General features: G+C 62.1%; 106 protein-coding genes, 2 tRNA genes and 1 riboswitch (2 of these 109 cut by a window edge). Of the genes, 42 read left to right on the top strand and 66 right to left on the bottom strand.

The window, feature by feature from the left end:
* Positions 1 to 183: the 5' portion of an MtrAB system response regulator MtrA gene (gene mtrA, locus J7I86_RS09495; RefSeq protein WP_014922244.1), read on the bottom strand. Its footprint begins 492 nt before the window's first position; the window shows 183 of its 675 coding nt (coding positions 1–183); it begins with the start codon at positions 181 to 183; its stop codon lies beyond the left edge, outside the window.
* A gap of 225 nt (positions 184 to 408) precedes the next feature.
* A complete protein-coding gene (locus J7I86_RS22750) occupies positions 409 to 615 on the bottom strand; it encodes a hypothetical protein (protein ID WP_286179501.1) in 207 nt (68 codons plus the stop codon).
* A gap of 156 nt (positions 616 to 771) precedes the next feature.
* Between J7I86_RS22750 and J7I86_RS22745 the strand changes: the two genes are divergently transcribed.
* The 6 genes from J7I86_RS22745 to J7I86_RS09465 all read left to right on the top strand — a co-directional run bounded on the left by J7I86_RS22745 (position 772) and on the right by J7I86_RS09465 (position 6,821).
* Complete coding sequence (locus tag J7I86_RS22745; protein ID WP_286179500.1) at positions 772 to 1,737, top strand: glycerophosphoryl diester phosphodiesterase membrane domain-containing protein; 966 nt, start codon at positions 772 to 774, stop codon at positions 1,735 to 1,737.
* Complete coding sequence (locus J7I86_RS09485) at positions 1,734 to 2,417, top strand: DUF4129 domain-containing protein (RefSeq protein ID WP_214819169.1); 684 nt, start codon at positions 1,734 to 1,736, stop codon at positions 2,415 to 2,417. The genes J7I86_RS22745 and J7I86_RS09485 overlap by 4 nt, the downstream gene beginning before the upstream one ends.
* Positions 2,414 to 3,607, top strand: coding sequence for a DUF4350 domain-containing protein (locus J7I86_RS09480; protein ID WP_214819168.1), 1,194 nt, complete (start codon positions 2,414 to 2,416; stop codon positions 3,605 to 3,607). The genes J7I86_RS09485 and J7I86_RS09480 overlap by 4 nt, the downstream gene beginning before the upstream one ends.
* A complete protein-coding gene (locus tag J7I86_RS09475) occupies positions 3,604 to 4,716 on the top strand; it encodes a MoxR family ATPase (RefSeq protein WP_286179499.1) in 1,113 nt (370 codons plus the stop codon). The genes J7I86_RS09480 and J7I86_RS09475 overlap by 4 nt, the downstream gene beginning before the upstream one ends.
* Positions 4,717 to 4,748: 32 nt before the next feature.
* Positions 4,749 to 6,041: a DUF58 domain-containing protein gene (locus J7I86_RS09470; RefSeq protein WP_214819167.1), complete on the top strand. Its 1,293-nt coding sequence runs from the start codon at positions 4,749 to 4,751 to the stop codon at positions 6,039 to 6,041.
* Between the two features lie 66 nt (positions 6,042 to 6,107).
* Entirely contained in the window at positions 6,108 to 6,821 is a 714-nt protein-coding gene (locus J7I86_RS09465; RefSeq protein ID WP_214819166.1) for a DUF4166 domain-containing protein, read from the top strand.
* Between the two features lie 10 nt (positions 6,822 to 6,831).
* Here J7I86_RS09465 and J7I86_RS09460 read toward each other — a convergent pair whose 3' ends face one another.
* Positions 6,832 to 7,866 carry a hypothetical protein gene (locus J7I86_RS09460; protein ID WP_214819165.1) on the bottom strand — a complete coding sequence of 345 codons (1,035 nt, stop codon included), beginning with the start codon at positions 7,864 to 7,866 and terminating at the stop codon, positions 6,832 to 6,834.
* A 2-nt stretch (positions 7,867 to 7,868) separates the two neighbouring features.
* On the bottom strand, positions 7,869 to 8,258 hold the full coding sequence (locus tag J7I86_RS09455) for a chorismate mutase (RefSeq protein ID WP_159733727.1): 390 nt from the start codon (positions 8,256 to 8,258) through the stop codon (positions 7,869 to 7,871).
* Between the two features lie 148 nt (positions 8,259 to 8,406).
* Between J7I86_RS09455 and J7I86_RS09450 the strand changes: the two genes are divergently transcribed.
* The gene (locus J7I86_RS09450) at positions 8,407 to 9,063 is read left to right on the top strand and encodes an NADPH-dependent F420 reductase (protein ID WP_214819164.1); all 657 of its coding nucleotides are present in this window, start codon (positions 8,407 to 8,409) and stop codon (positions 9,061 to 9,063) included.
* A 77-nt stretch (positions 9,064 to 9,140) separates the two neighbouring features.
* Here the strand turns inward: J7I86_RS09450 and J7I86_RS09445 are convergent, their stop codons facing one another.
* The 5 genes from J7I86_RS09445 to mnmA form a co-directional block, all read right to left on the bottom strand.
* Positions 9,141 to 10,847: an ABC transporter ATP-binding protein gene (locus J7I86_RS09445; protein WP_214819163.1), complete on the bottom strand. Its 1,707-nt coding sequence runs from the start codon at positions 10,845 to 10,847 to the stop codon at positions 9,141 to 9,143.
* Positions 10,844 to 11,857: an ABC transporter permease gene (locus tag J7I86_RS09440; RefSeq protein WP_214819162.1), complete on the bottom strand. Its 1,014-nt coding sequence runs from the start codon at positions 11,855 to 11,857 to the stop codon at positions 10,844 to 10,846. Before J7I86_RS09440 ends, J7I86_RS09445 begins: the two co-directional genes overlap by 4 nt.
* A gap of 2 nt (positions 11,858 to 11,859) precedes the next feature.
* A complete protein-coding gene (locus J7I86_RS09435; protein WP_214819161.1) occupies positions 11,860 to 12,951 on the bottom strand; it encodes an ABC transporter permease in 1,092 nt (363 codons plus the stop codon).
* A 128-nt stretch (positions 12,952 to 13,079) separates the two neighbouring features.
* Complete coding sequence (locus tag J7I86_RS09430; protein WP_214819160.1) at positions 13,080 to 14,708, bottom strand: ABC transporter substrate-binding protein; 1,629 nt, start codon at positions 14,706 to 14,708, stop codon at positions 13,080 to 13,082.
* Between the two features lie 169 nt (positions 14,709 to 14,877).
* Positions 14,878 to 16,017 (bottom strand): tRNA 2-thiouridine(34) synthase MnmA, encoded by a 1,140-nt coding sequence (gene mnmA, locus J7I86_RS09425; protein WP_214819159.1) that lies wholly within the window; start codon positions 16,015 to 16,017, stop codon positions 14,878 to 14,880.
* 159 nt (positions 16,018 to 16,176) lie between these two features.
* On the opposite strand from mnmA, the gene J7I86_RS09420 reads away from it, so the two are divergent.
* Positions 16,177 to 17,412 (top strand): FAD-dependent oxidoreductase, encoded by a 1,236-nt coding sequence (locus tag J7I86_RS09420; RefSeq protein WP_214819158.1) that lies wholly within the window; start codon positions 16,177 to 16,179, stop codon positions 17,410 to 17,412.
* 9 nt (positions 17,413 to 17,421) lie between these two features.
* Here the strand turns inward: J7I86_RS09420 and J7I86_RS09415 are convergent, their stop codons facing one another.
* The 4 genes from J7I86_RS09415 to J7I86_RS09400 all read right to left on the bottom strand — a co-directional run bounded on the left by J7I86_RS09415 (position 17,422) and on the right by J7I86_RS09400 (position 21,197).
* A complete protein-coding gene (locus J7I86_RS09415) occupies positions 17,422 to 18,654 on the bottom strand; it encodes a cysteine desulfurase family protein (RefSeq protein WP_214819157.1) in 1,233 nt (410 codons plus the stop codon).
* 43 nt (positions 18,655 to 18,697) lie between these two features.
* Positions 18,698 to 19,378, bottom strand: coding sequence for a metalloregulator ArsR/SmtB family transcription factor (locus tag J7I86_RS09410; RefSeq protein WP_214819156.1), 681 nt, complete (start codon positions 19,376 to 19,378; stop codon positions 18,698 to 18,700).
* Positions 19,379 to 19,443: 65 nt separating this feature from the next.
* The gene (locus J7I86_RS09405) at positions 19,444 to 20,115 is read right to left on the bottom strand and encodes a hypothetical protein (protein ID WP_214819155.1); all 672 of its coding nucleotides are present in this window, start codon (positions 20,113 to 20,115) and stop codon (positions 19,444 to 19,446) included.
* Positions 20,116 to 20,270: 155 nt separating this feature from the next.
* A complete protein-coding gene (locus J7I86_RS09400; protein ID WP_309476698.1) occupies positions 20,271 to 21,197 on the bottom strand; it encodes a diacylglycerol kinase family protein in 927 nt (308 codons plus the stop codon).
* A 122-nt stretch (positions 21,198 to 21,319) separates the two neighbouring features.
* Here J7I86_RS09400 and J7I86_RS09395 point away from each other — a divergent pair, with 122 nt between their 5' ends.
* The 4 genes from J7I86_RS09395 to J7I86_RS09380 all read left to right on the top strand — a co-directional run bounded on the left by J7I86_RS09395 (position 21,320) and on the right by J7I86_RS09380 (position 24,408).
* Positions 21,320 to 22,264, top strand: a complete 945-nt coding sequence (locus J7I86_RS09395) for a J domain-containing protein (protein WP_214819154.1) — start codon at positions 21,320 to 21,322, stop codon at positions 22,262 to 22,264.
* Between the two features lie 50 nt (positions 22,265 to 22,314).
* Entirely contained in the window at positions 22,315 to 22,782 is a 468-nt protein-coding gene (locus J7I86_RS09390) for a tRNA (cytidine(34)-2'-O)-methyltransferase (RefSeq protein ID WP_178996968.1), read from the top strand.
* 188 nt (positions 22,783 to 22,970) lie between these two features.
* Entirely contained in the window at positions 22,971 to 23,576 is a 606-nt protein-coding gene (sigK, locus tag J7I86_RS09385) for an ECF RNA polymerase sigma factor SigK (protein ID WP_214819633.1), read from the top strand.
* Position 23,577: 1 nt separating this feature from the next.
* Positions 23,578 to 24,408, top strand: coding sequence for an anti-sigma factor domain-containing protein (locus J7I86_RS09380; protein WP_214819153.1), 831 nt, complete (start codon positions 23,578 to 23,580; stop codon positions 24,406 to 24,408).
* An 81-nt stretch (positions 24,409 to 24,489) separates the two neighbouring features.
* Here J7I86_RS09380 and J7I86_RS09375 read toward each other — a convergent pair whose 3' ends face one another.
* The 6 genes from J7I86_RS09375 to J7I86_RS09350 all read right to left on the bottom strand — a co-directional run bounded on the left by J7I86_RS09375 (position 24,490) and on the right by J7I86_RS09350 (position 30,933).
* Complete coding sequence (locus J7I86_RS09375; protein WP_214819152.1) at positions 24,490 to 25,893, bottom strand: gluconate:H+ symporter; 1,404 nt, start codon at positions 25,891 to 25,893, stop codon at positions 24,490 to 24,492.
* Complete coding sequence (locus J7I86_RS09370) at positions 25,890 to 26,435, bottom strand: gluconokinase (protein WP_214819151.1); 546 nt, start codon at positions 26,433 to 26,435, stop codon at positions 25,890 to 25,892. Before J7I86_RS09370 ends, J7I86_RS09375 begins: the two co-directional genes overlap by 4 nt.
* A gap of 74 nt (positions 26,436 to 26,509) precedes the next feature.
* A complete protein-coding gene (locus J7I86_RS09365; protein ID WP_214819150.1) occupies positions 26,510 to 27,289 on the bottom strand; it encodes a PIG-L deacetylase family protein in 780 nt (259 codons plus the stop codon).
* A gap of 5 nt (positions 27,290 to 27,294) precedes the next feature.
* Positions 27,295 to 28,248: an electron transfer flavoprotein subunit alpha/FixB family protein gene (locus J7I86_RS09360; protein WP_214819149.1), complete on the bottom strand. Its 954-nt coding sequence runs from the start codon at positions 28,246 to 28,248 to the stop codon at positions 27,295 to 27,297.
* Positions 28,249 to 28,263: 15 nt separating this feature from the next.
* Entirely contained in the window at positions 28,264 to 29,067 is an 804-nt protein-coding gene (locus tag J7I86_RS09355) for an electron transfer flavoprotein subunit beta/FixA family protein (RefSeq protein ID WP_214819148.1), read from the bottom strand.
* A 264-nt stretch (positions 29,068 to 29,331) separates the two neighbouring features.
* Positions 29,332 to 30,933, bottom strand: coding sequence for a S1C family serine protease (locus J7I86_RS09350; protein WP_214819147.1), 1,602 nt, complete (start codon positions 30,931 to 30,933; stop codon positions 29,332 to 29,334).
* A 307-nt stretch (positions 30,934 to 31,240) separates the two neighbouring features.
* Between J7I86_RS09350 and J7I86_RS09345 the strand changes: the two genes are divergently transcribed.
* Together J7I86_RS09345 and J7I86_RS09340 are read left to right on the top strand one after the other, a co-directional pair.
* Positions 31,241 to 33,295: a TPM domain-containing protein gene (locus J7I86_RS09345; RefSeq protein WP_214819146.1), complete on the top strand. Its 2,055-nt coding sequence runs from the start codon at positions 31,241 to 31,243 to the stop codon at positions 33,293 to 33,295.
* Between the two features lie 99 nt (positions 33,296 to 33,394).
* Entirely contained in the window at positions 33,395 to 34,183 is a 789-nt protein-coding gene (locus J7I86_RS09340) for a PspA/IM30 family protein (RefSeq protein ID WP_214819145.1), read from the top strand.
* 107 nt (positions 34,184 to 34,290) lie between these two features.
* Here J7I86_RS09340 and J7I86_RS09335 read toward each other — a convergent pair whose 3' ends face one another.
* From J7I86_RS09335 to J7I86_RS09315, 5 genes are all read right to left on the bottom strand, one after another.
* Positions 34,291 to 35,088, bottom strand: a complete 798-nt coding sequence (locus tag J7I86_RS09335) for a GntR family transcriptional regulator (RefSeq protein WP_214819144.1) — start codon at positions 35,086 to 35,088, stop codon at positions 34,291 to 34,293.
* Positions 35,089 to 35,208: 120 nt separating this feature from the next.
* Positions 35,209 to 35,282 (bottom strand) — tRNA-Met (locus J7I86_RS09330).
* 390 nt (positions 35,283 to 35,672) lie between these two features.
* A tRNA-Met gene (locus tag J7I86_RS09325) sits at positions 35,673 to 35,746 on the bottom strand.
* A 133-nt stretch (positions 35,747 to 35,879) separates the two neighbouring features.
* Positions 35,880 to 38,876, bottom strand: coding sequence for a UPF0182 family protein (locus J7I86_RS09320; protein WP_214819143.1), 2,997 nt, complete (start codon positions 38,874 to 38,876; stop codon positions 35,880 to 35,882).
* Positions 38,877 to 39,001: 125 nt separating this feature from the next.
* Positions 39,002 to 40,138, bottom strand: a complete 1,137-nt coding sequence (locus J7I86_RS09315; RefSeq protein WP_214819142.1) for a S16 family serine protease — start codon at positions 40,136 to 40,138, stop codon at positions 39,002 to 39,004.
* Between the two features lie 210 nt (positions 40,139 to 40,348).
* On the opposite strand from J7I86_RS09315, the gene J7I86_RS09310 reads away from it, so the two are divergent.
* On the top strand, positions 40,349 to 41,803 hold the full coding sequence (locus J7I86_RS09310) for a zinc-dependent metalloprotease (protein ID WP_214819141.1): 1,455 nt from the start codon (positions 40,349 to 40,351) through the stop codon (positions 41,801 to 41,803).
* Positions 41,804 to 41,915: 112 nt separating this feature from the next.
* Here the strand turns inward: J7I86_RS09310 and J7I86_RS09305 are convergent, their stop codons facing one another.
* The 3 genes from J7I86_RS09305 to nudC are packed head-to-tail and all read right to left on the bottom strand — an operon-like array spanning position 41,916 to position 45,660.
* Positions 41,916 to 42,542 (bottom strand): M48 family metallopeptidase, encoded by a 627-nt coding sequence (locus tag J7I86_RS09305; protein WP_214819140.1) that lies wholly within the window; start codon positions 42,540 to 42,542, stop codon positions 41,916 to 41,918.
* Positions 42,542 to 44,674 carry an ATP-dependent DNA helicase UvrD2 gene (locus J7I86_RS09300; protein WP_214819139.1) on the bottom strand — a complete coding sequence of 711 codons (2,133 nt, stop codon included), beginning with the start codon at positions 44,672 to 44,674 and terminating at the stop codon, positions 42,542 to 42,544. The genes J7I86_RS09305 and J7I86_RS09300 overlap by 1 nt, the downstream gene beginning before the upstream one ends.
* Positions 44,671 to 45,660: an NAD(+) diphosphatase gene (gene nudC, locus J7I86_RS09295; RefSeq protein WP_214819138.1), complete on the bottom strand. Its 990-nt coding sequence runs from the start codon at positions 45,658 to 45,660 to the stop codon at positions 44,671 to 44,673. Before nudC ends, J7I86_RS09300 begins: the two co-directional genes overlap by 4 nt.
* 194 nt (positions 45,661 to 45,854) lie before the next feature.
* Between nudC and J7I86_RS09290 the strand changes: the two genes are divergently transcribed.
* Positions 45,855 to 46,997: a macrolide 2'-phosphotransferase gene (locus J7I86_RS09290; RefSeq protein WP_214819137.1), complete on the top strand. Its 1,143-nt coding sequence runs from the start codon at positions 45,855 to 45,857 to the stop codon at positions 46,995 to 46,997.
* A 25-nt stretch (positions 46,998 to 47,022) separates the two neighbouring features.
* Here J7I86_RS09290 and J7I86_RS09285 read toward each other — a convergent pair whose 3' ends face one another.
* From J7I86_RS09285 to J7I86_RS09275, 3 genes are read right to left on the bottom strand one after another with little or no spacing between them, the layout of a single operon-like run.
* Positions 47,023 to 50,523, bottom strand: a complete 3,501-nt coding sequence (locus tag J7I86_RS09285; protein WP_214819136.1) for an ATP-dependent DNA helicase — start codon at positions 50,521 to 50,523, stop codon at positions 47,023 to 47,025.
* A complete protein-coding gene (locus J7I86_RS09280) occupies positions 50,520 to 53,858 on the bottom strand; it encodes an ATP-dependent DNA helicase (protein WP_214819135.1) in 3,339 nt (1,112 codons plus the stop codon). Before J7I86_RS09280 ends, J7I86_RS09285 begins: the two co-directional genes overlap by 4 nt.
* Entirely contained in the window at positions 53,855 to 54,271 is a 417-nt protein-coding gene (locus tag J7I86_RS09275; RefSeq protein ID WP_214819134.1) for an MGMT family protein, read from the bottom strand. The genes J7I86_RS09280 and J7I86_RS09275 overlap by 4 nt, the downstream gene beginning before the upstream one ends.
* A 66-nt stretch (positions 54,272 to 54,337) precedes the next feature.
* Here J7I86_RS09275 and J7I86_RS09270 point away from each other — a divergent pair, with 66 nt between their 5' ends.
* From J7I86_RS09270 to J7I86_RS09255, 4 genes are all read left to right on the top strand, one after another.
* On the top strand, positions 54,338 to 55,048 hold the full coding sequence (locus tag J7I86_RS09270) for a 3'-5' exonuclease (RefSeq protein ID WP_214819133.1): 711 nt from the start codon (positions 54,338 to 54,340) through the stop codon (positions 55,046 to 55,048).
* A 325-nt stretch (positions 55,049 to 55,373) separates the two neighbouring features.
* Positions 55,374 to 56,324 (top strand): ABC transporter substrate-binding protein, encoded by a 951-nt coding sequence (locus tag J7I86_RS09265; RefSeq protein ID WP_214819132.1) that lies wholly within the window; start codon positions 55,374 to 55,376, stop codon positions 56,322 to 56,324.
* 12 nt (positions 56,325 to 56,336) lie between these two features.
* A complete protein-coding gene (locus tag J7I86_RS09260) occupies positions 56,337 to 57,101 on the top strand; it encodes an amino acid ABC transporter permease (protein WP_105690693.1) in 765 nt (254 codons plus the stop codon).
* Positions 57,098 to 57,835: an amino acid ABC transporter ATP-binding protein gene (locus J7I86_RS09255; protein WP_024817418.1), complete on the top strand. Its 738-nt coding sequence runs from the start codon at positions 57,098 to 57,100 to the stop codon at positions 57,833 to 57,835. Before J7I86_RS09260 ends, J7I86_RS09255 begins: the two co-directional genes overlap by 4 nt.
* A 92-nt stretch (positions 57,836 to 57,927) precedes the next feature.
* Here the strand turns inward: J7I86_RS09255 and J7I86_RS09250 are convergent, their stop codons facing one another.
* The 10 genes from J7I86_RS09250 to hemE form a co-directional block, all read right to left on the bottom strand.
* Positions 57,928 to 58,989, bottom strand: coding sequence for a glycoside hydrolase family 3 N-terminal domain-containing protein (locus J7I86_RS09250; RefSeq protein WP_286179496.1), 1,062 nt, complete (start codon positions 58,987 to 58,989; stop codon positions 57,928 to 57,930).
* 336 nt (positions 58,990 to 59,325) lie between these two features.
* Positions 59,326 to 60,645, bottom strand: coding sequence for a glutamate-1-semialdehyde 2,1-aminomutase (hemL, locus tag J7I86_RS09245; RefSeq protein ID WP_214819130.1), 1,320 nt, complete (start codon positions 60,643 to 60,645; stop codon positions 59,326 to 59,328).
* A gap of 43 nt (positions 60,646 to 60,688) precedes the next feature.
* The gene (locus J7I86_RS09240) at positions 60,689 to 61,789 is read right to left on the bottom strand and encodes an LLM class flavin-dependent oxidoreductase (RefSeq protein ID WP_214819129.1); all 1,101 of its coding nucleotides are present in this window, start codon (positions 61,787 to 61,789) and stop codon (positions 60,689 to 60,691) included.
* Entirely contained in the window at positions 61,789 to 62,769 is a 981-nt protein-coding gene (gene hemB, locus J7I86_RS09235; protein WP_214819128.1) for a porphobilinogen synthase, read from the bottom strand. The genes J7I86_RS09240 and hemB overlap by 1 nt, the downstream gene beginning before the upstream one ends.
* A complete protein-coding gene (locus J7I86_RS09230) occupies positions 62,766 to 63,620 on the bottom strand; it encodes a uroporphyrinogen-III synthase (RefSeq protein ID WP_309476696.1) in 855 nt (284 codons plus the stop codon). Before J7I86_RS09230 ends, hemB begins: the two co-directional genes overlap by 4 nt.
* Before the next feature lie 10 nt (positions 63,621 to 63,630).
* Positions 63,631 to 64,629: a hydroxymethylbilane synthase gene (gene hemC, locus J7I86_RS09225; RefSeq protein ID WP_214819126.1), complete on the bottom strand. Its 999-nt coding sequence runs from the start codon at positions 64,627 to 64,629 to the stop codon at positions 63,631 to 63,633.
* On the bottom strand, positions 64,626 to 65,849 hold the full coding sequence (locus tag J7I86_RS09220) for a ferrochelatase (protein ID WP_214819125.1): 1,224 nt from the start codon (positions 65,847 to 65,849) through the stop codon (positions 64,626 to 64,628). Before J7I86_RS09220 ends, hemC begins: the two co-directional genes overlap by 4 nt.
* Positions 65,846 to 66,547, bottom strand: a complete 702-nt coding sequence (gene hemQ, locus J7I86_RS09215; RefSeq protein ID WP_214819124.1) for a hydrogen peroxide-dependent heme synthase — start codon at positions 66,545 to 66,547, stop codon at positions 65,846 to 65,848. Before hemQ ends, J7I86_RS09220 begins: the two co-directional genes overlap by 4 nt.
* Positions 66,548 to 66,619: 72 nt before the next feature.
* On the bottom strand, positions 66,620 to 68,122 hold the full coding sequence (gene hemG / locus J7I86_RS09210) for a protoporphyrinogen oxidase (RefSeq protein WP_214819123.1): 1,503 nt from the start codon (positions 68,120 to 68,122) through the stop codon (positions 66,620 to 66,622).
* Between the two features lie 5 nt (positions 68,123 to 68,127).
* Positions 68,128 to 69,243, bottom strand: a complete 1,116-nt coding sequence (gene hemE / locus J7I86_RS09205) for a uroporphyrinogen decarboxylase (RefSeq protein WP_214819122.1) — start codon at positions 69,241 to 69,243, stop codon at positions 68,128 to 68,130.
* Between the two features lie 159 nt (positions 69,244 to 69,402).
* On the opposite strand from hemE, the gene J7I86_RS09200 reads away from it, so the two are divergent.
* On the top strand, positions 69,403 to 70,725 hold the full coding sequence (locus J7I86_RS09200) for a glutamyl-tRNA reductase (RefSeq protein WP_214819121.1): 1,323 nt from the start codon (positions 69,403 to 69,405) through the stop codon (positions 70,723 to 70,725).
* An 8-nt stretch (positions 70,726 to 70,733) separates the two neighbouring features.
* Here J7I86_RS09200 and J7I86_RS09195 read toward each other — a convergent pair whose 3' ends face one another.
* Together J7I86_RS09195 and moeB are read right to left on the bottom strand one after the other, a co-directional pair.
* The gene (locus J7I86_RS09195) at positions 70,734 to 71,723 is read right to left on the bottom strand and encodes an oxidoreductase (RefSeq protein ID WP_214819120.1); all 990 of its coding nucleotides are present in this window, start codon (positions 71,721 to 71,723) and stop codon (positions 70,734 to 70,736) included.
* A 37-nt stretch (positions 71,724 to 71,760) separates the two neighbouring features.
* Positions 71,761 to 72,963, bottom strand: a complete 1,203-nt coding sequence (moeB, locus tag J7I86_RS09190) for a molybdopterin-synthase adenylyltransferase MoeB (RefSeq protein WP_214819119.1) — start codon at positions 72,961 to 72,963, stop codon at positions 71,761 to 71,763.
* A 6-nt stretch (positions 72,964 to 72,969) separates the two neighbouring features.
* Here moeB and J7I86_RS09185 point away from each other — a divergent pair, with 6 nt between their 5' ends.
* From J7I86_RS09185 to J7I86_RS09175, 3 genes are read left to right on the top strand one after another with little or no spacing between them, the layout of a single operon-like run.
* Positions 72,970 to 73,704, top strand: a complete 735-nt coding sequence (locus J7I86_RS09185; protein ID WP_214819118.1) for a TetR/AcrR family transcriptional regulator — start codon at positions 72,970 to 72,972, stop codon at positions 73,702 to 73,704.
* A 50-nt stretch (positions 73,705 to 73,754) separates the two neighbouring features.
* Positions 73,755 to 73,979, top strand: coding sequence for a DUF3107 domain-containing protein (locus J7I86_RS09180; RefSeq protein WP_024817432.1), 225 nt, complete (start codon positions 73,755 to 73,757; stop codon positions 73,977 to 73,979).
* A 37-nt stretch (positions 73,980 to 74,016) separates the two neighbouring features.
* Complete coding sequence (locus J7I86_RS09175; RefSeq protein ID WP_214819117.1) at positions 74,017 to 74,319, top strand: hypothetical protein; 303 nt, start codon at positions 74,017 to 74,019, stop codon at positions 74,317 to 74,319.
* A 71-nt stretch (positions 74,320 to 74,390) separates the two neighbouring features.
* Here the strand turns inward: J7I86_RS09175 and J7I86_RS09170 are convergent, their stop codons facing one another.
* The 4 genes from J7I86_RS09170 to thiO form a co-directional block, all read right to left on the bottom strand.
* On the bottom strand, positions 74,391 to 74,726 hold the full coding sequence (locus tag J7I86_RS09170; protein ID WP_214819116.1) for a 4a-hydroxytetrahydrobiopterin dehydratase: 336 nt from the start codon (positions 74,724 to 74,726) through the stop codon (positions 74,391 to 74,393).
* 30 nt (positions 74,727 to 74,756) lie between these two features.
* Entirely contained in the window at positions 74,757 to 75,584 is an 828-nt protein-coding gene (locus J7I86_RS09165; RefSeq protein ID WP_214819115.1) for a thiazole synthase, read from the bottom strand.
* 3 nt (positions 75,585 to 75,587) lie between these two features.
* Entirely contained in the window at positions 75,588 to 75,824 is a 237-nt protein-coding gene (gene thiS, locus J7I86_RS09160) for a sulfur carrier protein ThiS (protein ID WP_214819114.1), read from the bottom strand.
* A gap of 37 nt (positions 75,825 to 75,861) precedes the next feature.
* Positions 75,862 to 77,118 carry a glycine oxidase ThiO gene (thiO, locus tag J7I86_RS09155; RefSeq protein WP_214819113.1) on the bottom strand — a complete coding sequence of 419 codons (1,257 nt, stop codon included), beginning with the start codon at positions 77,116 to 77,118 and terminating at the stop codon, positions 75,862 to 75,864.
* Positions 77,111 to 77,229, bottom strand: a riboswitch (TPP riboswitch). It overlaps the preceding gene by 8 nt.
* Before the next feature lie 27 nt (positions 77,230 to 77,256).
* Here thiO and thiE point away from each other — a divergent pair.
* Positions 77,257 to 77,934 carry a thiamine phosphate synthase gene (thiE, locus tag J7I86_RS09150; protein ID WP_214819112.1) on the top strand — a complete coding sequence of 226 codons (678 nt, stop codon included), beginning with the start codon at positions 77,257 to 77,259 and terminating at the stop codon, positions 77,932 to 77,934.
* Positions 77,935 to 77,957: 23 nt separating this feature from the next.
* Here the strand turns inward: thiE and J7I86_RS09145 are convergent, their stop codons facing one another.
* Complete coding sequence (locus J7I86_RS09145; protein ID WP_214819111.1) at positions 77,958 to 78,626, bottom strand: ferritin-like fold-containing protein; 669 nt, start codon at positions 78,624 to 78,626, stop codon at positions 77,958 to 77,960.
* A 157-nt stretch (positions 78,627 to 78,783) separates the two neighbouring features.
* Between J7I86_RS09145 and J7I86_RS09140 the strand changes: the two genes are divergently transcribed.
* The 4 genes from J7I86_RS09140 to J7I86_RS09125 all read left to right on the top strand — a co-directional run bounded on the left by J7I86_RS09140 (position 78,784) and on the right by J7I86_RS09125 (position 84,245).
* Entirely contained in the window at positions 78,784 to 79,743 is a 960-nt protein-coding gene (locus J7I86_RS09140; protein ID WP_214819110.1) for a TM2 domain-containing protein, read from the top strand.
* A 113-nt stretch (positions 79,744 to 79,856) separates the two neighbouring features.
* Complete coding sequence (locus tag J7I86_RS09135; protein WP_214819109.1) at positions 79,857 to 81,341, top strand: RNB domain-containing ribonuclease; 1,485 nt, start codon at positions 79,857 to 79,859, stop codon at positions 81,339 to 81,341.
* A gap of 277 nt (positions 81,342 to 81,618) precedes the next feature.
* The gene (locus J7I86_RS09130; RefSeq protein WP_214819108.1) at positions 81,619 to 83,322 is read left to right on the top strand and encodes a DEAD/DEAH box helicase; all 1,704 of its coding nucleotides are present in this window, start codon (positions 81,619 to 81,621) and stop codon (positions 83,320 to 83,322) included.
* Between the two features lie 8 nt (positions 83,323 to 83,330).
* Entirely contained in the window at positions 83,331 to 84,245 is a 915-nt protein-coding gene (locus J7I86_RS09125) for a site-specific DNA-methyltransferase (protein WP_214819107.1), read from the top strand.
* Here the strand turns inward: J7I86_RS09125 and J7I86_RS09120 are convergent.
* Complete coding sequence (locus J7I86_RS09120) at positions 84,218 to 84,826, bottom strand: MarC family protein (RefSeq protein ID WP_214819106.1); 609 nt, start codon at positions 84,824 to 84,826, stop codon at positions 84,218 to 84,220. The genes J7I86_RS09125 and J7I86_RS09120 overlap by 28 nt on opposite strands.
* 31 nt (positions 84,827 to 84,857) lie before the next feature.
* The gene (locus tag J7I86_RS09115; protein WP_214819105.1) at positions 84,858 to 85,703 is read right to left on the bottom strand and encodes a PHP domain-containing protein; all 846 of its coding nucleotides are present in this window, start codon (positions 85,701 to 85,703) and stop codon (positions 84,858 to 84,860) included.
* An 80-nt stretch (positions 85,704 to 85,783) separates the two neighbouring features.
* On the opposite strand from J7I86_RS09115, the gene J7I86_RS09110 reads away from it, so the two are divergent.
* The gene (locus tag J7I86_RS09110; RefSeq protein WP_214819104.1) at positions 85,784 to 87,358 is read left to right on the top strand and encodes an aminopeptidase P family protein; all 1,575 of its coding nucleotides are present in this window, start codon (positions 85,784 to 85,786) and stop codon (positions 87,356 to 87,358) included.
* A gap of 100 nt (positions 87,359 to 87,458) precedes the next feature.
* Here the strand turns inward: J7I86_RS09110 and J7I86_RS09105 are convergent, their stop codons facing one another.
* Positions 87,459 to 88,295 carry a general stress protein gene (locus J7I86_RS09105; RefSeq protein ID WP_214819103.1) on the bottom strand — a complete coding sequence of 279 codons (837 nt, stop codon included), beginning with the start codon at positions 88,293 to 88,295 and terminating at the stop codon, positions 87,459 to 87,461.
* Positions 88,296 to 88,371: 76 nt separating this feature from the next.
* Here J7I86_RS09105 and J7I86_RS09100 point away from each other — a divergent pair, with 76 nt between their 5' ends.
* The 3 genes from J7I86_RS09100 to J7I86_RS09090 are packed head-to-tail and all read left to right on the top strand — an operon-like array spanning position 88,372 to position 91,499.
* Entirely contained in the window at positions 88,372 to 89,655 is a 1,284-nt protein-coding gene (locus tag J7I86_RS09100; protein WP_011775428.1) for a magnesium transporter MgtE N-terminal domain-containing protein, read from the top strand.
* Complete coding sequence (locus J7I86_RS09095) at positions 89,636 to 90,367, top strand: DUF1003 domain-containing protein (RefSeq protein WP_214819102.1); 732 nt, start codon at positions 89,636 to 89,638, stop codon at positions 90,365 to 90,367. Before J7I86_RS09100 ends, J7I86_RS09095 begins: the two co-directional genes overlap by 20 nt.
* Positions 90,368 to 90,371: 4 nt before the next feature.
* Entirely contained in the window at positions 90,372 to 91,499 is a 1,128-nt protein-coding gene (locus tag J7I86_RS09090; protein ID WP_214819101.1) for an Mrp/NBP35 family ATP-binding protein, read from the top strand.
* Positions 91,500 to 91,532: 33 nt separating this feature from the next.
* Here the strand turns inward: J7I86_RS09090 and J7I86_RS09085 are convergent, their stop codons facing one another.
* Genes J7I86_RS09085 through sigE form a run of 3 tightly spaced genes read right to left on the bottom strand, consistent with a single transcriptional unit; the run spans position 91,533 to position 93,508 of the window.
* Positions 91,533 to 91,916, bottom strand: a complete 384-nt coding sequence (locus tag J7I86_RS09085; protein ID WP_214819100.1) for a Sec-independent protein translocase TatB — start codon at positions 91,914 to 91,916, stop codon at positions 91,533 to 91,535.
* A 10-nt stretch (positions 91,917 to 91,926) separates the two neighbouring features.
* Positions 91,927 to 92,877, bottom strand: coding sequence for a hypothetical protein (locus J7I86_RS09080; protein WP_286179494.1), 951 nt, complete (start codon positions 92,875 to 92,877; stop codon positions 91,927 to 91,929).
* Positions 92,878 to 92,884: 7 nt separating this feature from the next.
* Positions 92,885 to 93,508, bottom strand: coding sequence for an RNA polymerase sigma factor SigE (gene sigE, locus J7I86_RS09075; protein WP_024817449.1), 624 nt, complete (start codon positions 93,506 to 93,508; stop codon positions 92,885 to 92,887).
* A 235-nt stretch (positions 93,509 to 93,743) separates the two neighbouring features.
* On the opposite strand from sigE, the gene J7I86_RS09070 reads away from it, so the two are divergent.
* Positions 93,744 to 94,376, top strand: a complete 633-nt coding sequence (locus J7I86_RS09070; protein WP_214819099.1) for an O-methyltransferase — start codon at positions 93,744 to 93,746, stop codon at positions 94,374 to 94,376.
* Between the two features lie 86 nt (positions 94,377 to 94,462).
* Here J7I86_RS09070 and J7I86_RS09065 read toward each other — a convergent pair whose 3' ends face one another.
* The 4 genes from J7I86_RS09065 to J7I86_RS09050 all read right to left on the bottom strand — a co-directional run bounded on the left by J7I86_RS09065 (position 94,463) and on the right by J7I86_RS09050 (position 97,344).
* On the bottom strand, positions 94,463 to 94,630 hold the full coding sequence (locus J7I86_RS09065; RefSeq protein ID WP_009357720.1) for a DUF3117 domain-containing protein: 168 nt from the start codon (positions 94,628 to 94,630) through the stop codon (positions 94,463 to 94,465).
* A gap of 226 nt (positions 94,631 to 94,856) precedes the next feature.
* Complete coding sequence (locus tag J7I86_RS09060; protein ID WP_214819629.1) at positions 94,857 to 96,059, bottom strand: hypothetical protein; 1,203 nt, start codon at positions 96,057 to 96,059, stop codon at positions 94,857 to 94,859.
* A gap of 86 nt (positions 96,060 to 96,145) precedes the next feature.
* The gene (locus J7I86_RS09055; protein ID WP_214819098.1) at positions 96,146 to 96,487 is read right to left on the bottom strand and encodes a DivIVA domain-containing protein; all 342 of its coding nucleotides are present in this window, start codon (positions 96,485 to 96,487) and stop codon (positions 96,146 to 96,148) included.
* Positions 96,488 to 96,504: 17 nt separating this feature from the next.
* A complete protein-coding gene (locus tag J7I86_RS09050) occupies positions 96,505 to 97,344 on the bottom strand; it encodes a TIGR00730 family Rossman fold protein (protein ID WP_214819097.1) in 840 nt (279 codons plus the stop codon).
* A 163-nt stretch (positions 97,345 to 97,507) separates the two neighbouring features.
* On the opposite strand from J7I86_RS09050, the gene J7I86_RS09045 reads away from it, so the two are divergent.
* The 4 genes from J7I86_RS09045 (at position 97,508) to J7I86_RS09030 (ending at position 100,803) form a co-directional block, all read left to right on the top strand.
* The gene (locus J7I86_RS09045) at positions 97,508 to 98,263 is read left to right on the top strand and encodes an amino acid ABC transporter ATP-binding protein (RefSeq protein WP_062072913.1); all 756 of its coding nucleotides are present in this window, start codon (positions 97,508 to 97,510) and stop codon (positions 98,261 to 98,263) included.
* 55 nt (positions 98,264 to 98,318) lie between these two features.
* Positions 98,319 to 99,197, top strand: coding sequence for a glutamate ABC transporter substrate-binding protein (locus J7I86_RS09040; protein ID WP_214819096.1), 879 nt, complete (start codon positions 98,319 to 98,321; stop codon positions 99,195 to 99,197).
* A 92-nt stretch (positions 99,198 to 99,289) separates the two neighbouring features.
* Positions 99,290 to 99,940: an amino acid ABC transporter permease gene (locus J7I86_RS09035; protein ID WP_159733658.1), complete on the top strand. Its 651-nt coding sequence runs from the start codon at positions 99,290 to 99,292 to the stop codon at positions 99,938 to 99,940.
* On the top strand, positions 99,937 to 100,803 hold the full coding sequence (locus J7I86_RS09030; RefSeq protein ID WP_214819095.1) for an amino acid ABC transporter permease: 867 nt from the start codon (positions 99,937 to 99,939) through the stop codon (positions 100,801 to 100,803). The genes J7I86_RS09035 and J7I86_RS09030 overlap by 4 nt, the downstream gene beginning before the upstream one ends.
* Positions 100,804 to 100,880: 77 nt before the next feature.
* On the opposite strand, the gene dapE is transcribed toward J7I86_RS09030, so the two are convergent.
* Positions 100,881 to 102,005 (bottom strand): succinyl-diaminopimelate desuccinylase, encoded by a 1,125-nt coding sequence (dapE, locus tag J7I86_RS09025; RefSeq protein ID WP_214819094.1) that lies wholly within the window; start codon positions 102,003 to 102,005, stop codon positions 100,881 to 100,883.
* Positions 102,006 to 102,100: 95 nt separating this feature from the next.
* Here dapE and dapD point away from each other — a divergent pair, with 95 nt between their 5' ends.
* A complete protein-coding gene (gene dapD, locus J7I86_RS09020) occupies positions 102,101 to 103,126 on the top strand; it encodes a 2,3,4,5-tetrahydropyridine-2,6-dicarboxylate N-succinyltransferase (protein WP_214819093.1) in 1,026 nt (341 codons plus the stop codon).
* A gap of 14 nt (positions 103,127 to 103,140) precedes the next feature.
* Positions 103,141 to 103,983 carry a hypothetical protein gene (locus J7I86_RS09015; protein WP_214819092.1) on the top strand — a complete coding sequence of 281 codons (843 nt, stop codon included), beginning with the start codon at positions 103,141 to 103,143 and terminating at the stop codon, positions 103,981 to 103,983.
* A 6-nt stretch (positions 103,984 to 103,989) separates the two neighbouring features.
* On the opposite strand, the gene J7I86_RS09010 is transcribed toward J7I86_RS09015, so the two are convergent.
* Complete coding sequence (locus J7I86_RS09010) at positions 103,990 to 104,601, bottom strand: hypothetical protein (RefSeq protein WP_214819091.1); 612 nt, start codon at positions 104,599 to 104,601, stop codon at positions 103,990 to 103,992.
* A 117-nt stretch (positions 104,602 to 104,718) separates the two neighbouring features.
* Positions 104,719 to 105,345: a TetR/AcrR family transcriptional regulator gene (locus J7I86_RS09005; RefSeq protein WP_214819090.1), complete on the bottom strand. Its 627-nt coding sequence runs from the start codon at positions 105,343 to 105,345 to the stop codon at positions 104,719 to 104,721.
* Positions 105,346 to 105,425: 80 nt separating this feature from the next.
* Between J7I86_RS09005 and galE the strand changes: the two genes are divergently transcribed.
* On the top strand, positions 105,426 to 106,442 hold the full coding sequence (gene galE, locus J7I86_RS09000) for a UDP-glucose 4-epimerase GalE (protein ID WP_214819089.1): 1,017 nt from the start codon (positions 105,426 to 105,428) through the stop codon (positions 106,440 to 106,442).
* 65 nt (positions 106,443 to 106,507) lie between these two features.
* On the opposite strand, the gene J7I86_RS08995 is transcribed toward galE, so the two are convergent.
* The 5 genes from J7I86_RS08995 to typA all read right to left on the bottom strand — a co-directional run bounded on the left by J7I86_RS08995 (position 106,508) and on the right by typA (position 112,213).
* A complete protein-coding gene (locus J7I86_RS08995; protein ID WP_024817462.1) occupies positions 106,508 to 107,791 on the bottom strand; it encodes a citrate synthase in 1,284 nt (427 codons plus the stop codon).
* A 232-nt stretch (positions 107,792 to 108,023) separates the two neighbouring features.
* The gene (gene dapC / locus J7I86_RS08990; RefSeq protein ID WP_214819088.1) at positions 108,024 to 109,172 is read right to left on the bottom strand and encodes a succinyldiaminopimelate transaminase; all 1,149 of its coding nucleotides are present in this window, start codon (positions 109,170 to 109,172) and stop codon (positions 108,024 to 108,026) included.
* A 12-nt stretch (positions 109,173 to 109,184) separates the two neighbouring features.
* Positions 109,185 to 109,511, bottom strand: a complete 327-nt coding sequence (fdxA, locus tag J7I86_RS08985; RefSeq protein ID WP_017200392.1) for a ferredoxin — start codon at positions 109,509 to 109,511, stop codon at positions 109,185 to 109,187.
* Between the two features lie 319 nt (positions 109,512 to 109,830).
* Positions 109,831 to 110,262 (bottom strand): hypothetical protein, encoded by a 432-nt coding sequence (locus tag J7I86_RS08980; protein ID WP_214819087.1) that lies wholly within the window; start codon positions 110,260 to 110,262, stop codon positions 109,831 to 109,833.
* A gap of 34 nt (positions 110,263 to 110,296) precedes the next feature.
* Positions 110,297 to 112,213 (bottom strand): translational GTPase TypA, encoded by a 1,917-nt coding sequence (gene typA, locus J7I86_RS08975; protein WP_214819086.1) that lies wholly within the window; start codon positions 112,211 to 112,213, stop codon positions 110,297 to 110,299.
* A gap of 193 nt (positions 112,214 to 112,406) precedes the next feature.
* Between typA and J7I86_RS08970 the strand changes: the two genes are divergently transcribed.
* Entirely contained in the window at positions 112,407 to 113,339 is a 933-nt protein-coding gene (locus tag J7I86_RS08970) for an SGNH/GDSL hydrolase family protein (protein WP_214819085.1), read from the top strand.
* A gap of 173 nt (positions 113,340 to 113,512) precedes the next feature.
* On the opposite strand, the gene J7I86_RS08965 is transcribed toward J7I86_RS08970, so the two are convergent.
* On the bottom strand, positions 113,513 to 114,666 hold the 3' portion of the coding sequence (locus J7I86_RS08965; RefSeq protein ID WP_286179492.1) for an ABC transporter ATP-binding protein. Its footprint extends 562 nt past the window's final position; only the last 1,154 of its 1,716 coding nucleotides appear in the window; its start codon lies beyond the right edge, outside the window — the gene reads right to left on this strand; it ends in the stop codon at positions 113,513 to 113,515.

Raw genomic sequence — 114,666 nt, 5'->3', positions numbered from 1 at the left:
CCCGTCCGAGCCCGGGAGCATCAGGTCCAGGAGCACCAGGTCCGGCTTCGATGAGCGGAAGACCTCCAAAGCTTGGCCGCCGTCTGCGCAGAACACCGGCTCGAAGCCATCATTGCGCAGGACGATGCCAATCATCTCTGCGAGTGCTTCGTCGTCGTCAACTACCAGAATGCGTGCCTTCATAGTTATATATTCCCTTATCGCCAAGTCTTTGTCCCGTTGGGCACGGCGCACGGCATGGCGCCCCGGGGGCACTTCCACCGTACTGCACTGTTTATTCACCCTGCCCGCGAGGGCTTTGCGGGCAGGGTGCTATGAGGGACGACGGCGGGACTATAGGCTGGGTGCGAAGGTCCGTGTGGGGGACGTCGGGAGTCGACGGGCCGGTCCTATGGGGAGGAAATCGTGTCACAGCCAGAGCCCGGCCAGAATCCGCCGCCGGGCGGTCAACCGCAAGGGGGCAATCAACCCCAGTGGGGCGGTCAACCGCAAGGGGGCGGTCAACCAGCGTGGGGTAACCAGCCCCAGTGGGGTGGCCAGCCACAGTGGGGTGGCCAGCCACAGTGGGGCGGCCCCCAGGGTTGGGCCGCGCCGCAGGGTGGCGGGCAATATCATCCAGGTCAACCTCCTGCTGGATGGCCTCCAGGTCCACCCTACGGACAACCTTTCTATGTCGCTCCCCCAAAGCCCGGAGTCATTCCCCTCCGCCCGCTGCAGTTTGGCGAAATCCTTGATGGCTCTTTCCAGACGATCCGCCGCAATGCTGCCTCCATGTTTGGCTCCGCGCTGATCGTACAAGCCCTCGGAGCAGTCCTGATCGGCATTGTCTCTGTGGGCATGGTTCAGTTGTCGGCGTCCTTTGAATCCGTCAGTTCGGAAGCAGAGTTCGCCGACGCGATGGGGCCCTTCTTCGCCTTCATGGCCGGCACCTTGGGCGTTTCGGTGCTGATCGGGTTCCTGGGATCCGTGCTTCAAGGTGTCCTGGTTGTGCCCGTTTCCCGATCTGTGCTCAACCGGCGGACAGGCTTCAAACAGATGTGGAAGCTTGCGGCCCCCCGAATACTGCCGTTGCTTGGCGTTGCCGCCCTGCTGACCTTGGGCGGCCTGCTCGCCGTTGCCGCGGTGATCGGGATAGCAATCCTGTTGTTCACCACCATGGGGCCTGCCGCGCTGCTGATCGTCCTGCCTCTGGGGCTGGGGGCAGTTGTGGCCTTTGTGTGGATTGGGCTGAAGCTGATGCTGGCCCCTGCCGTGATAGTGGTGGAACGGACCGGTGTTTACGACGGACTGCTCCGGTCCTGGCAGTTGACCAAGAACAACTGGTGGCGCATCTTCGGCATCACCCTTGTGGTAGCCATCATGGTGGGAGTTATCGCCCAAATTGTCCAGATTCCAGTGTCTTTGGCCGCCGCCGCCATCGGTGGGGTTGTTGCTCCGCACCCGGACCCCGAGTCGATGACCTCCACCTTGATTCTGACTACCATCATTTCCACGGCAATAGGAGCCTTGGTGGGATCCGTGACCTTCGCCTTTCAGGCGTCCGTTTCCAGCCTGATCTATATGGACCTTCGCATGCGCCGGGACGGCCTGGACGTTGAATTAATGCGGTTGATGGAAACGGGTTCCGATCCTGAAGGGATCCCCGGCGGGCCGTCCACCGTGCCTGGAAACACCGCCTGGCCACCGAGCGGCGGAGAGTTTCCGTCTACTCCGCCAGGGCAGCAACCTCAGGCATGAGAGCAGCAGTAATCGAGGCCTTCCCGGCATTGATGGAACCGCCTGTAACACCGGACCGGGACGAAGCGCGGCGCTGGGCCGTTGAGGAGCTATCCAACCCCCGATACCCTGACGCAACGCCCGGATGGCTTCAACAGATGTGGCGGGATTTCATGGATTGGCTTTCATCTTTGGATGGTGGATCCGGGACCGGCCCCAATCTTGCTGTTCCGTTGATGGTGGTTCTGGCCTTGGTGCTCATCATCGCCGCCATCGTCTTCGTGAGGCCGAGGCTGAACGCCCGGAGGGCAAAAGAGTCAGAAGACCTTTATGGAGACGACAAAACTCTCGACGCCGAGGGGTACCGTACGCGTGCGGCATCGGCAGCCGACGGCGGCAACTGGCCGGCCGCCGTCGTCGATCAGTTCCGTGCTCTTGTCCGCTCTGCAGAAGAACGGGACATCATTGATGCTCGAGCCGGCAGGACCGCAGATGAAGCCGCTGCTCAACTGGGCGGGGTTTTTGGCACGGCACGAGCCAATCTGATCGCCGCTGCCGGTATTTTCGATGCTGTGCGATACGGCGAACACCCGGCAACATCTGCGGACTACGAGTCAGTCCGTCAACTGGATGCTGAACTTCTTGCGCTGAAGCCTGACTTTGCAGGTCGGGCCAACGCCGGATTCGCGGTACCCCAATGACAACAAAGGAACATCTGGGCCAGGACGAGGCAGCTACCGCAGGACTTTCGGGCTGGCGGGGCTTCGGAGCCTGGTTCCGAAAACATCTAGCCTGGATTGCCATCGCAGCCCTGCTTGCTGGTCTGGTCATTTTCCTGGCCATCGACAGCGTTGCCGGTGCCACCGACTCCCGGCGTCTGTCCGCACGGAACCCGGCACCGGATGGCGGTATGGCGGTGGCCGAAATCCTGGGACGCCACGGTGTATCCGTCACGCCCACTGAGACGTTCGAGGACGCGTTGGAAGCACTATCAACCAGAGATGAAGCCACCGTCTTCCTCTTTGACGCGCAGGGCTTTCTTGACCGATCCCAGCTTGAGGAGATCACAGCAGCAGCAGACCGTGTTGTGGTGGTTACCCCGCGTCTCAGAACACTCAATGGCCTAACTGATGGGATCCGTCCTGGCGGTGTGGTTCCGGAAACAATACAGGCTATTGAACCCGGATGCGACCAGGACGACGCCTTGGAAGCGGGCCGGGTAACTGCTCAGGGCTCCGTCTTTTCAGGACCCGTAGTCTGCTACGCCCCGCGTGGGAACGGGCCCGGGTTGTACGCCGAATCAGCCGATGGCAGGGTCATTGTGTTGGGAAGCAGGGAGCTCATGGACAATCAACACCTCGCCCTGGAGGGCAACGCCGCCCTCGCCCTCAGGACACTGGGGAACAACCCGGACCTCGTCTGGTATATCCCAGGCGTCGGAGATATCCCGGCGTCCAGTTCGAGTCCCACCCTCAACGAGCTCGCGCCCCGGTGGCTTGCCTTCGCGGGCCCGTGGCTGGGCTTCGTGGCGCTGCTGGCCATGGTATGGCGGGGTCGGCGGATGGGCCCCTTGGTTTTCGAGCCCCTGCCCGTGGTGGTCAAAGCCGCCGAAACGGCAGAGGGCCGTGCGCGTCTGTACCAGGACTCACGGGCTGTGGATCGGGCCGCCCGGAACCTAAGGGCAGGAACCCTTTCACGGCTGGCCAAGCATTTCAACCTTGGGCCCGATGCCACTACCGAAGCAATTCTGGACACGACAGCCCGCCACGTAGAGCTGCCGGCCCCGGAAGTCCGGTCCGTCCTGATCGACTTCATGCCGCAAAGCGAGGGACAACTGGTGCAGTGGGCCCAACAGATTGAACGAATCGAACAGGAAGCGATCGCCCGATGAGCAGCCACACGGACAGCAACAGCCACTATGCAGATACGACGCCTCAGCCCGAGGCCCTGCAGCAGGAGGTGCCCCCGCAAGGTACGGGCCAGCACAGTTCAGGTCTGGAAGGAGCCACGGGAAACGAGCCTGCCGAAAACGTGCAGAGGTACCCCCTCGAGGATCCGGCGCGGCAGTCGTTGCTCAATGTCAGGACCGAGGTGGGCAAAGCTGTCGTCGGTCAGGACTCCACGGTAACCGGCATGCTGATTGCCCTGCTCTGCGGTGGACATGTCCTTCTGGAGGGCGTTCCCGGCGTTGCCAAGACCCTTCTGGTCCGGGCCCTGTCCACCGCGCTGAGCCTGGACACCAAACGTGTTCAGTTCACTCCGGACCTTATGCCCGGTGACGTCACGGGATCCTTGGTCTACGACTCCCATACCTCTGAGTTCACCTTCCGTGAGGGTCCGGTATTCACCAACATCATGCTGGCCGATGAAATCAACCGAACTCCGCCGAAGACCCAGGCGTCACTCCTGGAAGCAATGGAAGAACGCCAGGTTTCCGTGGATGGCGTGTCGCGGCCCCTTCCGAGCCCGTTCATTGTTGCGGCAACCCAGAACCCTGTGGAGTACGAGGGCACCTATCCCCTGCCGGAGGCGCAGCTGGACCGCTTCCTCCTCAAGCTGACCATGCCGCTGCCTGGTCGGGCTGAGGAGATCGAGGTCATCCGCCGGCACGCCAGCGGATTTGATCCGCGTAACCTTTCCGCAGCCGGCGTGCGGCCGGTGGCTGGCGCCGTCGAGCTTTCCAACGCCCAGGCAGCCGTTGCGCAAGTGGCTGTGGCCCCGGAGATCCTCGCTTACATCGTCGACGTCGTGCGCGCCACGAGGTCTGCGCCCTCATTCCAACTCGGCGTTTCGCCCCGCGGGGCCACCGCGCTGCTCAAAACGTCCAAGGCTTGGGCATGGTTGTCCGGCAGGTCCTTCGTCACCCCCGACGACGTCAAAGCGTTGTCTTTGCCGTGCCTGAGGCACAGGGTCGGCCTGCGGCCGGAAGCCCAGATGGATGGCATCGTGGTGGACGATGTTCTGGGGAGTATCCTCGCCTCAGTCCCGGTACCCCGATGATCACCGGACCAGCGTTGGCCGAGGGGGCTTGAGTGGCCATAACGGGTCGTTTTGTGCTGTTGGCTCTTCTGGGTCTGGTGCCTTTGGTGGCTTTTCCCACGTGGAGCACCGTCTTGTTTGTTGGCGCGGGACTCATTCTTGTGATGGTCTTGGATCTGGTGCAGGCGGCATCGCCCACTCGGCTTACCTTGGATCGCGTCCTGCCTGGAAACGTAACGCTTGAGGGCAAAGCGGACTCGGTAGTAACCGTCACCAACCCCACCCGGCGCAAACTGCGGGCCGAAGTAAAGGATACTTGGCAACCCTCAGCCGGCGCCCTGAACCCTTCACAATCCCTTGTGGTCCCGGCGGGTGAGCGCCGCCGCATGACCGTGACCCTGGTCCCTCGTCGACGCGGCGACCTCACAAGCCCCCACGTGACCATCCGCTCCTTGGGTCCACTGGGCATGGCGGCAAGGCAGCGTACACGCGTCCTGCCCGGACAGTTGCGGGTCCTCCCCCCGTTCCACTCAAAGCGTCACCTCCCTTCCAAACTCAGGAAGCTCCGGGAACTGGATGGCAGGGCCGCCGTCCAGATCCGCGGGGCAGGTACCGAATTCGATTCCTTGCGGGACTACGTCCGCGGTGACGACGTCCGGTCCATCGACTGGCGCGCCACAGCACGCCGCACATCTGTGGTGGTACGAACGTGGCGCCCGGAGCGCGACCGGCGAGTGGTAATCGTTCTTGATACTTCCCGGACAGCGGCGGCAAGAATCGATGATGAGCCACGGCTCGATACAGGAATTGAGGCGGCGCTGCTGCTCGCCGTACTAGCCGAGCGCGGGGGCGACCGTGTGGACTTCCTCGCCTACGACCGCAGGCTCCGCGCACGGGTTGAGTCGGCGTCAAAAGGGAATTTGCTGGGACAACTCGTCCAGGCCATGGCTCCCTTGGAGGCTGAACTGATCGAGCTCGATTGGCAGCAGGTTCCGGCTCAGGTGCGTGCCGTCTCGGCACACCGCTCGATGGTGGTGCTGTTAACGGCGCTCGACGGCGGCGCTCCCGAAGAAGGGCTCCTCCCCACTGTGGCCCAACTGTCCCGCCAGCACGTTGTGGTGGTGGCATCAGTTCGGGATCCGTTGCTTTCTGCCATGAAGGAAGAGAGGACCACAGCCAGTCAGGTTTTTCGTGCAGCAGCTGCCGAACGCGCCCTGTTGGAACGCTCAGCGGTGATGGTCCAGCTCCGGCAACTCGGCGCCGAAGTGGTGGACGCTGAACCCCACGAAGTTCCTCCACTGCTCGCTGACACGTATATACGACTGAAAGCCGCCGGGCGGCTCTAATCCAGGATGTAGTTCCGTGCTCCGGTTTTAGGTACGGCTCCAATGTGTGGTCAAGGAAGGACTGCCATGAATACCCCCATCTACCAGCTGGCACTGGGCGAGGAATTCGCCCGGCTTACCCCGGAGCTCCAGGAGTATTTTTCGTTGGCGGCCGGCTCCGGATCGTATGGAATCGGCGAAGGTGTCTTTGACGTGGTGGGGTGCCGGCAAAAGTGGTTGCGGCCGCTCCTCGCATTGACAGGGGGCGAGGAGGCCTTCTTCCCTGAGTATGGCGAGGGTATTCCGTTCAGGATCGAAAACCACGCCCATATAGATCCCTTCGGACGCCCCGCCCTCACCGCTCGCCGGGAGATCTACTTTCCCACAGGGACACGGCTCTTCCACGATACGACCAGCGCTATCCTGCCTGACCATGAGGATCGAACCGCACGCTTGGTGGACCACGTGGGCCGTTACCGCCGCTTGGTCACGGACCTGGATGTCAGCGTAACCGCCCAGGGCCGCCTTCGCGGTGTGTCCAAAGCAAGCAGACTGTTCCTGGGCACCTTGCGAATACGGTTGCCGGACACACTTGACGCGCGTGCCTACGCGGAGCAATGGTGGGACGTCGCAGAGGGCAAGCACCGCATCCAGGTCAAGGTCATCCAGCCGCAGATCGGCTTGGTCCTTGTGTATGCAGGACGTTTCGACTACCGCCTGGCACCGTATTTGCCAGGAGCGGCCCCCGGTAACTCGCTACCCCGCTATGCGGAACCAGATCGCTGGGAAAAGAGAATCTGACTTCTCGCAGTCAGCCCTGAGCCAGCTGGTCCAGTCCGTCAGCCACTTGTGACAGCTTTTTCAGAACATCCTTGGCCGTTGAAGGAGTGAAGTCCGCCAGTCCCGTCGAGGGTGTGATGCGGAGTCCCGCCAAGTTGGAAGCAGGAAGGCCCAGCTGGCGCCACGGTTTCCAGATGCTTTCAACGACCTCGGACGTGCGCGGCAGTTGCGCCCGGGGATCGCTGGTGGAAAGCGCCCCTGCCCACACGCGTTTCCCGTCCTCTACGGCTGCGGCAAGCTGCTCCCATTGGCGTGACGTGAGGGCCTTCAAGGGCACTGCGACGCCGTCGGCACCGGCGGCGAGTACCCGCTCAATGGGCGCTTCGATTTCCGGTACGGAGACAACGGTCTCTGCCACGCCCGCAGATTTCAGGGCGTCGATCACCAGCTTCCAGGCACCTGTCACTTCCTCCCCGGAGATGGACCTCAACGTGCGGTAGCCACTGGCCGTTGGGATGGTTCCTGCCATGACCGAGGCAATGTCCGGTTCGTCAATCTGAACGACCAAGCGCGCGCCCGGGACGGCGGCGGCAACGCGCCTAAGGTGCTCTCCGACGCCTGCGGCCAAGGATTCGGCAATGTCCCTGCGAGCGCCGTAATCCAAGAGTGCCCGTTCACCGCTGTGCAGATGAAGATTGGCGGCGAGGCTCAGGGGTCCCAGCAACTGGACCTTGAACTCCATTGCTGAAACATCCTCGGCACCGGCAATATCGGCCAAAATGTTGATGTCGGTCGATAATGCCGACGTTGCGCGGCGGGCATCCTTCCCGGGCCTGTCCACCAGGCGCCAGCCGTGGGGTTGGACGTCAAGTGCAAGGTCAACCAGCAGGGAGCCCGTCCGCCCTACGGCATCCGAGCCCACCCCTCGGTCCGGCAGTTCGGGCAGGAAAGGAAGGTGGGGGTCTCCCAACTCGCCCCTGATGATCCGGTTGGCTTCGGCGGGATCGGCGCCGGGCCACGGCCCCAGTGCGGTGGCGCTGGCGCGTACGGTATCCAAATCTGTCACGGCTACGCCTGCTGGCTGGAGATCTGGTGATCCTCGGCGATGGCCTCGTGGTGGCGGATCACTTCACTGATGATGAAGTTGAGGAATTTCTCTGCGAAGGCCGGATCAAGGTGCGCATCCTCGGCGAGTCTGCGCAGGCGGGCGATCTGGGCCGATTCACGGCCCGGATCTCCGGCCGGAAGCTTGTGGGTAGCCTTGAGGATTCCCACTTTTTGGGTGGCTTTGAAGCGTTCAGCGAGCAGGAAAACAAGAGTTGCGTCAATGTTGTCGATGCTGGACCGGATGGACAGCAGCTCATCCATGACGGCACGGTCCACGTGGCCGGCCAAGGAGCTCGCTGCCGGGTTGAAGGAATCGGCGTCGTGGGAAAGGGCGTTGTTCTGCTCGGTCATGCACCCCAGTCTATGGTGTGAGGTTGTGCCGCCGTGGGTGTTACCTGCTGGCCGGCATGAGGCAAAGTCGAGCAGTCATGGCGGTATCGTCGCCGCGTGTATCGGAGCAGAATGGCAGCATCACTTCTGGTTCGGCAAAGGAGACTCCATGAAGATCGCGGTTCTGGGCACTGGAACGGTGGGACACGCCCTCGCCGGGAAGTTCGTGTCCCTGAGGCATGAGGTCATCATGGGTTCGCGCGAGTCAGGCAATCCAAAGGGCATGGAGTGGGCCGGCCAGGCAGGTCCGCTTGCCCACGCGGGCTCCTTTGCGGAAGCGGCCGCAGGTTCCGAGCTGTTGGTTAATGCCACTCCAGGTACGGTAAGCCTGGCTGCCTTGGCAGAAGCAGGCGAAGCCAATCTCAAGGGCAAGATCCTCTTGGATGTCTCCAATGCCCTGGATCCTGCGAGTGGTTTCCCTCCCTCCCTGACTGTGTGCAATACGGATAGCATCGCGGAGTCCATTCAACGGACCTTCCCTGAGGTACGCGTGGTCAAGTCCTTGAACACGGTCAGCGCCCCGGTGATGGTGAACCCTGGGATGCTCCCGGGACCACATGACATTTTCATGGCAGGAAACGATGAGACTGCCAAGACAACTGTGTCCGGGCTCCTGCAGGAATTTGGCTGGGCGCCGGATCACATCAGGGATCTGGGTGGGCTCGATGCCGCCCGCGGCCTGGAGATGTGGCTACCGCTGTGGCTTCGTATTTTCATGCAACAGCCTCACGGAAAGATGTTCAACATTGGCATCGTCTCTGAATAGACCTCGTCTTGAATGGCAAAGACACGCCCACACACGAGGGGGGTGCCTTCGCTTCTTCTTACCTTCCCGTGGACTGTTTAGCCACCCAGCAGCGAGCGGTGGGCTTCCCGCCGTCGTGCTTGCTCATCGGGGTCCGGTACCGGCAGGGATGCAATGAGCTTCTTGGTGTAGTCGTGTTGCGGTGATCCCATCACATGGTTGCCAATCCCCTGCTCCACCAGACGGCCCTTATAAAGGACGCCAACCCAGTGGGACAACATGTCCACGACTGCGAGGTCGTGGCTGATGAAGAGGGCCGCGAAACCGTACTGCTCCTGGATGTCCTTGAACAGGTCCAGGACTTTGGCCTGCACCGAGACATCAAGGGCGGATGTGGGTTCGTCGGCGATCAGCAGGCGCGGGTTGAGCGCCAGCGATCTCGCCAAGGATGCGCGTTGCCGCTGCCCACCGGACAGCTCGTGCGGGTAACGTTCCGCGTACGACGCCGGCAGCTGGACTGATTCGAGCAGCTCACCTACCTTTTTCCTCGCCTCCGCGGCCCCCGGCTTGGTGTGGATAAGCAGTGGTTCGGCGACGCACTCGCCGATGGTGAGGTGCGGGTTGAAGGACGCAGCCGGATCTTGGAACACGAAGCCGATCTCCTTGCGCAGCGGACGGAAGGAACGCTCCTTGAAGTCCAGCATCTCGTACCCAAGGACTTTCAAGCTGCCCCCTGTGGTCCGGGTCAGGCCGGCAATGGCTCGTCCAATGGTTGATTTCCCGGAACCTGACTCTCCTACCAGCCCAAAGACCTCGTTTTCCGACACCGTAAAGCTGACATCATCCACGGCCTTGAACCCGTGCCTGCCGAAACGCCCAGGGTATTCGATCGTGAGGTTCTTGGCCTCAACCAGGATTTTGCCTTCCTGGTGGAGCCGGCCCCGGGCACCCTCGGAGGCAGAGTTGCGTCCGAGATGCGGTACTGCGGCCAGCAATTTCCTGGTGTACTCCTGCCGGGGTTCAGCAAAGAGGACCTTGGCGGGGGCCTCCTCCACAACATCGCCCTGGTACATGACCACAACCCGGTCGGCCAGATCTGCCACTACTCCCATGTTGTGGGTGATGAGCACGATCGAGGTGCCGTAGTTGTCCCTCAAATCGCGCAGGAGCTGTAGGATTTCGGCCTGGACTGTGACGTCCAAGGCGGTAGTGGGCTCATCGGCCACGATCAGTCCGGGGTTGAGCGCCAATGCCGCAGCTATGACCACACGTTGTTTCTGGCCGCCGGAGAACTGGTGCGGATAGTAGTTGACGCGCGTTTCAGGGTCGGGGATGCCCACCTTGCGGAGTGCCTCGATTGCCCTTTCCTTGGCTTCCTTGGCGGAGACGCGCCGTCCGTCAGTGGAATGTGCCCGGATACCTTCGGCAATCTGCCAGCCCACGGTGAAGACAGGGTTCAGGGCCGTGGAGGGCTCTTGGAACACCATGGCCACATCGCGGCCGCGGATTTTGCGGAGGGTGGATTGGCTGACGCTGATGACGTTGTTGCCATTGATGATTACGGCGCCGGAACTGATGGCTGTTTCGGGAAGAAGGCCCAGGATGGTTTTGGCCGTCACGGTCTTGCCGGAACCCGATTCACCCACGATGGCCACTACTTCACCGGCTCCAACGTTCAGGCTTACATCTTTGACAGCATGAACATCGCCGCCGTCAGTGGCGAAGGTGACTTGGAGCCGATCAATGGTGAGTACCGGCTGATCCCTGCCTGTCCCGTCTGAGACGTTTCCAAGGTTGGTGGTCATGACTTCCCTGCCTCTGCCGGGTTTGCTGGCGATTCTGGTCCTGCCGGTGTACCCGGTGCTGGTGTTCGGCCCGCGCGTTTGCGGCCACGGATCCGGGGGTCGTTGAGGTCGTTGATGCTCTCGCCCACCAGGGTCAGCCCCAGGACGGTGAGGACGATCGCGATGCCCGGGAAGACGCCGGTCCACCAAATACCCGATGAAGTATCAGCAAGTGCTTTGTTAAGGTCGAAACCCCATTCAGCCGCGGATGTGGGCTCGATTCCGAAGCCAAGGAATCCCAAGCCGGCGAGTGTCAGGATCGCTTCGGAGGCGTTGAGGGTGAACATGAGCGGCAGGGTCCGTGTGGCGTTCTTGAAGATGTGCCGCCCGATGATGCGCGCGCTGGATGCCCCCAGAACCTTGGCCGACTCGACGAACGGCTCGGCCTTAAGCCGGATGGTCTCTGCGCGTATGACCCGGAAGTACTGCGGCACAAAAACCACGGTGATGGAGAAAGCACAGGAGAAGATGCCGCCCCAGAAGCTGGACTGCCCGCGGCTGATCACGATTGAGATCACGATCGCCAGGAGCAGGGTTGGGAATGCATAGATGGCGTCCGCGACGACTACCAGGATTCTGTCCAGCCATCCTCCGAAGTATCCACTCAGAAGCCCAAGGACCACACCGAGGAACAGGGACATGGCCACGGACACAATGATCACTGTCACCGCTGTTTGGGAACCCCAAATCACCCGCGACAGAACGTCGTAACCGCCAACTGTGGTTCCCAGCAGGTGCTTGCCGCCCGGAGCTTCCTGGGTGGGAAAGGAACCGGAGGCATCGCTGAGTTGGGAGTACCCATAGGGAGCAAGGAGTGGAGCGAAGATGCTGGTGAGGAGGAAGATCCCGCTAAGGACAACACCCACAACGAGCATGCCTCGCTGGAGCCCTACGCTCTTCTTCAGGTGGCTGATCACGGGAAGCCGTGAGAACAAGGGCTGCTTGGGTCGGGTCAATTGAGGAGTGCTCATGGTCAGTACCTCACTCGGGGGTCGATGAGCGCGGCAATGATATCCACGATGAAGTTGGTGACGGCCACGATGATGGCCAGCAGCACCACGATGCCTTGGACGGCCACGAAATCGCGGGCATTGAGGTACTGCACCAGCTGATAGCCCAGGCCTTTCCATTCAAAGGTGGTTTCGGTGAGGATGGCGCCGCCGAGCATCAGGGCAATTTGCAGGCCCATGACAGTAATGATGGGAATCAGCGCCGGTTTATAGGCGTGCTTGGTCACCAGGCGGAACTCGCTGACCCCCCTGGAGCGCCCTGCCTCAATGTAGTCCTTTCCCAGCGTTCCGATGACGTTGGTGCGGACCAACCGAAGGAACACACCTGCGGTGAGTAAGCCGAGGGCGATTGCCGGGAGGACTGCGTGGGACGCTATGTCACCGAGGGCCGTGAAGTTTCCGCTGCGCAGCGCGTCCAGCCAGTAGATACCGGTTGGGGCTGCCAAAGCGCTCATGGTGAGTTCCGTACGGGTGGAGGCACGGCCGGCTACCGGGAACCAGCCGAGCCATACGGAAAACGTCAGCTTGAGGAGCAGGCCTGAGAAGAAGACCGGGGTGGCGTAGCAAAGGATGGCGAAGAACCTCAGCAGGGCATCGGGGGTCTTGTCCCGATGCTGGGCGGCAATCAGCCCGAATGGGATGCCGACTGCAAGCGCCACGATCAGCGCGTTGATGGAGAGTTCAAGAGTGGCTGCGCCGAAGGTGGTCAGCACCTCAACAACAGGACGCCGGTCAGTGATCGTTGTTCCGAAATTCCCGGTAATCAGCTGGCCAAGGTACTCAAAGTACTGGACCAGGACCGGACGGTCGTACCCGGCATCGTGGATGCGTTGGGCCAGGACGTCCGGAGGCAGCCGTCCGCCCTGTGATGCGGTGATGGGATCGCCGATGACCCTCATCAGGAAGAAGACCAGTGTTACAAGGATAAAAACAGTGGGAATGATCAGGAAGAACCTGATCACGATGTATCTGCCCAGCCCTCCCCCGGCTGCGGACTTGCTCTTCGGAGCAACGATGCCGGGCTCAGCCTCGGGGACCTCAATAAGTGTTGTCATTTGCTACCTGCATTTCTTGCCCGTGGATTGCGCGGGGTTGTCTGATGCGTGCCTGCCACGTTGGTGGTCAGCAAGGAGGCGGGACACCGGATCAGTGTCCCGCCTCCCTTCGCATCACAAAGGTGCGGTTACTTGGAAATTACGCCCAGACGGAACTTGAAGGACGGATCCAGGGTCTTGTCGACTCCGTTGACGCCGCTTCCGACTACCGCCACCTGCGCACCCTGAAGCAGGGGCAGTGTGGAGATGTCCTTGGCGAGGGCGGTCTGGACTTCCTTGATGGCCGCTTCACGCTTGGTCTTGTCCGCTTCGGTGAGCTGCTTGCCGATGAGCTCGTTTACCGTGGCGTTGTTGTAGTGGTTTTTCAGGAAGCCGCCCTCGGGGAAGAACGGGGTGAGGTAGTTATCGGCATCGCTGAAGTCCGGGAACCAACCGAACTGGAACAACGGGTATTCGTCAGCACGGCTGGCCTTGCTGTAGGTGACCCATTCGGTGGACTGCAGGTTCACAGTGAAGAGCCCGGACTTTTCCAGCTGCTCCTTGACCATGGCGTATTCGTCTCCGGAGGATCCGCCATAGTGGTCGGGGTTGTACTGCAGGTTCAGGGCAACCGGTTCAGTAATGCCGGCGTCCGTCAGGACTTTCTTGGCCTTGTCCAGGCTTGGCTTTCCGTCATCGCCATAGGCGTCCTTGAAGGACTCGTTGGCACCGAGGAATCCGTTGGGAACGTTGGAGTACAGGGGCAGGTAAGTGCCCTTGTAGACCTGGTCGGCGATCGCCTGGCGGTCCACGAGGTTGGCCACGGCCTGGCGAACGGCCAGTGCCTTGGCCGGGTCCGCGCCGGCCGCTTTGGTTCCGTACGGCATCGTGTCGAAGTTGAAGGTAACGTAACGGATCTCGCCACCCGGGCCGGTGAGGACCTTGACCTTGGAATCCTTGCGGAGATCGTCGATGTCCGTGGCGCTGAGGCTGCGGAAAGCGACGTCAATGGCTCCTTGCTGGATTTCCAGCTTCAGGTTAGTGGGGCTGGCGTAGTACTTGATGGTGGCACCATCGTTGGCCGGCTTGCCAAGAACACCTTGGTAATCCGCGAAAGCCTTGAAGCTGACAAGTTCGTTTTTCTTGTAGCTGTCAATCGTGTACTGGCCGTAGAACGCGTTTGCCTTGATGATCTCGTCGTCTGAAAGGATCTTGTCGGCCGGAAAGACTTCATCGTCCACGATCGGCGCGGCGGGGCTGCTGAGGATCTGGCCGAACGTCTGGTCGTTGGCGTTCTTCAATTTGAACACCACCGTGGTGGCGTCGGGCGTGCTCACGCTCTCGATGTTGGTCAGCAGCGACGCTGGCCCGGCGGGGTCGTTGATGGCCACCTGACGATCGAAAGAGTGCTTCACGTCCTTGGAATCCAGGGTGTGGCCGTTAGCCCACTTGAGCCCGGATTTAAGCTTGACGGTGTACTCCGACGGCGCCGTGAACGACGACGATTCGGCGAGGTCCGGAACGGGTTCCGCACCGCCCGGCTTGGAGTTGAGCAGGAATGAGTAGACCTGGTTCATCACCATGAACGAACCGTTGTCATAAGACCCTGCGGGGTCCAGCGACGTGACTTTGTCAGTGGTGCCGTAGGCGATGGGGCCTGTGGCGGCCGGGGCGGACGATGAGCCGCCGCCGGAGGGTCCCGTGCATGCCGTCAAGGCGAGCGCGGAGATGCCCGCCAGCGCGATAACGCCGTGCAGGGCCTTCTTGTTCAGTGCCATCTGGTGAACCTTCTGTTCGATGGATTCGGCGCGCCGCCGTGGGATATTTGTGACGGCGCACACTCTTGATTCCACGATTCAACCAGACTTAGAAGGCGACGAACCCCTTATTTTGTGATTTGAGACACAAAATTTACTTTCCAGTAGGTTTCAGTGTGAAGGTTCCGGACTAAAGGACTTCCCGCTGAAGGGACCGGGCAGCATCTATGGTCGCCTGTCCCAGGACACGGCTGCCTTGGTAAAGAACAACGGTCTGGCCCGGGGCCACGCCCCGCAGCGGATCGGTCAGCGTCACAACCAGCTGGGCCCGCTCCACACCGGAATCATCAGCAACGGCCTCCACCCGGGCGATCGCCGGAACGGGATCGCCGTGAGCCCTGACCTGGGCATGGCAATCAAACTCAGCGCCGCTCGCAACCTCGGAAATGGGCAAACCGGCCCACGAAACCTTGATGCCGCGGATCTCGTCGATCGCCAGCAAGGCCTCCGGTCCCACAACTACCTTGTTTTCCTTGGGACGGATCTCCAGGACAAACCGCGGCTTGCCATCTGCCGCGGGGGTGCCCAGCTTCAGTCCGCGTCGCTGCCCTACGGTGAAAGCGTTGGCACCTGGATGTTCGCCAACCTTGGCACCGGTTTCATCAACGATGTCCCCGGTGGTCATGTCAATCTTTTCGGCCAGCCAACCGCGGGTATCGCCGTCGGAGATAAAGCAGATGTCGTGGCTGTCCGGCTTGTTGGCTACGGACAGGCCCCGGCGTTCTGCCTCGGCACGTACCTCGGCCTTGGAAGGAGTGTCCGCCAGCGGGAACATGGAGTGCTTCAGTTGCTCGTGGGTCAGGACACCCAGAACGTAGCTCTGGTCCTTTGCCCAATCCGCGGCGCGATGGAGTTCCCGGTTACCGTCGGCGTCTTCGATGACCTTGGCATAGTGTCCGGTGCACACAGCATCAAATCCAAGCGCGATGGCCTTCTCCAGAAGGGCGGCAAACTTGATCCGCTCATTGCACCGCATGCACGGGTTCGGTGTCCTGCCCGCGGCGTACTCGTCGATGAAATCCTGAACGACATCTTCCTTGAAGCGCTCCGAGAAATCCCACACGTAGTAAGGAATTCCCAGGACATCGCAGGCACGCCAAGCATCGCGCGAATCCTCGATAGTGCAGCAGCCCCGGCTTCCGGTGCGCAAGGTGCCGGGCATGCGCGACAACGCAAGGTGGACTCCGACGACGTCGTGTCCGGCCTCGACGGCCCGGGCTGCGGCCACGGCGGAGTCAACTCCGCCGCTCATTGCTGCAAGTACTCGCATGCTGGCTTTCTGTCTGTGGGAGTTGGAGCAACCGATCCGGCTGGAAACAGCCGGCGTGCCCAACTATTCTAGCCCGCTTGGCCATCTGCCCTGAAACCCCTTGACCGGCCTCGTTCGTGATTCTAAAATCGAGATTACTGGTTTTAGAATCGAGCTGACGTGGAAAACGAACGCATGGTGATCCTGGGCGGCGGACTTGCCGGCGCCACAGCGGCCAAAACCCTCCGGGCCGAGGGCTACGGAGGAGCGGTCACGCTGGTGGGCGCCGAAAACCGAACGCCGTACCTTCGCCCTCCCCTGTCCAAGGAACTCCTCCTAGGCAAAGCTGACGCAGATTCTGCACTGGTGGTCCCGGAAGACTGGTACGGAGACAACAACGTAGAGCTCGTCCTGGGCGGCCCTGCCAGCCGGATCGACCCCGTCGCCCACGTGGTGACACTGGCCAGCGGCCGTGACCTGCACTACTCCAAACTGCTCCTAACCACAGGCGCGCGACCCCGCACGATCCCTCTGGAGGGCGCGGACCTGGACGGCGTCATGACCTTCCGAACTCTTGATGACAGTCTGAAACTTCAGTCCCTCCTCAAGGGCGGAGGGCGGAAGGTGGTAATGATCGGGCCCGGGTGGATCGGCATGGAACTGGCAGCAGCAGCCCGTGCCTACGGCAACGACGTCACACTTCTGGGACTCGAAGACGTTCCCCTGGGTGCCGCCATCGGGCCGGAACTCGGCAGATATTTCCAGAAGGTCCATGAAGAGCAGGGCGTTGGTTTCCGTCTCCGGGCAAGCGCGGCGGGAATTGATGGGCAGGACGGCAGGGCGACGGCGGTTCGCACCACTACCGGCGAAACCCTTCCCGCCGACGTCGTCGTCATTGCCGTTGGTGTCATACCGGATACCGCACTCGCCGAAGCCGCAGGGCTTGCCATACGCAATGGAATTCCGGTGGATGCCGGGCTGAGGTCCAGCGCGCCGGACGTTCTCGCCGCAGGTGACGTCGCCAATGCACTCCACCCCTTTACCGGTGAGCATCATCGCAGCGAACATTGGGCCAACGCACTCAATGGCGGCAAGGTGGCAGCCAAGTCCATGATGGGCTTGGACGCCCGGCTGGATGTAGTGCCCTACTTCTTCACGGACCAGTTCAGTTTGAGCATGGAGTACTCAGGCTTTCCTTCGCTGACTGCGGGAAACCTACCGGTAATCCGCGGCTCACTGGACGAAGGCAGCTTCATTGCTTTCTGGTTGAAGGAAGGCAAGGTACTTGCCGGAATGAGCGTCAACCAGAACCGAGTTCAGAAGGCCATCAAGGCCTTGATATTGGCCCGAATCCCAGTGAACGAGGGGAATTTGATGGATCCAGGGGTGCCGCTCGACGAGCTTCTACCCGGCTAGACGACGTTGTTACAAAGCCTCCGCCGAGGCTTGCCGGGCTACGGTCGCCGCTGTCTGAATGCTGGATTCGTGACCAGCCATTCCTGCCTGCCGCGCCCTCAGGCACGCGTCGGGAAGTGCCTTCAGGAGCACATCCACGTCCGCATCGGTTGAATTGTGGCCCAGGGTGAAACGCTGGGCGCCACGGGCTGTGCCCTCATCCAAGCCCATGGCCAGGAGGACATGTGAAGGCCGGGGCACCCCGGCCGTGCAGGCAGAGCCTGTGGAGGACTCGACGCCGGCCAGGTCCAAAAGAAAGAGCAGCGAGTCGCCCTCGCAACCAGGGAACGTGAAGTGGGCGTTTCCCGGCAGCCTCCCGTCTCCGGCGGCACCCCTAAGCACCGCATCCGGAACCGACTCGCGCACCCCGCTGATAAGGCGCTCGCGCAACGTGCTTAGGCGCTCCCGCTCAGCCGCAAGGTTTGCAGTGACAGAGTCGGCGGCTGCGGCAAAAGCAGCAATTGCGGGGGTATCCAGCGTTCCCGAACGCACATCACGCTCCTGGCCACCGCCGTGCTGAACCGGCGTCAGCTTCACTGCCCGCCCCAGGAAAAGGGCCCCGACCCCCACGGGACCGCCAAGCTTATGCCCTGAGACGGACATCGCGGAGAGTCCGGAGCCCCGGAAATCCACAGGGATCGATCCGAAGGCCTGAACGGCGTCCGAGTGAACCGGAATTCCGTGCGTTTTGGCCAGCTCCACGATCTCCATAACGGGCTGAATGGTGCCGACCTCATTGTTGGCCCACATCACGGTGACCAACGCTACCGATTGGGGGTCGCGTTCGATTTCCTGCCTGACTGCTTCGAGCCGGACCTTCCCTTCGCCATCTACGGGAAGCCACACAACGTCTGCACCTTCATGCTTTTCAAGCCATTCGACGGTATCCATGACCGCATGATGCTCGACGGCGGAGCACAGGATGCGCCTCCGGCGAGGGTTCTCGTCCCGCCTGGCCCAATAAAGTCCCTTGACTGCCAGGTTGTCAGCTTCGGTACCGCCGGAGGTGAAAATGACCTCGGATGGATGCGCCCCGGCTGCAGCCGCAAGCGTCTCCCGGGCGTCCTCTACTGCCCGCCTGGCTCGGCGACCTGCACCGTGCAATGACGAAGGGTTACCCGTCCGTGCCAGCTCGCGCGTCATGACGGCGAGCGCTTCTGCCGACAGGGGCGTGGTTGCAGCATGGTCAAGGTATACAGGCACCCTCTCATTCTACCGACGCAGTAATTAGAGCGGCGCCGGGCACTCAGGAGTCATGCTTGGGGGCGGCGATGCGTGCGCAACAATGCCCCGGGCCGTGGTCGGGATCCGGCACCACACTGTCGGCGCTGAGTCCGGATGTCCTCGCAGCACCGGTGAGGAAGGCGCCATTCATGGCGCACACCACTTCCTCGTGGTCCTGCGACAACCGGTGGAACGGACAATTGCGCAGGCGGTATCCCCCGGCGGCGTCTGCTACGGGTTCGTATCCGAGGTCCCGAAGCACACCCGTGAAATCACCGGATCTTCCCAGCTCGCTTCCCTTAAGCGCAGCAACGTCATGAAGGGCTGCCGCAACGGAGGCGCCATCGCTGGCGCTCTTGAGGGCCGCTGCCAGGATGTGGCCGGCGAGGTCGTAATGCCTCTCGGGGATGGAGACTCCAATTTCGTCCACCACCGGGCTGTAGAGCTTTGATGGCCGCCCCGACCCTGGCCCTGTTCTCTCAGGCGGCTTCCTGAAATCGGTCCGTAAGAGTCCTTCACGAACCAAGCGGTCCAAGTGGAAGGACACCGAACTGCGGGGCAGCTCAAGCGCTGAGGCAGCTTCGTCCCGACCTACCGCGTGCCCCGCCCCCAGAACGTATCCGTACAGCTTGCGGCGATTCTCATCGCCCAAGGAAGCGACCGCTACGAGATTCCGGATCCATGGAAGGTCAAAGGCAGCCATACCTTCACGTTAGCTCTAAAAATACAAATCGTTACTTTAGCTGGTGGCCTCACGCAATGGCATGATCAGGACGGCGGGACCACGACGAGCCGGGCCATGGCCTCTGCGCGCGCAGCATTCAATGTGGCGTCATCCGGGCACGACAGGGAAACATACACCGACGACGCGGGAGCACTAAACAACCTGGCCAAGACAACTGCCGGCTTACCGCCGGATGCTGCTGAAGACTCCAGGCCAAGGAACTCCACACTGTGTTGTGGCTTGTCCGATCCTTCTCCCCAACGCAACGACGCCGGTTTCAGGCCCTCCAGTGCACCGGCGTTGAGGTAGTTAAACAATTCCTTGGTTGACGCAGCGTCATCGCCTGCCACCACCAGCGGGCCCTGATTCACACTGACGCGGACTACGAACGTGCACCCGTCCGCCTTCTTATACCGGTTCTCGCCCTGCTGTGCGGAGTGAACCACCGACCACCCGGGAACCTCCTCCAATCGCGAGGAAACCGTCACAGGCTCACCCGGGGCCAAGGTGCCCCCTGCAGCGAGAGGCAAGTCCTTCGCAGCCACCGCGGCCGCGTCATGTCCTGGAGTAACGGTGGGAGTAGCAAGCGTCGACACCGACGGCGACGGTTTAGGCGCAGCAGGATCAGGAACGTTGACGCTGCAGCCAGCCAGCAGGACACCAGCAGCTCCGCCGGCAACCAAGCCGGCCAGTCGCCGTCGAACGTTGCTCGCCACTTTGTCTCCTTGCCGTCTGGTCTGAATTATGGTGTCGGAACCGCACCGACCGACTCACAGCGCGCTTCCCCGCTGCCTGTCACCGCGATCGAGTCTAGCTGCCCGCGGCAGAGAGGACTCCGACAGCGCGGAGGACGCAGGGTTGGGGACACCCGTTAGGCCAGAACCCACAAACCCGCAGGAACCACGTCCACGTCAACCGGCAATTCAGCGATGCGCTCGCCGTCCGCGTAGGCCACCACCCCTTCGGCCTCCAAACGCACTTTCCGGACGCGCCTGATTTCCACGGCTGGGTGGCCGGTGTGCTTTCCGGCGAATACCTTGGGAAACACGGCAAGGAAACGGAGTCTGGACAGAGGCTTCACCATAAACATGTCCAGCCAGCCGTCGTCGGGTACCGCCTCAGGGGTGATCTTCATGCCCCCGCCAATGGACTGCCCGTTGGCCAACGAGATGAGCAAGGCCGGCTGACGCCAAGTCACATCATCGGCAGTAACGGTATATGTAATCCGGCGAAAAGAGCCCAACTCCCGGACCATCGCAAGGTTGTAACGGCTCTTTCCGCGGGGCCAGCTCCACGAATTGGCCCGCTCGTTGACGGCTGCATCAAACCCGGCGGAGAGGACGCCTGCAAAGTACGTGGTCTTACCACCCGCGATGACCCTGCCGGCGTCGATCCTGCGCCCGCCGGTCTCCAGCGCATCCAGCAATCGGCCGCACGCGGCCCCAGGGTCGTTCAGTGGTAAAGCCAACAGCCGGGCGACGTCGTTGCCTGTCCCGGCGGGAACGATGCCCAGTGGCATATCCAGCCCCGCGAGCGCATTGACGCCAAGGTGAACCATGCCGTCGCCACCCACCACAACCAACGCCTCCACCCCGGTTGCCAGCATCCGATCCACCGATCTCCGCAGGGCGTCGTAGTTTTCCGCTTCAAGTACGACGACGTCCCACCCGGCGGCGCGGATGAATTCTGCGGCTAGGTGCCCGGCATTGCGCGTACGACCAAAAGAAGCCGCAGGATTAAGGGCAACAGCGATTTTCATCGGCGCGCTGGAAGCGTTCTCGGCCGCCGGAGGTTTCACAGCCTGAATTATGCCAGCGGGAACCACCCGCCCCGTTACCGACGTTCACATAGGGGCTGGATAAACTTGCCAGTACCGCGCCTCTCCAGAAGCGCGACCACGTCACAGAGAAGGGCCCGTGCTTGGCCGAGGGCAGCAGTTCGCACTATCAGGTTCTCCGCGTTTCCGTTAACGCTACGGACAAAGAGATCAAAGTGGCCTACCGCAAGGCTGCCCGGAAAGCCCACCCCGATCACGGCGGAGAAGCGGAGATGTTCCGGCGTGTGACCCTCGCGTACGAAACTCTTATAGATCCCCAACGCAGGGCCGACTACGACCGAAAGTACGCCCGCGGCGCCTCCGGCGTGAGCCAGCCTCGGCCCGGCGATTACACAGGAACCGCAGCCCCGGGCCCTTCCGCAACAACAAACGTCAAACGACCCCAAGCCCAGCGCAACACTGCCGGCGACCCCGCGGTCTATGTTCCTGCCTTCGACGATCCCAATGAGGTTCCGCTCATCTCAGCGGCGGAAGCGGCCCAACAAGTCCACGGCCTCCCGCGGAAACGGGGCATATTCGGCGCCGAGGCCCGCATCCAGCGCGAAATGCGCACAGTCCAGCTCATCAGCCGGCAAGTGCTGACCGCCATACCCGCAGCACGGCTGATCAATGGGCTGCGCTCGCCGTCGGACAACAACCACATCGATCACGCAGTCCTGTCCGGGTATCGGCTGGCATTGGTCGGTTCCATGCTGCTGCCTAAAGGCGCCTACGCATGGGACGGCCACTCGCTGCGGCACGGCGGGCGTTCGGTGGCTCCTCCACAGCTCGCCCTCATCGTCCGGCATATGCAGGATCTGTTTCCCGAACTCAATGTCACTGGATGGGTGGTCCTTCATAGCCCTGACGGAAATCTTCACGAACCTGTCATTGACCAATACGGCAAGGGTCAGTCCAGCACCAATGCAGTGGAGGTTGTCAACGCCGCCGGGCTGGTGAGGGGACTGAAGCAGTTCCTCAGTTCGGGGCCCGCACCAAACACCGTTGTGGTGCCTGTCATGGCGAGACTGCTGCGCGGAATGCACTAGGCCGTATGCACGCGGCGGTCAGTCGGTGCGGGGCTGACTAAGATGGGACAGTGTTCCGCATCCTCTTCCACACTCCAGAAATCCCGGGCAATACGGGCAATGCCATCCGCTTAGCCGCCATTACGGGGGCCGAGCTTCACTTGGTGGAGCCCCTCGGCTTTGATTTTTCCGATGCCAAGCTGCGACGCGCGGGTCTCGATTACCACGATCTGGCCGTAGTTACTGTCCATAAGGACATCGACGCTGCGTGGGCTGCGCTCAAGCCGGAACGGGTTTTCGCCTACACCTCCGACGGTGAGACCTCCTATACGGACATCAGCTACCGCGAGGGCGACGTCCTGATGTTCGGGCCCGAATCCGTGGGCCTGCCGGACTGGCTCAAACAGGATCCGCACGTCACCGCCCGTGTGCGCCTTCCCATGAAGCCTTCTCTTCGCTCCCTCAACCTGGCCAATGCTGCATCAATCGCGGTCTTTGAAGCCTGGCGGCAGAACGGATTTGCCGGCGCCAAGGTGTAGCCCATCCAACGGCGCCGCAGCACCGAATACCCTATGCAGGACAATTCCTGCCTTGGACATTCGTTGAGGGAGCCTACGTGAGCGCGCTGCAGGCCAGGGTGATGACGACACGCCGCTGCACCGCCGCGCTGTCGACGCAATCCCGTGATGCTGCCGGTTTCAAACGGGACGACATATGCTGGACGGTGATGGACATCCCCAACAATCCCGGCCCCCCGGTCTTCGAAGCTACCGGCTCTGCGACTGATCTGAATTCGCAGCTTGCCACCTTGCTCGAACTCGTGGCAGCAGGCGACCAGCAGGCATTCGCCGAGTTCTATCGACTCACCTCGCGGCGTGTCTTTGGTATGGCCCGGCGCGTCCTGATAGACGCCGACCTCAGCGAGGACGCCACCCAGGAGGTTTATCTCCAGGTCTGGCAGGGTGCCGCCAAGTTTGACCGCACCGCAGGGACACCGCTGGCCTGGCTCATGACCATCGCCCACCGGCGCGCCATAGACCGCGTCCGCTCCGTGCAAGCGGCAACTGACCGCGAAGCCAAGTACGGCGCAGCAAGCCAAGACCCGGACCGGGACCTTGTGGCGGAGGAAGCCGATACCAACCTGGAAGCCGAAGCTGTCAGCCGATGCCTCGGTACGCTGACAGACACGCAGCGCGAATCCGTCCGACTCGCTTACTACGGCGGATTGACCTACCGGGAAGTCGCCGAGCATCTCGGTGCCGCTGTCCCCACCATTAAATCCCGCATCCGTGATGGACTATTGCGCCTGAAGATTTGCCTGGGGGTGGGTTGATATGAGTGAAAACGTCAGTGGAGGCTTTATCCGCAAAATGTTTGCCAACGACATCGCTACAGACCTCGCCGAGGGCCGCGTCCTTGAGCTCGCGGAAATCTACGCCTTGGACGCCGTGAGTGACGACGAACGGGGCATGATCGAGCACTACATCAAGGACGCCCCGGAAGGTCCGGAATTCCTGGAGCGGGTCCGCGAAGCCCGTGAGACCTTGGCCGTCAGCTTTGCCCCTGAAGAAGCGCCTCCGTCCGGCCTCCTGGACAACATCATGGAACGCATCACCAAGGACGCAGCCCAACCCGCTGCCGAGGTAGCGGCCGCCCCGGTGGCGAGTCCCGCCGTCGACGACCTTGCAGCTGCCAGGGCCAAGCGCGAAGAACGCACCCGCGCCGGTGGCGCACGCAGGTGGATCGTCGGGGTAGCCGCTGCAGCGGTGATTGCACTCGGTGGCATTGGAGTAGGCGCCTACGTCTCTGCGCAGAATGACCCGGTCAACCAAGTGCTCCAGGCCCAGGACGTCCAGAAGAAGTCTGCGGCTGTTCCCGGCGGTGGTACCGCCACCATCTCAGCGTCATCGGCCAAGGATTCCTTTGTGGTTCTAATGGATGGTGTTGAACCAGCGCCCGAAGGCAAGGTCTACCAGTTGTGGACGCTCCCCAAGGACGGCTCTGCCCCGGTACCGCAGGGCACCATGGACGCTGAGACACTCTCCAAGCCGGCGGTTGTGAAGGGCCTGTCCTCAGCTTCGTCCGTAGCCATCACCGTGGAACCCACGGGCGGATCAAACGCCCCCACAACGGACCCGGTTCTGGTGGTCGGGCTCAGCGCCTGACTCTCTACCATCAAACGCACGACGGCGGCCGTCCCACCTAGGGAACGGCCGCCGTCGCACAATTTTCGCTTGCTTCCGCAGCTACAACACCAGTGAAAGAAGCATCACAAAGCCGAAGCCCACCACGGAGATCAACGTCTCCATCACGGACCAGGTTTTGAAGGTCTCCCCAACTGTTAGCCCGAACAGCTCCTTGACCAGCCAGAACCCGGCGTCATTGACGTGGGACAGGAACAAGGAACCTGCGCCGATTGCCAAAGCCAACAGCGCTGCGTGCGTCGGGCTCAGGCTGCTGGCAAGAGGTGCCACAATGCCTGCGGCCGTCACAGTGGCCACTGTTGCTGAGCCTGTAGCGAGACGCAGAGCTACTGCCACGATGAAGCCCAGCACCAGGACCGACATATTGGCGCCTTCGGCCCATTTCTTCACGGCATCGCCCACGCCGGCACCGATCAGGGTCTGCTTGAAACCACCGCCGGCGCCCACAATGAGGAGGATTGCGGCAATGGGCCCCAAGCTTTCACCCAACTTTGCTGTGATCCTGCTACCCGTGAAGCCCACGGCGTATCCGAACGTCACCATCGCCAGAAGAACCGCCAGCGTCATCGCCACCAACGGCTGGCCGACGAAGTCGAAGAAGATTCTGATGGCCGGAGCCGTTTCCGGTTTTGGCCAGATGATGCCGCCCAAGGCCTTCAACAGCATGAGGACCACGGGAAAGATAATGGTCAGAAGCGTCACAAGGAATGACGGCTGACGCTTCACTTCGCTCAGGTCAGCTGCGTGCTGGGTGTCAATGCCACCGGCTACAGCCGGAGCGTCAACGGGGACCCAGCGGGCAGCCAACCGCGAGAAGAGCGGACCACAAATGATCACCGTGGGGATCGCCACGAGGATGCCCAAGCCGAGAGTTGTTCCCAGTTCCGCCTTGACTGCGCTGATCGCGATCAGTGGTCCCGGATGCGGGGGCACCAGGCCGTGAAGCACGGACAGGCCAGCCAACGCCGGGATGGCAATGCGCATCAGCTTCATCTTGGATCGCTGCGTCACCAGGACGATCACCGGAAGCAACAGGACGAGCCCGATTTCGAAGAACATCGGCAAGCCGATGATCACCGCCACGAGCGTGATCATCCACACCAGCTTGTTGCCGCTGGCCTTCGTCAGCAGAGTGTCCACCACCCGGTTTGCCCCGCCGGAATCAGCCAGCAGCTTCCCTAGCATGGCTCCGAGCGCAATGAGCAGGCCGACTTCCTTGAGGACACCACCAACGCCGTCCTCGAAGTTGGTGATGACCTTGCCCAGTTCCACGCCTGATGCCAGGCCTACAAAGGCCGATCCCAGAACAAGCGCCAGGAACGGGTGAAGTTTCAGCTTTGCGATCAGCACCACAATCAGTGCTATACCCAGCGCAGCGACCACCAGGAGTTGGGTGTCGTGCGCCGTCCATTCTTGCACCTGCGTCGCTGTTTCCAGGACCTTCACGAGGCTGTCGCTTCGGTACCGGCGCCAAGCGGCCGGAGACCGAGCCGTTCAATGACTTCGTCGGCCTCTTCGGCCGGCGATGCTGAGACGCACAAGGAGATGTGGTTCTCGTCCTCCGTTGGCTCCTCGAGGGCATCGAACTGCGATTCCAAGAGCGACGGCGGCATGAAGTGGCCGTGCCTGGAGGCGAGGCGATCAGAGATCTTGTCCTTGCTCCCCTGCAGGAAGACGAAAACAACGCCTTCCCTCCGGAGTGCATCGCGGTACTTCTTTTTTAGAGCCGAGCAGGTGATGATCGCCGGGGTTCCGGCCTCCAGGTGTTCCCGGATCCAATCCGAAATGATGCCCAACCAGGGCCACCGGTCCTCATCGCTGAGGGCCTGCCCTGACTGCATCTTTGCCACGTTCGCCTCGGGGTGGAGGTCGTCGCCTTCGGCAAGGTCCCATCCGAGTTTCCCTGCGAGTACGCCGGCAACTGTCGATTTGCCCGAACCGGAGACTCCCATAATCACCAGTACGGGTTGTTGCGCAGTCTTCGCCATCAAAGTCTGCCTTCCTCGAATAAATATGATTTAACCGAGATCAAGCATATGACACGGGTTACACCACGGCAACGTCAGAAGCCGGCGATGGTGCTGGACCCGTTGACGGACACCACGTGGAAGGCCTCTGCGCTGGTGCCGGCAAGCAGGCCGGCGCGCTCCCCATTGGCCAGCATCATGCGCCGCACAACCCGTTCCATGCCTTCAATATCCGGGTGCTGGCTTGCGTGAACACGAATGGCGTCGAGTTTGGCCTCCACGCGATCCGACACATCCACAAAATGGTTCTCACGGGAGTCCGGGCTGGAGATAAACCACAGCCACGGCAGCTTGTAAGCAGCGAGCCCCTCAGCCGCCAGCTCCGGGTAGGCAAAGGGATTCTCCACTGCCGGGTAGACGGCGCGGGTGACGGCTTCCCCGGCTGCGAGGTGGTCCGGGTGGCTCTTTTGGAGTCGGTCCCAGTTCCGTTCCGGATGCATGGTCAGCACGATGTCCGGACGGATTTGGCGAATCAGCTTCACTACCTGCTTGATGACGCCATGTGTCGGCTCGAGGTAGCCATCAAGCTCGTGCAGGTAATGGATATCCGTGACGCCCACCAAAGCGGCCGCCCTCCGTTGCTCCTCTGCGCGGAGTTCGATGATCCTTTCCCTATCCACCGGGTCGAAGCCGCCGGCATCGCCGTCGGTCATGATGCAATAGCTGACCTCGACGCCGGAAGCCGTCCAGGCCGCGATGGTCCCGGCCGCGCCAAAGTCGATGTCGTCAGGATGGGCAGTAAAACAAAGCACCCGCTCAACGCGCTCCGTGGAGGCATCGAACGGGCTCTTTGCTGACGTGATGTCAGTGGGCAAAAGGATCAGCCTTTCCGCTTCTTGATCTCTGCAGTGGCCTGCGGAAGAACCTTGAAGAGGTCACCAATGATGCCGTAATCGGCAATCTCAAACACCGGCGATTCCGCGTCCTTGTTGATGGCCACAATAACCTTGGAAGTCTGCATTCCGGCCTTCTGCTGGATGGCACCTGAAATACCGGCAGAAATGTACAACTGCGGCGACACCGTGACGCCGGTCTGGCCCACCTGTGCATCATGGCCGATCCATCCCGCATCCGTAGCGGCGCGGGATGCACCCACAGCAGCGCCGAGGGCGTCAGCCAGCTCTTCAAGGGGGCCGAAGTCACCGTCCACGCCTCGACCACCGGCGACGACGATCCTCGCTTCGCTGAGGTCAGGCCGCCCGCTGAGGGGCTTCTCAGTGCGGGCCGCTATGCGTGCGGAGTTCGCCAGGCCCTCGGCGGGAACCTCAACCGTGGCAGTTGCCGGTGCAGCTGCGGCGCCGGCGGGAGCAGGCTCCACGTTGTTGGCCTTGACCGAAAGGACCGTCACAGGAGTAGTAGCTTTCGCAGTGGTGTTGTAAGAGCCCGCCAGGACCGACTTGTGTGCAGTGCCGTCCGCCTCAACACCCACAACATCGGTAATAACGCCGGCATTCAGCTTGATGCCAAGCCGGCCGGCGATCTCCTTGCCTTCAGGCGAGTTGTCCAACAGAACTGCCGTAGCCCCGGACGCCGCCACAGCGGCGGCGAGGTAGGCAGCCTTCGGCCCCACCAGGTAGTTATCGAGGTCTTCCACCGACGGCCGGTAGACCGTAGTGGCACCGTACGCACCCAAGGTGGCGGCGACGTCGTCGTTCAACTCACCGGTGAAGGCGACGGCGGTCTCCCCCAGTGAGCGGGCGATGGTCAGGAGCTCCAAGCTGCTCTTCTTCAGAGCGGCTCCCGGGTTGTCAATGAAAACAAGTGCATTTGCCATGGTTGGAGTCCCCTTTTAGAGCAGCTTCTGTGCGGCGAGGAAGTCGACCAGCTTGATGCCGGCGTCGCCGTCGTCGGTGATGATGGTTCCGGCAGTCCGCGGCGGGCGGGCGTCTGCGGACTCCACCACCGTCCAGGAGCCGGCCAAACCCACCTGTGAGGCGTCCAAGCCAATGTCAGCCAGTGAGAGCGAGGCGATCTTCTTCTTCTTGGCCGCCAGGATGCCCTTGAAGTTCGGATAGCGCGGCTCGTTGATCTGGTCGGTGACCGACACAACTGCAGGAAGCTGCGCTTCGACAGTCTCCGAGAAGGCTCCGGCGTCGCGACGGGCGCTGACCTGGCCACCCGAGACGTCAAGGCTGGAAGCAAAGGTGACCTGCGGAAAAGACAAACGCTCGGCGAGCTGTGCCGGGATGAGCGAAGTCTCGCCATCGGTGGAAGCCATACCCGTCAGGACCAAATCCACCGGGCGGCCATCGGCCGAGATGTGGCGGATGGCAGCGGCAAGCGCCAATGAAGTTGCAGCTGCATCCGAACCAGCCAAAGCGTCGTCGCTGAGGTGGACGCCGGAATACGCGCCGATCTGGAGTGACTTCTTTACAGCATTGACCGCGCCGGAGGGGCCCATGCTCAAAGCAACGACCTCATTCCCGGCCTTTGGTCCGCCGCGCTCCTCCGCTAGCTGGAGCGCTGCCTCGAGAGCGTACTCGTCCAGTTCAGACAAGATGCTCTCATCACGGTCGGTTGTGTTGCCGGGTCCGGTAATATGCCGGTCGAACTGGGCGTCCGGGACGTGCTTGACCAGAACGACAATCTTCAATGTCTCTTCCACTGTCTTCGAAGCAGCCTTCCATGCTTGTGGACGGCCAACCGCAGCAGCGTGGCCGTGAATTGCCCACCTGGTGGGCTCGTCCTAGCTAAGCATATTGCCCGCAGAAAACCACTCCCAGCGTTAAGCCCTGTTTCAGCTACGCGCGATGCTTTCGGTTGCGGCTATTTCTCCGGGGGCCATCACAAAACGGCGGGCGACACCTCTGAAGTGCCGCCCGTCGTCGTGAGTTCTTCTTGCCTGACCTTGGGCCGCCTACTGCTGCGCGGCGTCGAGGGTGACCTCAACCTCTTGCGTCTGGCCACCGCGCTGAATGGTGACCTTGACCTTGGCGCCGGCCGGCTGCTCCCGAACCGCTGCTGTCAGCTGGTTGGGATCGCTCACGGCGTAGTCGCCGAACTTGGTCACCACATCGCCAACCTTCAGTCCAGCCTTGGCAGCAGCCGAAGCCGAAGTCACTGACGCAACCTCAGCACCCACCGAGAAGCCGGAATCGCTGCCCGTGGACGACTTGGAACGAACTGACACACCGAACTGACCATGGCTGGCCTTACCGGTTTCGATGATCTCCTGCGCCACACGCTTGGCGTGGTTGATCGGAACACTGAAACCGACGCCGATGTTGCCGCTGGACGACTCGGAGGTTCCGCTGCCCGCCGAAGCGATGGCCACGTTGACACCGATCACTTCACCCTTGCTGTTCACCAGTGCACCGCCGGAGTTACCGGGGTTGATAGCGGCATCAGTCTGGATGACGTTGATGGCAATCGAGCCTTCATTGGCTGTGCTCTGGCTTTGGCCACCGTTTGGCGGTGCGAACTGGAAGCCCTCGTCGCCGCCCTGGCTCTCGTCCGGTGTACCTTCCGGCACAGCTGAGGACGCCACACTGATGGTGCGGTTGAGCGTGGACACAATGCCGTCCGTCACCGTTCCGGTGAGACCCAATGGCGAACCGATCGCGACGGCGGTGTCCCCCACGTTGATCTTGGACGAGTCACCGAGCGTTGCCGGGACCAGGCCCGAGGGATCGCTGACCTTGATGATTGCAAGGTCCGAGAGCGGGTCGGTGCCGACTACCGTGGCCTTGAGGACCTTGCCGTCGCTCGTACGTACCTCGATGGTTGCGTTAGCTGTGGCACCGTCCAGAGTCACGACGTGAGTGTTGGTGAGGATGTGGCCCTGGTCGTCAAGGATGATGCCGGAACCCGTGCCGCCCTCATTGCCGCTGGTGGCCTTGATGGTCACAACGCTGGGTGAGGCCTTGGCGGCCGCAGCGGTAATGACGTTGACGTCGTCCTTATTGTTCACGATCACGGTGCTGGACTGTCCGCCTGTTGAAGCAGCCGGTGCGGGGTTATCCCACAGTGCGTTACTGCCGGCCACTACGCCGCCACCGATCAGACCCGCTGCAAGCATGCTTGCTACGAGGGTGCCCACACCGAATGCCGGTTTGCGCTTGGTGGCCACCGCCGAAGAGTGCCCCGGGGTGTGCTGCATTCCGGGGCTGCCGTGACCCGGCGGGTTCTGGAATCCTTGCTGGTTTTGGAACTGGGAAGCGGCGTTGTTTCCCGGGTTCGAGCCACCGTAGAACGGCTGGTGCTGCGGGTAGCTCGGGCGGTGAGCCGGATCTTGCTGTGGAGCGCCGTAGTACTGGGGCTGCTGCGGGGCTGCGGGAGGCTGGAAGGCGGGCAGCGGAGTGGTGGGCTGCGCCGGGTTCTCCGTCCCGGCCCCCTGTCCGGAAGTCCAAGCGGGCTGCTGCCGGGTGGCGCCGGCATCGCCCTGCTCCCCCGTGGTATCCCGCGGCTCTGATGGCTCGCGGTTCTCTGGTGCAGTGCCCTGCGCTGGGTTCTCCGTCATGGGTCTTCCTTTCATCCTCGTCTTCAACAACTATGTACCCAATTACTGGAACAAAAGCGGACGTTCGCTGGGAGCTTCCTGAAAGGGCCTGTGAGTTCAAAAGGACCCTCAACGCCCCAACAATCCAGCGCTCTCCTATATTTCGCTGGTGGCATATTCACACCTGTGGACGGGCTTGGGGGTGCACCATAGAATCAAGAGGAATTGCCACAGCGACCTGCGGCTTTACACCATGCGTGGGGGCGCTGAGCATTCTGTGACGATTGGTACGCCTTGTTCCAGTCGCAGACGTGCTGAAGGGTTGCACATGCGGTCAAAAATTAAACGCGTACTCGCCATGATCGGCCTGGCTGGAATGTTGGCCCTCCCGGCCACTTCCGCTTGGGCGGCCGATCCGGTGACCATTCCGTCCGGCCAGAACATCGTGGACGACGCCAACCTCCTGGGCAGCCGAAAAGGCGAAGTCCAGGAAGCCATCCAAAAGACACTCAAGGACCACAAGTACAACTTGTACGTGGTAACTGTGGACTCCTTTGAGAACCCGACGGACCCCAAGGCATGGACGCAGGCGGTTGCGACTGCGAAAAAAATGGGCAAGGCAGACGCCATTCTGGCCATCGCCGCAGCCGGCCAGTACAACTTCGTGGTGAACTCCGCGAGTTCCATCGCCTCAAAACAATCCGCCATTACGCAGAATGCTGTTGCCGCGAACCTAGGGGCGGGTAAAAAAGATGCCGCCCAGGCCGCGATCGATACGGCCGCTGCCATTGGCGATGCCGCAGGCGGTGGCAGCGGAACGGTGCCCAGCGGAAACGCAGGCGTCGGAGTGCTTGTCGGGGTTGGCGTAGTCGCGGCAGGTGGCGCAGGCACGTACCTGTACCTCCGTAACCGGCGCAAGAAGGGCAGCACCAAGGCTGTCAGCGCCAGCTATGGACCACAGGGCGAACAGCTTGACCCTCTGGCCGGCCTCACCATTCCGGAGCTGCGGCAGAAGAGCGGCTCGCTGTTGATCGAGGCGGACGACGCCATCAAGTCCAGCGAGCAGGAACTTGGCTTCGCTCAGGCTCAGTATGGTGATTCCGCAATTGGCAACTTCACCAAAGCCCTGGAAGAGGCGAAGGGCCATATGACGGAGTCCTTCAAGCTGCAGCAACAGTTGGATGACCACATCCCTGATACTGAAGAGCAGCAGCGTAGTTGGCTCGGTGAGATCATCCGCCGCTCAGAAGCCGCTCTGGCTTCTCTTCGAGATCAGAAGGCTGACTTCGACTCCTTGCGCGAGCTTGAAAAGAACGCTCCCCAAGCCTTGGCAGCGGTGACATCGGGAGCCAGGGAAGCCGATGCGAAGATCGCCAGCTCAGAGCAGTCGCTCGAAGGTTTGCGCGCCAAATATGCCGAATCTGCTTTGAATCAGGTCTCCGACAACATCCTGCAGGCAAAGGAGCGACTCGCATTCGTGCAGAACGCCGCCACCGCCGCCCAGGAGAAGTTGGCAAGCGGCGAAAACAGCCTGGCTGCTGTGGCGGTACGCGCCGCCGAGGAAAGCCTGCACCAGACCAACGTGTTGATCGATGCCATCTCCAAGACGGCCGGCAGTCTGGATGAGGCCCGTACTTCCTTGGAAGGCGCCGTAGCGGAAACCAGCCAGGACCTTGCGCAAGCACGAGCGATGATCCAGTCCGGTGCACACCCGGAACTCGCCGGTCCGGTGGCCGGAGTGGAAGCCGCCTTGGCACAGGTCAAGACCGAGATCCAAGGCGGAAAGATCGATCCCATCGCGACGCTCAGCCGCCTGGAGTCGGCCCACCAGGCGCTCGATCAGTCTCTGTCCGGCGTCCGCGATCAGCAGGAACAGGCACGCCGGGCTCAAGCCTCGCTTCAGCAGACCATCATGGCGGCACAGGCACAGATCAGCGCCACGTCGGACTACATCACTGCGCGTCGTGGCGGCGTGGGCACAGAGGCACGCACGAGGTTGGCGGAGGCCCAGCGCAACCTCGACTACGCGCTGTCCATCTCGCGCAATGACCCCGTCACCGCGCTTACCTACGCCCAGCAGGCACATTCGCTTGCAGCGCAGGCTGCGCAACTTGCCCAGTCCGACGTCGATCAGTTCGGCTACGCCGATCAGGGCTACGGACGCGGTGGAATGTTCGGCGGAGGCGGCGGAGGCGGAGGCCTCGGCGGCGCCATACTCGGCGGCATCCTCATCAACTCCATCCTGAACGGCGGAGGAGGCGGCTGGGGCGGCGGCAATGACGGCGGAGGCGGCGGAGGATTCTTCGGCGGAGACTCTGGCGGCGGAGGCGATTTTGGCGGCGGCGGAGGCGACTTCGGTGGCGGAGACTCCGGCAGCTTCTAGCCAGACAGACTAGGCGGGGTTCAACGCCCCGCATAGAAGCGGTACAACAACTGATCACTGATTTCAGTGTCACCACTGAGCAGGACGAAAGGCAACACCATGGTTAAGCAGTCCATTTTCGGTCGGATCTCACAGCTCGCCAAGGCAAACATCAACGCCTTGCTGGACCAGGCTGAGGACCCGCAGAAGATGCTGGACCAAATGGTCCGCGACTACACGAACAACATTGCCGAGGCCGAATCAGCCGTAGCCCAGACCATCGGCAATCTCCGAATGCTGCAGGCGGACTACAACGAAGACGTCAAGAACGCGCAGGACTGGGGCAACAAGGCCCTGGCAGCGTCCCGCAAGGCCGATGAGTACCGCACTGCCGGTGATCCCGTTGATGCACAGAAGTTTGACAACCTTGCCAAGGTAGCCATCCAGCGCCAGATGACCGCGGAGTCCGAGGCAAAGGCAGCAGAACCGAGCATCGCCTCCCAGACCGAGGTTGTGGATAAGCTCAAGACCGGGCTTGACCAGATGAAGAACAAGCTCAACCAGCTCACAGCCAAGCGCAACGAACTGGTGGCGCGCTCCAAGACCGCTGCGGCGCAGACCCAGGTCCACGATGCTCTCAAGAGCATCGACATCATGGATCCCACCAGCGAGGTAGGCCGCTTCGAAGAGAAGATCCGCCGTGAAGAGGCCAAGGTCCTGGGCCAGCAGGAACTCGCCAGCTCCAGCCTTGATGCCCAGTTCAACCAGCTCGAAGACCTCGGAGAACAGACGGAGATCGAGGCTCGGCTTGCAGCACTGAAGTCGGGCGGTTCCAAGCCTGCCATCGGCGCAGGAGCCCCAGCGTCCACCGGTGCAACAGTGGACGAAGCCGACTTCGACAAGCTCTAAGAAGAAATCAGGCTCACCCTGCCGAACGGGAGGGCTGCCCAAGGACTGAAATAAGAACCCGGCCGGATCCTGAGCAGGATCCGGCCGGGTTTTGTTTTCCGCTGTAACTAAACCGCCGAAGGAACTGGCGAGTCCTGGCCGGGACTGACGTCGGTTGCCACCTCGGCGCGGATTTCGAATCCCTTGGGGTGAAAGTACGTCACCGTGCATTCCAGGACCTCGCCGTGAGCGCCCAGCGTGGTCCGTTCCAAGCGGGGTACCATAGCAAACCCGCGGACGTTCAGAGCGTCCGCCAGGTGTTCGGGCGGTGCATGCATGGTAACGGTGATTTCCGCCCGGTGGAGCGGCTTCAGCGTCCTGTCCTGAATGACTTGGTATATGGAGTTGCGCTCGGCATCCGCCAAGCTGATATGGCGGCCGATGTGCGAGGGGATGAAAATCTCCGCAATGGCGTAAGGCCATCCTGCGCTTGAGTAGGAGCGCCGGATCACCAGAACCAGGTTGTCGTCAGAGACCAGCTTTGCCGGCACTGACGGGTCCTTCTCCATCCATTTGTATTCGATGAGTCCCTTGACAGTCTTCATACCAGCAGCGGTGAACGTCTCCATAAACGGCGCCAGACGGTTCAGCATCTTGACGGGACGCTGGGCCATCACGAAAGTACCCTTGCCCTGCCTTCGGACCAGCAAACCCTTGACAACCAGGGTTTCGATGGCTTTCCGGACCGTGGTCCTGCTGATGCCATAGGCATCCATCAGGGTCTCCTCGGTGGGTATCCGGGACCCCGGCTCCAGCCGGCTGACCTGATCCGTCAGAACGTCGGCCACCTGCTGATACACGGCAACCGGACCGTCTCTCTGAAGGACTTCACGCGTGAGGCCAAATCCATAGTCTTCATTGACCATTGAGCGTCCCATCCATTTCTTGCCGCAGCGAATCCGGCTTTGATGCTAGCACCGGCCTCCCGGTGCTGAGTTAAACAAAAGATCCGGATCAGTTCGTACTGATCCGGATCTTTTCTCCAGTTGCGGGGACAGGATTTGAACCTGTGACCTCTGGGTTATGAGCCCAGCGAGCTACCGAACTGCTCCACCCCGCGTCGCAAGAACAACTCTACCGCACCCTCCAGGGTGCTTCTGACCATATGGCTCCTAAGGTGCCGCAGATCACTCCCCCATGCCCGAAAGCCCCGAGGTAGCCGTGGCCTTGGGCCAGGATGCGATTTGCGTCGGGGCTTCGCCGCTTCCGCCTCATGCGGTCCCGGGCTCCAACCGCGAACCGATCATCCATCCGAAAGTGAGCGAGGGTTGGGCCCAAAGCCCAGGGACATGAGCGAGCGATGGGCCCCCAAACCCGAGGGACATGAGCGAGCGATAGCCCCAAACCCGAGGGACATGAGCGAGCGTCGGGTGGGACATGGCCGGATTGGGAGTTGAGGGGAAAACAAAAGGTCCGGATCAGTAATAACTGATCCGGACCTTTTCTCCAGTTGCGGGGACAGGATTTGAACCTGTGACCTCTGGGTTATGAGCCCAGCGAGCTACCGAACTGCTCCACCCCGCGTCGCAAGAACAACATTACCGCCCAGTGAATGGCAGACCAAATCCTGGCGACGTGATGTGCATCTCCCCCTACGCGAAAGGCCGGCACCCGTCCCCGAAGGGAGCAGGTGCCGGCCTCTCAGCCACCTACAGAACTAGCTGCTTGGCGTAGGCGAGGGTGTCGCACTGGGAGTGGCCTCCGGTGTTGCCGAAGGAGTCGCCGTGGCGCCCAGACGCGTTTCCGCATCCAAAGCCTTCTTCAAGGCTTCGGACAGCTTGGTCTGCTGGGCACCGTAAGCGGCAAAGTCGCCCTTGGCCAACGCAGCCTGGCCATCCACGATCGCCTTGTTGGCCTCGTCCAGAGCTGCTTTGAGGTCCGCCTTGGCATCGGTGGGGCCAGCAGGCGGTGTAGTGGTGCCTGGAGGCGCTGTGGGCGTTTGGCCGTTGTTGTCTGCATCTCCGGCTGTAGCACCGGAGTTGCCACCGAACAGTTGGTCGAGTGCCTCGTCCAAAGTGGGCGCAAAGCCGATCTTGTCACCGAAGGCCACCAGCACACGCTGCAACGTCGGGTAGGACGTCTCGCCTGTGGACTTCAGGTACACGGGCTGCACATAGAGCAGGCCGCCACCCACAGGAAGAGTCAGCAGGTTGCCGTTGAGCACATCTGATGCGCCCTGTCGCAGAAGGTTCAGCGCCTGGGACACAGTGGGATCAGAGTTGAACTTGTTTTGCGCCTGTCCGGGACCCGGAACCTGGGTGTCAGTGGGGAGTTCCAGTAGCCGTAGCTTTCCGTAGTCCTCTCCCTTGACGCCCTTGACGTTGCCGGCGTCGGAATCAGCAGCGAGGAACCCGTACAGGATGTTCCTGGCGCTTCCGTTGACCGTTTGCGGAATGAACGATGAGGTCAGTTGGAATGCCGGCTTCTTCTGGTCCGGCATCTGCAGTGACATATAGAACGGAGGCTGCTTGACGGCTTCCGAAACTGTGGGATCGTTCGGAACGCTCCAAGCATCGTTGTTCTGGTAGAAGCTGTCCGGGTCCGTCACGTGGTAACGGCCGAGCAGTTCACGCTGGACTTTGAACAGGTCTTCCGGGTAGCGAACGTGGCTCATGAGGTCGCCGGACATTTCCGAGTACGGCTTGATGACGGTCGGGAAGACCTTCTGCCAAGCCTTCAGAATGGGGTCCTGGTCATCCCAGGCGTAGAGATTGACGGACCCGTCATAGGCGTCCACAGTGGCCTTGACCGAGTTGCGGATGTAATTTACCGAGCTGTTCGGAAGAGCCACGGTGCGTCCGGCACTCGTCTGCGAGTCAACAGTGGCATTCTGCAGCTGTTGCGGTTGGGAGTACGGGAAGTACTGGCTGGTGGTGTAGCCGTCAACAATCCACTTGACGCGGCCGTCCACGACCGCCGGGTACGCATTGCCGTCGACGGTCAGGTACGGGGCGAGCTTCTCAACCCGTTCGCGCGGATTGCGTTCGTACAGAATCTGGGAGTCTGCGTTAACGCCGTCCGAGAGCAAGAGGTCGGAAGACTGGAACTTGATGGAGTAGAGAATCCTGTTGAGCCAGTTGCCAACGTTGGGTCCACCGTTACCGCTAAAGGTGTACTGCGTTTCGCCGCCGCCTTCACGGCCTGCTGGCCGGTCCTGCTCACGGTTCGGTGCACCATCCGGCGCTCCCACGATGGAATATTCAGGTGAGTTCTCGCCGAAGTAGATGCGTGGCTCGTAGGAAGTGTCGTTGCCCAGGACACCGTTGGACGGAATGCCCGACTGCAGGAACTCAGGCTTGCCATCGGCCGTGAACTTGTTGCCCTTGGCTGCCACGACGCCGTAACCATGCGTGTAGACGATGTGCCTGTTGACCCAAGTCTGCTGGTTGGCGCTCAGGCCATCCGGGTTCAGTTCACGAACAGCAATAACGGTGTCCTGGACTTTGCCGTCCACCATGTAACGGTCAACGTTCAAGGTTTGGGGGAACTGGTAGTACGGACGGTACTGCTCCAACTGGGCGAACGCCGAGGAAATAAGGTTCGGGTCCAGAAGACGGATGTTGGCCGTGGTCTGCGCGTCAGCGGCCAAGGCACCGGTAGTGGCAGTGGTGGTGGCGTTATAGGCCGAAACATCGATCTTGTCCAGACCGTAAGCAGCCCGCGTCATCTTGATATTTCGATCTATGAACTCCTTTTCCAAGGTGTTCTCCGACGGACGGACCTGGAACTGCTGGATAACCCACGGGTAGACGCCACCGGCCAGAATCGCAGTGATGACCAACATCGCGGTGCCGATGACAGGAAGGCGCCAGCGCCCAATGATCGCGGCAATGATGAACAGGATGGCAACGAGGCCTGCTGCAACGGCAAGGATCGCCTTGGTGGGCACAACGGCATTAACATCCGTGTAGAGGGCGCCGGCCCAGCGGCCCGAGTTGCTCTGGACAGTCGTGTACCTGTCAAGCCAGAAGTTGATGCCCAGCAGAACCAGGAAAAGAGCGCCGGTGACGGCGATGTGGATCTGCGCTGCACGGCTCGTGAAAATACCGCGTTCCATGAGGCGGATGCTGCCGTAGAGGTAGTGCGTCAAGATGCCCGCAATACCGGCAACAACCGCGATGCTGATCAGGAACCCCGTGACGAAACCGAGGAACGGCAGCGTCATCAGGTAGAAGCTGATGTCCATGTTGAACAGCGGATCGTTCTGCCCGAAGGGCTCCTGGTTGAAGAACAACAGGGCCTTCTGCCACTGGCTGGCGGCCGCACTGCCGGCAAAAAGCCCGAACAGAATGGGGAGGCCGATCATGACAACCCGGCGGACAGGTTCAAGCTGCGCCTGGTAACGGTTGAGGTTGTCCCGGGCCTCAGCATCCGGAGCATAAACGGGCCGGGAGCGGTAGGCGATCCTGATGGCGAAGAAAACAGCGGCGAACATCATGGCGAAACCAATGAGGAACGTGATGATCCTGGCGAGGTTTTCGCGAATATAAACTTCGAAGAAGCCAAGCTGCTGGTACCACAGGACGTCAGTCCACACATTGGCGAAGAATATGAACCCGACGACGGCCACTGCCACGACAATGAGGGTCGGAGTCAGGGCACCTCGTCTCAGCGGTGATCTTCCGGGCGGGTTGGAGCTGGCGGGACGGGACAAACTCTGTACCTCATTGGTGTCAGTGAACAGTCGGTGTGCGCGTGCTGACAATCTCTACCGCTGGGAGGTGGCAGAGGCCGTCATCTATGCCACGAGTGGCAGTGAAGCTAAGTTCCACCGTCAGTCTAGTTGTTTGTGCAGGTGGGAAGGCTCCCCGTGTCCTGACCGGAGCCGAGCCGCTCCACGGCGGAGGTAGCGTCGGCAAGGGTTTCCACTTTTACTACCTGAAGCCCGTCCGGCACATGGCCAACAACATCGGCGCAATTGGAGGCCGGCGCGAGGAACATGGTTGCCCCCTTTTGGCGGGCGCCTATCATCTTCTGGGCAATGCCGCCGATGGGTCCTACAGCACCATCGGCGGTGATCGTTCCGGTGCCCGCGACGTGCTTGCCGCCGGTCAGATCCCCCGGAGTGAGGTTGTCCACGATGCCCAGGGCAAACATCATGCCTGCGCTGGGTCCGCCAACGTTGTCCAAGGAAATGCTGACGTCGAACGGGAACGTAAAGTCACTAGCCAGCAAAACACCCAGAACGTACCTGTCGGTCTGGTTCTTGGTGGGGGTTATCGTCTCAGACACCGCAGTGCCTTTCCGGTCCACGCCCACCACGACCGGGGATCCCGCACCCGCGGCCAGTTCCGCCTGGACCACACTCATGGACGTGATCGCCTTGCCATTGATGGAGACCAGCCGGTCACCTTCCTGAATCTTCCCGGCAGATGGAGAAGGGTCTGACAATCCTGCGACATTGAGCCGCTGCTCGAACGGAATTTCAAGCTCTCGCAATGCTGCAGCCACGGCGTTCTCCTGCGATGTTTCCATGGCGATTTCGCCCTGTTGCACCGTCTGCTCGGCCGTGGTGCCCCTGGGATAGATGAGTTCCTCCGGATAAATGGCTTTGGAGGGATCCATCCAGGCCCGAAAGACATCGAAGATGGTAGCCGGGGTCTTCGGACCGCCTGTCATGACCACTGTGGTCAGGTCAAGGTTGCCGTTCGCTGGAAAGGACTCGCGACCGGTAATGCCAATGACGGGTTTGTCGCCGTCCTTGCCCAAGGTATTGAAGGTGGGACCCGCCGACTCAATGACATACGGAACCGGCAACGCTGCCGCCCCAATACCAAGGCCCAGTGCGAGAAGCCCGGAGATCACCATAATCATGTACCGGCCGTCGCGGGGCGGCGACGGAGGCACGGAGGCGGAATCGGCGTCGGGCGTCTGACGCGGGTCCAATGAGCCCTCGGGGCTGGGCGAAGTAAGCATTGAGGCCTCTCTATGCCGGCATTGCGTGACCGGATCCATGGTTCCTGCCGCCAAAAGCGGCGGCGGCACATACCAAACATCAACACTACGCGGTCTGACGTTGCAGGACTGCTTTGCCTACAGCGAACGGGACCTCCTCCGGGCAGACAGCCTTCCGGCCGCGCGGTACGGTGAAAGAGATCACCAGCCAGTTCGACGATCGGCGGCACCATGACTTCCAACCCCAACAATCCGTCCAACGACGACGAGACCCCCAAGGATCCGCTGGCAGAAATGCTCCAGAACCTGATGGGCGGCCAGGGCATGGGCAACATCGATCCCGCCGAGTTGGCCAAAGCCGCCGGCCTGCCCAACGATCCCCAGCTCCTTCAGCAGATGTTCGCCCAGGTTCAGGCAATGATGAGCTCCACCTCTGATGGTCCCGTGAACTGGCAACTCGCCCATGAGAACGCACGCCGCGTCGCCGCCGCTGGCACCGACCCCTCAGTCAACGCCCAGCAGGCGAGGGAGATCGACGAAGCGCTCAGGCTTGCAGAACTTTGGCTTGACCCGGTGACAGATCTCTCGGCAACCGGACTGATCGGGCGGGCGTGGTCAAGGGCAGAATGGGTTGAGGCAACCCTGGGGACGTGGAAGCGTCTGACCGAGCCGGTAGCCAACAGCATCGCCAACGCCCTGTCCAACGCACTCACACAACAAATGCCCGAAGAAATGAAGTCCATGATGGGCGGTGCTTCCTCCATGCTGCAAAACATGGGCGGAGCGATTTTCGGCATGCAACTTGGACAGGCCATCGGCGCGCTCTCAGCGGAGGTTGTCAGCTCTACTGACATCGGAGTCCCTCTGGCGGATCTCGAAATGGCCCTGTTGCCGGCCAACGTCGCCAAATTCGGAGAGGGCCTCAGCCTCCCGGAGAACGATGTTCGGCTCTTCCTTGCCGTACGTGAGGCCGCCCACGCACGCTTGTTCGTCCAGGTTCCTTGGTTGCGTGGTCATCTGCTGGGAGCCATTGAGGCCTACGCCCGCGGAATTCACATCGACATGTCCCGCATCGAAGACCTCGCCAGGGACCTTGACCCGAGCAACCCCGAAGGAATCCAGGAAGCACTGTCCCAAGGAGTCTTCACACCCGAACGCACGCCGGTCCAGACGGCCGCGCTGGAGAAGCTCGAAACAGCGCTTGCCCTGGTGGAAGGCTGGGTGGACGAGCTCACTGCCGAAGCCACTGAAAAAGTACTGCCCTCCGCTACAGCGCTGCGCGAAACCGTGCGTCGTCGCCGGGCTACAGGAGGACCGGCCGAGCACGCTTTCTCGTCCCTCGTCGGCTTGGAGCTTCGACCCCGCAGGCTTCGCGAAGCGGCAACTCTCTGGGCGACGCTGAAGGAAGAACGGGGCATCGCAGGGCGTGACGCGATCTGGCACCACCCGGATCTCCTGCCCACGGGTGAGGACTTGGACGACCCCAAGGGCTTCTCGGAACGGCGACGCCTTGCCGAGGCAAGCGACAGCGAAGTTGATGACGCCCTTCAGAAGCTTCTGAGCGGCGGCTACGAAACCGCGGAAGACGATACTCAAGCGTCTGATCCCGAGGGCAATTCCACGAAGAACGAATCCGGCAAGGAACCGGAAACGGATGACACAGACCCCGAGGCACCAAGCAAGTAAGCAGTAACCAACGGCCGCCATGTCTATAGCGGCCGTTGTTTTCATGAGCGCCGCTGTTCGCCGAAGGGCCCTTTTCTCGTCTAGCGTCTTGGGCCTGAAAAGCTATGGCGACTTAGTCGGCTATGTCCCCGGCCGAATCACCGGGACCCTCTGTGTCAGGTTCCGCCGGGATACCCCGGGATGTAGCGAAGGCAACGCCTTCCAGGAAGGCCTTCGCCCGCTGAGCCTCAGGGTAGGCCTCAACCAACTTCCAGAATTCGGCATTGTGTCCCGCCACCAGCAAGTGAGCGAGCTCGTGCACCAGGACATAGTCAATGACCCATTGCGGCATGCGCTGCAACTTGTTCGACAACCTAATAGTGCCGTCCGCAGGTGTAGCCGAACCCCATCGGGAATTTTGGTTGGATACCCACCGCACCGATGAGGGGACGGCCCGCCCACCGAGGTACGTTTGCGAGAGGTGCTCGGCATGTTTGGCGAGGGCTTGGTCCGTGGCTGGACGCCGCCTGCCGGAACCTGTTTGCCGCTCCCCCTGTTTCTTCAGCTTGGCCAGCATTCGCCGGACCCACTCCCGCTCCTGGGACTTGGTAAAACTGGCAGGGATTGCGATCACAGCGTTGCCGTCTTCCCAGAAAGCGGCAACGGTACGGCGCCGCCTTGCTGATCGACGAACGACGACCGGCGCGCCGTCGTCGGTGATGTGAGGCACGTCGGCGTCGGACGCGGACTGGCGGGCCATCAGAGTTCGCTGCTCTCAGCGAGTACTGCCAGGACAGCTTCGCCATAGCGTTCGAGCTTGGAGGGGCCGATGCCTGCAAGGCCGGCCAGTTCCTCCAGCGATGAAGGCTTGGCCTCGGCTATCGCCGTGAGAGTAGCGTCCGTGAACACAACATACGCTGGAACATCGGCCGACTGGGCCTCGTCCCTTCGCCACTGCCTCAGGGCATCGAATGTTTGCTCCTCGTAAGTGGGCGGACACTGATTACAGCGCCCCACCTTGCGCTCGGCTCCGCTGGCCAGCATGCTTCCGCAAACCTTGCACGACGCCGGGGCCGCAGCCTTCCGCCGCGTGGGACCCGTCTTGCTGCGTGCGTTGGCGGATGCCACGGAATTGGGACGAAGTCCATCGAGGAAACGGGACGGCTTGCGGTTGGCCCGGCCACCCGGTGTTCGGGCTGTGGACCAGGAGAGATTCAGGTGTTCGCGCGCCCGGGTGATGCCGACATAAAGCAACCTGCGCTCTTCGTCCACATCCTCGGGGGTATCGGCAAAAGAAATAGGCATGAGGCCTTCGCTGAGGCCAACCAGGAACACTGCATCCCACTCAAGGCCCTTGGCTGCATGGAGGGAAGCAAGGGTGACGCCTTGAACGGTGGGCGCGTGCTGGGCGACCGATCGCTCCTGTAACTCGTTGACGAACTCAGTCAAAGTGAAGGACTCCCCCCGGCTAACAGCAAGCTCATCAGCCAGGGCAACCAAAGCTGCCAAGGATTCCCACCGCTCACGCAGCGCTCCACCGCTGTGCGGGGCGGCATCCGTGTAGCCCAGTGACGCAACGATGTCCCGGACGATCTGCCCCAGTGATTCGTGGGGCCCTTCGGCCACGGCACGGGTTGCCGCCCGCAGCTGGAGGATGGCATCACGGACTTCCTTGCGTGCGAAGAACCTCTCGCCTCCCCGGAGCTGATAGCCAATGCCGGCAGAGGCCAGTGCTTGCTCGTACGCTTCAGACTGGCCGTTGGTACGGAACAGGATGGCGATCTCGCTGGCCTTGACTCCGGTGTTGAGCAGTTCCTGGATTCTGCCTGCCACCACCGCTGCCTCGGCCTCATCGTCCGGGCACTCCATGAAGCGTGGCTCCGGACCGGAAGGCCGTTGGGCGACGAGCTTGAGCGGCGGAGCCCATGCGGCATCTGCTACCGGGCCGCCGCTTCGACGGGAGCCCAGGAGCTCGTTGGCCAACTTCACCACTTGCGGGGTGGAGCGGTAATCGCGAATGAGCTTGACGACGGTTGCTTCGGGGAACTGCGCTTTGAAGCCCAAGAGATGCTTGGGTGAAGCTCCAGTAAAGGAGTAGATGGTCTGGCTGGCATCGCCCACCACGCACAATTCGTTCCGGCCGCCGAGCCACAAATCCAGCAGCCGCTGTTGCAGGGGCGAAACGTCCTGGTACTCGTCCACCACGAAGTGGCGGTATTGTTCCCGGACTGTTGCCGCTACCTTAGGGTCCTCCTGAAGGATCCCCACGGTAATGAGCAGGACGTCTTCGAAGTCGATGACGTTGCGGTCGGTTTTGATGTCCTCATAGGCCTGGAACACCCTGGAAACCGCGGTGAGATCAAAACCTCCGGGAGTTCCACGGCCTTGGGCATTCTCCAGATAATTGGCCGGGGTCAGCATGGACACCTTGGCCCACTCGATTTCGGCCGCCAGATCTCTGATGGAGGCACGATCCGTGCTGAGGCGAAGCCTGCGGGATGCCTCGGCAATCATGTTGGCCTTGTGGTCCAGCAGGCTGGGCAAAGTGCCGCCGATCGCCTGCGGCCAAAAGAACTGCAGCTGCCTCAAGGCGGCTGCGTGGAAGGTGCGGGCTTGAACATTGGCAACCCCAAGATCGCGGAGCCTGCTGCGCATCTCGGCCGCGGCCCGGGAAGTAAACGTCACGGCCAGCAGCCTTTGGGGGCTGTAGACGCCGGAGTGAACCCCATACGCAATGCGGTGGGTGATGGCCCGCGTCTTACCCGTGCCTGCCCCTGCCAAGACACACATGGGTCCCGTCAAGGTACCGGCTACTTCGCGCTGCTCATCGTCCAGGCCGCCTAGGATACGCTCCTCAAGTGAGACACCGCCGTCGAAAATCTCTTCGGTCACGGCTGGAGGTCTTCGATGACGCCGCCGTACCAATGCTCAATCAATGAACGCGCAATGGACAAGCGCGTTGAGATGGTGATTTCACCGCTCAAGACGGCTTCCTGCAACTCCTCGCGACTGAACCACCGTGCACGGGTGACCTCTACGCCGTCGGGCCGCGCAACGGCGTCGTCCGTCTTTGCTGTGAAACCCAACATGAGGGAAGCGGGGAAGGGCCAGGACTGTGAACCGAGGTACTGGCAGGCGGTCACGCGGACACCGACTTCTTCCCCGATTTCCCTCACAACGGCCTGCTCCAGAGATTCACCGGGCTCAACAAATCCTGCAAGAGTGGAGTAATTCTTGGCGTCGAGGGGCCCGCCTCCACCGAGCAGGAGCCGGCCGTCTGGCCCTACCACGGTGACAATGATGGCCGGATCCGTCCGCGGATAGTGTTCTGAATTGTCCTTGGGGCAACGACGAACCCAGCCGCCTGCCTCGATATCCGTGGGCGTACCGCACTGCGGGCAATGCGTGTGGGTTGCGTGCCACTTGGAGATTGCACTTGCCTCGATGAACAACGCGGTGTCCTTGGCATCAAGACGTGCCGCGACATCCCGGAAGCCTGCCCACTCCACATCCAGCGGCACCGTGGCCGTGCCCGGAGCCGGCGGCTCCGAAACCGTAAAGAGCACGATGGATGTGCCTTCCGGCAACGAGGAGGACGCCAAGGTAGTGCCCAGATAGATGGCAGCAACAGCACCGTCGGCAGATCCACCAAGAGCATTCCAGAGCGGAGCCGCGTCCCCGAACCACAAGCCGTCCGCGGTCACCAACGCTTTGCGCTGCGAAATGACCATGGCCTTTGCCGAGCCGGAAGCGATCAGCTCCTCAACCATTCCCGGTTTCATGCGGATGCCCGAACCGCGATCCACCATGGCAGGGCGGACGGGAAGGACAGTCTCCATCAGGTGGTTGGCAAGCGCCGGCGACTCCGTATAACTCATGTATCTACCGTACTGACTCGTACCGACAAAAAACATTTGGAAAGGTGCCCTGCTGTGGACACCGTCCCGTGACGTTGGCTGTTCGGGTACCAAAGGCGGGTTTTGCTCTATATTTCGTGCGCATTTGCTGCGGATCTGAAGACTCGCCGCACTGCATCATGGCCACAGCCCCCACTCAATCTACCGTTGAGAACGTGAGAAGAACACCGCTCGAACTGGCCGCCCTAGCAACCGCGGCGGTGCCCGGCCTGGCGCCGACGGCCGCAGCTTATTCCCCCGACGACGACGCCGACTTCGATTCAGCGTTGCTGCTCGACGCGGAAGGCAAACGCTGGCGGGTTCGTTCGCCGCGTCATCCCGAAGCCAGCACGCGGCTGGAAACCGAGTTCATGGTGCTGCGGGCCTTTGCGCCGGCCATCCGCGCCGAGCTGCCTTTTCACGTGCCCACCATCGCCGGCACAGTGCGGCAAGGTGCCCTGACCACCTTCGTCTACGCGCACCTTCAAGGCTCGACGCTCTCCATCGAAGAACTCTCAGCCGGCAGCCCCGCTTTGGCCCGGGAAGTGGGTACAACCCTGGCGGCCATTCATGACTTGCCACTGACGTTGGTCATCAATGCAGATCTTCCCAGCTATTCGGCCAATGAGTTCAGGCAACGCAAACTCAACGAGCTGGACCAAGCAGCAACCACCGGCAAGATTCCGGCCACCCTCCTGCGTCGCTGGGAGCACGCCCTGGAAGACGTCGCTCTCTGGCGATTCAATCCCTCAGTGGTACACGGGGACCTCCATGAAGACAATCTGATGGTCCAGGACGACACCGTCACGGCCCTGACGGGCTGGACGGATCTGCGGATCGGCGACCCCGCGGACGACTTCGCCTGGCTGGTGGCATCCAACGAAGCGTCCTTCGTTGAGGCCGTTCTCACCCACTACACCCAGGCACGCCGCGATGCCCCTGACGCCCATCTTCTCCGCCGGGCGGCGCTGCTGGCCGAGTTTGCCCTTGCCCAATATCTGGTCAAGGCCATGGCGGCAGGGCACCAGAGCATGAGCGCAGAAGCAGAATCAATGCTCCAGACGCTTGCCGACGACATCGACGAGCAGATGCGCCGAGAGGAAGAAGCTGCGCAAGCTGAGCATGAGGCCGCCGTGCTGAAGGCTTCAGATTCCCCTGCAGGCGTTCCTGCCGTTAGTGTCGCGGCGATTCCCGATGCAGGAGAGTCGGAGAGCCCCGGGGACGGCGACGCCGGAACCACCTCGGGCCATGACGACACCTCCACTGCCGCTATCAGTGTGGTCAGCGTGACGCCGCTTCGCGCGGGCGAACGATCCTGAACCGTCCTTTCGAGCCTCCCCTTATTCAGCTGCCGTTCTTCAACGCCCTCTCAACAATCAGCTCCAACTCCTCGGCGCTGCCAAGATCGTGCGGGCGCACGACGTCGTCATCCGCCACGTAGTAAAAGGCAGCGCTGACGTCTTCGAGCGGAACGTCCTTGAGTCGGGCCCATGCGAGCCGGTAAACGGCCAGCTGCACCGCCCTGGTTGCCAGTTCCCGTCCTGCAGGGCGGCGTCCGGTCTTCCAGTCAATGAGCTGCCAGCGACCGTCAGCATCACGGAAGACGGCATCGATGCGCCCACGGACCACGACATCGCCGATCCGGGTTTCTACGGGTACTTCGACGAAAGCGGGTGCACGCTGGGCCCACTCAGACTGCTTGAACGCTGCCACCATGTCATCCAGGCCGTAAGCCTCGTCAATATGGGAGTCCGAACCCGGCGCCTCATCCAGATCCAACATTCCGGTTGTCCCGAAGTACTCCTCCACCCAGGCATGGAAGGCCGTACCTTTGCGGGCGGAAATGCCAGGTTCGCGGGGAACCGGCCTGCGCAGCTGGGACAGGACAGCCCCCGGGTCAGCGCCCAGGTCAACGAAAAGTGACGCAGAAATGTGGCTGGGCAGGTGAACATCCTGAATGGTCTTTAGCTGGCGCTGCCTGTCCAGCAATAGTTCTGCCTCCTGTGACCACTTCCCGGCCGCGCCTGTCAGGTCTCCTAAAGGTGACACGTCGGGTTCCTTCATGTATCCACGGACCATGGCCGCAGCCTGATCCATGGCCAGCCTTCTGCCAGGAGTCAGCCTTAGCCGGGAGCCGGTCCGCGGGTCTGAAGGCCCCTCCAATGGGTCATAAGGAAATTGTGCAACCTCGAGCACTGCGGTCAACGGACTTTCCGCGGGCAAGGCCTCTTCAGACACCGATTCAGCGTGGACCACCGCCGCTCCGACTGACGGCGTGGCGGCGCCTTCTACCGTTGCAGCAACTCCGGCCAGCGGTGCAAGTTCGGAGAGGAAGGAAGACATACCGGCCATTCCCGATCGGGAGCCATTCCAAGCAGCGCTGGAGGCCCACAAGACAAACTTTGCCCGGGTGTAGGCAACATAGGCAAGCCTCCTCTCCTCGGCCTCGCCGTGATGCTGGACCTCGGATTTGAAGTCCTTCTCGGCGTCCAGCCATCCCTTTTGGTCAGGCTGATCCAGGTCCCATTGCGGAAGGTCAGCCCGATCGCCCCGCAAAGGCCATGGCAAGGCTGCGGCGCCGGTGCTCCACCGCGAGTCCCTACTGCTGGGGAAAGAACCAGCGTTGAGTCCGGGGACAAAGACTACGTCCCATTCCAAACCCTTGGAGGCATGGACAGTCAACAATTGCACGGCCTCCCGGTTGGTCTCAGCGGGAGCCACGTCCAAGCCGCCTTCCTCTGAGGCTGCGGCCTCCAGCCACGACAAGAACGCCAGCAAATCAATGCGCTGTGACGTCTGCAGGAACCCTGCTGCGGCATCCTGAAAGGCATCCAGATTGCGGCGAGCCTGGTGAATACTAATTCCCGGCTTGGCGGCAACCTCAATGTCCAGCAGCATGGCACGCTCCACCTCACCAAGCAGTGTGGTGAGGTCGTCCCCGATGTAGCTCCTGAGCGAGCGAAGCTCGGAGGCCAGCCTGGTCAGTCGTTCCAGGGCAGCAGCACTCAGACTTCTCCCATGACCGGAAATCCAGCCAGGCCGGGGGAGGTAATCAAGGGCCTCCACGAGGCTTGCGGCATCGGTGATATCGCTTTCGACCACCGCTTTCGCAGGTTCTTCGTTGTCTTGAAAGGAGTCATGGTCGGCTGACGGGGCCGACCGGCGGCGGGCCAGGAAGCGGGACCAGTCATTGAAGGCCATCAAGTCTGCCGGACCAATCCGCCACCGAGCACCGGCCAACAACCTCATCAGCGCATCCGAACGTCCGGGATCGGAAAGTACCCGCAATGTGGCCACCAAATCCACAATCTCAGGCGTGTCCAACAATCCGCCCAGTCCAACGATCTCGTAGGCAATACCCTGGAGCTCGAACTCGCGGCGCAGACATTCCATCTGCGCCCGGCGTCGGCACAGTACCGCCATGGTTGGTTGGACAGCGGCTCCGTCCTTCTCTTCCTCAAAAACAGTCTTCCGATACCGGCGGACGTCGCGGGCTATGACAGCGGCCTCGTCTTCATCGGTGCCGAACCGGGCGATCACCACGCTTCCATCCACTGCGGCGGGGCTGGGAACCAACGCCGGGACGGAGACGCTGCCGGCTGTCTCCCTCTCCCCTGCGGGCCCGTCCGATGCCGCCGCCCTGTTCAAGGGCGCTGCAATGGTATTGGCGGCCTGGAGGATGTTCCTGCCATTCCGCCAGGCTGTGGTCAAGTAAGAAGTGGGGGCAACGGAGTAGGAAACATCGCCTCCGGAGGGGTCCAAGTGCCGCACGGGAAACTCCTGCACAAAGTGGAAGAGCTGGCCTGCTGAAGCGCCGCGGAAGCCATAGATCGACTGGTTGGGGTCACCCACCGCAGTCACTGCGTGGCCCTGACCAAAAAGTCGTGAAAAGAGGACAAGCTGTGCGTGGGAGGTGTCCTGGAACTCGTCTAGGAGCACCACCTTGTAGCGGGCACGTTCAGTGGTGGCAGCGAGCGGAATGTCACTGGCGATGCGCGCCGCAAGAGCCACTAGGTCGCCGAAATCAAGGACACCGCGTTGACGTTTCGCTTCCTGGTAGCGAACCACCATATCGGCAACGCTGGCGCGGGTCCGGAGCATGGCCGCGAGGTCTCCCGCAGCCTGGCTGGGATTTTTCTTGGCCCCGGTTACGTAGGGAAGCTGTTCAAAGGTCTCAACGCGTTCCAGAACCCATTCCCGTACCTCGCCGGGATCCTGAAGGTGCTCGGCACACTCCCCTGCCAGCTGGATGACCGCATTGACGAGTGTGGATTTTGCGGCTGTGAAGTGTTCGTAGTCGCCGTCGTAGGCCTCCACCACCTCGCTGGCCAGTTGCCAGGACTGTGCACCACCAAGCAACACGACGTCCCGTTCGATGCCCAACCGAAGACCGTAATCGGACACGATGCCGCTTGCATAGGAATGGTATGTGGAAACCTTGGGTTCGAGGTCGTCGGCACCAAGGAGCCCCTCCGGGAAGCCAATGCTGCCATCGTCCTCCGCCGCGATCCGCTGAAGAGTAGCCAGCTTGGACCGTATCCGGCTCGCCAGCTCTCCGGCAGCCTTCCGGGTAAATGTCACGCCGAGAACTTCCTCCGGACGCACCCAGCCGTTAGCCACGAGCCACACCACGCGGTCCGCCATGGTGGCAGTCTTGCCCGAACCTGCCCCCGCGATCACCAAGCGAGGGGAGAGAGGCGAAGCAATGATGGCCGCCTGCTCGGGCGTAGGGTGGTTCTTCTCGCCGAGGATACGGGCCAGTTCGGAGGGCGAAAATCTGGGCTCGGGGACTCCCGCCAAGTCCGGGGCGCCGGAGGCAAGGCCTTCCAGGAGCTCGGTTGTCATTCGGTGACCTGCTTTCCTCGGGCGCACAACGGGCAGATATCCGGCAGACGGCATCCATGACCGCCATGCCCTCCTTTGCCGGGATCGTGCCGTGCTTCGAACGTTGCACCCGCCATCAGCGATGCTGCCTCATTAACCAGGGTTTCTGCCCAGTTGTCTTTTGGATCCAAGGGGTCCTGCTGCTGTACTGCGGGGCTCTTGGTTTTGGTCCCAAGCTGGGCCAACACTGCTCCGCCTGGAACGGAGCCGGTTGTCGACCCTGAGTCCTGGAGATCCTGCCCGGTTCCAGCGTCCTGGAAAGCACCCTTGAGGACCGCGGCCTGATAGGCGCCGAGTTGCGGGTGCCGGGCAACCTCGGCCTTGCCGGGTTGCCGCTTGCCGGTCTTGAGGTCCACGATCACGAGCCTGCCCTCCGGATCTATTTCGAGTCGATCCACCTGACCGCGGAGTACCGCGTGTCGTACGGCGTCCTCCTCAAGAGCTTCAGGACCCTTAACGCCAACAGTGTCCACCGTGACATCAGGGAGCTGAACTTCAAAGTCGTGCTCTACCGCCAGCAAACGTCTTTGGTCATTACGCATAATGAGCACATACTGAGCCAACTTCCGGACCATGAGTTCCGCCCGCTGGAAATCGAGCTTTCCCTCCCAGTTATCCTTCATGCCCAAGGTGGGCCAGCGGCGCACGAGTTCGGCAACGTACTCGGCTCCTGAGGCCTCGGGATGGTCCTGCGCAATGTCGTGAACCAAGGTGCCCAGACTGCGCGCGAAATCGGTGGCAGCTTCCCCTCCTGCGGCTTGGACAAACCAGTCCAGAGGGGACTTATGGACGGCTTCCACTTTGGAAGGCGAAACGGAAACGGTACCTCCAGCCGGCACCACGGCTTCCTGGGAACTCAGCGCCGCCAAGCCCCACCACGTGTCCGGGTGTGCCCCCGGAACCGGTGGGTCCGTACTGGCGAGCCTGGCTAATATCCGGGCGGCCTCATTTGCACTACCGGTGTCTCCGGGGCCGTCGTCCTCCACCTGGGAATGCTGCCTCAGTTCTGCAACAAGGGCCCTCAAGGTCATGGGACGGTCAACCTGGGTGTAACCGCGTTTGTACTCGCCCGAACCCAACGGGGCCACGTAATCCAGGAAAGCAGAAGGTTGTTCGTCCTCGGAGGACACCGCCGTGCAAATCAGAACTTCACGGGCTCGCGATACGGCTGTTGAGAAGCTCCTGAGTTCGTCGTAACGGATATCCCGGAGCCTGCTCAGCGGTCCACGCCGGAGGGCGTAGTCCACTCCATGCTCTACGGCGTCAGCGTAGACAGTGCTGCCCAGCAACTCTCCACGGAGGCGGGTGTTGGGCCATACGCCTTCCTGAAGACCCGCTACGATCACCACCGGCCACTCCCGTCCTGCAGCACTGGCGGGAGTCATGATCTCCACGCAAGCCTCCAGCTGTGCCCTTGAGGCAAGGGTGTCCATGGGCAGTTCCTGGTTCAACAGGTAGTCCAGGAACTGTTCCGGACCAGAACCGGGCAGCTGGTCCACGAAGCGCTCGGCCGTATGGAACAGGGCCATCATGGCGTCAAGGTCCCGATCGGCGCGAGCCCCGGCGTTGCCGCCTTCCAATGCTGTTTCCGCCCAACGGGAAGACAACCCGGTAGCGTGCCATAGAGCCCACAGAACAGATTCCGCATTGGCGCCGGGCTCAGCTGCGGCAGCGGTACCTGCTGCGATCATGCGGGCAAGCCTGCGGGCGGAACTGCCTTCAATTCCCAACGAGGCCAGTGCCCCCGGCTGGAGCAAGGCTTCGACCAACAGGGCGTCACTGGAGCGACCGCCACCGCCAAGGAATTCCTCACGGCGAAGGGATTGTCGCAGCCTGCGCAATTCAATGGCGGTGGCTCCTCCGATGCGGGACGTCAGGAGCGAAACTGCAGTTTCCGGCGTCAGCTTTGCTGGGTCCAGAACAACGGCAAAGGCCTCCAGTAACGGGCGCACAGCGACCTCGTCACGGACAGCTGAGTCGGCTACCGGAACACGCACCGGAATCCCCTGGCCACTAAGATAACGCTGCAGCTGAGAAATCTGTCCGCCGTTCCGGACGATCACCGCGATGTCACTGAACTCCCGTGATTCCCGCAGCTGTGCCTCCAGGATGCGCTGGGCGACATACCGCAGCTCGTGGACGGCGGACGGCAGCACGTGCCCCTCTACGCGACCTTCCCGGGCAGCTGGTTGTGGGCCTTGCGGAAGTTGCGGTTGTTCCAACTGCCTGGCCAACTGACCACCGGAACGCTGTGAGATGCGGGCCGCCACCCGGGTCCATGCCTCAGCTACTTCCGGCGTGTGCCTGTGAGTCACTGACAGCGGACGTTCGAGAACAGTTTGTTGCGTGCCGCCCAGCAGCTTTGGCAGCTCTGAAACCAAGTCCGGACGTGCACCGCGAAAACCTTGCACGACGGTATCCGGCGAGTAGGTCACCACAATGTCCTTCCCCTCCCCGATGTCGGCAAGAAGCTCGAACACTGCCGGGTTGGATTCCTGGGCGTCGTCCACAAGGATGAGCTGGAGCCGTTCCCTCTCCGCCGCCAGGAACTCCGGCGAATCCTGGAAAATCTGACGGGCGGTGGTGATGATTCCGGCCGGGTCAAAAGCCTCGGGCATGCGGAGGTCCAAGACATCCCGGTACTCGCTGTACAGCTGGGCCGCCGCCATCCAATCAGGCCGTCCGCACTCGTAGGCAAGCCCAACCAAGTCCTCTGCGGTGCGCCCCGATTCGATGATGCGGTCAAACAATTGCCGGATCTCGTGACGGAAGCCGCGGGTAGGAAGTGCCGCTGCGAGATCCTCCGGCCACGGCAGCTGAAATCCCGGACGGGAGTGGCCTTCCAGCAATTCCTTGATGATGAGGTCCTGTTCGGGGCCCGACAGAAGCTTCGGTGGCCTCGTCAGCGGCAGGATGCCTTCCGCCTTTGCCCGTCGGATGACATCGAAAGCGTACGACGCCCAGGTGCGTGCCGGCGTCGTACTGAGACTGCGGTCCAGCCGTCCCGTGAAGGTGTCCCGCAAAGCCGCGGCGGCGAGGCGCCCAGGAGCAAGAATGAGGATCTGCTCAGGATCCAGTCCATCTTCGCGGACGCGGCGCACTGCGGATTCCACAAGCACCGTTGACTTGCCCGTGCCTGGACCTCCCGGCACAAGGACTGGGCCGCTCCCCTGCCGGAGGGAAACCACTGCATGTTGGTCCGGGGACAGAACGGGTGCCGCGTAGTGGGTCTCTCGCGGCGGGAGCAGGCGGAGGGCTGCTGATGCTTGGCGGGTTTTGGCAGGAGTCGCGGTCACACAGTCATTTCATCATCGGGTACTGACAATTTATGGAGTTGACGCTCCAACTGGTCAGAGATCACATCAAGTTGATCGAAGTCAGAGTCGGAAGGTGCCCATCGGGCGTTTGCCAGATCCACGCGCCAACGGCCTTCACGCGTCCTCAGGAAGGCCTCATAAGCGCCATGCAGTGGAGTGGATTCTTCCACGTAGTGCCGCAAGGCATCGACTTCATGACCGGGAGGTGCCTCCCCGCTCGCGCGAAGCACGCGCCACCAGGCAACGGAGCTTCCGTAGTGGCTCATGACTGCGCCGACCTGCCGCGGCCCGCCGGCACCCAAGAGCTCAGCGACGTCACCATAGGAGACCGCCGAGCCCGACGGAACAAGGTCTACAACGGCCAAAACCGCCGTCACATACTCCATCCGCATGTGTTCAGCGTAACGGCAGGAGTGTCGTGCCCAAAGAGTGTCGGACCCAGCCGGTAGCTTGAAGACATGAGCTCCTGGAACACCCTCTCCCGTGCCGCATTCGACCTCGAGACCACCGGGAAGAACTCGCGGTCAGCGCGGATCGTCACCGCTTCCATCACTGTTGTGGATGACCACGGCGAGCTCATCGCAGAACATGAGTGGTTGGCGGATCCCGGTGTGGAGATCCCCCTCGAAGCCAGCGAGGTCCACGGTATATCCACGGAGAAGGCCCGGGCAGAAGGCCGCCCGGCGGCGGAGGTCACACGGGAGGTCGCCGGGGTACTCCAGAGATTGTTCGACGAGGGCACTCCCGTCATTGCTTTCAACGCCAGCTACGATTTCACGGTGTTGGCAGCAGAATCTGCCCGCTACGGTGTTCCTCAACTGAGCCGCTTCCCCGTGCTGGATCCCTATTTGATGAACAAGCAAGTGGATCGCTACCGCAAGGGTAAGCGCACTCTGACTGCCCTGTGCGAGGAATACGGGGTTGACCTGACCAACGCGCATACCTCTGCAGCGGATGCCTTGGCTACGCTCCGGGTTTTGGATGCCATGGCCGGCAAGTTTCCGAAGCTGCGGATGCCGGCCTCCACGCTCCACCAGCTGCAAGTAGACTGGGCGGCATCCCAAGCTGCTGATTTCCAGCAGTACTTACGGCGAAGCAAGCCCACCGCCGTCATCGAAGGTGAGTGGCCGGTTCTTCCGCCTGAGGATGCAAGCCGCGGGGGTTTCTAAACGGGCAGAGTTCCCTTATGGGTTACGTTGTGCGACGCATGTCACAGGATTTTCGGGAACCCCGAACTGAGGCACTTTAGCGCGCGGATTCTCCGCTTGTGCCTACTGTCGGAATAGTCCCTAGGTAACGGACCTACAGAAGGTACTTTGTTCGGAAAAATCGAGGGTGAGCAACCATTTCTTCGATTCACCATGCCCTGGTGGGCTGGTGACATAATTAAGTTTTGGCGGGTTGAAGTCTGCTAGGGCAGCCAACCTTCTCTCGGTTGCCACGTTCCCCGCCCACCGTGAAACGTCTCCGTGACCCGATGAAAGTGATTTCTTTATGAAATTCAAAGCCCCTAAGTGGCTGTCTGTTGCCCCCGTGGCCGCAGCCTTGGTGATTTCCCTGGCAGCATGCGGCGGAGGAACCTCCGAGCCCAGCGGCTCGCCCACCGATGCACTGGCTGGCAGCGACCAGAAATCGCTCGACACGTTCACCACCGCTGAGGTGACGCCGCTGGACAAGATCGACAAGACCAAGCTGGGCCTCATCACCGACGGCACCCTGCGCGTGGGCACCCTCTCCGACGCCCCGCCGAACATCTTCATCGATCCTTCCGGTAAATTCACCGGCTACGACAATGAGCTCCTGCGCGCCATCGGCGACAAGCTGGGCCTCAAGGTCGAGTTCGCGTCCACCGACTTCTCGGCGCTCCTCTCCCAGGTGGGCAACAAGCAGTTCGACGTCGGATCCTCCTCCATCTCCACCACGGACGCACGCCGCAAGACAGTCGGTTTCACCAACGGCTACGACTTCGGCTACATGGCGATCGTGACCAAGAACGACTCCAAGGTCACCGGTTTCGCCGACATCAAGGAAGGCCTCCGCATCGGCGTCGTCCAGGGTACTGTCCAGGATGACTACATGACGAACACGCTCAAGATCGAGCCCGTCCGTTTCCCTGACTACAACACGGTGTACGGCAACGTGAAGAACGGTCAGATCGACGCTTGGGTTGCTCCTTCCCAGCAGGCCGAAGGCCAGGTCAAGGAAGGCGACAACACCAAGATCGCCGAGAAGGTTGTCAACACCCAGAACTTCACCGCGTACGCAGTGAATAAGGACAACCAGCCGCTGATCGACGCTTTGAACTCCGGCTTGGATGCTGTCATTGCTGACGGCACCTGGGCCAAGCTCACAGCCGAATGGTACAAGGACCGTCCGACTGCTGCCGAGCAGACCCCCCAGGGCTGGAAGCCGGGCAGCAAGGCCGTCCAGCTCCCCGCCAAGTAACCAGGGCGTTCCATGGATATCCTCAATCAACTAGCCGAGTCTTTCTTTGACTGGGAGGCGATAGGCGAAGTTCTCCCCAAGATGTTCGCCGTCGGCCTGCCCAATACCATCGTTCTGGCTGTCGTCTCGGGCATCATTGGGACTGCACTTGGGATGCTGCTCGCCCTGATGGGGATTTCCCGGAACGCAGCGGCCCGGTGGGTAGCCCGCATCTACACGGACATTCTCCGCGGGCTTCCACCGGTGCTGACCATCTTGGTGATCGGATTCGGTTTCGGCCCCATTATTCGCGAACTGACGGGCTCCACCAGCCCGTACCCCATGGCCATCGCGGCACTGTCCTTGATGTCCGGCGCATATATTGGCGAGATCTTCCGTTCGGGCATCCAGAGCGTGGATAAGGGACAACTCGAAGCGACCCGTGCCCTCGGGTTCAGCTACGGCTCGTCCATGCGCCTCGTGGTGGTACCCCAGGGCATCAGGAGGGTTCTTCCCGCCCTGGTGAACCAGTTCATCGCGCTGATCAAGGAATCCTCACTGGTGTTCATGCTTGGCCTGCTGGCCACAGAACGTGAAATCTTCCAGATCGGCAAGGACGCTGCAGCCAACAGCGGCAATCTGTCCCCGTACGTGGCCGCTGCCATCTTCTATCTGGCGCTGACCATCCCGCTCACGCACTTTGTGAACTGGATTGATGCCCGCATGCGCTCCGGCCGGCCGGAGAAGAAGGAACCTGACGAGGCAGCAGCCGTCGTAGGAAAGGGAGCCCAGGCATGAGCGAATTTGCATCAGGCACGCTGACGGCCAAGAACATCCATTTGTCTTTCGGCAGCAACCACGTACTGCGCGGTATCGACCTGCACGTTGAGAAGGGCACCACGGCTTCCGTGATCGGCCCTTCAGGTTCGGGCAAATCGACGCTCCTGCGCGTCATGAACCGGCTCATCGAGCCGGACCAGGGCGACATCCTGCTGGATGGACGCTCCGTGCTCAAGGACAATCCGGACGAACTGCGCCGCCGTATTGGCATGGTCTTCCAGCAGTTCAACCTGTTTCCGCACAAAACGGTGGCTGAGAACATCTCACTGGCTTTGCGTAAGCTCCGTGGCATGTCCAAAGAGCAGGCGCGCGACGAAGCCCTGGCCCAGCTGGACCTGGTGGGTTTGAAGCACAAGGCAGACTCGCGTCCAGCAAACCTCTCGGGCGGACAGCAGCAGCGTGTGGCAATTGCCCGCGCGCTGGCCATGAAGCCCGAGGTCATGTTCTTCGACGAAGCCACCTCCGCACTGGACCCGGAACTCGTCAAAGGTGTCCTTGCCCTCATGACGGACCTGGCCCAAGGAGGCATGACCATGGTGGTGGTAACCCACGAAATGGGCTTCTCCCGCAACGTCTCCGACGTTGTGACCTTCATGGACGCCGGCGTGGTGGTTGAATCCGGTCCTCCGGAGCAGCTGTTCACCAACCCGCAAACGGAACGCCTCCAAGGCTTCCTTTCGGACGTTCTCTAAGGCCTCCTAAAAGCAGGACCTGCACCAGTGAAAAGAACCCCGCCTTCCAAACGAAGGCGGGGTTCTTTGCTGTGCTCATTGATTTGAAGCCGTTATTGACCTGCTCTAACCCGCAACACGGTGAGCGCCGCGGCATCCACCTTGGCCCGGAAGGCTGGATCTGCCGTGGCCTTTTGCACCACGGCTTGGTGCATTGCGGGAATGCTGGTGGGATCGGCGCACACCAACATAGTTCCGCCCGCGCCGAAGAAGTTCAGAGCACGATCGGCATCGGACCAGGCTTCCATTTGCGCGGCACTACAGAGGTCGTCCGAAAGAATGATCCCTTTGAAGCCAGCGTCAGCACGCAGCATAGTGTCCATCACTGTTAGTGAGAATGGTGCGATGTTTGCGGGGTCGATCTTGTCGTAGTAGGCGTTCGAGACCATGACCCACTGTGTGCCCGCCTTGATGGCGGTGTGGAATGGCTGCAGTGCGGGATCATCCCGGGTGGTGGCCGTGTCGCGGACATTGCTGCTGACGTCCGTATTGGGAACCACTCTGCCCAGGCCCGGGAAGTGTTTGACCACCGGAGCGACCCCTGCGTCTTTCATACCGTCGGCAAAAGCATTGCCCAGCAGCGAAACGTTGCCGGGGTCATAGCCGTACTCACGCTGAAAATGGCCGATGGGGGCATTCGAGGGTGCAAATTCAGGGCTGGTCACTGTATCCAGGACCGGTGCGAGGTTCACATTGACGCCTACGCTACGAAGTTCCTTTCCCCACGTCGCAGCATCGGCTCGGAGCTTAGCCGCCCCGGAAGATGCTTGGACCAGGGCCGTAGGAATCGTAGAGAAGCCCGGGCCGGAGAGCACCTGAACGTACCCGCCTTCTTGGTCAGTAGCTACAAAAAGGGGCAGCCCGCCGGTGGTGGCCGCAGACACTGTTCCCGTCAACGAAGAGACGACGGCCGCCGTCGGAGCACTTCCCTCCTTGCTGCGCCCACTGAGATAGACGTTTCCGGCGTGATACTTGGTCAGTGCTTCCATGGTTCCGGGTTCGGCGCCGGTAGCCTTGGCGGCCACCATGAACAGTTGTCCCACGCGTTGCTCCAGGCTGAGCGCGCCAAGTTGCTTCTCCGCAGCCGACGCCGTGCTCGGCGCAGGTGCAGGCATTGCGGAGGGAGGCGGGGAAGGAACAGCAGACGGCGTGGTTGTCGCCGGCGGAGATGTGGGTGCCGGTGTGGTTGTCGGCGAAGAAGGGGCAACAGACTGCGTCCCCTCCGCCGAGGCTTGGCCGGAGTTGGACGGGCCGCTGGAACATCCCGAGGCCGTCACCAGAAGTACACCGGCGGTGGCGATGCTGACACTTATCGATGCAATGAACGGGGGATTGCGCATGGTAAACCGTGAATTCGTTGGGGGTGGGTTTCCATCTATGAGCCTACCCCGGGACAAGCAACGATGCCCCGGCCAACTGCTTCAAGCAGGTGGCCGGGGCATCACAAAAGACTAGGCCGTGGCGCCGGCCGCAGCCTTCGCTGCTGCCGGGAGTGCCTCGATAATCCGGTTCATGGCTGCGTCGTCGTGAGCGGCGGAGAGGAACCAGGCTTCGAAGACGGAAGGCGGAAGGTAGACGCCGGAGTCCAGCATGGAGTGGAAGAACGGTGCATAGCGGAAGCTTTCCTGCCGCTGGGCGTCGTCGTAGTTGTGCACTCCGTGGGCAGAGGTGCCAAACGCGACGGAGAACAGATTGCCTGCCCGTTGGATGGAGTGGTCCACTCCGGCGTCATCAAGGGCGGAAGAAAGCGCAGCGGAAAGCTCCAGCGAACGGGCATCAACGTAGGCGTAGACCTCAGGAGTTGCGTTGGTCAGCGTTGCCACACCTGCGGCCATGGCCACGGGGTTTCCGGACAGCGTACCGGCTTGGTACACGGGACCGACTGGTGCGAGGTAGTCCATGACATCGGCACGACCACCCAGTGCCGCCGTCGGCATTCCGCCGCCGATGACCTTGCCGAAGGTGAGCAGGTCCGGTGCCCAGCCTTCCTGGCGGCCGGTCAGGCCCCAGTAGCCGGCGTAGCCGGTGCGGAAGCCGGTGAGGACTTCGTCGAGGATGAGGAGCGCACCGTGTTCCTTGGTGATGCGGGACAGCCCTGCGTTGAACCCCTCCCCCGGGGTGACAACGCCCATGTTGGCCGGTGCCGCTTCGGTGATGATGGCAGCGATGTTCTTGCCGTGCGCAGCGAATGCAGCCTCGACGGCGGCGAGATCGTTATAGGGCAAAACCAGGGTTTCAGCGGCAGTTGCCTCCGTGACGCCGGCAGAGCCGGGCAGAGCCAAGGTTGCCACGCCCGATCCCGCCGCTGCCAGCAGTCCGTCCAGGTGGCCGTGGTAGCAACCGGCAAACTTGATGATCAGATTGCGGCCGGTGAAACCGCGGGCAAGGCGAACGGCTGTCATGGTGGCTTCGGTTCCGGTGGACACCATCCTCAGGCGTTCGACGGCGGACACCCTGTCCTTGACGATCGCGGCCAGGTTGGCTTCATCCGGTGTGGAAGCTCCGAAGGAAAGACCACGGTCTACAGCTGCGTGAACGGCGTCGAGCACGGCAGGGTGGGCGTGTCCCAACAGGGCTGGCCCCCAGGAACAGACGAGGTCCACGTATTCCTTACCGTCCGCGTCCGTCAGGTAGGCGCCCTTGGCCGAAACCATGAACTTCGGGGTGCCGCCCACTGACCCGAAGGCCCGCACAGGCGAGTTCACGCCGCCGGGCATCAGGGACCGGGCACGGTCGAACAGTTGATCGGACACGGGGGTGTTTGACGTCATGGTTCCTATTCTTTCAGTGATTCAGGAGCAGTTGGACCGAGGTCTAACTTGCTGCGAGCAGCTCGGTAACCCGAGGAGCCACCTCGGTGCCGTAGAGCTCGATGCAGCGCATCATGGATTGATGCGGCAACGTCCCATTGCTGTATTTGAGGTCGAAGCGGTCCACACCGAGGTTCCGCTTGAGCAAAGCGATTTTCTGCGACACGGTTTCCGGGGAGCCAACGTAGAGGGCGCCTTCAGGGCCGCACATGGCATCGAACTCGCCGCGGTTCCCCGGACCCCACCCACGCTCGGCGCCGATCCTGTTGCGCTGCTCCAGCCAGTGCGGGAAAAGTTCCTCGCGGGCGGCCTCGTCCGTATCAGCGATGAATCCTGGTGAGTGCGTGGCGATCTGGCGCATGGGATGGCCGTACTTGGCCATCGCCTCACGGTACAGGTTGACCAGCGGTGCGAAGCGGCGGGGCTCTCCCCCGATAATGGCGAAAATGATGGGGTAACCGTAGTGGGCGCAGCGCAGGACAGACTCCGGTGTGCCGCCAACACCAATCCAGGCAGGCAGCAGGTGGTGCTGGAGTTTGGGATATACCTGCAGACCGTTGACGTTGGGCCGTGTGCGCCCCTCCCAATGAACCGGTTTCTGTGCACGAACCTTGTCGAACAGTTCCAGTTTTTCCTCGAACAGGACTTCGTAGTCCGCCAGGTCCAGGCCAAACAGGGGGAACGATTCCACGAACGAACCCCTGCCGAGCATGACTTCGGCCCTGCCGTTGGACAACGCGTCCACAGTGGCGAAACGCTGGAATACCCGGATGGGATCATCGGAGCTGAGCACGGTAACTGCGGACCCCAAGCGAATCCGTGAGGTTACCGCGGCGGCCGCTGCCAGGAACACTTCAGGCGCGGACACCGCGAAATCGCGGCGGTGATGTTCCCCCACGCCGAAGGCATGGATTCCGACGGCGTCAGCCAGCTTCGCTTCCTGCAGCAGCTCGCGCAACACGCGCGCATGCTCTTTGGGGTTCCCCTCGGCATCCACTCCGACGTCGCCGAAAGTGTTCAGGCCAAGCAGGATCTCGTTCGCTGCCACCGGCGCGGCAGGATCGGCCGGGGCAGGAGATCCGGTTTCAGAAGGGAGAGATGACATCAGGACTCCTTCAGCCAGCCTGCCAGTTCGGAGGCCCAGTAGGTCAGGACGGTATCGGCGCCGGCACGCTTGATGCCGAGGACGGATTCAGTGATGGCACCCCGCCTGTCGATCCAACCGTTGGCGGCGGCCGCTTCGATCATGGCGTATTCCCCCGAGATTTGGTAGGCCGAAACGGGCACGGGGCTCATGGCTGCGACATCAGCCAGGATGTCCAGATAGCTCATGGCAGGTTTGACCATCACCATGTCGGCGCCTTCTTCGAGGTCCAGTTCAACTTCCAGAATGGCTTCCCTGCGGTTGGCCGCGTCCATCTGGTAGGTCCGGCGATCACCCTTGAGCTGGGAATCCACGGCCTCACGGAAGGGGCCGTAGAACGCTGAGGCGTACTTGGCTGCATAGGCGAGAACTGCTGTGTTCTTGTGTCCGGATTCCTCAAGCGCTTGACGGATGACCGCGATCTGGCCGTCCATCATGCCGGACGGCCCCAGGACGTGGGCTCCGGCATCGGCCTGGGCAACAGCCATCCGGCCGTAGATCTCCAGCGTGGCGTCGTTGTCCACGTAGCCCTCGGAATCGAGGACGCCGCAGTGGCCGTGGTCGGTGAATTCGTCAAGGCAGACGTCGCCCATGATCACCAGGTCATCGCCCACCTCGGCTTTGACGTCGCGGATGGCCTTGTTCAAGACGCCTTCCGGGTCCAGCGAAGCGGTGCCCTGCGCGTCGCGTACGGCAGGCACACCGAACAGCATGACGCCGCCCACGCCCAACTCCACGGCTTCGGCGGCGGCCCGCTTCAAGGACTCGGTGGTGTGTTGGACGACGCCCGGCATGGAGCTGATGGGACTGGGCTCGGTGAGGCCTTCCCGGATGAATGCAGGGAGGATCAGGTCCGCGGGCGCCAAGCGGTTTTCGGCGGTGAGCCTGCGCATGGCCGGAGTTGTGCGCAAGCGGCGGGGACGATGGTTCGGAAAGCTCATGGCGAATTCCCTTCGTTGTCGAAAACAGATTCCAAGGCGGCCACAATGCCGTCCGGGGTTGGTACTTTGGCGGTGGCTGCCACGGTGAGGCCGAGTCTGGAAGCCTCTGCCGCCGTCGGCCGTCCAATGGCGATCAGCCGGCAACCGCGCAGTGGCAGCAACGTTGCAGCTATACGGCGCGCAGCGCTGGGAGAAGCAGCCACCACGGCGTCCACGGTTCCGGCGTCCAGCGCGGCCCGCGTCTCTTCAGGACTGAGGGTCGCCGGGGCGTCGGCAACGGAAAGCACGACGCCGGACGGAAGTTCCGCTGTCAGGCGGAGTTCCGCATGGGCAGGATAATCCACGGTGCGGTAGGCAACAACGGACGTCACGTCCGCACCGTTTGCCACCAGGCCGTCGCGCAGGCCGGGCGCCGCCATGTCCGCTTGTGGAAGAAAAACCCGTTCAGGAGACGCTTCCCACACAGCAAGGAGGCCCTCCGCGGACTGGACATCGACAGGTGCCAAAGCCACGGTGAGGCCTAGGGATTCAAGGACCTGCCGGGACGAGGGGCCAATAGTGGCCACCTTCGTTTTCGATGGGACAAGGTCCTCGAGTGCTATTCCCCGCTGGGCTGCCTTCTCCAACAAAACCCGGACGGTGGTCATGCTGCTGATCACCAGCCAGTGGAAGTCGCCGGCCGTCAATTGGTCCAAGGCGTCATCAAGGCGTGCTTGGTCCCCGGCCTTCTCAAAATCGATGAGCGGAAGCACCAAGGGCTCAGCCCCCAGGTTGTTCAGGAGCGCCGCCAACGGGCGCGCACGGTCGGCGGTCCTGGTGATCAGGACACGCCGGCCGGTCAACCCGTTCACTTCATGCGGCTCAGGACGCGGCAAGGTCCGCGATCTCCGCGGCGCCTGCAGCGAGCAAAAGCTCTGCCACTTCGATGCCAAGCAACGTGGCTCCGACGTCCGTAAGGCCGTCGGTGGCTTTCTTCTCGCGGACGGTCTTGGTGCCATCCACAGCACAGACCACTGCTTCAAGGTGCAGCATGCTGCCCTTCCGGAAGGCGTAGGCCCCCACGGGAGCAGCACAACCGGCTTCAAGCCGTGCCAGGACGGCGCGCTCGGCTGTCACGGCGAGGCGGGTATCGTCGTCGTTCAGGGCCGCAAGGGCCTGGGCCAGCACGCCGTTTGACCCTTCAACGGAACCGGCCAGGCGCGGAGCGTCGGCAGTCCGGCACTCGATGGCCAATGCTCCTTGCCCGGGGGCGGGCAACATGACGTTGGATTCGAAGAACTCGCTCACGGTGTCCAACCGGTCCATACGCTCCAGGCCCGCGGCGGCCAACACCACAGCGTCAAGGTCGCAGGACTTGCCCGGGACAACTTCATCGGTAGTGTTTCCCGGCAAACCCGGGACACGGCCGAGGCGAGTATCCACGTTTCCACGGATATCAAGAACCTCGATGTCCGGACGCGCAGCCCGAAGTTGAGCGGCGCGGCGTGGCGAGCCCGTGCCAACCCTGGCACCGTCCGGCAGCTCAGCCAGTGTCAGGCCATCACGTGCACAGAGGACGTCGCGGACATCCACGCGTTTGGGAGTTGCGGCGATGCTCAGGCCCAAAGCGGCACCGGTGGGCAGGTCCTTGAGGGAGTGCACGGCAACATCACAGTTCTCGGCGAGGAGGGCATCCCGAAGTGCTGCGACGAACACACCGGTCCCGCCCATCTGCGAAAGGGACCCGGTCTTGACGTCGCCTTCGGTCTTGATGTGCACGAGCTCCACGGGGAAGCCACCAACGGCAGCCAACCGGTCCGCAGTTTGCTGCGTCTGCGTCAGGGCAAGCTTGCTCGCCCTGGTGCCGATGCGAACAGTCACTTTGCAACCTCCGGAGCAGGGTAAGCATCGTGGCCGATGCCGATCCCGACGCCAACTTCTGAGATGACGGGTTTTGCTCCGCGGAAGTTCTCGCAGCAGTTGGGACGGCAGACGTCGTACCAAGGCCCCAGGTCCGTCACGTGGGGACGATCGGCGATGTTGTTCTCCACCGTGCGCTCACAAATGAGGTCCACCAGGCCGGACACGAAAGCCGCGTGGGTGCCCGGGGTGGGAACACGGGTGGCTTCAATGTTGAGGTTCTTGCACGTTTCCAGTGCTTCGGTGTCCAGGTCCCAAGCAACTTCCATATGGTCGCTGACGAAACCAAGAGGAACGATGACCACGCCGCGGACGCCGTCGGGGGCGATCTCCTCGAGGTGGTCGTTGATGTCCGGTTCGAGCCAGGGAATGTGCGGCGCGCCGGAGCGGGACTGGTACACCAGGTCCCAGGCAACGTTCGGCGCCACAGTGTCCATAATGGCCTGGGCGTTGGCAAGGTGTTGCGCGGCGTATGCGGATCCTTCAGCAAATTCGCGCGGCTCGTCCCCGGACTTGCCCGCGGCCTCTGCATCCCGGGTAGGAATGGAGTGCGTGGCGAACAGCACCCGGATCTTCGAATCCGGATCGGTAACGCCGGCGGCAGCCAGCTTCCCGCGGATCTCTTCCAGACCGGCTGCAGTGCCCTCAAGGAAGGGCTGGACTACGCCGGGGTGGTCGAAGTACTGGCGGATCTTGTCCACTTCAAGTTTGCCGTCCAAACCGGTTTCGGTGAGCGCAACACCAATGTCCTCGCGGTACTGGCGGCAGCTCGAATAACAGGAGTAGATGCTGGTGGTGAGCATCAGGATCCGGCGGTGTCCGGCGTCGTAAGCGTCCTGCAGTACCGGGGCGATGTACGGGTCCCAGTTCCGGTTGCCCCAAAGGACGGGCAGTTCAATGTCGCGCCGGGCCAGCTCGGCCTCAATGGCAGCTTTCAGTTCACGGTTCTGCTGGTTGATGGGGCTGATGCCGCCAAAAGCGCGGTAGTGGTGGGACACCTCTTCGAGTCGCTCATCCGGTATTCCACGGCCGCGGGTGACGTTGCGCAGGAAGGGAATGACGTCGTCCTGGCCTTCAGGACCACCAAAGGACGCAAGCAGTACGGCGTCGTACCGCTTGGGTTCCTGGCGCCCACGTTCAGTGACGGCGTTCGGCTCCGTGGTGACAGCAAGCTCGGTCATGCGAGAACCTCGGCAATCTCGGCAGCCGTGACGCGGCGGCCGGTGTAGAAGGGGATTTCTTCACGAACGTGGTGGCGTGCTTCGGTTGCCCGCAGGTGGCGCATGAGGTCCACGAGGTCCACCAGTTCAGGTGCTTCGAGACCAAGGATCCATTCCCAGTCGCCAAGGGCAAAGGAGGAGACAGTGTTGGAGATGACCTGCGGGAATTCACGCCCAAGCATGCCGTGGTCGCGGAGCATCTTGCCGCGCTCGTCCGTGGGAAGCAGGTACCACTCGTAGGAGCGCACAAACGGGTAGACGCAAAGCCAGGTGCTGGGCTCGACGCCCCGCGCATAAGCCGGCACATGGCTCTTGGAGAATTCAGCTTCGCGGTGCACGCCCATGGCGGACCACACGATCTCGGTTCCCGCGAAGAGCTTGCTGCGGCGGATGGACCGGACAGCTGCCTGCAGGTCCTCGGGCTTGGGGCCGTGGAGCCACACCATGATGTCAGCATCCGAACGCATGGCCGAGACGTCATAGCTGCCCCGGAGGACCACGCCACCCTCCGCGAGCTGCTCCGCGAGGGCTTCGAATTCCTGGGCAGCATCGCCGCTACGCAGGACGTCGGCCGAGCGCTTGAAGACCGTCCACAGCGTGTAGAACTGTTCTTCGGTTTCAGCAGTTTTAGTGACAGATTCGGCAGAAGTGTGGCTCATGGTTCAAGTTTGCCCCGTGCCAGCCGCTAAGTCGAAACAAAACAGTTCTACAAGGCGTAGAAGTGGCGCAAATCACAAAGCAGGCGATTCATCCGCGCCTAACACGGCTAGCTGTGCCCGCGTGTCGGCCACCACCGCAGCAAGGCCATTTCCGGCCAACCAGCCGCCCACCACGGTAAGGCGGTCCGCAGCGGCACACACTCGGCGAACCTGCTCCACGCGCTGTTTATGACCGACGGCGGCGAACGGCAAGGCGCCCGCCCACCGCACCACATCCCAATCCACGATATCCGCCCGGGATACCGGCACAGTCAGGAGCACAGAAGCATCTTCCACGGCGGCGGCCAGGAGAGACTCGTCGTCCATGACAACGTCCGCACCGCCGCCCGCCTCTTCGCGCCGGCCATAGGACAGACGCAGGACGTGCGTACCCGGCCCGGCTTCGTCAGCCAACCAATCCCATTTTGCCGTTGCATGGGTCAGCGCCTTTGCTTTGACCCCCGGGGTTTCGGGTGCCACCAGGATTCCGGTCCCCCGGGGCCTGCCATCGAGCTGCGGCAAGTCCACCACCAGGGTCACCAGGCTCACCAGCGGCCCGGGAGCCGGACGCAGGCCGGCCAGCTCAGGCACGGACTTCTCCAGCAACCCGACGGCGGCCGGGCCGTCCAGCGCAACCACCAGCCGTCCGGCGTCGTACGTTGAATCCCCAACGGTGACCCGCCAACCTTCGTGCGTCTTCACGACGTCGTCGGCGTGCCGACCGGAGAGCAGTTGAACCCCGCGCTCCCGCAGGTCCGCTACGAGTGCGTCCACCAAAGTGTTCATTCCGCCCTTCAACCCCGCGACGGCGGAACCCGCTTTTGCCGGGCCCGTTGCTGCTCCGGCTGAGGAGGAAGAGGCGCCCTTGGCAGTTTTGCGCTGAGCTGCAACGGCGGCAGCGAGTGAGCCGTGGTTCCGGATCCCTGCGCGCAGGCCCGGCGACACCATGTCCACATCCAACAGGGCAGGGTCGGCCGAATGAACGCCGCCCACCACCGGCGAAACAAGTCGATCCAGAACCCTTTTGCCCATACGGGTACGAACCAAAGCGGAAACGCTGGTTACCTCCGAGGACGTTCCAACAGAAGCTGGGAGCCAGCGGTCCAAAGAGGCCCTGATGGCTCCGGCGAGTCCCAAGGATCGTCGAACCTCGGGGTCCCAGGGATTGGCAGGGATACCGAGCACTCCCGTTTTGGGGAGCTCCTGCGGTCCGTCCGGAAGTTGCACCCAGGCACCTCCGGGATGAGGAGCTACAATCCTGTCCGCCAAGCCCAGCTCGCGTGCGAGATCGGCTACGGCTGTGGACCGCGTGGCAAACGACTCTGCCCCGCTGTCCAGCTGCAACCCTGCAACGACGTGGCGACCTACGCAGCCTCCCCATGCAGTGCCCGCCTCAAGGACAGTAACCGCCGAACCGGCCGCCGCCAGTTCCCGTGCGGCGATCAGGCCCGAGATGCCGCCTCCCACCACCACGGCAGTTGGCCGTGCAGCCGTTGCTGTGGGCTCTGACGTCGGCGTTGCGTGTCCCCCGCGCATTGCTCCTACTCCGTTGGGATGGAGTGGATGAGTTCCACCACGCGGGTCAGGACGGTGGGGTCCGTTTCCGGAGGTACGCCGTGGCCCAGGTTCAGGACGTGACCAGGCGCGTGGGAACCGGCAGCGATGACCTCGCGGACATGGGCTTCAAGGACGTCCCACGGAGCAGACAGAAGAGCGGGATCGATGTTGCCCTGCAGCGGCACCGTGCCACCCAGACGTCGGTTTGCCTCGTCCAAGGGCAGGCGGTAGTCGACACCCACAACGTCCACGCCGACGTCCCGCATGGCCACCAGCAGCTCGGAGGTGCCGGTTCCGAAGTGGATCAACGGTGCCCCGAGTCCGCGGACATGATCCAGCGCTCGGGTGGATGCCGGCGCCACATACTTGGTGTAGTCAGCCAGGCCCAAGGATCCGGCCCATGAATCAAAGAGCTGCGCGGCCGAAGCGCCTGCCTCAAGTTGGGCCTGAAGGAACATGCCGGAAGTATCGGCAGCCCAGGTGGCCAGCGCGGCCCAGGTCTCGGGATCGGCGTGCATCATGGTCCGCGGGCCCAGGTGGTCACGCGAGGGCTTCCCTTCAACCATGTAGGCCGCAAGGGTGAACGGCGCACCGGCGAAACCGATCAGCGGCGTCTTTCCGAGCTCGGCAACCGACAGGCGGACGGCTTCACGGATCGGCTCAAGGGCTTCCCACGTCAGGGTGGGCAGGGCGGCAACATCAGCTGCTGTCCGGACCGGCTTGTCCAACACAGGTCCTACGCCCGGGACGATGTCCACACTCACGCCGGCGAGCTTCAACGGAATGACGATGTCCGAGAAGAAGATCGCGGCATCCACATCGTGGCGGCGAACAGGCTGGAGGGTAATCTCGGCGGCGAGTTCCGGCCGGAGGCAAGAGTCCAACATCGCAACGCCTTCGCGCACTTTCAGATACTCCGGCAGGGAGCGGCCGGCCTGGCGCATGAACCAGACGGGCCGGCGGGACGGCGTGCCACCGCGGTATGCCGTGATCAACGGCGAGTCCGAGGTACGGCCGTCCTTCAGCGGGTGGTTGGCGCCGAGGGTTCCCGCCGGGGCGTTGGAGGCCGTACTGTTGGATGCTGCCGCGCTAGAAGTCATGCCTTCGATTGTGCCGAAAATCCGGGGCAAAAGATAACGACAAGCTGTCACGTCGCGCCCCGTCCAAGGCCGTTGTGGCGGGGATCACCCGCCTTCGTGGGGATCACCACGGCGCAGCATTGTTCTACCGGGCTACGAAAAAGCTATGATTGGGGTGCTGTGGTTCTTTTCTCATTGGTGGCTACACACGCCGACATCGACCTCGAAACTGTCGCTCAGTTGAGCAACGGTTCCTCTGAGCTTGCCTCGGCAGCCCTGACGGACTCCTCCGTGGTTTCCGGCGCCGTGGTCCTGGCCACGTGCAATCGCTATGAGATTTACGGAGAAACAGCCAACGGTGCTGACCTTGAAGCAGCCCGTTCCGCCCTCGTTTCACAGATCAGCGAACTGAGCGGCCTCAACGAGCAACTCGTCTCCCGCTCCTTTGCCACCAACACCGGCCCGGATGTCACACGGCACCTCTTCGCTGTCAGCGCCGGCTTGGATTCTGCCGTGGTGGGTGAGCGCGAGATCGCAGGCCAGGTCCGCCGGGCCCTGATCACCGCCCAGCAGGAAGGCACCGCCAGCTCCGGCCTGGTGCGCCTCTTCCAGGCGGCCTCCAAGACCGCCAAGGACGTAGGCGCACAGACTGCCCTTGGCTCGCGTGGGCTTTCGATCGTTTCCGTCGCCTTGGACCTCGCCACCGACCTCGCGGAGAACGATGATTGGTCCACCAAGAAAGTCGTGGTCTTCGGAACCGGGGCCTACGCCGGCGCTACCATGTCGCTCCTGCGTGACCGCGGCTGCACGGACGTTTCTGTCTATTCTTCTTCCGGCCGCGCCGAGGGCTTCGTAGCCACCCGCGGCGGAACTGCACTGGACGCCGACACTCTTCCCGCTGCTGTTGCTGCAGCTGACGTCATGATTGGCTGCAGCGGCTCTGACAACCGGGTGGAAGCTGCGGATCTTGCCCGTGTCCGCGCCCACTCGGAAAGGCCTTTGATCGCGATCGACCTCGCGCTCACCCATGATTTTGATCCCGCAGTGGGAGAACTCGACGGCGTTGAACTGCTCACGCTTGAATCCGTGCGCCTCGCTGCTCCGCAGGAACAGGCAGAGTCACTCTCGCAGGCCAGCGCAATCGTCAACGGCGCCGCCACCTCCTTCGAGTCCGAACGTGAAGCCCGGTCCGTGGACACCGCCATCGTGGCGCTCCGGCGTCACACCATGAACGTCCTTGACGCGGAAATGGAGAAAGTCCGCGCCCGTCACGGTTGTACAGCCGCTGCCGAAGAGGTGGAGTTCGCCCTGCGCCGGATGGTCAAGCAGCTCCTGCACATTCCCACCGTCAGGGCCCGCGAACTGGCAGCCAACGGCCAGCAGGATGATTATGTTGCCGCTCTGGAAGCTCTCTACGGCATCCAGGTGGAACAGCCGCAGGCTGCTGCCTCCGCCGCAGAGTGCCCGGTGGATCACCAGCAGCTCCGCTCCGAAAGCGCCTGACGCTACCTTTACCCGAAGGCATTCAAAGCTGTCAGGTCAGCGGACAGTTCCCATAGCTTCGCTGCAGCCTCCTTATCGACAGCGTGGGCGTCCACGCCTTGATAGCGGGCGAGCGGCGAACCCTTGTCCGTGGGCCTTGCGATATCGCAGTCCTCACAGTAGACGCCGCCCTTGCCGGCCAATGCAGGGGACGTGGCCGCCCATACCGACGTTGCGGCACCCTGCTGGGGCGTTTTGAAGCCCTCACGCACGGTCCCTTCGGCATCCATCCACCCTGCGGCGACCATCTCCTCCTTGGGCAGATGCCGTTGCAGCTCGGTCATGATGCCGCCCGGATGCACAGCGAACGCCCGAACGCCCGAGGCCCTGCCTCGTCGATCCAGCTCCACGGCAAAAAGGGAATTCGCCGTTTTGGCCTGGCCGTAGGCCCGCCACTTCTCGTAGCCGGTGGCAAAGTTGATGTCGTCAAAACGGATCGGAGAAAGTTTGTGTCCGGTGGAGGACAATGAGACAACCCGGGCGTCTGCGGCAGCAGCCAACGCCGGCCACAACGCATTCACCAACGAGTAGTGCCCCAAGTGGTTGGTGGCGAACTGTGCTTCCCAGCCTGTGCCCACCCGTTGTTCCGGGCTTGCCATGATGGCGGCATTATTGATGAGAATTTCGAGGTTGGGATGCTCGTCGAGGTAACGGGAGGCAAAGCCCTTGACGCTATCTTGGTCGGCCAAGTCCATCGGCTCCACCTGAACTGCGCGTGCAAGGCCGGCGTCCGCGATGACCGCCTTGGCATGGTCGGGTCGACGGGCCGGTACTGTGACTTCCGCGCCGGCGGAGACCAGGGCCCGCACGGTCTCCAGACCAAGCCCTGAATATCCCCCGGTGACGATTGCATTCTTGCCGGCCAGGTCAATGCCCTCAATGACATCCGCGGCAGTTGACCCATGCCCGAATCCGGAGTCGATGGGTCGTTGCGGGGTGTCTGTCCAGTCTTCGCTCATGGTTGAGCTTCCCAGACCGGATGGGAACAGGCAACGATCAGTAGACAGGCTTATCCGGCTCGACATCGCGCACCCAGGCGAGAATACCGCCGTCGAGATGGCTGACGCGGGTGTAGCCGGCCTTTTGTGCCGCTTCGAGAACAGCTGCCGAGCGTGTCCCGGCCTTGCAATGGAACACGATGTCCTTATTCTGCGGCAGCTCCACCCACGCCTCGCCGGAGAGAATACGGCCCTGCGGAATAAGGACAGAACCGTCGATGCTCACAATGCTGTGCTCGCCGGACTCGCGGACATCCACGAGTTCGAAGTCCCGCTCCCCCAAGTCCCTTTCGGCAAGCATTGCTGCAAGGTCCTTGGCGGTAACCGTGTGATCCCGGTCCGTGGCCACCGGTGGCGTCACGCCGCAGAACGCTTCATAGTCGGTCAGTTCCGTGATGGGTTCGGCTTCCGGATCTTTGGAGACCCTGATCTCGCGCCAGCTTCCGCCTAAAGCATCAAAGAGTGCCACCCGGCCCAGCAAGGAACGTCCGACGCCGGTAATCAGCTTCACTGCCTCGGTGACCATCAGCGATCCAACCGCTGCGCACAGCATGCCGAACACCCCGCCCTCGCCACAGGACGGCACAGAGCCGGCGGGAGGCGCTTCGGGGTAAAGATCCCTGTATGTGGGCCCGTGGTCGGCCCAGAAGACGCTCACTTGGCCATCGAAGCGGAAGATGGATCCCCAGACATACGGCTTGCCGAGGATAGCAGCGGCGTCATTCACGAGATACCGCGTGGCGAAGTTGTCCGCGCCGTCCAGGATGAGGTCATACTGCGCAAACAATTCCAGCGCATTGGAAGTGTCAAGCCGGACGTTGTGCAGGACAACGTTGACCAAGGGGTTGAGCTCAGCGATGGCGTTGCGTGCGGATTCGATCTTGGGCGTACCCACGTCCTTCACACCGTGGATAACCTGTCGCTGCAGGTTGCTAAGGTCCACCGCGTCATCGTCCACTATGCCCAGGGTGCCCACTCCGGCGGCGGCCAAGTACAGCAGTGCCGGGGAACCCAGCCCACCGGCGCCTATGACGAGGACTTTGGCATTCTTAAGCCGGCGTTGGCCCAAGGCGCCAATTTCAGGAATGATGAGGTGCCGGGAGTACCGCTCCACCTCGGTCGGCGTGAGTTCGGCGGCCGGTTCAACGAGGGGCGGAAGGACAGCGGGCGCAGCAGTGTGGGCAGCAACAATTGAGGCCATACCCCAATGTATGCCTGCAGATGCCGCCCGGTCATATTACCCCCCGGTAGAGTAGTCATAACTGCAAAGGAAAGGCGGCAGACTGTGGCTGACGGCACACGGGCAAACGATGGGGCACCGGCCAGGCAGGAACGGGCGGGTACAACGCGTTCACCAAGGTTGCCGCGCGATGAGCGCCGGGCACAGTTGCTGAACGCGGCATTGGAGGTTTTCGTCTCCAACGGCTTCCATGGGGCGGCCATGGACGAAATCGCTGAAGCCGCGCATGTGAGCAAACCGGTGCTTTACCAGCACTTCCCGTCCAAGCGCGAGCTCTACATGGCTCTCCTGGACAGCCACCTGGCAACCCTGACGCAGCTGATGCTCGACGCCTTGAATTCCACTACGGACAACAAGGAACGGGTCAAGGCAGTCATGCGCGCCTATTACAGGTTTATTGCCGACGACGACCAAGCCCATCGTTTGGTGTTCGAGTCGGACCTGATCAACGATCCCGACGTCAGCTCGCGTTTGGAGACTTTCAACAAGACGTTCGCGGACGCCGTGGCTCACGTTATTGCCGAGGACACCAAGCTGCCGCCTCTTGAGGCCCAGCTCCTCGGGCGTGGTTTGGCGGGAATGGCGCAGGTCAGCGCCAGATATTGGCTGGAAACGGATGGAAACCTGGACCTCGATGTAGCCAGTGATCTGATCTATCGTTTAGCTTGGCGCGGAATCAGTCGATTCCCCAAAGAGTCCTAGGCTACAAATAGAGGACTGACTTACAACTTGATTGGCTTGGAGGCCTTGCTGTGGAAGTAAAGATCGGCATTCAGAACGTTGGCCGTGAGATCGTGCTCGAATCCTCCTTGGATGCTGACGCCGTCGCCAAGATTGTGGCCGAGGCCGTGACCAAAGGCTCCGAGCTTCGCCTCACTGATGAGAAGGGCCGCCAGATCATCGTTCCCGGCAACGTGCTGGGCTACGTGGAGATCGGCGCCGAGGAAACTCGCCGCGTAGGCTTTGGCGCCCTCTAGGTCTTTCCCACCTCTCGTCGTCCGCTAAGGAGTTTCTATGCTTTCTCTCGTCGTGGTGGTTTTGGCCACTATTGCCACCGGCTTCATCGTGTGGGCCAACGACAAGCGGCACGGCAAGTACGGAATCGCGTTGCCGGCAGGTGTCTCAGCAGCCGTGGGCACCCTGAGTTGGATCGCGTTCATCAGTGCCGGACTGGGTTACCAGCCTGGCGCTACGTGGATCCCGTGGGTCCTGCCGATTGTGTTGGGAACCGCTGCCGCCGCTGGCGTAGTGGTCTTTCTGGGCCGGACCCGCACCAAGCACGATACTGCGGCCCTTACCAAGGCACTGCGTCTCTAGCGCCCGGCAAGCGACATGACACAGAAGTAGTGACCGTCACCCTCAGGTGACGGTCACTACTTCTTTAAGCTTTACGACGCCGGATACCTCTCGGGCTGCGCGACGGCACCTGTCTTTGCTGCCGCTTCGCTCACTGCCTTGGCCGCGGCGACGTCACGTTGGGTTACCTGTCCGCCGGCATCGTGGGAGACGTAGCGGAGAAATACCCTGTTGTACCGCCACTCCAGATCCGGATGGTGATTTTGCTCCTCGGCGATCCGACCGATCGCGGCGATGAGCGCCAAAGCGTCAGCCGACGTCGAGGTTTTAAAGACAGTCACCAGGCCCTCCTGGTACTTCCACTCCGGAAGTAGCCCCAGGGCAGCAGAAATATGCGCCTCAGTTAGTTGCTCGTCCTTGCTTGCCATGACCGCTCCTTCAATTCCGAAGAACCCGGATCAGAGGAACTCAGCCCGGCCTTCCATCGCAGAGGACGCCAGCGCATGCTCCCGCCGTGGAATCCGGCCCGCCTGCTTGGCCAGCCTACCGGCGATCACAGCGTGTTTGAAGGCCTCACCCATCTGCACAGGGTTCTGCGCGCGGGTCACAGCGGTGGCAAGCAGGACGGCGTCGCAGCCCAGTTCCATGGCCAAAGCGGCATCGGAGGCTGTCCCGATCCCCGCATCGAGAACCACAGGCACAGAGGCCCGGGACACGATCAGCTCAATATTGTGCGGGTTCAGGATGCCGAGGCCTGTCCCGATGGGCGATCCCAAGGGCATGACGGCGGAGGCACCCAGATTCTCGAGCCTGAGCGCCAGGACGGGATCGTCGTTCGTGTAGGCGAACACCTTGAAGCCGCGGTTGACCAGTTGTTCCGTTGCATCCACCAGCTCCACGGCGTCAGGTAGGAGCGTGTGTTCGTCGGCGATGACTTCCAGCTTCACCCAATCGGTTTCCAGGGCTTCCCGTGCCAGTTCAGCTGTCATCACGGCATCCTTGGCTGTAAAACAACCGGCGGTGTTGGGCAGCACACGAATGTTGTGGTCCACCAAGAGCTGGAACAATGATCCCGTCTCGGCCGGGGAGTAGCGACGCATAGCTACGGTGGTGAGCTCTGTCCCGGAAGCAAGAAGCGCAGCCCCCAAGCCATCCAGGCTCGGCGCGCCGCCGGTACCCATGATGAGTCGGGAGCCGAGCTCCACGCCATCGATCACCAGGGCGTCGGTGCGATTTTCAGTGGCAGGAACGCCAGTGATGCGAACGTCAACGTTTGATGTTGTCATGCTTCAGCCTCCTTGGACTGCGGTTACGAGTTCGAGTTCGTCTCCGTCGGCGAGCGCTGTTGCGGCCCATTGGCTGCGCGGCACCACCTCGGAATTACGTGCGACGGCGACTCCCAGCTTTCCGCCGTCGGCCGCCTGTCCGCGGGGGTCCAGGACGCGGCCGGTGATGGCAGTGACGAGGGTGCTGACGGATGCGTCGTCGGAGACTGCGTGATCGGTTCCGTTAAGTTTGATGTTCATGCGGATTCCTTACTGTGGAGATTAAGGCAACGCGGGGTCACTTATGGCCTCCTGAAGGGACTTCCATGGGCCATAAGTGACCCCGCGTTGCACTGAAACGATCGGGCAGGAAGGGAGTCCACCGGGGGTCCGTGGATCCGTTGATGAGTTCTCCTACGATCCTGGCGGCCACGGGAGTCAGGAGGACTCCGTGGCGGAAGAAGCCAGTGGCGATTACCAGTCCCCCAACCTCGCCCGTGGGACCGTTGACCCGGCCAAGGAGGGGTGCATTGTCCGGCGTTCCGGGGCGGGCGCGGGCGGTTGCTTCCAGGAGTTCCAGCTCGGCCACTGCGGGCACCAGTACCTGGGCATCCCTCAGCAACTGGTACACACCGCCGGCAGAAACTGCGTCGGATGACGCTGACAATCCGTCCTCGCGTTGTGTTGCTCCGATGACCACAGTGCCGTCGTCCCGCGGCACGATGTAAACCGGAATGCCCCGGACCATCCCGCGGACAGTGGAGGAAACCAAGGGCTGCAGGTGCTCGGGTACGCGAAGCCGGAGGATATCCCCGTATACCGGCCTCACCGGAAGACTTAGACCCCAGGGAAGCCCGGACAGTTGAGGGGCTCCCAGTCCGTTGGCCACCACGGTCTCCCTGGCGAGGACCATGCCACCGGACTCGAGCTGAACGCCTGTGACGCGCCCGCGGTCCCAGAGCAGACGGCGCGCAGGCGAAGACACGGCAAATCCGTCATTGGCTCCGGCCACCCATGAATGGTCTTCCGGCACGTGGGATGACAATCCAGTCAGGAGGCATGCCGCCAATATTCGCGGATCCACCTGGTGGTCGGCCGGGATGTCGAAGGCGCAGGAAATCTGCGGGCTGAGAAGCGGCTCGCGTTGCCTCGCGTCCCGCAGGGCCAGCGGTTCAACTCCCAAACCGGCGGCAAGCTGCACTGACCTGAGGTCTGCGAGCGCCGTGCGATCGGCGGCATCGGCGCCCACGGCGAGGGTCGGCGTCGTGCGGTATCCGTTGTCCCCTCCCCCTTGGTGCAGACCCTCCACAAAGGAAGGCCATAAGCGGGAGGACTCAAGCATCAATTCCAGGAGGTCCTCCTCCTGATAGTGCAGTTCACTGACTGGTGCAAGCATTCCGGCAGCTGCGAAGGTTGCGCCCGAGGCCGGGTCAGGATCGATCAGCGCCACTGAACGGCCCTGTCGCCTGGCTTCGTGAGCGATGCCGAGGCCTATGACGCCGGCGCCGATGACGGCCACGTCTGCCTGGAGGTGGGTATGGCGGGAATCGGCCACTCGTTTCCTTCCCTACGCCGGTACTAGCCGGATCAGGTCAAGCGGTCGGCTCTGAAGCCCTCTCAGCCGGACAGTCATATGACGATCGTCGCGGCTCCCGCAGTACGTGCCCAGTTTAGAGGAACTACTGTGGTTTCCATGACCCAGCCTGACGCTCTCGCCTCTGCCCGCCTTTACCTGTGCACCGATGCCCGTAAACGGCAGGGCGATTTTGAAGACTTTGTGGATGCCGCTTTTGAGGGCGGCGTGGACATCATCCAGCTCCGCGACAAGACGCTGGAAGCTGCGGAGGACCTGGAAATGCTGGCTGTCCTGCGTAGTGTCGCGCAACGGCACGGACGGCTTTGGGCCGTCAACGACCGAGCCGATGTTGCCAGTATTTCCGGGGCTCCCGTATTCCACATCGGGCAGAAGGACCTGCCACTGACGGCCGCCCGGACGCTCTTGCCGAACGTCACCGGCATCGGCCTGTCCACCCACACACCGGAACAGATCGACGCAGCACTGGCCACCGCCCAGGGCCCCTTGGGACTGGACTATTTCTGCGTGGGTCCGGTCTGGGCAACGCCCACCAAACCCGGCCGCGCGGCTGTTGGGACGGGCTTGGTCACATACGCCGCAGAAGCGGAGAAGCGTGCAGGCCACGAAGCAGCACTCCCGTGGTTTGCCATTGGCGGCATCGACCACAGCAACGTTGAACAAGTAGTAGCGGCGGGAGCCAGCAGGATCGTCGTCGTCCGCGCCATCACTGAGGCAACGGACCCGACGGCGGCAGCGAAGTCGCTGCTGCAGGCACTGGACACCGTGGTGCGCTAGTCGGCCATGAGGCGGTCCGGCGTCTACGCCGATAGGCCAAGGCTCGTCATTCGGCGTGCGTGCTTCTTGGCGAGTTCCGCCGTCAGCGTTTTCACTGCAGCACGGGCATCCCCGTTGTTTTTCAGCGTTGGGCCCAGCAGGTGATGTTCCATGCCCACTCGCTGCGCCTGCGTCAAGGCCTCTCCTACCAGGCGACGACCCCACAGGGCAAGGCGCGACGCCAGGCGCGGGTCGTCGGCCAAGGCTCTCCTGAGCAGGACGCGAAGGACTTCAGTGGCTTGGTCAGGTGACGCCACGCGTTCAACAAAATGCTGTGTTGTTGCGTCGAGGAACATCGAGACAGCCCTGTAGAAGTCCGATGACACAGTGTCGATCACGTAGGCCTTCATGACGGATTCGAACCAGTCCCCAGGTTTGGTGCGCTCGTGGAAATGATCGAAGGAACGTTGGAACGGCAGCATCGCATGTTCGGGGTCCACCCCGATCTCCCACAACCGATCGCTGAGGAGGGCAAAGTTGCCATAGGCTCCCACCGCGATCTTTGCCAGCACTGACCGGTCATGAAGGGTGGGTGCGTCACGGGAGTCCAGCGAGAGCCGTCCGAAAGCGGAAAGCTCCCCATAAGCCATGGCTCCAAGCAACTCCGCGGAGAGATGCCCGGCGGAGGTTACTGCGTCCACGGAAGTGCCCATGGACCCAGCCTATCCCCGGCCGGCATAAGGCTCCCGGGGTTTGCGTTCCTGCTTCCACCGCCATTCCTACTAGGCTGGCTCAAAGTGAGTTGACTGCCCTCATGCCCTGCATACCGCATGTCCTCCTCCTCGCACCCACTTCACTGAAGGATTTTCCATGAGTCACCCGAGTTACCCACCCGCGCCCCAAAACGACGCCGGGGCAGGAGTTCCGCAGGTCCCCGCCGCCCCTTACGCCTATGGCGGCCAGTTCCAGGGTGGAGCGCAGCCGGGCTACCAACCCGGGCCCGATTCCGGCCCCTATGGGACCCAGGGCGGGGCAGTTCCAGCCAAGTCCTTCATGACCACCTGGATTCTTGCCCTGCTCCTGGGAGGCTTCGGTGTGGACCGTTTCTACCTGGGAAAGATCGGTACCGGAATCGCGAAGCTGCTCACAGCCGGCGGCCTCGGCATTTGGTCGATCGTGGACCTCATCATCACGCTGACGGGAAACGCCCGGGACAAACAAGGCCGGCCCCTGGCAGGCTACCCGGAGAACAAGAAGAAGGCATGGATCATCACTATCGTCGTCTGGTTCGCTGGCTTGATCGCCGGAATCGTGTCAACGGTACTGTCCTTGACCCTTGTTGCTGCTGCCGTCCAGCAGGGAGGAACCACACCGGTCGCGCCGCTCCCCTCTGCCAGCCAGGGGCCACTGCTGCCGTCCACAGGAACTGCCAGCGAAGCGAATTCCTTCACGGTAAATGTTGACGACAGCACCACAGTTAAGGTAGGCGTCGTCAATTCTCTGTACACCCAGGAGATCCCCTCCATGTCGTATATGAAGCCCGCCAATGGCGGTTTCCTTGTACTGGAAGTGTCCTGGGAGACGGTGACCGGGACCAGCTTCGCTGGATCAACGAACTTCGAGGCCTACGACGCTGACGGCAAGAAGGGAGAACCCCTGTTCCTTGAGGAAGGCCTGGGGAGCCTGCCCATGGGGACCGTTGCCGCGGGGGAGGTTCAGCAGGGAGTGATTGCGTTCGACATCAAGAATGGCCCCACCACCATCGTGATCGCGGATGTCTACGGCGAAGAAGCCGCAACTTTCACTGTGGCACCGCCGGCCGACCAGTAGCCGATCCGGACCTTGCACTGATACGGGAAAGAACCCGCCGCCCCCTAAGGGACGGCGGGTTCTTTCGTCAGGCATCCAAGACTATCGACCCATTTCGGGCTAACCTGATTTTCGTGTCACATCATCGGATAGCGCCCAACGTCGACGACTCATCAGACCAGCTCGCAGCGGCCCTTGCCGCCCTTAGAACAGAGCTGGAACTCCCTGGTGATTACCCCGCCGAAGCTGTGGAAGAAGCACGGCAAGCCGTGGAGTCCCTTGAGTTGCCGGGTCAAGACCTGCGGGACGTACCGTTCGTGACCATCGACCCTGCTACGTCCACTGATTTGGACCAAGCCCTGTTCATCGACCGCGCCGGTGAGGGCTACAAGGTCCTCTACGCAATCGCCGATGTTCCGTCCTTCGTGGCTCCCGGTGGCGCCCTGGACGCCGAAACGCGTCAACGCGGGCAGACCTTCTACGCTCCTGACGGGCGGATCCCGTTGCATCCGGAAGTCATCAGCGAAAACGCCGGCAGCCTCTTGGCCAACCAGGATTGCAGTGCTTTCGTGTGGCACTTTGACTTGGATGCCGAAGCTGAAGTGCAGACGGCCACGGTTGCCCGCGCCGCCGTTCGCAGCAGGGCCAAGCTGAGCTACAAGGGCGCCCAACAGCAGATCGACGACGATACGGCCCCGCCCGTTCTTCAGCTCCTAAAAGAAGTAGGGCTTAAACGTGTTGAACTGGAGCGGCAACGCGGCGGCGCAAGCCTGAACATGCCGGAACAGGAAATAGTCCAAGCAACTGACGGCGGCGGATACAGAATCGCTGCTGCACCGTCCCTCCCGGTTGAGGACTGGAACGCACAGATCTCCCTCATGACCGGAATGGCCGCGGCCCAGATGATGCTCGACGGAAAAGTGGGCATCCTGCGCACTATGCCCGCACCCGATGACCGGTCGCTGCTCCACTTCAAGCGCCAGACCTCGGCACTGGGCAAACCGTGGGACGGCCAAGTCACCTACGGCGAGTATCTGAGGACCCTGGACGCGTCCGATCCCAAACAGCTCGCCATCCTGCACTCTGCGGGCATGTTGTTCAGGGGTGCAGGTTACACACCCTTTGACGGTGAGGTGCCTGCAGAGGTGATCCAAGCAGCCATCGGGGCTCCGTATGCACACACCACCGCACCCCTGCGGCGCCTGATAGACCGCTTTGTCCTGGTGATCTGCGAAGCACTCAGCAACAACCACGACATCCCGCAGTGGGCCCGTGAAGCCCTCCCCTCGTTGCCGGAGATCATGGCCTCCTCAGACCAGTTGGCCGGACGTCTCGAGCGTGCCGCGCTGGACACTGTGGAAGCAGCCCTCGTGGCCAACCACATCGGCCAGGAATTTGACGCTGTAGTCATTTCCGGGTCGAAACCCTCCAACGGAAATTCCAGGGGAAACGGCAACGGCAATGGAAACGGCAACGTGCCCTTTGGCGTCATACAAATAGCAGACCCTGCGGTTAGAGCCCGGTGCGACGGAGAAATGGAGTCCGGAACCAAAGTCCGGGTGCGGCTGCTGAAGGCTGATATCGCCAGCCGGGAGATCAGGTTCGAGCTGCTGTCCTAATGCTGTTCATACGGCGATCCGGGCTTTCCGGCCCCCAGAGGATAGACTGGGCATGTAGTAATGGATGCCCGGTCGTTGATTCAGTTAATTTTTGAACTCAACAAGCCCGCCCCTACGCGATCTTGAGATGTACCAACTGGTCACCAGTGCCAGTACTTAGATAGCCCGCGATCGGCTTCCACTGGACTTGCTTGCGCGCCCGTTCGTGCTCCGGTACGGCTCCGCCGCCGCCGTTGAGCATGCAGCGCCAATGCCCAAATGAATAAGGAAACTCCCTGTGAGTGAATTGCATACCCACGAAGTCCTGACGGACTCCACCGGAACAGAATCCATCGAACCCGAGGAAACGATCATCTCGGATGAGACGCCCCACGAGATCGAAGAGAAGTCGTTCGCTGACTTCAACGTCCGCGCGGACATTGTCGAGTCCTTGGCTGACGCCGGAATCACGCACCCCTTCCCCATCCAGGCCATGACCCTGCCGGTAGCCTTGAGCGGCCACGACATCATTGGCCAGGCCAAAACGGGTACCGGAAAGACGCTGGGCTTCGGCATTCCTGCCCTGCAGCGCGTTGCCGGCCGGGATGACGCAGGCTACGCAAAGCTCGCCGTTCCGGGCGCCCCGCAGGCCCTGGTCATTGTGCCCACGCGTGAGCTTGCCGTCCAGGTTGCCAACGATCTCCAGACCGCTTCACGCAAGCGCAATGCCCGCATCGCCACGATCTATGGCGGCCGCGCCTATGAGCCCCAGGTTGATGCCCTGCAAAAGGGTGTTGAAATCGTCGTCGGAACGCCCGGCCGGCTCATCGATCTCTACAAGCAGAAGCACCTGAGCCTCAAGAACGTCAAAATGGTCATTCTTGACGAAGCCGACGAAATGCTGGACCTTGGCTTTCTCCCCGACGTCGAGACGCTGATTGCCGGGACCCCCGCCGTTCGGCAGACGCTCCTCTTCTCGGCAACGATGCCCGGCCCGGTCATCGCAATGGCTCGCCGCTATATGACGCAGCCCACCCATATCCGGGCAGCTGACCCGAATGATGAAGGGCTCACCAAGCGCGACATCCGGCAGCTGATCTACCGCGCACACAGCATGGACAAGACCGAGGTTGTGGCCCGCATCCTGCAGGCACGCGGACGTGGCCGTACCATCATCTTCACCAAGACCAAACGCACCGCTGCCAAGGTTGCCGAGGAACTCGTTGACCGCGGCTTCGCAGCCGCAGCCATTCACGGTGACCTCGGTCAGGGCGCACGGGAGCAGGCCCTCCGCGCATTCCGCAACAACAAGGTTGACGTCTTGGTGGCTACTGACGTCGCAGCCCGCGGCATCGACGTCGATGATGTCACCCACGTGATCAACTACCAGTGCGTGGAAGACGAAAAGATCTACCTGCACCGTGTTGGCCGTACCGGCCGCGCCGGCAACAAGGGCACTGCCGTTACGTTCGTTGACTGGGACGACATGCCTCGGTGGGGCCTGATCAACAAGGCCTTGGGACTCAGCGTTCCCGAGCCCGTTGAAACGTACTCCTCCTCGCCGCACCTGTACTCCGATCTCGACATCCCCGAGGGCACCAAGGGCCGCCTGCCGCGTAACAAGCGCGTCCTGGCAGGCGTGGACGCCGAGGTTCTGGAGGATCTGGGCGAGACCGGCAAGAAGAACGCACGCTCCGGCGGTTCAGGCCGCGATGGCGGCCGTGACAGCAAGCGCGACGGCGGTCGCGACGGCGGCCGTGGCCGCTCCGGCAGGTCCAGTGACACCGAGTCCACCGATTCCAAGGGCGAGGCTGGCCGCAACCGTACCCGCCGCCGTCGTACTTCTGAAGGCGAAGCAGCCCCCACCTCGGAAACCCGCACCGCCACAGCGGACAACGCAGAAAAGCCGGCACGTACGCGTCGGACCCGCACGCGTCGCCGCAACGGCGAAGTGGTATCCGGTGAGACAGCGGCTGCCCAGTCCGGCAGCACCGAGGCCTAAAAACCTCAATGACTGAATCTGTTTGGGCGCCGGACGGCGGCAACTTGGTGATGCACGCGGACAACGCGGAATTCCTCCCTACGCTGCCGGACGGCGCCTTCACACTCATCTACGTGGATCCGCCCTTCAACACGGGCCGGGTCCAACGCCGCCAGGAAACCCGCATGGTCCGCAACGCGGACGGCGACGGCGACCGGGTTGGCTTCAAGGGCCGCTCTTACGACACCATCAAGGGCGCTCTGCACAGCTACGACGACGCCTTCAGCGATTACTGGTCCTTCCTGGAACCCAAGCTCGTAGAGGCCTGGCGGCTGCTGGCCGACGACGGCACCCTGTACCTGCATTTGGATTACCGGGAAGTCCACTACGCCAAAGTAATGCTGGACTCCATCTTCGGCCGGGAGTGCTTCCTCAACGAGATCATCTGGGCCTACGACTACGGCGCCCGTGCCAAGAACCGTTGGCCTACCAAGCACGACAACATCCTGGTGTACGTCAAAAACCCCACCAAGTATCACTTCGACAACGCCGAAGTTGACCGGGAACCCTACATGGCTCCTGGCCTGGTGACGCCCGCCAAGCGCGAGCTCGGCAAACTGCCCACGGATGTCTGGTGGCACACCATTGTTTCGCCTACTGGACGTGAAAAAACCGGTTACCCCACCCAAAAGCCTGAAGGCCTGGTCCGGAGAATTGTTTCCGCATCAAGCCGGGAGGGCGATTGGTGCCTTGACTTCTTCGCAGGTTCAGGGACCCTCGGCGCCGTGGCGGCCAAACTGGGCCGTAAGTTTGTGTGCGTCGACCAGAATGAACAGGCCATCGACGTCATGCGGAAGAGGCTGGGCAGCACAGCGGATTTCCTCCAAAGCGGCCCTCTGCCGGACACCGCAATGGATCAGGCAGCACCCTTCACAAAGGCCTGAACGGCGTCCGCGATCATTTGAACGGCGATTGCTGACAGCAAAAGGCCGGCGATGCGGGTGACGAGTTCCACCCCGTTTTCACCGAGGACGCGCTGCACCACCCCGGCAAAACGCATCGCCAGATACAGCGATCCCAACACCACGGCAATGCCGAGGCCCACCGCCAGGTACTCAGCCAGCTGGCTGGATTGCTGCACAAACACCATGACGGCAACAATCGCGCCGGGCCCTGCCATGAGCGGCGTTCCCAGCGGAACAAATGCCACGTTCTTGTACTTGGCCGCATTCTCCTCCCCGCTGGTGGAGCCGGTCAGCAGCTGAAGTGCGATGAGCACCAAGAGCAGACCCCCGGCGCCCTGCAAGGCTGCCAGGGAGATGTGCATGTAGTTCAGGATGGACTGCCCGAAGATCGCAAACACCACGATCACGCCAGTGGCCACCAGAAGTGCTTGGAACGCGGAGCGGTTCCGGTCCCTGGCCGACATCTGCGCCGTCAACGACATGAAAATCGGCACGGTGCCCGGCGGATCCATGATCACGAACAACGTGACAATCACGGAGGCCAGCAGTTGCAGATCCATCAGCGGAGACCTTTCGCCGAAAGCCCGTGCTTCACCGAATGACCGTACTGCCCGTTGCCAGATCCTCGATCCGCGACAAGACCTCTGGCGAGGTAGTGTTTTCGCCCAGCAGGTTGGGCTTACCGGTCCCGTGGTAGTCCGAAGATCCTGTCATGAGCAACCCGTGTTCGGCGGCCAGGCCACGGAGGAACGTGCGGCCCTCCTCCGGGTTGTCCCGGTGTTCAACCTCAAGCCCCAACAGCCCGGCATCAATCATGTCCCGGTAGGTGCGCTCCCCCACGATCCGCCCCCTCGATGACGCCACAGGATGGGCGAAGACGGGAACGCCACCGGCTGCACGGACAAGCTCGACGGCGACCGCCGGGTTGGGTGCATAGTGCTGCACAAAGTACCGCGAATGTGACGTGAGGATTGAGGTGAAGGCCTCCGTACGATCCGCCACCACGCCGGCAGCCACCAAAGCATCGGCGATGTGCGGGCGGCCCACCGTAGCGCCGGGAGCAACATGGTGGATGACGTCGTCCCACGTCAACGGATAATCCTCGGACAGCAACGTGACCATATGCTCCGCACGGGTGAGCCGGGCATCCTTGGACTTGGTGATCTCCTCCAGCAGGCCGGCGTGGGAGGGATCGTGGAGATAACTCAACAAGTGGACGCTGATTCCTTGCTCCGTCCGGCAGGAGATCTCCATCCCGGGAACAAACGCAATGCCGTGTTCCCGGGCAGCCGCAGCGGCAGGCTCCCAGCCATCCGTGGAATCGTGATCGGTCAAAGCCACGGCGTCAAGACCGGCCGAGACGGCAGAGATAATCACCCCGGCCGGTGTCTCGGTTCCGTCGGAAACATTTGAGTGCGCATGCAGGTCTATCCTCACTTTCCCAGCCTATGGGATGCGGGCCCGCTTGGAGTGTTGCGCCGTTGGCCTCCTCAAGGAACTGGTGGGACGATGTAACGGTGAACGATGCCGAAAACACCCAAAACTCTGCCTCCCAGCCACTGCAAGAGCGTGTCAACAACCGCTCCCAGAGGCCCACGTCCGATGCCTTCAAGGCATTCATGGCCAGCAACTGGGCGCCCGCCCCGCAGGTGACCCCTGCACGTGACGCCGTCGCAGACCATGCCGCCCGCCGTCGTCGTACTATTTCCGAACAGTTCAAAGGCGAACGTCTGGTCATCCCCGCCGGTCCGCTGAAGGTCCGTTCCAACGACTGCGACTACCGATTCCGCCCCCACTCCGGTTTCGCCCACCTCACCGGTCTGGGCCTTGACCACGAGCCGGACGCCGTACTGATCCTTGAGCCCGTGGCTGAAGGAAAGGGCGACGACGGCGGTCACCACACCGCCACCCTCTACTTCCGTCCGCTGGCTGGCCGGGACACCGAGCAGTTCTACGCTGACTCGCGCGCCGGCGAGTTCTGGATCGGTGCGCGTCCCACGCTTGCCGAATTCGAAGCCCGCCTCGGCCTCCCCACCGCGCACATCTCCGAACTCGAAATGGCTATCACCAAGAATGTTGGCGCCCCGGAAATCGGAGGCATCTCCATTCGACTGGTCCGCAAGACGGATGAGAACATTGACGCCCTGGTGGACACCGCCCGCTACAACACCGCCAAGGACCCGGAGAACCTCGACCTCGGGGAACTCGACGCCCTGGATGAGAAGCTCAGCGAAGCCCTGTCCGAGCTGCGCCTGATCAAGGACGACTGGGAAATCGAGCAGATGAAGATCGCCGTGAGGGCAACCGTGGAAGGCTTCGCTGACGTGGTCCGGGCCCTCCCACGTGCGCTGACCCACAATCGCGGTGAGCGTGTAGTCGAAGGCGCGTTCTTTGCCCGTGCCCGCGAGGAAGGCAACGAACTCGGATACGACACCATTGCCGCGTCCGGCAACAACGCCACAGTTCTGCACTGGAACCGTAACTCCGGTACCGTCAACGCCGGCGAACTCCTCCTCCTCGATGCCGGTGTGGAAGCAGACTCCCTCTACACGGCCGACATCACGCGCACCCTTCCGGCCACGGGAACCTTCACTGATGTCCAGCGGAAGGTCTATGAGGCAGTACTCGACGCCGCCGATGCCGGTTTCGCTGCCGCGCAACCGGGCGTGAAATTCCGGGACATCCACACCGCAGCAACCACAGTCCTGGCCGAACGCCTGGCCGAATGGGGTTTGCTCCCCGTTTCCGTCGAGGAAGCCATCAGCCCTGAGGGCCAGCAGCACCGCCGTTGGATGCCGCACGGCACCAGCCACCACCTGGGCTTGGACGTCCACGACTGCGCGCAAGCGAAGCGTGAACTCTACCTCGATGGAGTCCTCACCGAAGGCATGATCTTCACGATCGAACCTGGCTTGTACTTCAAGAACGAAGACCTCGCCATCCCCGAGGAGTACCGCGGGATCGGCGTTCGCATCGAAGACGACATCCTCATGACCGCAGACGGCCCCGTCAACCTCAGCGCCGCGTTGCCGCGCAAGGCTGATGACGTCGAGTCCTGGATGGCCGGCATCTACCAGGATGCCCAAGGCTAAGCCCCGGCCGTTGGAGTAACGCCACAAACAAGGGAAGGCCACCGGAGATCCGGTGGCCTTCCCTTGTTGTCCTGTGGAAACTTGTGCTCTGCGGAAGCCTTTACTGCTTAGAGGAATCCTCGGAACTGGACTGCTGCCCGTCTTCCTGCGGCGCGTTCTGAGCGTGATTCTGTTCCGGGGACTGCGCGTCGGACACCCGGACACCGTACTGCGGACGGCCGTCCGGGAGATCGGGGTATCGGACAGCTGCCGGTGCGGGGGCCGGCGCGGGCTGGTTCACCGGGGCAGGGTTCTGGCCCTCCGGAGTGCTTGAGCCATTGGACTCGGGGCCACGCTGGCCATATGGATCGTTCCAGGTGGAAGGCCGCTCGGGGGCCTGGCCAGGCTGCTGGAACGGCGCATTCTGCTGGTTGTAGTTGGGGGCCTGCGGGCTGGCTGCCTGAGACGGGTTCATCGGCAACTGGTGGAGCAGTCGGCGGGCCTCGTGGGCTGCCTCCACGGCGACGATGACATCGTAGTTGGTGGCCACCACCTGGCTGGTCGAGGTGAAGTCGCGCTTTCCACGCTGCGTGGCATAGGTGACGATGCCGAACAGCATGAAGAAAGCCGCACCCATCAGAACTGAGGTGATGATGGAGAACGGTCCCCCGGCCGGAGTGAAGAAGGACAGCATGACGCCGACGAAGAGGCCGAACCACATGCCGCTCAGGGCACCGGACAATGCCACCCTGGGGTAGCTCAAGCGGCCGGTCACCCGCTCCACCATTTTGAGGTCATTGCCCACGATCGACACCAGCTGAACAGGGAACTGCTGGTCTGCCAGATAGTCCACCGCCTTCTGGGCATCCAAATACGAGGTGTACGAGCCTACGGTGTCCCCTTGGGGCACACTGCGGGACTCCTCAACGGCTTTGGGACCACCAAAAATGTTTGACATAGCCCCATTGTGTCCCATGGACATGTGTACCGGCTGGAATTCAGCTAAAAGAGGGCAGACTCGGTAGCCTGTAAATATGAGCACACATCCTTCACGCGTCTTCGTCGCGCGCTTGCTCGGCTTGGACGTCTTCGACCCCCTGGGCGATCGTCTTGGCCGATTGCGCGATGTTGTGGTGCTCTCCCGCGGCACCCGTGGAGCTCCCCATGTAGTGGGCATCGTGGTCGAAGTACCGGGCAAGAAGCGCGTCTTCGTTCCCATGACGCGCATTACCTCCATCGACCAGACGCAAATCATTTGCACCGGGTTGGTGAACCTGCGCCGCTTCGAGCAGCGCGGCGCCGAAACCCTGGTGGTGGCTGAGATGTTCGACCGCCGCGTGACGCTGGCCGATGGCAGTGGAGACGCCACGATCGAGGACATCGCCATGGACCAGCACAGGTCCAAGGATTGGTTCGTCAGCAAGTTGTTCGTCCGCCGTGGCCACTCCTTGTCGCCCTTTGGCAGGCTGCGCCGCAATGAGACCTTGATCATCGATTGGGCCGATGCCCAGACCGGCGCCCACAACGAGCCCCAGGCCGCCACACAGTTCGTTGCCACGCACGAAGACCTGAAGCCTGCCGACTTTGCTGAAGCGCTGCAGGAAATGAGTGACAAACGGCGTTTTGAAGTTGCCAGCGAGCTTCAGGATGAACGCCTCGCCGATGTCCTCCAGGAACTCCCGGAAGATGACCAGGTGGAGATCCTCTCCGCCCTTGACGTGGAACGCGCCGCTGACGTCCTGGAAGAGATGGATCCTGACGACGCCGCCGACCTCTTGGCCGAGCTTCCCTCTGCCCAGGCCGAAGAATTGCTTCAGCTCATGGAACCCCAGGAAGCCGAGGACGTCCGCCGCCTCCTCGAGTACGACGAAGACACCGCCGGTGGCCTCATGACTCCGGTCCCGGTCATTCTGCCGCCGGAAGCCACTGTGGCAGAAGCCCTTGCCCACGTCCGGCGCGAGGAACTCTCGCCAGCGCTGGCGTCATCCATTTTCATCGCCCGTCCACCATTGGAGACCCCCACCGGACGTTTCCTGGGCGTAGTGCATATACAGCAGCTCCTGCGCTTCCCCCCGCCGGAACCGCTCGGCAACCTCGTGGACAAAAACCTTGAGCCGCTCTCGGACCAGGCCCACATCTCCGAAGTAGCCCGGACCTTGGCGACCTACAACCTGAATTCACTTCCAGTCGTGGACGACGACGGCCGCCTCGTAGGGGCGGTGACTGTTGATGACGTGCTGGATCACCTGTTGCCGGATGACTGGCGCGCCCACGAGGACGACGCCCCTATAAGGAAACTTGGAGGCCGCATTGGCTGAGAACAACGCCGCCCGATCCGCCAAGTCAGCAGGACGCTCCAGCAGCAGCCTCGATACGCCCCTGAGCGGGCGCCAACGCATCCTGCCCAAGTTCTCCCCGAACCCGGACGCTTTCGGGAACGCCACCGAAGGCTTCGCCCGGTTCATGGGCACACCCACATTCCTGGTCTACATGACGGTGTTTTGTGTGTTCTGGCTTGCCTGGAACTCGTTCGCTCCCACGGACTGGCAGTTCGACCGCATGGAGTTGGGCTTCACCCTGCTGACGCTGATGTTGTCCCTGCAGGCTTCCTACGCGGCACCTCTCCTACTGCTGGCCCAAAACAGGCAGGACGACCGCGACCGGGTTTCGCTCCAGCAGGACCGTCAGCGTGCCGAACGCAACCTCTCCGACACCGAGTATCTGACCCGGGAATTGGCCTCGCTCCGTATCGCCCTGCGGGAAGTAGCAACCCGTGACTACGTGCGGACCGAACTCCGAAGCCTGCTTGAAGACATCATCGATGCCCAAGAGGAGCTTCGCGAAAACGAAGGCGCCGCTGATGGTACGGAAACACCGGGCGAGAAGGTCAAGGAGAAATTGAAGGAAAAGCGCGACAAATCGCGTGGACCCCGCACCCAGCAGATACCGAAGGTCCGCCAGCCGCGGGCCGCTGGTCCACAACATTCAACGGCCATAACCTCGCCCGAAAACCCCGAAAGCCGAGCCTGACCACATGAGTACCGCATCGGCCGAGGCGCTCCATGCTGCCTTGGCAACCGTCATTGATCCCGAGCTCCGGCGCCCCATTACGGAACTTGGGATGGTGGAATCTGTCTCTGCCGATGATGACGGCGCCGTCCATGTTGCTGTTTTGCTGACCATCGCCGGGTGTCCCCTGCGCGAAACCATTACCAAGGACGCTACCGACGCTCTCGTCCGCGTGGATGGCGTCACCGGCGTGGACGTGGAACTGAAGGTCATGAGTCAAGCCCAGCGCGAGGCCCTCAAGGAACAGCTCCGCGGGCCTGGTGGACAACGCGGCATACCCTTCACCAAACCTGATTCCCTGACCAAGGTGTATGCCGTAGCCAGCGGAAAGGGCGGTGTGGGCAAGTCCTCCGTCACCGTAAATCTGGCCTGCGCTCTGGCGGCCCGGGGCCTCCGAGTGGGGATCGTAGACGCGGACGTGCACGGCTTTTCCGTACCTGCACTGATGGGGATTACCCAAAAGCCCACCCAGGTGGACGACATGATCCTTCCGCCCGTAGCCTACGGCGTGAAGGTCATCTCCATCGGCATGTTCGTGGCCGGCAACCAGCCCGTGGCATGGCGTGGTCCCATGCTCCACAGGGCCCTTGAACAGTTCCTTACCGATGTGTACTTCGGCGATCTCGACGCTCTCTTCCTGGACCTGCCTCCCGGCACCGGGGATATCGCGATCTCCGTGGCACAGCTTCTGCCCAACGCAGAAATTCTGGTGGTCACCACACCGCAGGCAGCAGCGGCGGATGTGGCTGAACGAGCCGGTACCATCGCCACCCAGACAGGTCAGAAGGTTGCCGGCGTCATTGAGAACATGTCCTATTTGGAAATGCCCGACGGCGCGCACATGGAATTGTTCGGAAGTGGCGGGGGTGCCATCCTGGCTGAGCGGTTAACCACTGCCGTGGGCACCGACGTTCCGCTCCTCGGCCAGATTCCGTTGGACATCCGGTTACGGGAGGGCGGCGACGCCGGGAACCCCGTGGTTTTGGCAGCGCCTGAAACGGCTGCGGCGAAGGCGCTGGAGGGTATTGCTGCTTCCTTGGCCACCCGGCCGCGCGGGCTGTCCGGCATGCCCCTGGGAATCCAGCCGCGCTGAACCGGCATTAAAGGGCCTGCCGGCTACTTCAGCTCAGGTTGCTTCGGAATCGAAGGGGGCAGCTTCGCCCTCGGCTAGTCGCTCAATCACCCGCACCGGGGTCTTGGGTTTAGTATCCACTGCTGCGGCAGCAGCAGTGGGGGCTCCGGCACTGACAGGTTTGTCGTCATCAAGAAGAGCATCCTTGATGATGCGCCGGGGATCATACTGACGGGGATCGTATTTCTTCCAGTCGACCTCATCGATGTCGATGCCGACTTCTTCTTTGATCTGCTCGCGGGCGCCGGATGCCATCCGCCGCACTTCCTTGACCAGATTGGCGAGCTTTTGAGTGTATTCGGGCAAACGGCTGGGACCGATGACGAGTACGCCGATAATCAGAAGGAGTATGAACTCCGGGCCGTTGATTCCAAGCACGTTACGAAGATTACCTTGTCTCTGGTGCCGCTCCTAAACCGGCGGGACGGAGTAGGGTCTGGAGGCCGCGCAGCACCCTTTTGTACCATGCCTCACGATCTTCGGGGGCCGGAGTCATGGACATGGACTCCCCCGCGCGGACGATTTCAGGGACAGCATCGTCCGCAGTGTCGGCCGGGAGGTCGGAGGCATAGCTGATGACGGCTGCAGGCATGGTGTAGACAGCCTTCCACGGGGTTCCCTGTGTGACGGAGAGTTGCGCAGAAGTAGATCGCCCGGGTTTGGATTCATTCGCAGGCAAGTGTTCCTCCACGATGGTGGCATAGTGGCCGTTGTTTTCGAGCTTGATCTCTACAGCCGGGTTGCCACTGGGCTTGGTGGCTTGGGCGGATACTACGTGGAAGCCCATTGCTGACAGTTCAGGGCACGCCCAGCCTTCTGCCCGCAGTGACTCCAGCTGCCCGGGGCTCAAACTGATCGTTGTCCCGGCCCGGAACGCAGGTCCCACCATGGCCTCTGCGGGGCTGCCGGTCCAGGCTCCGGCAAGCGCGCCGGCGTCGCTTGTTCCCGCGAGGACTTGTGGCTCCGCATCGCCGGCGATCACGTAGGCAGACACAGCCAAGGCCCCTGCACTGACCGCCAAGGTGCCCATAGCGATGCCCGCGACACGAAGGCCCCGGAACCTACGGTACGGATATTGCAGTGGTGTGTATTGCGGCGTTGAGCCGGACTGCCCCGGCTCGTTGGCCAGGCGTTCTGTGTGCTGAATCAAGCGCGCGGCAAGATCCTGGCTGGCTTCGGGTACGGCCGATCCGCGGAGGCGCTCAAGGTACTGCTGTTCGCGGCGGAGGGCTGTTCGGCATTCAGCGCAGTGCTGCAGGTGTTCCGGACTGCGTGTATGGCGCAGCGCAGCCAAGGTGCGCCGGGACAGGGCTCCCGGGCGAAGGGGACGTCGAGGCATCGACAACCTAAAGAATGCTGGCGATGCGGGGCATCTTCAACCGCGGCTTGCGCGCCTCTGCCGGACGGGGATCGCGGTGGGCAAGTTTCTCGCGGAGCATGGTCCGCCCGCGGTGGATACGGGACCTGACGGTTCCCAGTTTCACGCCAAGCGCTTCGGCGACTTCATCATAGGAAAGACCTTCGAGATCGCACAGCACGACGGCGGCGCGGAAGTCCGGCGGCAGTTCTTCCAACGCCCGCTGGACATCGAGGTCAAGGTTGTTGTGCTCGAAGCTCTGCTCTGGTCCCGGTTCACGGCCTGGCAAGCGGGATTCGGCATCTTCTGCGAGCGCATCGAAGCGGATCCTGCTCCTGCGTCGCGCGCCGTCCAGGAACAGGTTGGTGGTGATGCGGTGCAACCAGCCATCCAAGGTTCCCGGCTTGAAGTTTTCCAGGGAACGGAACACCCTGACGAAAACTTCCTGGGTGAGGTCCTCGGCGTCGAACTTGTTGCCGGTCAGGCGATAGGCGAGGCGATATACCTTGGCGGAGTGGTTTGAAACCACTTCCTCCCAGCTGGGCATAACCCAATCAGTAACGGCCTCAAGGCTTTCCGATGTTTGGACTGGCGCAGCATGCGATGCCGGCATCGTCCACTCCCCTCAAACTGTGGTTCACCGAATGTTCAGTGCCGCCCACCTCATGGATGACCGGAGCATTATCATCCCAAGTTTGTCTGGGAATTTCCTGACTGGCCGGCAATTTCTCCGCACGGCTGAAAACGGTGGTGGACACAGCCCGGGGAGCCCCTCTGCAGCGGGTTTACGAGTGCGGACACAGTAGTCTTGGTACAAACACCCCTACCCGCGGAAAGCGAACCCCTTCATGAGTGCCGACAAGTCAAGCAGCTGGTCCTACGCAGAAGATCTGCCGGCTGAGGATGACGTGTTGTTGCGCGCCCGTGAGCGTTCCTTTGAACTGGGTGTTACGCCCATCAGTCCTGGTGTGGGCGCTGTGCTGACAGTGCTCGCTGCCGCTTCCAAAGCGCAGACAGTAGTGGAAGTGGGCTCCGGCGCGGGAGTGTCCGGGGTTTGCTTGTTGCGTGGACTGAGCCCCCAAGCTGTGCTGACCACCATCGACGTGGACGTCGAACACCTCAAGGCCGCCAGGGAGGCATTCCTGGAGTCCGGCAGCCCGGCCAACCGCACCCGCACCATTTCAGGCCGTGCAGCTGATGTGTTGCCACGCCTGACCGACTCCGCATACGACCTCGTGTTCATCGACGCCGACAAGCCAAACTTCCCCAAGTATGTGGAACAGGCAATCCGCCTCCTCAAATCCGGCGGCACCCTGGTGATCAACGATGCTTTGGACAAGGACCGCGTCGCAAACCCGGCTGCTCGGGAGGCAACTACCGTGGTTTTGCGTCAGATTGTGAAGTCCATCCGCGACGACGAACGGTTGGCGTCGGCAATGCTGCCGACGGGCGATGGACTTCTGGTGGCCGTCAAGCGGTAGGCCACCGTTCGGCAGCAAGAAAACAGCTTAAACAGCAGCAGGGCTCCGGCATGCCGGGCCCTGCTGCTGTAAATCTGTTCAAACGCCTATTCAGTTACGCCTACGAGGCATTCCTTGAGGTTGGCCGCTTCCGCAGCGTTGAGCTCGACAACGAGTCGTCCTCCGCCTTCGAGCGGCACACGCATAATCAAGCTGCGTCCCTCTTTGGTAACTTCCATAGGGCCGTCGCCGGTACGTGGTTTCATAGCCGCCATTAGGAAAATCCCCTCCATTTGTCCCAAGTCACGCCAACCCGGCCGGGCTGGTTCCGCGTCGCAATTGCAGCCGGCGGCACCGCTTGGGAGGCCGCCTTGGCCGGGCACTTTTCGGTGCTTTGTCCTTGCTCTTGCTCCATTATCCCGTAATTACCCGTCCGTAGCGAATCAAACCCGCATTTGTCCGGACTTTGTACATACTCCCCCGGCGCGGCAAACGTCCACGTCAGGGCGGATAGTCCCCGCCGCCGGGAAGCGGAGCCCACGCCCACAGCCACACCACCCAGACGATCTGGAGGAGGAAGAACATCACCACAATGCTCCCCCGGTACGCTTTGGATTTGGAGAGCACCGCCACAGCCAAAGCCAGTGGGAAAAGTGGCAGCAGCATTCTGAAGGTACTGGTCTGGGGATGAAGGAAAACCAGCAGGTAGCCCACGTAGCAAGCGCACCAAAGCCGTAACTCAGTTCCTAATGCCCTGACCGGCTTGGACATCATGACCAGTACAAAAAGTGCTGTGAAAACGAACGGGGCCAGCACACCCAGTACGGGACCAAACAGCATACGGCCCGTATCAAACCACGGCTTGAAAGGCACAAGATCATGCCCCCGCCATGCTGTTTCAGTCCGCGTGTAGGCAGTGATTTCCCCGGTAGTTGCCCAAGCAATGGCAGGCCACGCGAGCGCTCCGATGCCCGCCGCGAGCACCAGTGCCCCCAGCGACAACAAACTACGCACCGACCCTGGCTCATGGTTGTCTGCTGAACTGGCGACCTGCAGTGTGGTGGACGGCCGGAACCGCTGCCACAAGCGCCACAGCAACAACAACCCGACCATGGCTGCGAAGGGGACTCCCGTGGGCCTGGACAGACACATGAGAAGCACCACCGGTATGGCGGACAGATATCGACGCCGGACCACCAGCAACAACGAACCGGACAACAACAAGAGATTCAGTGACTCGGCGTACGGGACCTGGAGGATCGGGGACACAGGAAAAGTAGAGACGAAGACAACGCCCCACAGCGCGGCACGCTTGCCAGCGAACTCGCGAAAGAGCTTGTAGATCACCAAGGCCGCGCCGACGCCTGCCAGAGTCGCAATAGTGGTCAGGGCGGGCAGGGTTCCTATCCCGGTGACTGCAGAGAGTCCCCGGGCCAGGAAGGGGAAGAGCGCATAGAACGCCCAGGCGTTTTGCTGGACGACGCCGTTCGCGTCCACGGGCAGGACCGCTGGGTAGCCCTTCTCGGCGGCGTCCTGATACCAGCGTCCATCCCAGATAGTGATGAAGTTCCAATAATCCGGAGCGGGCGGGAACCAAGGGTTCGTTCCTTGATGAATAGCGGCCGCCATGAAGATACAGGCGCTGACCAGCCGGGCCGTGACAAAGATCAGGCTAACCTGAAGCCACCAAGGCCATCCGGCCATCTTTGCCGCCGCGATGGATAGCCCTCGGGAAAGCCGGTCCGTGGGCCCTTGCTGCCCTTGGACCTTCGTGGCCGGGGTCCGCGAACTCACTGCCGGGTCCGGTCGGTTTCGCCGTCATCAGGGAGAGTCCGAACCAGCGCCCCGAGCCGTTCGATTTCGCGGTCCTTGGCCTGTAACTGGTCCCTCAGCTCGTCCAGCACTTGGTCCACCTGATCCATCCGGTACCCCCGAAGACCCAAGGCAAAGCGCAGTGAATCCACATCGGCGGGCTTGGCGTCCTCGGGCAGCAGGACAGCGGGCAGGTTGGGGACGGGTTGTTCAAGCCCCGATCCGATCGAGCGCCCCTTGACCATTCCTGCACCGAGATACAGCGCCGCACCGACAAGGACTATCGCGAGAAACACCAGGAAAAAGCTCACAGTGTCCATCGTGCCAGAACAGCCGGTTACTCCGGGCGCTGATTTCCGTTGGTGGTAGGTGGAAGGGGTGCACCGTGCAGAACCCGGTGCACGGCGTCGGCGGGGTCATCCACCAGCTGGATCAGGTCAAGGTCCTTCTCCGAAACCATGCCTTCCGCCACCAAGGTCTCCCTGATCCACTCGATCATGGGTCCCCAAAAGCGAACGCCCAGCAGCACAATGGGGAACGAGGTCACCTTGCGGGTTTGGACCAGAACCATGGCCTCGAACAACTCATCCAGAGTGCCGAGTCCCCCGGGCAGCACGACGAAGCCCTGGGCGTACTTGACGAACATGGTTTTGCGGGCGAAGAAGTACCGGAAGTTGATGCCCAGGTCCACCCACTGGTTCAGTCCCTGCTCGAACGGCAGTTCGATGCCCAGGCCCACGGAGACTCCATTGCCTTCCACGGCTCCCTTGTTGGCAGCTTCCATGGATCCGGGACCGCCGCCGGTGATCACGGCAACTCCGGCTTCAGCGAGCTTGCGGCCCACGTCCACGGCCATCTCGTAGTACTCGGTTCCCGGTTTGGTCCGCGCAGAACCGAACACGCTGACCGCAGGCCCCAGATCAGCCAAGGCACCGAAGCCCTCCACGAATTCGCTCTGGATCCTCAGGACACGCCATGGATCGGTGTGGATGAACTGCCCGGCACCGCTGGTGTCCAGCAGATGCTGGTCCGACATTCCCGTGTCCGCTTGTTTGCGTCGGAGCTCGAGGGAGCCCTTGTGCTTGGCGGGGGCGATCTCCGAGGGGAGCGGCACATGGGTGCCCGCGACGCGTCTGTTGGCATCCGGGCGGGGAACGGGGTGCTGGCTGATGCTCATTGCCCAAGGCTAGCGCGGATGGAGGCGTGCTTCGCGGCAGCGACCCGCTTCTTGCATTGCAGTCTGGTATATCGCTGTGGGGCAGGTTTCTGTTCAGTCACGATCTTCAGGAAGTTGCCGTGACCGTGGTCATATTTGCTTCTTTGTTCGCTAGATTCGTCGTATGACTACTCAAGCGTCCGGCGATGCCCTCGTCTCCCTGAACGGCGTCAATAAGCACTACGGTCAATTGCATGTCCTCAAAGACATCAACCTTCAGGTTAAGAAGGGTGAAGTTGTGGTGGTCATTGGACCTTCCGGTTCCGGTAAATCCACTCTCTGCCGTGCGATCAACCGCTTGGAAACCATCGACGACGGCGACATCGCCATTGACGGGAAGAAGCTTCCCGAAGAAGGCAAGGACCTCGCGCACCTGCGTGCCGACGTCGGAATGGTTTTCCAGTCCTTCAACCTGTTCGCCCACAAGACGATTCTTGAGAACGTCACTTTGGGTCCCATCAAGGTCAAGAAGGTGGCCAAGGGCACGGCCGACAAGGAAGCCATGGCGCTCCTTGAACGCGTAGGAGTCGGACACCAGGCCCCCAAGCTTCCCGCCCAGCTCTCCGGCGGCCAGCAGCAGCGTGTGGCAATCGCCCGCGCTCTTGCCATGAAGCCGAAGGTGATGCTGTTCGACGAGCCCACGTCCGCGTTGGACCCCGAGATGATCAACGAAGTGTTGGACGTCATGATCCAGCTGGCCAAGGAAGGCATGACCATGATCGTGGTCACCCACGAGATGGGCTTTGCCCGGAAGGCCGCCGACCGCGTGGTGTTCATGGCCGACGGTCAGATCGTGGAGGACGCAACCCCCGAGGAATTCTTCACCAACCCGAAGAGCACCCGTGCCAAGGACTTCTTGTCCAAGCTCTTGACCCACTAGCTCCTTACTGCCCGCACCCCCGGCCGTAAGGCGGCCACCCAATGAAAGGAACACCATGAAGTCTCTTATTACCCGGAGGAAGTCACTCCTGGTGGCCGCATCGGCTGCGCTGGCTCTCTCACTGAGCGCTTGCGGCGGCGGCAGCAGTACCACCACTCCCCCCGTTGCCTCGGCGAGCTTCGAAGCCGGCACCACCATGGAGAAGCTGAACAAGGCCGGGACCATCAAGATCGGAACCAAGTTCGATCAGCCTCTGTTCGGCCAGAAGGGCCTGGATGGCAAGCCTGTCGGTTTCGACGTTGAAATGGGCAAGGCAATCGCCGCCAAGCTGGGTATCCCCGCTGACAAGATCGAGTGGGTAGAGACCGTCTCCCAGAACCGTGAGTCGTTCATCGAGCAGGGCCGCGTGGATCTTGTGATCGCCACGTACACCATCAACGACGCCCGTAAGGAAAAGGTCGCCTTCGCCGGTCCGTACTACGAAGCCGGCCAAGCTCTGTTGGTGAACAAGGACGACACCTCCATCACCAAGCCTGAAGATGTTGCCGGCAAGAAGGTCTGCTCCGTCACGGGTTCCACCCCGGCCAAGACCATTGCCGAGAAGTACAACGCAGAGGTAGTCCCCGCGGCAACCTACACTGCTTGCCTGGAACCGCTGCGCAACAAGCAGGTCGTCGCTGTCACCACTGACAACGTGATCCTTGCCGGCTACGTGGACAAGGAACCGGATGCCTTCAAGCTCGCCTCGGATGAAACCTTCACCAAGGAGCCTTATGGCATCGGCCTGAAGAAAGATGACACTGTATTCCGCAACTGGATCAACGACCAGCTTGAGGGATTCGCCAAGGACGATACCTACAAGAAGGCTTGGGAAGCCACTGCAGGCAAGGTCATCAAGACCGCCCCTGAACTTCCTACGATCAACCGCTACTAGTCGGGACCCGTCAGCTGCCGCCGCCCCTCCGGGTGGCGGCAGTTGACGAATCCAGGACCCTGTTCCCTGATTAGCTGCAGCCAAAGGAAGCCATGGACGCCGTCATAGCAAGCCTCCCCGAATATTGGGACGGTTTTCTCCGAACCCTTTATCTCTCCGTAATTTCAGGAATCATTGCCCTCATTGTCGGCACACTCCTGGCAGCCATGAGGGTTTCCCCCGTGGCAGCACTTCGCGGTTTCAGCATGTTCTATGTTGAAGTGGCACGTAACACCCCGTTGACCATTATTTTCTTTTTTGCCGCCATTGTTCTGCCCCGGTTGGGCGTCAAGTTTGAACAATTCGAAGTTGCTGCCATCATCGCGTTGAGCAGCTACACGGCCGCCTTCATTGCCGAAGCCGTCCGTTCCGGCGTCAACAGCGTGCCAGTGGGCCAAGCAGAGGCTGCGCGCAGCATCGGCATGACCTTCACCCAGGTTCTGGGCTTCATCGTCCTCCCCCAAGCCGTGCGCACCGTCATACCCCCGTTGATCAACATCCTGATTGCACTGGTCAAGAACTCCTCGGTGGCCGGCGCGTTCTTCGTTCTGGAGCTTTTCGGTTACGGCCGCCAGCTCTCCAACGACTACGGCAACCAGGTCCTCTGGATCCTCCTCGGGGTGGCGTTCTTCTACCTCTTGATCACAGTTCCCTTGGGACTTCTGGCGCACTTTGTTGAACGAAAGGTGGCGATTGCCCGATGACATCGGTCCTTTACGACGTCCCCGGGCCCAAGGCCCGCCTCTATTCGCTCATCGGCTCCGCGGCCGGCGTTCTGATCATTCTTGGCATCCTTGCTATCGCTGTCCTAACGCTGGCACAGCAGGGCATTTTCGACGCCGACCGCTGGGCTATCTTCTACGGCCCCATGGCACCGGATGTATGGAACCTGATCGGCCAAGGCATCCTTTCCACGTTGGCCGCAGCTGCCGTGGCGGCTGTGATCGCGTTCCCCCTGGGGATCGCGCTCTGCCTCTTGCGTATCTCCTTGATTCCTTGGATCCGGATTCCCACCCAGGTGGTGCTTGAGTTCCTCCGCGGCATGCCCGTGGTCCTCATGATGTTGTTCGTCCTCTTGGTTTTCGCCACGGGTCAGTTCCAAGCCGTTGTTGTTGGCTTGGTTCTTTACAACGCCGCCATCTTCGCTGAAATCCTGCGTGCCGGCATCCAGTCCCTCCCCAAGGGGCAACGCGAGGCTGGTTTGGCCATCGGCCTCCGAAGCTTCCAGTCGCGGATGTCCATCGAATTCCCGCAGGCCGTGCGGCGCATGCTTCCGTCCTTGGTTGCGCAGTTGGTGGTTCTGCTCAAGGACACCTCGCTCGGCTACATCGTGGGTTACGAGGAACTGCTGCGAAAGATCCAGATCATGGCCGACTTCCTGGGTCCGGACTTCCTGTTCCCGGCGTTCTTCGTTGGCGCTGCGATCTACATCCTGATCAACCTCACGGTGTCACGGATTGCGATCATGATTGAGCGCCGCGGTTCCAAGAAGGCCGCCGGCGGCATGGCCTCGGCCATCAAGACGGTGGATCTCGAAGTCAACGTACCGGGTACGGACAAGAAGTAATCCTCCACCAAAGATGAAGGTCCGCAGCCACCAAGCTGCGGACCTTCTTCTTTGCTGCGGGGACGCCACGCGAGGGACTACGGCGTCAGCCACGTCCTCAGTGCACGGAGGCACTCACGGACGGCATCGGCGTCCACGTGCTCGTTGTCCTTGTGCGCCAGCAGGGGGTCACCGGGGCCGAAGTTCACCGCCGGGATACCCAGCTCACTGAAGCGCGCGACGTCGGTCCATCCGTATTTGGGCTTGGGCTCGGCACCCACTGCAGCAACGAAAGACGCGGCGGCGGGGTGGTTCAGTCCGGGCCTCGCACCGGCAGCAGCGTCCGTACGGACGACGTCGAATCCTTCCAGCAAGTCCCGGACGTGGGCCTCGGCCTGGTCCGGGGTCTTGTCCGGAGCAAAGCGGTAGTTGATTTCCACCACGCAGCGGTCCGGGATGACGTTGCCTGCCGTTCCACCGTTGATCTTCACGGCGTTGAGGCTCTCGCGGTAATCGAGCCCGTCCACGTTGATGGTCTGCGGCTCATAGGCGGCGAGCCGGGCCAGAACAGGGGCTGCGGCGTGGATCGCGTTCACGCCCATCCACGCCCGCGCAGAGTGGGCTGTTTCGCCGATGGTGGTGGCTTCAAAACGACTGGTTCCGTTGCAACCGCCTTCCACTGTGCCGTGGGTTGGCTCCAGCAGGATCGCGAAGTCGCCCTTCAGCAGGTCACCGTCGTTGCGGACCAGCCTTCCCAGTCCGCTCTTGACCGCTTCCACTTCCTCATGGTCGTAAAACACGAAGGTGACGTCCTTGTCCGGCTGCCGCCCGTCGTCGAACAGTGTTGCCGCGAGTGCAAGCTGCACCGCAACGCCGCCCTTCATGTCCGTTGTCCCACGGCCATACAGCACGCCTTCACCGGGAACGCCGGACTCCCATGTAGCCGGAACGGTACCCAGGGAACCCTGAACGGTGGGCAGTGGCACGGTGTCCAAGTGTCCGGCCAGGATAACGCGCTCGGAGCGGCCAAGTTCGGTCCGGGCAATGATGGCGTCGCCGTCACGGGTCACGGTATATGCAGGGATGGCGCGCAGGGCAGACTCAACGGCGTCGGCGAGCTCGGTCTCATTGCCGGAAACGCTGTTGAAGTCGACGATCGCGGCCGTCAGGAGGGCAACGTCCTGGCGCAGGTCAAGGAGGGCGGGAGCAGGGTTCAAGGTCACCCGTCCAGCCTAATCCCCGGCATCAACCATAAATGCGACTTCTACGGGGTGAGACGCGTTTTAACCGACCTCTGCCTGCTGGATAGACTTGGCCCATGACTGAAACTGCTTCCTCTGCTGTGCCCGCAACCGCGCCCGCCAACCCCCGATCGGCTTATGGCTTCGGCCTCGCCACCATCGCCACCTCGGCTTCCGGAGAAGCAACCGTGCTGGATGTCTGGTACCCCGCACCCGCGCTGGGCGTTGCTGCCGAGTCCTTGCGCGACGTCGAGAACGCCGATCCCGCGCTCACTGCGCTTGCCGAGGAAGGCAAGGACGCCGACCGCGCCACCGAGCAGAAGGTGGTCTTCGCACAGATCGACCTCGACGCAGCCCCGGCAGACACTGCCGACGCGTACCTGCGTTTGCACCTCCTCTCCCACCGCCTGGTCAAGCCGAACAGCATCAACCTGGACGGCGTCTTCGGCAAGCTGCCCAACGTTGTGTGGACGAACTTCGGCCCCGCCGCGGTTGACGGCTTCGAACTCACCCGCGCCCGCCTGCGCAAGCGCGGCAACGTTGTGGTGTACGGCGTGGACAAGTTCCCGCGGATGGTTGACTACGTGGTTCCCACCGGTGTGCGCATTGCCGACGCCGACCGCGTCCGTCTGGGTGCCCACCTCGCCGAAGGCACCACCGTGATGCACGAAGGCTTCGTGAACTTCAACGCAGGAACCCTGGGCACCTCCATGGTGGAAGGCCGAATCTCCGCAGGCGTCGTAGCCGGTGACGGTACGGACGTTGGCGGCGGAGCATCCATCATGGGTACGCTCTCCGGTGGCGGCAAGGAAAAGATCGCCCTGGGCGAGCGCGTCCTGCTCGGTGCCAACTCCGGCGTGGGCATCAGCATTGGCGATGACTCCGTAGTGGAGGCCGGCCTTTACGTCACCGCCGGCACTCGTGTACGGATTCCAGGCCCCAAGGACGAGAACGGCGAGGACACCAGCCAGATCATCAAGGCCGTGGAACTCTCCGGTGTCCCCAACCTCCTCTTCCGCCGCAACTCCACCACCGGCGGCGTGGAAGTCCTTCCGCGCAAGGGCCAGACCGTGGAGCTGAACGAGGCCCTCCACGCCAACTAGCAGGAGATAAACCAATGCGCTGGTTCCGCCGCGCCATCGTTGCGGTACTGGCTTTGGCCCTCGTGGCAGGGGCCATTTACGCGATAGTTGCAGTGCTGCAGCGCTCCGAGACCCTGGTCACGGAGCGCTGCTTCGCCGTCGTCGGCCCCGAAAGCCACGAGCTTGCCACGGATCAGGCCGCCAACGCTTCGCTCATCTCTGCAATCTCCGTTCGGCGAGGGTTGCCACCCCGGGCGGCAACCATCGCTTTGGCCACGGCCATGCAGGAATCCAGGCTGCGGAACATCAACTACGGCGACGACGCCGGCCCCGACTCACGTGGGCTGTTCCAGCAAAGACCCTCACAAGGGTGGGGAACCGAGGAACAGGTCATGAACCCCGTCTACGCAGCGAACGCGTTCTTTGATGGCTTGATCAAGGTCCCCGGCTACGAATCCATGGAAATCACCCAAGCCGCCCAAGCTGTTCAACGTTCCGCCTTCCCCCGCGCTTACGCCCAACACGAAGGCATGGGCAGGGCTTTCGCTTCTGCGCTCACCGGGCACTCCGAGGCAGCGCTGAACTGCGAACTGCGCATGCCCGAAGCGGCAGGTGACCCTGCCGCCGTCGTCGATGAACTCACGACGGCGTTCGGCACCCAGGCGGCCACCGTCCAGGGCCGCTCGGTTCAGTTGGAGATGGGCGGAACACGGGCCTGGGCCGTGGCTCAGTGGGCAGTGGCAAACGCCAAGACATTGTCCATCACGCAGGTGGACGTGGCTGGCCAGACGTGGAACCGGGAGAAGCGCGACGGCTGGCAGCCCTCTGCCGCTCCGGCAGAGACGGTCACCATCACTGTTTCAGCGCCCACCACCTGAGCTTTTTCAGGCCAGCATCTCCACTACAGGCTGGACGTAGCTGCGGAACACATCGGGCTCGGAAAGCAGTTGGTGGCTCATGATCATGGTGCTCGGTTCCAGATACCAGGCACGGGGCTCATTGAGTGGCAGTTCAATGATGGTCAGTTCGAAGTCCCGGGAGCTTCGGCCAACCTCAAGAAGCCTGTCCTCCACCATTTCGCTCAGAACATGCGTCACCCCGTTGGCTTCACGGGCGGCCTCAAGATTGGCATACTCGTCAATCCTGTCCGTGGCCCATCCCAACGCGGAACCAAAATGTGCCTGCAGGACACGTTGGAGTGCCGGTGAGTTGCCAAAAGCCTTGAAGCTGGGCGGGGACAACTCTGGAGCCGGATTGGGGTAAGACTTGACCAAGCTCTCCCACCAAGCCTCCCACTCGGTCTTCAGCGCCGGAACGCCCCCGACGTCAGAGGTGAGGTGCTTGTGGTCTGCGTGTCGGACTTTTGGAGCTGCCTGGGAGAGTATCGGTTTTCCGGCACCATCCAGTCCCGCTACATCGCGCAAGTACAGGGCAATAAGCATTGGCCCGGACGTATCCATGGTGATGCGCCATCCCGGGCCGCCTGACTCGTGCATGCGAATTCCTCCCTTTGGCAGGTCCCCGACATGTTCCAGTCTATTCCCGATGCCTCTGGACAGTAATGGCGGCCGCCGCCTCTTGTCGCGTAAACAGCTTCAGCAGCCTCGCGACCCTCAGGGGCCGGCAGGCGCGGTCCTAAGGGACCGCAGGTGGGCCATGAGGACGTCGCTGCACATCTCCGCGGTCATCCACTCGGGCTGCAGCAGCGCGTGCATGCACAAGCCGTCCATGGTGGCCAGGAGCCTCTCCGCTACAGTCACCAGGGTTTGCTGATCGTCAGCTTCGCCGGGACTCAGAATCATGATGAGGCGACCTACGATGGCGGCCACGGTGCGGTGGCTGCGTTCGGCTTCCGCGGCCAGAACGGGCTTGATCCGGGCAGCATGCCGGAATGCCATCCACACGCAAGCATCCACGGCCAGCTCTTCGTCCAAGGGCAGGAACTGGCCGAGGAGGTTCAACACGGCATTGTGTTGCTCTACGCTTTCCGGCGAGGCGTCCTCGACGGAAGCAAGTGACGCCTCAAGACGCCCTGCAATACGGTCAATCACTGCCCCGAAGGAGAAGACCAGCAGCTCATCACTGCTGGCGAAGTAGTGCCGTACCGAACCAACAGCCAGCCCCGCTTCATCAGCTACTTCCCTCAGGGATGCCCGTTCCAAGCCGTCGCTGGCAATGATCCGGAAGACTGCTTGGACAACTTCATGGCGCCGGGCTTCGGCATCAACAATTTTGGGCACCAGTAGTTTTTAGCACGAACGTGCTTCAACACCGCTCAACACAGAGCGGCGTGGCTCCGATTTCCGATAGCGTAGGGACCATGAAAATTCTTGTCACGGGTGGCACCGGCTACATCGGTTCCCACACCGTTTTGTCCCTTCAGGAAGCAGGTCACGACGTCGTTGTGCTGGACAACCTCGTGAACTCCAGTGAGGAATCACTCCGCCGGGTCTCGGAACTCACCGGTAAGACCGCAGCCTTCCACAAGGTGGACCTGGTGGACGAACCCGCTGTTGAGGCCGTCTTCGACCAGCACCAGATCGATGCCGTAATCCACTTCGCCGGGCTGAAGGCCGTGGGAGAGTCCGTCCAGGAACCCCTCGCCTACTACTACAACAACATCGTGGGCACCCTGAACCTGCTCCGCGCCATGGACAAGCACAACGTGCGCTCCATCGTCTTCAGCTCCTCTGCCACGGTGTACGGCGAGCACAATCCCATCCCCTACATCGAGAAGATGGAAATCGGCGCCAACAACCCGTACGGCCGGACCAAGGAACAGATCGAGGACATCCTCTCTGACCTGGGCAACGCGGACGACCGCTGGCATATCGCACTGCTGCGCTATTTCAACCCCGTGGGCGCACACCCTTCCGGCCGCATCGGCGAGGACCCCCAAGGCATCCCCAACAATCTGGTCCCCTTCATCGCACAGGTAGCCGTGGGACGCCGCGAGAAGCTCATGGTCTTCGGCGGCGACTACGACACTCCTGACGGAACGGCCCAGCGCGACTACATCCATGTGGTGGACCTGGCCGATGGCCACGTAGCAGCCTTGAACTACATCGCTGAGCGCGCCGGCGTTCGACGCTGGAACCTTGGTTCCGGCCGCGGATCCTCCGTCCTGGAGGTCCTGCGGTCCTTCGAAAAGGCCGTGGGCCAGCCCATCCCCTACGAGATCACTGAGCGCCGAGCCGGCGACCTCCCCGCCTTCTGGGCGGATGCTTCCTCAGCCCTTGCTGACCTTGGATGGTCCACCACCAAGACAGTTGACCAGATGTGCGAGGACCACTGGCGCTGGCAGAAGAACAATCCTTACGGCTACAACGCTTCCTAAGGACCAACGACGGCGGCCGCCTACCTCGCGCGAGGTAGGCGGCCGCCGTCGATATTGGCCTGTTACTAGTTGGCCGGGTAGTTGCGCTCCGGCTCCCCGGTGTAGAGCTGCCGCGGACGGCCGATCTTGGTCTGGGGGTCGTTGATCATCTCGCGCCACTGGGCAATCCAGCCCGGGAGACGTCCAATGGCGAAGAGGACGGTGAACATCTTCTCCGGGAATCCCATGGCCTTGTAGATCAGGCCGGTGTAGAAGTCGACGTTCGGGTACAGCTTGCGCTGGATGAAGTAATCGTCAGCCAGGGCCTTCTCTTCGAGGCGCATGGCGATGTCCAGCAGTTCGTCGTTGCCGCCGAGCTTGCCCAGGACTTCGTGTGCCGTTGCCTTGATGATCTTGGCGCGGGGATCGTAGTTCTTGTAGACGCGGTGTCCGAAGCCCATGAGGCGGACTCCGTCTTCCTTGTTCTTGACCTTCTCCATGTAGTCCTCGGGCTTGATGCCGTCGGCCTGGATCTGGCGGAGCATCTTCAGCACGGCCTCGTTGGCGCCACCGTGTGCGGGGCCGAAGAGGGCGTTGATGCCGGCAGACACCGATGCGAAAAGGTTGGCGTTGGAGGAGCCCACAAGACGCACGGTGGAGGTGGAACAGTTCTGCTCGTGGTCGGCGTGCAGGATGAGCAGGAGGTCCAGGGCCTTGACGACTACCGGGTCCATTTCATACTGCTCGGCGGGGAGGCCGAAGCTCAGGCGCAGGAAGTTCTCCACCAGGTTCATGGAGTTATCCGGGTACAGCATCGGCTGGCCGATGGACTTCTTGTGCGCGTAAGCGGCGATAACCGGCAGCTTGGCCATCAGGCGGATGGTGGAAACTTCCACGTGCTCCGCATTGAAGGGATCCAGCGAGTCCTGGTAGAACGTGGACAGTGCTGAAACAGCCGAGGAGAGCACCGGCATGGGGTGGGCGTCACGCGGGAACCCGCCGAAGAAGCCCTTGAGCTCTTCGTGCAGGAGCGTGTGACGGCGGATCTTCTGATCAAACTCTTCCAACTCTGTGGGAGTGGGGAGGTTGCCGTAGATCAGCAGGTAGGACACTTCGAGGAAGCTCGAGTGCTGCGCGAGCTGCTCAATGGGGTAACCGCGGTAGCGCAAAATGCCTGCGTCGCCGTCGATGTACGTGATGGCCGAGGTGGTGGCCGCTGTGTTCATGAAGCCGGGGTCGTAGGCAACGGCGCCCGTCTGCTTCAGCAGCTTGGAAACGTCGTAGCCTTCGTTTCCTTCTACAACCTTGATGCGCGGCAGTTCGAGTTCGCCGCCGGCATGGCGCAGTGTCGCGCTGGTGGTCTCAGTCATGGAGTCCCCTTCATGAGGCCTCAGGGCCTCTATCGAACGCTTGTCCAACCACCTTCTGGTGTCGCCGCCTTCGGCCCTACTGTTGCAGGGCTCCAACGGCCGAAGTGCTTTCTTAGAGAAGGCCACCATTGATAGTCAGTTAAAAAGCTACCGCCAGTAACCCTACGGAACTAATCCGTTCCATCCGGTTACTGGCGGAAATACGCTATTAGTGGTGCAAGTCACAGCATTGTTATGACGCTGTGGCAAGTCGTTCAACAGCGGCATCAATTCGTTCATCGGTGCCGGTGAGGGCTACCCGGACGAATCCGTTACCGGCATCTCCATAGAAAACGCCCGGGCCCACCACGATGCCAAGTTCAGCGAACCGTGCCACCGTGTCCCAGGTGGCTTCTCCGGCCGTGGACCACAGGTACAGTCCGGCCTTGGATTCGTGAATCGTCAGCCCAAACTTCTCCAGCGCCGGCACAATCCTCTCGCGGCGCCGGCGGTACAGGTCTTTCTGGGCCAGGACGTGGCCGGCATCGCCCAAAGCAACGCGCATTGCTTCCTGCACCGGGTAGGGAACGATCATGCCCGCATGTTTGCGGCTGTTGACCAAGTTGGCCATGATCGCGGAATCGCCTGCAACGAACGCAGCTCGGTATCCCGCAAGGTTGGACTGCTTGCTGAGCGAGTAAACGCACAGCAGGCCATCGGTGGAGCCACCGGAAACACGGGGATCCAGGATGCTGGGGACAGCTTTCCCGCCACGCTGCGCATCCCACTCGCCCCAGCCCAGCTCGGCGTAGCACTCGTCCGAGGCCACCACCGCTCCGATCTCACGGGCTTGGCCCACGATCCGCTGAAGCGACTCGACGTCGCGGACGCTGCCGGTGGGATTGCCCGGGGAATTAATCCAGATCAAACGGACCTTCGCGCGGGTGGCTGAATCAAGCTCGTCGAGGTCGTCAGCTGCGATAGCCGTGGCGCCCGCCAGTGAGGCGCCGATGTCGTAGGTGGGGTACGCAACCGTAGGACGCACCACGACGTCGCCTGAGCTCAAACCGAGCAGGAACGGCAACCACGCCACGAGTTCCTTGGAACCCACGGTGGGCATGACATCCTTGGGATCCAGCCCCGGGACGCCTCGGCGGCTGGCAAACCAGTCCACCACGGCCTGCCGCAACGCCTCTATACCGTGAACCGTGGGATAACCGTGGGCATCTGCAGCGTTGGCCAGAGCCTCGCGGATCAACCCGGGGGTGGGGTCCACCGGCGTGCCGATGGACAGGTTCACTGCACCGCCGGGATGCTTGGCGGCCGTGGCAACATACGGCGCCATGGCCTCCCAGGGGTAGTCAGGCAGGTTCAGGCCGAAAGCAGGCGCCGCGGAAATCACAGAAACTACCGCCTAGTGGTCTTGGTTCTGCGGGGGCAGTGCAGCGATGTACGGGTGGTCCTTGCCCGTGTTGCCGATCTTCGCGGCACCACCCGGGGAGCCAAGGTCATCGAAGAACTCCACGTTGGCCTTGTAGTAATCGGCCCACTCTTCCGGGGTGTCATCCTCGTAGTAGATGGCTTCAACCGGGCACACAGGTTCACAGGCACCGCAGTCGACGCATTCATCGGGGTGGATGTAGAGGGAACGCTCACCTTCGTAAATGCAGTCGACAGGGCATTCTTCAATACATGCCTTGTCCTTGACATCTACACACGGCTGCGCGATTACGTACGTCACGTCCCAGACCTCTCCACGGTTTGTCCCGGCGATAGCCGGGGTAATACGGCCGGCATCATGCCGGGCACTGAACTTCCGAGCCTATTATCCAACAGTGCGCCGACGCCAACCTAGCCCGCGTCTTAGTATGAAACGGTGACTCCCCCGAATTTGCCGCCCCAACAATTCCTCCTCGACGCAGAACCAGGTATCCGGGTAGTTGTCCGGTACAGGATCGAGGACGGATTGACGGATGCCTTGGGCTATCTGGTGGGAACCACGCAAGGCTCCTGTACCGTCCGGACCCGCACGTCCGACGTCGAGATTCCGTTGGCAATGGTCATCGCGGCGAAAGAGGTTCCGCCTCCGCCACCGCGGCGGCAGTCCGTTCGCGCCGTGTCCGACTGACGATCAGTCGGCTGATAGCAACGAGCATGATTAACGTCACTCCCCCGATGCCGAAGACCCACACATTGCCCACCGCGTCGCCCGGAATCAACTGCTTGGCGGGACCGGCTGAAGACAGAACGCCGACGACGGCATAAGTCACCACGCCTGCCATCGCCGTCGGCACCACCGAGCGGGACCAGGCAGCGAGCCACAACTGCACGGATGCCAGCAGCAACAAGGCTGCGGCCACGCCCCACGGGAGATCGACGCCGGACCAGACTACCGTCTGGCGGTGCAGGCCTGTTCCAGCCAAGGCAACGAAAAGAGCCGCCAGCACGGCCGTGGCAATTCCACGGACCGAACGGGCAGCTCTTCTCGTCATTCAGCTGTTCCGGGCTGGTTCAGACCAGTACGGGCTAGGACTTGGCGCGGGCGCGGTTGGCCTTGGCGCGCTCGTTGGAGTCCAGGATGAGCTTACGGATACGGATATCCTCAGGCGTCACCTCAACACACTCGTCCTCGCGGGCGAATTCGAGGGACTCTTCGAGAGTGAGATCGCGCGGCGGCGTCAGGTTTTCGAAGGAGTCAGAGGAAGCCGCACGCATGTTGGTGAGCTTCTTTTCCTTGGTGATGTTGACGTCCATGTCGTCCGCGCGGGAGTTCTCGCCCACGATCATGCCTTCGTAAACCTCGGAGGTGGGCTTCACGAAGAAGGAGCCACGTTCCTGCAGGTTGATCATGGCGAACGGTGTAACAACACCGGCGCGGTCGGCGATCATCGAACCGTTGGTGCGGTATTCGATGGGGCCGGCCCACGGCTCGTAGCCTTCGGAGATGGAGGCAGCGATACCAGCACCGCGGGTGTCCGTCAGGAACTTGGTGCGGAAGCCGATCAGGCCACGGGCGGGAACGATGAATTCCATGCGGCACCAGCCGGTGCCGTGGTTGGCCATGTTGGTCATGCGGCCCTTACGGGCAGCCATGAGCTGGGTGACGGAGCCGAGGTACTCTTCCGGTACGTCGATGGTCATGTGTTCCATCGGCTCGTGGATCTTACCGTCGATGGTCTTGGTGACCACCTGCGGCTTGCCCACGGTCAGCTCGAAGCCTTCGCGGCGCATCTGCTCAACCAGGATGGCCAGCGCGAGCTCGCCACGGCCTTGGACTTCCCAAGCGTCGGGACGCTCGGTGGGGAGGACCTTGATGGAGACGTTACCGATCAGTTCCTTGTCCAGGCGATCCTTCACCTGGCGGGCAGTGACCTTGGCACCCTTGACCTTGCCGGCCAGCGGCGAAGTGTTGATACCGATCGTCATGGAGATCGCGGGATCGTCCACGGTGATCAGCGGCAACGGCTGCGGGTTCTCGGCATCGGTAAGGGTTTCACCGATGGTGATCTCCTCGATACCGGCAACAGCAACGATTTCGCCCGGGCCGGCGGACTCGGCCGGGACACGGGTCAGGGCCTTGGTGGCCAGCAATTCGGTGATCTTGACGTTCTTGAGCTCACCGTTTGCACGCGCCCAGGCCACGGTCTGTCCCTTGCGGAGCGTGCCGTTGTAGATACGGAGCAGTGCCAGGCGACCAAGGAACGGCGATGCGTCGAGGTTGGTCACGTGTGCCTGCAGCACGCCGTCCGGGTTGTAGGTGGGAGCCGGGATGTGCTCAATGATGGTCTTGAAGAGGGGCTCGAGGTCCTCGTTCTCCGGTGCGCTGCCATCAGCAGGCTGATCCAGGGACGCACGGCCAACCTTTGCGGCGGCGTAAACAACCGGAACTTCAAGGATCTTGTCCAAATCGAGGTCCGGAACTTCGTCCGCGAGGTCCGAGGCCAGGCCGAGGAGCAGGTCCATGGACTCGTGAACGACCTCCCCGATACGAGCGTCAGGACGGTCCGTCTTGTTCACCAGGAGGATCACGGGAAGGTGAGCTGCAAGTGCCTTACGGAGCACAAAGCGGGTCTGCGGAAGCGGGCCTTCAGAAGCGTCAACCAGCAGAACAACGCCGTCCACCATGGACAGGCCGCGCTCTACCTCGCCACCGAAGTCGGCGTGGCCAGGAGTGTCGATGACGTTGATGGTGATGGTCTCGCCATTGGAGGACGGGCCGTTGTAAGCAACCGTGGTGTTCTTCGCGAGGATGGTGATGCCCTTTTCGCGCTCCAGGTCACCGGAGTCCATGACACGGTCCTCAACCTCACCATGGGAAGCGAAGGAGTTGGTCTGCTTGAGCATGGCGTCGACCAGCGTGGTCTTGCCGTGGTCAACGTGTGCGACGATCGCGACGTTGCGCAGATCGCTCCGCGACGCAGTGTTGGTGATGGTTTCAGACATGCGTTAATGACTCGTTTCAGTGGTGAAGTCAGCTGTTTGTATCCGCGCGCATACCTGATCGACTTGATCGGAACACACAGCGAAAAGACCCCGGGACACAGGGCACCTGCATCCAGTCTAAACGCAGATGCATTTCTGAGCCTAAAAAGCAAGCTATTGAGGGTTGCATTGTGCCCTCGCTCACACCTCTGTGATGTTGCGTAAACGCAAGTCCAGATGCTGGATTTTCCCGGTCACGTGCACCATGATTGGCAACAGAACCAGTGCCACGTGGAGAACAACGATGCGACAAGCTCCGGCCGCGTTCCGCATGCTCGCACCATTGATCGCCGCAGGCGTTCTCCTGGTGGGCTGCGGACCAAGCCCAGCGCCAATAACGGCCCCCCTTGGATCAAACGCGCCCGTGCCCGCGCAGACATCTGCCGCGGATAAGCCTCTAAGGATCGCACCCGCCCCGAGCTCACTCAACCTGCCCGTGGGCTCGCTGTACAAGAACCCTGCGAACAACCGCAGCGAACTGGTCCTTGCAGACGTACGCCACACAGCCGTTCTGATCGGCGACTCCCAGTCAATGCCGAAGGATTCCTGGCCGCAGCAGGGCATCGCGGCCATGGGTTACAAGTTGCACGTAGTGGGCATGGGCGGCACGGGCTATGTAGCAAGCAATGGCAGGACCGGCAACTACATCGATGCGTTGCAACGCGGAGACTGGGTGCTGCCCTTCGGCGATCCCCCGTTGATCGTGATCCAAGGTGGCGGCAATGACGCCACCCAGCGTGCCACCGACGCTCAGATCACCAGCAACGCCGAGCGCCTTCTTGCAGCACTGAAGAAGAGCTACCCGGGAAGCACCCTTGCCATGATTGGAACCCTCGCCAGGGGCGTGAGCAATGGCGGCGGACGCCGTACGGAAATCGACGCACTCCTGGGACGGATCGCTGCCAAGCATGCCATACCGTTCGTCAGCGCGGGAGACTGGCTCACCCGCTACAACGCGATCGGCGATCTCCAGGACGGCGTGCATCTGAAGCCTTCAGGGCACGCAAAGCTAGGCGCTGCCCTGGCTCGCGAATTCACCGCCCTTGGCCTCACGGCACGCCCGGACACCGCCGAGCCTGCAAAGTAGCCCGCGGCGTCGTCGTAAAGTGCGTTGTGAGGCCCGCTCTGCGTGCTTCGTGAGTGCTTTGGCGCGCAGAGCAGGCCCCACAACAAGCGTTTCAACGGCAAGAGCCGGCGGTTCCCTTCCAAAGGGGACCACCGGCTCTGTTGCATCGCGGCGAAGGGAACTTACGACGCCGGTCAGGCTACCTCGGGAGGCAGCAGCAGAGAGCCGCCCGGAATGGCCTCCAGGAGTGCCTGCGTGTACGCCTCGCGCGGGTTGTCGAAGACATCATCTGTGCTGCCCGTCTCCACAAGCTTGCCCTTCTGCATGACGCAGACGTGGTCTGCGATCTGGCGGACCACCGCGAGGTCGTGGGTGATGAACAGGTACGTCAGCCCCAGGTTGTCCTGAAGGTCGGCCAGGAGGTTCAGCACCTGGGCTTGGACGAGCACGTCCAAAGCTGAGACCGCCTCATCGCAAATGATGACTTCCGGGTCCAAGGCCAGGGCTCGGGCAATGGCAATACGCTGCCGCTGACCGCCGCTGAGTTCGTTCGGGTACCGGCGCATGGTGGACTGCGGCAGGGCCACCTGGTCCAAAAGCTCACGGACCTTCTTCTCGCGACTGACCTTGTTGCCGATCTTGTGGGTTCTCAACGGTTCTTCAATTGTGCGGAAGATGCTGTACATGGGATCGAGCGAACCGTAGGGATCCTGGAAGATGGGCTGCACCCGGCGCCGGAACTTGAACAGGTCCTTACTGCTGAGCGTCGAAGTATCCACGCCGTCGAAGATGATCTTCCCGGACGTCGGTTCCAACAGGTTCAGAACCATTTGCGCCACGGTTGACTTACCTGAGCCCGACTCGCCAACAATGGCCGTGGTGGTTCCGCGCTTGACGGCGAACGAGACCGAGTCCACGGCAGTGAAGTCAGTGGTTTTCCCAATGCCACCGCGAAGCTTGAACACCTTTGTCAGGTCTTCAACCCTCAGGACGTCCTCAGGAAGTGCAGTTTCAACGACCACCGGCTCGGTGGGAGCCAGCAGTTCCTCTGATTCGAATCCCTGTTCCTTAGCCACCTGGATACGGCGGGATGCCAGCGACGGTGCCGAAGCAACCAGCCGCTTGGTGTAGGGGTGCCGCGGGTTACGGAGCAGTTCCAGTGAAGGGCCTGATTCCACAACCTGCCCCTTGTACATGACAACCACCTTGTCCGCGCGCTCGGCTGCGAGGCCGAGGTCGTGGGTGATGAGCAGTACAGCCGTTCCCAGTTCGGAGGTCATCTGTTCCAAGTGATCCAGAATCTGGCGCTGGACCGTAACGTCAAGAGCGGAAGTAGGCTCATCGGCAA

The organism is Arthrobacter sp. ISL-95 (assembly GCF_018613695.1).
Classification (GTDB): Bacteria; Actinomycetota; Actinomycetes; order Actinomycetales; family Micrococcaceae; genus Arthrobacter.
Note: the sequence above shows the minus strand (reverse complement) of the source record. Positions and strands in the feature narration are given on the sequence as shown.

Coding starts and splice junctions, on each gene's coding strand:
- J7I86_RS09260 (WP_105690693.1), top strand. CDS start 56,337: ATGGATATCCTCAATCAACTAGCCGAGTCTTTCTTTGACTGGGAGGCG.
- J7I86_RS09035 (WP_159733658.1), top strand. CDS start 99,290: ATGGACGCCGTCATAGCAAGCCTCCCCGAATATTGGGACGGTTTTCTC.
- J7I86_RS09195 (WP_214819120.1), bottom strand. CDS start 71,723: ATGAGCGAAGACTGGACAGACACCCCGCAACGACCCATCGACTCCGGA.
- J7I86_RS09050 (WP_214819097.1), bottom strand. CDS start 97,344: ATGAGCATCAGCCAGCACCCCGTTCCCCGCCCGGATGCCAACAGACGC.
- thiS (WP_214819114.1), bottom strand. CDS start 75,824: ATGAACATCAAACTTAACGGAACCGATCACGCAGTCTCCGACGACGCA.
- galE (WP_214819089.1), top strand. CDS start 105,426: ATGAAAATTCTTGTCACGGGTGGCACCGGCTACATCGGTTCCCACACC.
- hemL (WP_214819130.1), bottom strand. CDS start 60,645: ATGACGTCAAACACCCCCGTGTCCGATCAACTGTTCGACCGTGCCCGG.
- hemG (WP_214819123.1), bottom strand. CDS start 68,122: ATGCGCGGGGGACACGCAACGCCGACGTCAGAGCCCACAGCAACGGCT.
- J7I86_RS09100 (WP_011775428.1), top strand. CDS start 88,372: ATGAGCACACATCCTTCACGCGTCTTCGTCGCGCGCTTGCTCGGCTTG.
- J7I86_RS09410 (WP_214819156.1), bottom strand. CDS start 19,378: ATGGCTGCCTTTGACCTTCCATGGATCCGGAATCTCGTAGCGGTCGCT.
- J7I86_RS09270 (WP_214819133.1), top strand. CDS start 54,338: ATGAGCTCCTGGAACACCCTCTCCCGTGCCGCATTCGACCTCGAGACC.
- hemB (WP_214819128.1), bottom strand. CDS start 62,769: ATGAGCTTTCCGAACCATCGTCCCCGCCGCTTGCGCACAACTCCGGCC.
- J7I86_RS09240 (WP_214819129.1), bottom strand. CDS start 61,789: ATGTCATCTCTCCCTTCTGAAACCGGATCTCCTGCCCCGGCCGATCCT.
- J7I86_RS09265 (WP_214819132.1), top strand. CDS start 55,374: ATGAAATTCAAAGCCCCTAAGTGGCTGTCTGTTGCCCCCGTGGCCGCA.
- J7I86_RS09010 (WP_214819091.1), bottom strand. CDS start 104,601: ATGCACGAGTCAGGCGGCCCGGGATGGCGCATCACCATGGATACGTCC.
- J7I86_RS09125 (WP_214819107.1), top strand. CDS start 83,331: ATGACTGAATCTGTTTGGGCGCCGGACGGCGGCAACTTGGTGATGCAC.
- moeB (WP_214819119.1), bottom strand. CDS start 72,963: ATGGCCTCAATTGTTGCTGCCCACACTGCTGCGCCCGCTGTCCTTCCG.
- J7I86_RS09185 (WP_214819118.1), top strand. CDS start 72,970: ATGTATGCCTGCAGATGCCGCCCGGTCATATTACCCCCCGGTAGAGTA.
- J7I86_RS09055 (WP_214819098.1), bottom strand. CDS start 96,487: ATGGACACTGTGAGCTTTTTCCTGGTGTTTCTCGCGATAGTCCTTGTC.
- J7I86_RS08980 (WP_214819087.1), bottom strand. CDS start 110,262: ATGACGAGAAGAGCTGCCCGTTCGGTCCGTGGAATTGCCACGGCCGTG.
- J7I86_RS09480 (WP_214819168.1), top strand. CDS start 2,414: ATGACAACAAAGGAACATCTGGGCCAGGACGAGGCAGCTACCGCAGGA.
- J7I86_RS09345 (WP_214819146.1), top strand. CDS start 31,241: ATGCGGTCAAAAATTAAACGCGTACTCGCCATGATCGGCCTGGCTGGA.
- J7I86_RS09310 (WP_214819141.1), top strand. CDS start 40,349: ATGACTTCCAACCCCAACAATCCGTCCAACGACGACGAGACCCCCAAG.
- J7I86_RS09335 (WP_214819144.1), bottom strand. CDS start 35,088: ATGGTCAATGAAGACTATGGATTTGGCCTCACGCGTGAAGTCCTTCAG.
- J7I86_RS09445 (WP_214819163.1), bottom strand. CDS start 10,847: ATGACCACCAACCTTGGAAACGTCTCAGACGGGACAGGCAGGGATCAG.
- J7I86_RS09250 (WP_286179496.1), bottom strand. CDS start 58,989: ATGCCTGCACCTGCGCCGAGCACGGCGTCGGCTGCGGAGAAGCAACTT.
- sigE (WP_024817449.1), bottom strand. CDS start 93,508: ATGCCGGCATCGCATGCTGCGCCAGTCCAAACATCGGAAAGCCTTGAG.
- J7I86_RS09435 (WP_214819161.1), bottom strand. CDS start 12,951: ATGACAACACTTATTGAGGTCCCCGAGGCTGAGCCCGGCATCGTTGCT.
- J7I86_RS09285 (WP_214819136.1), bottom strand. CDS start 50,523: ATGACAACCGAGCTCCTGGAAGGCCTTGCCTCCGGCGCCCCGGACTTG.
- J7I86_RS08995 (WP_024817462.1), bottom strand. CDS start 107,791: ATGACTGAGACCACCAGCGCGACACTGCGCCATGCCGGCGGCGAACTC.
- J7I86_RS09485 (WP_214819169.1), top strand. CDS start 1,734: ATGAGAGCAGCAGTAATCGAGGCCTTCCCGGCATTGATGGAACCGCCT.
- J7I86_RS09350 (WP_214819147.1), bottom strand. CDS start 30,933: ATGACGGAGAACCCAGCGCAGGGCACTGCACCAGAGAACCGCGAGCCA.
- J7I86_RS09220 (WP_214819125.1), bottom strand. CDS start 65,849: ATGACCGAGCTTGCTGTCACCACGGAGCCGAACGCCGTCACTGAACGT.
- J7I86_RS09170 (WP_214819116.1), bottom strand. CDS start 74,726: ATGGCAAGCAAGGACGAGCAACTAACTGAGGCGCATATTTCTGCTGCC.
- J7I86_RS09015 (WP_214819092.1), top strand. CDS start 103,141: ATGCGCTGGTTCCGCCGCGCCATCGTTGCGGTACTGGCTTTGGCCCTC.
- mnmA (WP_214819159.1), bottom strand. CDS start 16,017: ATGCGAGTACTTGCAGCAATGAGCGGCGGAGTTGACTCCGCCGTGGCC.
- J7I86_RS09440 (WP_214819162.1), bottom strand. CDS start 11,857: ATGAGCACTCCTCAATTGACCCGACCCAAGCAGCCCTTGTTCTCACGG.
- J7I86_RS09120 (WP_214819106.1), bottom strand. CDS start 84,826: ATGGATCTGCAACTGCTGGCCTCCGTGATTGTCACGTTGTTCGTGATC.
- J7I86_RS09430 (WP_214819160.1), bottom strand. CDS start 14,708: ATGGCACTGAACAAGAAGGCCCTGCACGGCGTTATCGCGCTGGCGGGC.
- J7I86_RS09045 (WP_062072913.1), top strand. CDS start 97,508: ATGACTACTCAAGCGTCCGGCGATGCCCTCGTCTCCCTGAACGGCGTC.
- sigK (WP_214819633.1), top strand. CDS start 22,971: ATGGACATCCCCAACAATCCCGGCCCCCCGGTCTTCGAAGCTACCGGC.
- J7I86_RS09465 (WP_214819166.1), top strand. CDS start 6,108: ATGAATACCCCCATCTACCAGCTGGCACTGGGCGAGGAATTCGCCCGG.
- J7I86_RS09070 (WP_214819099.1), top strand. CDS start 93,744: ATGAGTGCCGACAAGTCAAGCAGCTGGTCCTACGCAGAAGATCTGCCG.
- dapD (WP_214819093.1), top strand. CDS start 102,101: ATGACTGAAACTGCTTCCTCTGCTGTGCCCGCAACCGCGCCCGCCAAC.
- J7I86_RS09060 (WP_214819629.1), bottom strand. CDS start 96,059: ATGGCCGGATGGCCTTGGTGGCTTCAGGTTAGCCTGATCTTTGTCACG.
- J7I86_RS09475 (WP_286179499.1), top strand. CDS start 3,604: ATGAGCAGCCACACGGACAGCAACAGCCACTATGCAGATACGACGCCT.
- J7I86_RS09255 (WP_024817418.1), top strand. CDS start 57,098: ATGAGCGAATTTGCATCAGGCACGCTGACGGCCAAGAACATCCATTTG.
- nudC (WP_214819138.1), bottom strand. CDS start 45,660: ATGAGTTATACGGAGTCGCCGGCGCTTGCCAACCACCTGATGGAGACT.
- J7I86_RS09275 (WP_214819134.1), bottom strand. CDS start 54,271: ATGCGGATGGAGTATGTGACGGCGGTTTTGGCCGTTGTAGACCTTGTT.
- J7I86_RS09450 (WP_214819164.1), top strand. CDS start 8,407: ATGAAGATCGCGGTTCTGGGCACTGGAACGGTGGGACACGCCCTCGCC.
- J7I86_RS09030 (WP_214819095.1), top strand. CDS start 99,937: ATGACATCGGTCCTTTACGACGTCCCCGGGCCCAAGGCCCGCCTCTAT.
- J7I86_RS09175 (WP_214819117.1), top strand. CDS start 74,017: ATGCTTTCTCTCGTCGTGGTGGTTTTGGCCACTATTGCCACCGGCTTC.
- J7I86_RS09080 (WP_286179494.1), bottom strand. CDS start 92,877: ATGCCTCGACGTCCCCTTCGCCCGGGAGCCCTGTCCCGGCGCACCTTG.
- J7I86_RS09090 (WP_214819101.1), top strand. CDS start 90,372: ATGAGTACCGCATCGGCCGAGGCGCTCCATGCTGCCTTGGCAACCGTC.
- J7I86_RS09065 (WP_009357720.1), bottom strand. CDS start 94,630: ATGGCGGCTATGAAACCACGTACCGGCGACGGCCCTATGGAAGTTACC.
- J7I86_RS09370 (WP_214819151.1), bottom strand. CDS start 26,435: ATGGCGAAGACTGCGCAACAACCCGTACTGGTGATTATGGGAGTCTCC.
- J7I86_RS09340 (WP_214819145.1), top strand. CDS start 33,395: ATGGTTAAGCAGTCCATTTTCGGTCGGATCTCACAGCTCGCCAAGGCA.
- J7I86_RS22750 (WP_286179501.1), bottom strand. CDS start 615: ATGATATTGCCCGCCACCCTGCGGCGCGGCCCAACCCTGGGGGCCGCC.
- J7I86_RS09380 (WP_214819153.1), top strand. CDS start 23,578: ATGAGTGAAAACGTCAGTGGAGGCTTTATCCGCAAAATGTTTGCCAAC.
- J7I86_RS09140 (WP_214819110.1), top strand. CDS start 78,784: ATGAGTCACCCGAGTTACCCACCCGCGCCCCAAAACGACGCCGGGGCA.
- J7I86_RS22745 (WP_286179500.1), top strand. CDS start 772: ATGTTTGGCTCCGCGCTGATCGTACAAGCCCTCGGAGCAGTCCTGATC.
- thiE (WP_214819112.1), top strand. CDS start 77,257: ATGACCCAGCCTGACGCTCTCGCCTCTGCCCGCCTTTACCTGTGCACC.
- J7I86_RS09315 (WP_214819142.1), bottom strand. CDS start 40,138: ATGCTTACTTCGCCCAGCCCCGAGGGCTCATTGGACCCGCGTCAGACG.
- J7I86_RS09360 (WP_214819149.1), bottom strand. CDS start 28,248: ATGGCAAATGCACTTGTTTTCATTGACAACCCGGGAGCCGCTCTGAAG.
- hemQ (WP_214819124.1), bottom strand. CDS start 66,547: ATGAGCCACACTTCTGCCGAATCTGTCACTAAAACTGCTGAAACCGAA.
- typA (WP_214819086.1), bottom strand. CDS start 112,213: ATGTCTGAAACCATCACCAACACTGCGTCGCGGAGCGATCTGCGCAAC.
- J7I86_RS09165 (WP_214819115.1), bottom strand. CDS start 75,584: ATGACAACATCAAACGTTGACGTTCGCATCACTGGCGTTCCTGCCACT.
- J7I86_RS09040 (WP_214819096.1), top strand. CDS start 98,319: ATGAAGTCTCTTATTACCCGGAGGAAGTCACTCCTGGTGGCCGCATCG.
- J7I86_RS09455 (WP_159733727.1), bottom strand. CDS start 8,258: ATGACCGAGCAGAACAACGCCCTTTCCCACGACGCCGATTCCTTCAAC.
- J7I86_RS09305 (WP_214819140.1), bottom strand. CDS start 42,542: ATGGCCCGCCAGTCCGCGTCCGACGCCGACGTGCCTCACATCACCGAC.
- J7I86_RS08970 (WP_214819085.1), top strand. CDS start 112,407: ATGTTGCGTAAACGCAAGTCCAGATGCTGGATTTTCCCGGTCACGTGC.
- hemE (WP_214819122.1), bottom strand. CDS start 69,243: ATGACTTCTAGCGCGGCAGCATCCAACAGTACGGCCTCCAACGCCCCG.
- J7I86_RS09105 (WP_214819103.1), bottom strand. CDS start 88,295: ATGTCAAACATTTTTGGTGGTCCCAAAGCCGTTGAGGAGTCCCGCAGT.
- J7I86_RS09145 (WP_214819111.1), bottom strand. CDS start 78,626: ATGGGCACTTCCGTGGACGCAGTAACCTCCGCCGGGCATCTCTCCGCG.